We start from the raw sequence: 113,904 nt of genomic DNA on the forward strand, positions 1-113,904 counted from the left end.
AATGTAGTTGAACGCGTTGAAGAAACTGTAAGGCGCCAGGTTCAAGCTGCCATCGGCATCCTGAGAGGAAATCCAGCCAATGGGACGCGGGCCGACGATGGCATTGAACGGGTCATGCGGCAGGCCGTGGCCGTTGGCGGGTTCGTAGAAGTGGATGTCGTCGGGCATGGAAGGCTTTCCTGAGGCTTATTCGCTGATCGCGCCATAGTGCTGGGACGAACGGATAATTTCCAGCGATGAGATCCAAATGTGGGAGTGAGTCTGCTCGCGAAAGCGGTGTGTCAGGCAACCAATTTGTTGTCTGTGACGCCGCTTTCGCGAGCAGGCTCGCTCCCACAGGTTTTGTGCCGACACAATGAAAAAGGGGCAGACCCGTTAAGGTCTGCCCCTGTTTTTACTGCGCTAGCTTGCTCAGTCCGTCTCGATCCGCGAATGCTTGCGGGTGTCTTTCATGGTCACGTAGACCAGCAACGACACGGCAATACACGCGGTGACATACCAGTAGTAACCGGTTTCCATGCCGATGCTCTTGAACCACAGAGCGATGTATTCAGCGGTGCCGCCGAAGATCGACACGGTCAGCGCGTACGGCAGGCCGACGCCCAGGGCGCGGATTTCGGTCGGGAACAGTTCGGCTTTGACCACCGCGTTGATCGAGGTGTAGCCGCTGACGATGATCAGCGCCGCCATGATCAGGAAGAACGCGCCCCACCAGGTCTGCACGGTGTGCAGGGTGGTCAGGATCGGCACGGTGAACAGCGTCCCGAGAATACCAAAGGCAATCAGGATCGGCCGGCGACCGACTTTATCCGACAAGCCGCCGATGATCGGTTGCAGGCACATGAACAGGAACAGCGTGGCGGCCGAAATAGTGGTGGAGTCGGAGATGCTCATGCCGACGGTGTTCACCAGGTATTTCTGCATGTACGTGGTGTAGGTGTAGAACGCCAGGGTGCCGCCCATGGTCAGGCCGACCACGGTCATCAGTTCCTTCGGATGGCGCATCAAGGTGCGCATTGCGCTTTCCTTGGCCTTCTCTTTCTTGGTGAAAGACTCGGTTTCTTCCATGCCACGACGCAAGTACAGCGCGACCACGGCACACAGTGCGCCGATGGCGAACGGGATGCGCCAGCCCCAGGCGTACAGCTCTTCGGTGGTCAGGGTCTGTTGCAGCACGATCAGCACAGCCAACGCGATGAGCTGGCCGGAGATCAGGGTCACGTACTGGAAGCTGGAGTAGAAGCCGCGACGGTCCTTGGTCGCCATCTCGCTGAGGTACGTTGCCGAGGTGCCGTACTCGCCACCGACCGACAGGCCCTGTAGCAAACGGGCGAAAATCAGCAGGATCGGTGCGCCAATGCCAATGGTTTCATAACCGGGGCTCAGGGCAATCAGCAGCGAGCCGAAACACATCAGATACACCGAAGCCATCAGTGCTTTCTTACGACCGGCCTTGTCGGCGTACAGGCCCATCAGCCAGCCACCGATCGGGCGCATCAGGAAGCCCACGGCGAAGATCGCGGCGGTGTTCAGTAGTTGCGCGGTGGTGTCGCCTTTGGGGAAAAAGGCCTTGGCGAAGTACAGGGAGAAGGCGGCGTAGACGTACCAGTCGTACCACTCGACCATGTTGCCGACAGAGCCGCTGAAGATCGATTTGATGCGACTGGCAGTGGTTCTTTCTTTGGCAGGCGAAGCTGCCGACCCAAGAGGCAGGGTTTGTGAGTTATCCATGACGGATCCTTCATTTAATTGTTTTTGTGGAGCGCGTTGAAACGCAGCCTGCTTGGGCTATAGCAGGAGATGTGCCAAAGGGAGGAGGGCCGGTTTAGAGGGGGTTTGAAACTTGAGTGAGCGGAAATCCGCTTATTCTGAGTTTGGTGTGAGCGGAAAATCGCCGAAAGATCAAAAGATCGCAGCCTTCGGCAGCTCCTACAGGGTGTACACCATCCCAATGTAGGAGCTGCCGAAGGCTGCGATCTTTTGATCTTGACGGTCGATTACACAAACATCTCGCGGGTCAGGCCGTGCCGCTGCATCTTTTCATTGAACGTCCGGCGCGGCAGTTGCAGTTCTTCAAGCACCGCTTTCACATCGCCCTTATGCCGGGTCAACGCTGCGCGCAGACAATGCGCTTCAAACGCTTCCTGCTGCGCCGCCAGCGATTGCCCAGGGTCGATCCCCACCGGTTCCGGCTCGCCCAGCCCCAACACTTGCCGCTCAGCAACGTTCGCCAATTCGCGTACATTGCCCGGCCAGTCGTGGCTCAGCAGATGGCTCAACTGCGGGCCGCTCAGCGGTGGAAAAGTCCGTCCCAAACGCTCGGCGGCATTTTGCGCAAACGACTCGAACAACAGTGGAATGTCTTCACGCCGCTCGCGCAACGGTGGTAGCCGCAACTCGGCCACGTTCAACCGATAGGCCAGATCTTCGCGAAAACGTCCGGCCCGGGCTTCGTCCAGCAAGTCGGGTTTGGTCGCGGCGATGATCCGCAAATCCACGCGAATACTCTGATTGGAGCCCAACCGCTCCAGCTTCTGCTCCTGCAACACCCGCAGCAATTTCACCTGCTGAGCCAATGGCATGCTTTCGATTTCATCGAGAAACAGAGTGCCGCCATCGGCGTATTCGAGTTTGCCGATGCGTTTGCCCGAGGCGCCGGTGAACGCGCCGCTCTCGTGACCGAACAGCTCGGCCTCGAACAACTGCTCGGGGATTGCCGCGCAGTTCAGCGCCACAAACGGTTTGTCGGCACGCGGACCAAAGTCGTGCAGGCAACGGGCAACCAATTCCTTGCCGCTGCCGGTTTCACCGCGAATCAACACATTGACCGGCAGCGTCGCCAGGTCCAGCACTTGCCGACGCAGCGTCTGCAAACCACGGGACACGCCCAGTAACGTCGCATCGAGTTTGGCGCGGTTGTCCGCCTGCTCGTGCAGGGCGCGGTTCTCCAGCACCAGCCGCCGCTTGTCCAGCGCACGGCGCAGACTGCCGAGCAGGGTTTCGGGGCTGAAGGGTTTTTCAAGGAAGTCGTAGGCGCCATCGCGCATCGCTTCGACCGCCATCGGCACATCGCCGTGACCGGTCAGCAGAATCACCGGCAAGTCGGCATCGCGGCGCTGAACTTCGGCCAGCAGTTCCAGGCCGGTCATGCCCGGCATGCGCACGTCGCTGAGGATCACCCCGGGGAAATGCTTCGGCAGCTGCGCCAGGCACTCATCGGCGCGGCTGAACAACTGCACCTCGAACCCCGACAGGCTCAGCCATTGTTCGACGGCACTGCGAATACTGCTTTCGTCGTCGACCACCATCACTGAATTCAGCATGAGCCAGGGGCCTCCAGGTCGATGGGCAAGGTCACGGTGAACACCGCGCCGTTTGCATGATTGTCGGCGCTCAGGCGTCCGCCCGATTCGTGAACGATGGCAAAGGATACGGCCAGCCCGAGGCCCAGGCCATCACCCACTGGTTTAGTGGTGAAGAACGGATCAAACACATTCGACAAGTGCTCTTCGGCAATGCCGCCACCGTTGTCGGCGACCGTCAGGCGCCAGAGTTGTTCGTCGGCTTCGAGACGGATTTCCAGGCGCTTGCAGGGTTTGTCCTGCATGGCGTCCAGGGCATTGCGCAGCAAATTGATCAGCACCTGTTCCAGACGAATCGCATCGCCACGCACCCACGCCGGACGCGTCAGGTGCAGCACCGTGCTGACCTGTTCATCGCGTAACCTTGTGTCGAGCAGCTGCAACGATTGGTCGACCACCGCCGCCAGGTCCAGGCGTTCGCGCAGACCGCTGGGGCTTTTGCGGGCGAAGGTTTTCAGGTGGCCGGTGAGGGCGGCCATGCGCGTCAGCATCTCATCCACCGGTCTGAGTGCTTTGTAGGCGTCATCGACCCGGCCGTGATCGAGCAGCAGGCGCAAGGTCGCCAGTTGCATGCGCTGGGCGGTCAGGGGCTGGTTGATTTCATGGGCCAGCGCGGCAGACATCTGGCCGAGCGCGGCGAGTTTGGCCGATTGCACCAGACCGTCCTGAGCGGTACGCAGGTCGCGAGTGCGCTCTTCCACCAGTTGTTCGAGCTCTTCGCGACTGCGTTGGCGCATCTTGGCCAAACGCCAGCGCTGATTGAGAAACAGCAACAGAAACACCACGGCCAGCCACAACCCGGCGGCGGCAAGCCCGGCGTTGCGGCTGTCTTCGAACGCAACTTGCGGGCGACGCAGCAGATGCAACGTCCAGCCTTCAGTGCTCAGCGGCAGCGATTCCCACAGGTAATTCGCCGTCCCGCCAGGACCCACGACCCGCGTCAGGTCACTGTTGTCGTCGAAGCGCCGCACCGATTGATACTCGAGCGGTGTCAGCGGTTGTTTATCGTATTGGCGGGTGACCTTGAGTTCGGCGTGATCGCTGTCACTCAGCGGTTTCAACAGGCGATAGCGCCAGCCCGGCTGGTTGGCGATGAAGATAATCCCGCGTGCATCGCTGACCAGCAGCGTGTCGCTGCCCTGACGCCACTCGCGCTCCAGCTCCGGGAACTCGAGTTTCACCACCATGGCGCCGAGGAACTGGCCGTCATCACCGGTGACCGCGCTGGACAGGAAGTAACCGGGAATACCGCTGGTCACGCCTACCGCGTAAAAGCGCCCGGTGCCCTGGGTGCGGGTCTGGCTGAAGTAGGGGCGAAAGCCGTAGTTGTGGCCGACGTAACTGCTGGGCAAACGCCAGTTGCTGGCGGCCACCGCCAGACCTGTGTGGTCGAGCAGTTCCAGGGTCGAGGATTGCGCCGCGCCGTTGATCTTTTCCAGTTTGCGGTTCAGTGCGTCCTGTTGTTCAGCGGATACCGAACCATTGAGCGCAGTGCGTAACTCCGGGTCCAGCGCGAGCACGGCGGGCAGGGCGCGGTAGCGATCGATCAGGGTGTGCAGGGAATTGGCATAGAGCGCCAATTGCTGATTGGCGCGGGCGGCGTCTTCGACCAAGGCCTGGCGTTCTGCGTGACGTATTGACACGGTGGCCGCGATCGCAGCGCCGACGAGGATTAGAAGGGTGTACAGCATTATGCGCAAGGAGCGAGAAGACTCAAACATGCTTGGCGTTACACAAGTGTGCGGGGGGGGGCACCATATCATGACGAAGTTAGGCATTCCCACGCTCAATCCACCTCCCTCAACCTATACATATAAACGACCATTAAAAAAGGCGACAAGAGCATGGCTCATGTCGCCTTTTACTTGTTAGTCGAAGCGCTTACTGCACTTCCACCGCCAGGCTTTCACTGATCTTTTTCTGCCAGATGGCAGGACCGGTGATGTGTACCGACTCACCCTTGCTGTCTACTGCAACAGTAACCGGCATGTCTTTCACGTCGAACTCGTAGATCGCTTCCATGCCCAGTTCGGCGAAAGCCACCACGCGGGATTTCTTGATGGCTTGCGCCACCAGGTAAGCCGCGCCGCCGACTGCCATCAGGTAAACGGCTTTGTGGTCCTTGATCGCTTCGATTGCGGTAGGGCCGCGCTCGGATTTGCCGATCATGCCCAGCAGGCCGGTTTGCTCGAGGATCTGACGGGTGAACTTGTCCATTCGCGTCGCGGTAGTCGGACCGGCAGGGCCAACCACTTCTTCGCGCACCGGATCAACCGGGCCGACGTAGTAGATGAAGCGACCTTTCAGGTCCACTGGCAGGGTTTCACCCTTGTTCAGCATCTCGACCATGCGCTTGTGCGCGGCGTCGCGACCGGTGAGCATTTTGCCGTTGAGCAGGACGGTTTCGCCCGGCTTCCAGCTCTGCACGTCTTCCGGGGTCAGGGTGTCGAGGTTCACGCGACGAGCCGACGGGCCGGCTTCCCAGACGATTTCCGGGTAGGCGTCCAGCGGTGGCGCTTCAAGGGATGCCGGGCCGGAACCGTCGAGCACGAAGTGCGCGTGACGGGTGGCGGCGCAGTTCGGGATCATGCACACCGGCAACGAAGCGGCGTGGGTCGGGTAATCCATGATCTTCACGTCGAGCACGGTGGTCAGGCCACCCAGGCCCTGGGCGCCGATGCCCAGTTGGTTGACCTTCTCGAACAGCTCCAGACGCATCTCTTCGATACGGTTCTGCGGGCCGCGTGCTTTCAGTTCGTGAATGTCGATGGACTCCATCAACACTTCCTTGGCCATGACGGCGGCTTTTTCGGCGGTACCGCCGATGCCGATGCCGAGCATGCCCGGTGGGCACCAGCCAGCGCCCATTTCCGGAACGGTTTTCAGCACCCAGTCGACGATCGAGTCGGACGGGTTGAGCATGGCCATCTTCGACTTGTTCTCGGAACCGCCGCCCTTGGCTGCCACGTCCACTTCCACGGTGTTACCCGGAACGATGGAGTAGTGGATAACGGCCGGGGTGTTGTCCTTGGTGTTTTTACGAGCGCCCGCCGGGTCGGCGAGGATCGAGGCACGCAGGACGTTTTCCGGCAGGTTGTAAGCCCGGCGCACGCCTTCGTTGATCATGTCGTCCAGGCCCATGGTGGCGCCATCCCAACGTACGTCCATGCCCACGCGAACGAAGACGGTAACGATGCCGGTGTCCTGGCAGATCGGGCGGTGGCCGGTGGCGCACATCCGCGAGTTGATCAGGATTTGCGCCATGGAGTCACGGGCCGCTGGCGATTCTTCGCGCAGGTAGGCTTCGTGCATCGCCTGGATGAAGTCAACGGGGTGGTAATAGGAAATGAACTGCAGGGCGTCAGCAACGCTCTGAATCAGGTCGTCTTGCTTGATCACGGTCATGAGTCGCGCTCCTCTAAAAGACGGGAACATTCAATAAGGTGCTTGCAGCTTGGGTGCATCGGTCGGTTGCAAGCACCTTTACAAGGCACGCCGGGGCAGCTGGCGCGACGCTAAAAAGGCGCGGCAGTATAACGCGCCTCGGTTCCGGGCACACCCGCCGACAGTCAATCGTTGGTCGCATATCGAACACGATCCCTGTAGGAGCTGTCGAGTGAAACGAGGCTGCGATCTTTTGACTTTGCTTTTTAAAGGCAAGATCAAAAGATCGCAGCCTCGTTTCACTCGACAGCTCCTACATAGCTCTACACAGCTCCTACAATGGAAATCAGTCAGCGTTCTGGCGCCAGTTTTCCGCCCTTAAAATTGAATGGTCATTTATCAGGCACGCTACTAAAGTGGCATTCGGTCTGTAGAGTAGGACACTCAAGCAGCCTCCTTCGCACGGTGAGTCAACGATTGACCCATAACGCCATCCAGCGCTTGTTGCTCAAACGCTTTGCCCTCGCAGCCGGCACCTACGCTCTGGCTTTGTTGCTGTTGTGGCTGGCGTTTTTCACCGGTCATTACGATGAATCCCTGTCCAACGTGGCTATCGGCAGTGCGCTGGTGGTCATCAGTCAGGCCGCGTTGTTTGCGGTGTTTTACAGTGGCTGCAACCTGCGTTTTTCCGACCCCAGCCTGACTGAAGCGCAAGTATTGCTGGGGCTGGGTTGGCAAACCTGGCTGATCGCCAATCTGGACGAGGCACGCGGCGCGTTCCTGGTGTTCTACGTGCTGATTCTGTTGTTCGGGTTGTTCCATCTTTCGCGCATGGCTTTTTTGCGGTGCGCGCTATTGGTGTTTTTCAGTTTCAGCGCGATCACGCTGTGGGAGGGCTACCACTTCCAGTTACCCGACCCGGCGCTGGCCGCATTGCAGGTGTGCGTGCTGCTCATCGTGTTGGTCTGGCTGGAACTTTATGCCCGTCACGTCCAGGCCTCCCGTCAACGCATGCGTCAGCGCCGATTTGCCTTGCAGGCGCATCAGGACACCCTGCGCGGGATGATGCGCCAGCTCGAAGACCTGGTGGCCACTGACGAACTGACCGGGCTGTTTAATCGCCGGCATTTCCTGCGCCTGGCCTCCCGTGAGCTGAAGGCCATGGACGCCGGTGTCATGCATGGCCTGGCGCTGATCGACCTCGACCATTTCAAACGTATCAACGATGTGCACGGCCATGCCGCCGGTGATCAGGTGCTGCAAGCCTTTGCCGCCGTGGCCACCGCCTGCTTGCGCGATGGCGATGTTCTGGCCCGTTACGGTGGCGAAGAATTCGTCGTGCTGTTGCCCGATTGCAACGCCGAGCGCTTGACCTCCTGTTGCGAGCGGCTGCGCATTGCGTTCACCGATGTAGAACTGATCGGACTCAACGTCGCCCATCTCAGCTTGTCGGCGGGCATGACGTTGCTCGAACTGGGCGACGATCTCGATGAAGCCTTGCAGCGCGCCGATCAGGCGCTTTATCGCGCCAAGCGTGACGGCCGCAATCGTTGCGCGGCCGCGTGGGAGAACGTCGATGCCTGAGTTACGGGTCGGCGAACGCCAATGGTCGGTGGCGGCGGGCAGCAACCTGCTCGATGCGTTGAATCAGAACGGCGTATCGGTGCCCTACAGCTGTCGCGCCGGCAGTTGCCATGCCTGTCTGGTGCAATGTGTACAAGGGCTGCCGAATGACAGCCGCCCCGATGCCCTGAGCGCAGACCAGCGTCAGCAAGGCTGGCGCCTGGCGTGTCAGTGTCAGGTGGTCGAGGACTTGCAGGTGCACACCTTCGATCCTCAGCAGGACGGCCGCCCGGCCGAGGTGGCGGCTGTCGATTGGCTGAGCGCCAGCGTGTTGCGTGTGCGCCTGACCCCCGAGCGTCCGTTGCGCTACAGCGCCGGGCAGCATCTGGTGTTGTGGGCGGGCAATGTGGCGCGGCCGTATTCATTGGCCAGCCTGCCGGAAGAAGACCGCTTTCTGGAGTTCCATCTTGATTGTCGCCAGCCGGGGGAATTCAGCGACGCGGCCCGTCAGCTGAAAATCGGCGATTCGATCCGCCTCGGCGAGTTGCGCGGCGGGGCCTTGCATTACGACCCGGACTGGAACACACGACCGCTTTGGCTGTTGGCCGCCGGCACGGGTTTGGGGCCGTTGTTCGGTATCTTGCGTGAAGCGCTGCGGCAAGATCACCAAGGTGCCATTCGCGTCATTCACCTGGCCCATGATGCCGAGGCGCATTACCTGGCCAAACCCCTGCAGGCCATGGCCGCCAGCCGCCCGAATCTGAGCATTGAGCTGTGGACAGCGGCCGAGTTGCCAGAGGCTTTGGCACAACTGCGGCTTGTTTCACGGCAAACCCTGGCCTTACTCTGCGGGGCCCCTGACAGCGTCGACGCCTTTGCCCGGCGCTTGTATCTGGCGGGATTGCCGCGCAATCAACTGCTGGCGGACGTCTTTGTTCTCCGCGGTTGAGCGCTGATTTTCAGACGCGAGACCGACCATGAGCGATGCCATCCAATTTGAACGTGAGCGCGGCCTGCTGATCCTGCGCCTCAACCGCCCCGACAAGAAAAACGCCCTGACCCGCGCCATGTACAGTCACTTGGCCGAAGCGCTGAAACACGCGGATTCCGACCCTGAAATCAACGCCGTGCTGATCACCGGTACTGCCGAGTGTTTCACCGCTGGCAACGACATCGCCGACTTCATCCAGCAACCACCGAGCAACCTCGACAGCCCGGTGTTTCAGTTCATGCTCACCCTGCTCGAATGCCGTAAACCGGTGATCGCCGCCGTGGCCGGTGCAGCCGTGGGCATTGGTACGACGATGTTGCTGCACTGCGATCTGGTGTATGTCAGCCGCGATGCGCGCCTTCGGATGCCGTTCGTTAATCTCGGGTTATGCCCGGAGTTTGGTTCCAGCCTGATCCTGCCGCGACTGCTCGGGCAGGCCAAAGCCGCTGAATTGTTGCTGCTGGGCGAAGGCTTCAGTGGTGAGCAGGCCGCGCAGTGGGGGATTGCGACCGAAGCCTTGGGCAGTGGCGAAGAGGCGCTGGCCAAGGCGCGGGAGATGGCGTTGCGTTTCGAGTCGCTGCCACCGGAAGCGGTGCGTATCAGCAAGCAATTGATGAAAGCCCCGGACCGCGAACAACTGCGCAAGGCAATAGAAGAAGAGAGCGCACAGTTCACCCAGCGGTTGCGCTCGCCGGAAGCGATTGCGGCGTTGACCGGGTTCATCAAACGCCACTGAAAAGCCTACCCTCACCCCAGCCCTCTCCCGGAGGGAGAGGGAGCCGACCGAGTTGTTCTGGCAAATTACATCGACCTGCAATATCGAGCCGAACTCAGGACCTGAAAAGCCCCCCGATCTGCTCCCTTTCCCCCTCGCCCCCTAGGGGGAGAGGGCTGGGGTGAGGGGGTTGGATCTGAAAGCCGACACAAAAACTCAAGCCAAACACCGCCACGCAAAAAACCAAAAAGCCCCGCCATTCACATGGCGGGGCTTTTGTTTTTCAGCAACAGGTCAATCAGACCATCGGGTCGCCAACGTGCAGGATTTTCATCCCGTTGGTGCCGCCGATGGTGTGGTAGCTGTCGCCCTTGGTCAGGATGACCCAGTCGCCTTTCTCGACTACGCCGCGCTTGAGCAACTCGTCGATCGCAGCCTGGCTGACTTGCTCAGGCGGCAGCGATGCCGGGTCGAACGGTACGGTGTAGACGCCACGGAACATGGCCGCACGGGCCTGGGTTTCGCGGTGCGGGGAGAACGCGTAGATCGGCACCGACGATCGGATGCGCGACATGATCAACGGCGTGTAGCCACTTTCGGTCAACGCGATGATCGCCTTCACGCCCGGGAAGTGGTTGGCGGTGTACATGGCTGCCAAAGCGATGCTCTGGTCGCAGCTTTCGAAGACCTTGCCGATGCGGTGGCTGGAGGTCTTGCTGGTCGGGTGCTTTTCAGCGCCGATGCAGATGCGCGCCATGGCTTGCACCGCTTCCAGCGGGTACAGACCGGCAGCACTTTCCGCCGACAGCATCACGGCGTCGGTGTAGTCGAGTACGGCGTTGGCCACGTCGGACACTTCGGCGCGGGTCGGCATCGGGTTCTGGATCATCGACTCCATCATCTGGGTCGCCACGATCACAGCCTTGTTGTGGCGGCGTGCGTGCAGAATGATTTTCTTCTGAATGCCCACCAGCTCGGCGTCGCCGATTTCCACACCCAGGTCACCACGGGCCACCATGACGGCGTCGGATGCATTGATCAGCGCGTCGAGGGTTTCGTCGTCAGCCACGGCTTCGGCGCGTTCGATCTTCGCCACCAGCCAGGCAGTACCGCCGGCTTCGTCGCGCAGTTTGCGTGCGTATTCCATGTCGGCGGCGTCACGCGGGAAGGACACGGCGAGGTAATCGACCTGCATCTCGGCAGCGAGCTTGATGTCGGCCTTGTCTTTTTCAGTCAGGGCCGGTGCGGTCAGACCGCCACCGCGACGGTTGATGCCTTTATGGTCGGACAGCGGGCCGCCGATCAGCACGGTGCAATTCAGCTCAGTGGCATTGGCGGTATCAACGCGCATGACCACGCGGCCGTCGTCGAGCAGCAGCTCGTCGCCCACGCCGCAGTCCTTGACCAGGTCCGGGTAGTCGATACCGACGATGGTCTGGGTGCCTTCGGTCAGAGGATGGCTGGTGGAGAAGGTGAATTGATCACCGATCTTCAGCTCGATCTTCTTGTTGGCGAATTTGGCGATACGGATTTTCGGGCCTTGCAGGTCACCCAGCAGGGCGACGAAGCGGCCGTGCTTGGCGGCGAGGTCACGCACCAGCTTCGCGCGAGCCTTGTGCTCGTCGGGGGTGCCGTGGGAGAAGTTCAGGCGGGCGACGTCCAGGCCAGCCAGAATCAGCTGTTCGAGAACTTCCGGCGAGTTACTGGCCGGGCCAAGGGTAGCGACGATTTTGGTGCGACGGACGGACATGCATAGACTCCTGAGTTCAAGCGCTGAGTGAGGCTACTATGCTCTGCGGGTGTAGTCATTGTTCATGTGCACTACTTATTCGTTTGTTTATTGAAACGAACATTCCTGAAGATTTCGCGCCACGGGTCGATACAGAGCTCAAGACAGGAGAACCCCCATGCGATTCGTGCTCATTGCCGCCCTTGCCATCAGTGCCCTCAGTATCACGGGCTGCACCCGTTGGTCGATGAACCATCATTTGAATAACGCCTACAGCGCCTATGACCGTGGCAATTGCGAGCAGGTGATGCTCGAACTGTCCAAAGTCGAACGCGCCAGCCGAGCTCGGCCTTACGTGTGGCCGGAAGCATCGATGATGCGCGGGTTGTGCCTGGAACGGCAGAAACTGTTTGTCGATGCGGCGCAAACCTACCAGTTCATCATCGCCTCGTACCCGCAAAGTGAATATGCCTACCGCGCCCGCGCCCGCCTGGAAACCTTGCAGTCGCTGGGCCACTATCCGCTGCGCAGTGCGGCTGCGGTCGTGCGTCCGACGCAGTTCTAAAGGTCAAAGGCTGGCTCACCGGCGGTGGTGAGCTATAGTCGAATAGATCGGTTTAGAGCCTTGCCTCTAATCGACGCAACACCTGTGATCGGCAGGAATAAGCGGCAGCGGCTTTATGGGCTGTCGCGCCGGGATCGGGGAGAGCGCGCCCATGCCTCTATGTAAAAGAAGCAGGCCCGTTCCGAAGCATTAGTGCGGCTCTGCTTAAGAGCCTTGCTGGGCCATTTGCGCATGTTCACTGACCGCCGGATCGAGCGGCATCAACTGCCGTATTTTCTAAGAGTGTTCAACAGCGTCACCGACAAACCCATTGGCTTTCTGGGCAACGTGTCCGAAGACGGGCTGATGCTGATCAGTCAGTTGCCGATGATGATCGGCGCCGATTTCGATTTACGCCTGAAAATCCCTGCCAGCGACGGCTGCATGCAGGTCATTGATCTGCAGGCGTGTTGCCTGTGGTGCCATGAAGACACGACCCCTCACCACTATGACGCCGGGTTCAGCCTGCAACGGGCACCGCCGGAATATGGGCAACTGGTCAGCGCCTTGAAGCGATACTTCAGTTTTCAGCCGTTGCCTGCCTCTGCCTGAAGCCCTGCGGTGTCTTCACCACCGCCATAGTCGGAACGCCGCCCGGAGCAAGCTCGCTCCCACAGGTCTGGCGTTGTTCACAAAACGTGTGTTCACCGCTGATCCCTGTGGGAGCGAGCTTGCTCGCGATGGCGTCAGTGCAGACAACCAATAACTAACAGCTAAGCCGTAGCAATCGCCATCTCGTTCTCCAGCGACTTCTCCACCAGCAACAACCCCAACTCACTCAACTGATAAATTGCCATCGCCAGGTGACGTTCTTTATCTTCGAGGTTTTCAGCCAGGTCCAGTAACAAAGTACCGACTGATGAATAGGTTTCGAAGGTCTGGATCAGTAGCTCCTCGGGATTTGCATCTGGTGCGACGGCGAACATCTTCATGGCTCGTTCCTCGGTAGTGCGTTCGTCGGTAAAGCGGTTTTGTGTGTTGTTTTGTTTTAGGTAGTGTTTCAGAGCCTTTTTGGCGGCGGCGTGGAGCTTTTTAGGGTCTAGGGTGGCGTAGGGCGAACGGGGGATGGATTCGAATTTCTCGGGTGGAGGTTTGAACATCGGGTTAACTCCTTTGGATCTCTAATGGGTAGAGACAGGAGAACCTTAAGGTTGAATGGCCATCTTCAATAGTCAGCCAGGGCCGCTGCTAGTTGTAGGCAGAGGCGCTTGGTTTTGTAGTCGTTGTCGTTTGCTCGAATATTCGAGTAGGAAAAGAGCTGTCCAACGATGAACATTTGTCATGCCACCAAGCTATTCCTTCATCACGGAGCGCCCTACGATTTTGAGAAATTGTCGAGCGATATTTGCAAGAGTTGAAGGTTTTTATCACTCATCAGAGTGTGGTTTTTTCGGGGGCTGTACTTCTTTAAAGTCGGTGGACACAGAGATAAGCGCCAGAGAGATAAATTTTTGGTTTCGATCTAGCGTTTGGAGCGCCCCTCGGATGTTATTTGCGACTTCAGTAGCCCCTTGCTTCTCCACCCAATTGGTTAGTTCTTCTATTGCCGCACCCATTGCCAGCTGGTTCTGAGAGATCTGGGTTAGCACTGCAGTGAATAGATTTTTCTCATCCATGATTTATTCCTCGATGTAGAGCTAAACGCTTGTTGGTTATGACCGATGCTCAAAACTGTTTTGGGAAAGAATTGACCACTGCATCGCGTCCTTAATTAGGTCCACTATCACTTCCTATCGAGGTCGTGAAGCAGCTATTTTCTATGCTGGGTACCGTTACATCATTCCGGCTTTTTTCCAATCCAGATACCGCGTCACCAGCTCGGCCCCCAACTCTGAGGGTCGAGCATCCACCACCGGTACTCCATGAGCACTTAACCGCTCATGGAGTTCGGCCCGTTCATTCAAATAATCCACCGTCCCGCAATAGGCTAGCGCCTCCGGCAAGGTTTGCACCGGCGTGTGCCGCAGCGTGTCGAGCAAGTCTTCGCGCAGACTCGCCACCAACACCCGATGCTGCTTGCTCAGTCGTTTGACGGCGGTCAGCAGTTCTTCATCGTCTTCATCCCGCAAGTTAGTCACCAGCACCACCAGCGCCCGACGTTTTTGCCGGGCCAGTAACTGGCTGGCGGCGGCTTGGTAATCAGCGGGGCGTTGGGTGCTGTTGAGGTCGTAGACGGTGTTGAGCAGGACCTTGAGTTGATCGGTGCCTTTGACCGGGGCAAGGTAATGCGGTCTGTCACAGGCGAACGTACTCAGGCCTACCGCATCGCCTTGGCGCAGGGCGATGTAGCTGAGCAGCAGGCAGGCATTCAGTGCGTGATCGAAATGGGCGAGTTCTCCATCCTGGCTGCGCATGCGTCGGCCGCAATCAAGCATGAAGATGATCTGCTGGTCGCGTTCGTCCTGGTATTCGCGGGCGATGGGTGTGCGTTGGCGGGCGGTGGCTTTCCAGTCGATCTGGCGCAGGCTGTCGCCTTCGCGGAATTCACGCAGTTGATGAAACTCCAGACCCAGACCGCGTCGTTGGCGTTGGCGCACGCCGAGTTGGCTGAGCCAGTTGTCGACTGCCAGCAGTTGGCCGCCATAGAGGCGGGCGAAGTCCGGGTAGACGCGGGTGTTGTCGACCACGTTGAGCAAGCGTTTGTCGGACCATAAACCCAATGGGCTCGGCAGGTTGATTTCGCAGAGTTCGAAACTGAAGTGCCCGCGCTTGAGCGGGCGCAATCGATAGCCGATCTGGCTGTGCTGACCGGGTTGCAGTTCGACCGACAGGGGCAGGTTTTCGAAGCTCAGGCCCTCCGGCACGTGGTCGAAAATCTGTACGGTCATTGGTTGTTCAAAATCATGCTCGACCTCCAGTCGCACTTCACCCCATCGACCGAGTGCAAGGCTACCGGGCATTTGTCGCTGGAGCCGGGGTGAGGGCAGGCGCTTGAGGCGGATACCGTCGAGCATTGCCAGGGCCAGCAGTGCCAGCAGTAATCCCCAGTTGATCGATAACAGGCTCGAGGGGACCGCGAATTCCAATGCCCGCAACGCGCCCAGCACGATGCCGATAGCTAGCAGGATCGCGAGCCAGATCAACAGCAGGCGCGAGGGTTTCATGGCTTGACACCGTGTGGCCTGTTGAAAAGATCGCAGCCTTCGGCAGCTCCTACGTCGAACGCTGGCCCCCGTAGGAGCTGCCGAAGGCTGCGATTTTTTCTGGTGTCGACGCGAATCTCGAGCACGGCGTTCACACTCTTGGCGCCGGCACTTGATCGAGCAGCTGCTTGAGCACCTGATCCACGTCCAGCCCTTCGATGTCGAGCTCCGGCGCAATCCGCACACGGTGACGCAACACCGCCAATGCGCAGCCTTTGATGTCATCCGGAATCACAAACTCGCCACCGCGCAACAAGGCTCGCGCCCGAGCGCAGCGCACCAACGCGATGGACGCGCGTGGCCCGGCGCCGAGGGTCAGGCCGGGCCAGGTGCGGGTGGTGCGGGCCAGGCGCACGGCGTAATCGAGGACTTGATCGTCCAGCGGCAAATCGCTGGCGATGCGTTGCAAAGCCAAGACGTCTTTGGCTTGCAACACCGTGCGCAGCGGTTGCACGTCGAGCATGTCGGCGCGGGTCGAGCGGCTGACCTGGCGGACCATGTTCAGCTCCTGATCGGCGTCGGGGTAGTCCATGCGCACCTTGAGCATGAAGCGGTCGAGCTCGGCTTCCGGCAGTGGGTAAGTGCCTTCCTGTTCGATGGGGTTTTGTGTGGCGAGCACCATGAACGGTTGCACGATGGGCAGGGCGCGGCCTTCGAGGGTGACTTGCCGTTCCTGCATGGCTTCGAGTAGCGCGGCCTGGGTTTTCGCCGGGGCGCGGTTGATTTCGTCGGCCAGTAAAAGGTTGGTGAATAAAGGACCTTTGCGCAGTTTGAATTGCTCGGTCTGCAAGTCGTAAACGGCGTGCCCGGTGACGTCGCTGGGCATCAGGTCCGGGGTGAACTGGATACGTGCGAACTCGCCGCCGAAGCAGCGGGCGAGGGCGCGGACCAACAATGTCTTGCCCAACCCCGGCACGCCTTCGAGCAGTACGTGGCCACCGGCAATCAGCGCGGTGAGGACGTCGTCGATCACGGTGTTTTGGCCGATCACGGCTTTCTGTAATTCGGTCCGTACCGCTTGGGCCAACTGGCTGGCGCGTTGACGTTGCTGCGCCGCGTGGCTCAGTGTGCCGGGCTCGATCTGTTCACTCATAAGGCATTCCTCAAGGTTTGCAGGTGGGCGACCTGACGGCTGAATTCAGCGCTGGACTGCCGCTGCTTCGGTCGCGGGCTCATGGCCTGGCTGATAGCGCGTGTGGGTTGGCCGGTCAGGCGTGCGAGCACCAGCCATTGTTCGGCAACGCCGAGTTGTTCGAAACCGGGATGACGGCGCCGCACACGACGCAAGATGTCGTGCTGCAAGGCTTGCAGCAGGTGCTGCTGACCGTTTCGGCGCAACATGAAATCGGCGCTGGCGCGCAGGTGTTCCTGAAGTTGGCGGCGGGCCCTTGGGGCCGGCTCCAGCAGTGGACCCTGGCGCACGCCGAGGTGCCAGACGCCAAGACCGATCAGGGCAAAAAGGGCGACCAATGCTTGGGGGAAATAGCGCAGGAGCAAGGTCAGCAGACCGTCGTGATCGGTATTGAACAGCAGGGTCACGTCTGTGTCGGCCGTCAGGTACCAGAGCAGCCAGGCGTTGTCGTACTGGTCGATGGCCGGGGTTTTCCACAGGTCGGCGTCGGTGACCACGGTGATCGAACCGAGCCCGTGATTGAGCTGCATCATGTGCGTGGCCTTGCCGCTGTTGGCCCAGGCCTGGGCGAGGTTTTTCGGGTCTTCGAGATGGAACGCGGTATCAAAACCGGCGTAGGCCGGCGCGTTTTCGTCTTCCAGATACAGCTTGGTCAGCTTGGGGTAAGGATCGTCGTCGATAGCGGGCGGCGGGTCCTTGAGGTCTTTGCTCAGCGACTGGTGCAGTTGCACCCGGTCGAGTAACAGGTCATTGCTTTGGCCGGTCTTTTCATCCCACAGCGACTGGGCAACAAACAAAAGACGCCCGCCGGCCCGGGTCCAGTTCAACACCTGATCGATCTGGCGCGGGGTCATGTTGTACCGGTCCCCGAGCAACAACAGACTGTGCTGATGCGGCTCGAGGGTTGGCAGGATGTCGAGACTATTGGCGTGGCTCACCGACAGGCCCTGTTTGCGCAGGAAATGCTCGGCGGCGAGATAGGGGTTGGCCTGGGCTTCGGGCGAGGGGCCGTGATCGATGTCTGCCTGATAGGGCGTCGCCTTGACGTACAGATAAACACTCAGCGCGATCAATAGCACGGCGATGAACACGCCGACCGCCGGCCAGCGTTGCCGGTTCAACGCAACGCTCCCGGGCCGAACAGGGCTCGCCAGCCGTCACAGAGTTCCTGTTGCAAATGCGCGGGAGGCAGGCGATGCCCGTAGGCCATGTTCTGCCAGTGCCCGGTCAGGTTTTTACTGAAGGCCAGCAAGGCAGGTTGTTGCAGGTGTTCGATGCGCTCCAGGACCTGGCCTTCGGTGTCGGCGGGTTTCAGCGCCATGTTGAAGTCGTGCAGCAAGTGGCTGAGCAGACCGCGATAGAGCAATCCGAGGGCCTCGCGAGGGTGGGTTTGCCAGAGGCGTTCGGCGCTGGCGGCGATGTCGGCAGGCAGGGTTTCGCGGTTGAGGTCCAGGCCGAAAGCCTGTTGCGGTAACGGCCGCGCGACCTTGCTGTTCAAGGCCGGTCGACGGCTGACGAAGGCTTGCAACCCGTCACGGTAATGCCAGATCAACAAACCAATGGCACCGATCACGACACCCCACAACATGACTTCAATCAGCGTGGCCACTGCGCCGAAGCGTTGGTTGTCCAGAAGCTTGAGCAGCGCCTCCAGCCATTCGGGTGTTTGGTCATCGTCCGCCGTGTCGGCGGCGGGTTGGTCCTCGCCAAACCGATAGCGCGTGACCGATTCCTTGTTCTTGAACGGAGGCTGATCGAGGATCGCCTTGATGCTGTCCCGGGATGCCTGACTGGTCAGTGGCTGGTCCAGCAGGCGTGGGCTGTCGGGTGAAATGACTGGCTCGGCGGCCCATACGGTTTGTGCTGTCGGCATCAACAGGAACGCCGCCAGCAGCAGGGTGACGGCGGCGCTGGTCAAGCGTTGGCGCATGCGGCGAAATATCAGCTCGATATCCCAGGCCTCCAGCACCGTGCGCCGATTCAGATAAAGGCTGAAGCCGCAGGCGACATAAACCGGTTCCCAGACAATGAGCACCAGTGCGTAAAAGGCGTTGGTCAGGTGTTCCAGCCATCGCCAGTCTTGTGTGGCGGCGGTGATCAAGGTCTGCCAGCTCCAGTCGAGTTCGACCTGTTGCGGCAAGAACATGTAGAACAGCACCATCAGGCCGATCCATAACGCGCTTTCCAGGTGTACGCCGATGATGGTCAGCCACCGCGCGGCACCGGCGTTGCGCTGCAACAGCACCTGCAAGCGCTGTTGTCGTGGCTGACCACTCAGCCCTTCGAGTTGCACCACCGGCATCAGGAAACCGCGACTCAGGCTCAGGCGCCGCCAGGTCAGACTCGCCAGCAGTTGCGGTTGGAGCAGCCGCGGAAATTGGCGCAGCGCCTGCTTCAGCGTGGGCGTTTCGCCAAACATGGATTTGGACAGTATGTACAGCGGCAGGCGGTCGAACGCCGGTTTCAGCCACCAGAAAATGAACACGGCGAGGGAGGGCGAATCCCACAGCACCCAACTGAGCAGGGCCAAAACCGGCAAGGTCACGATGGCCCAACTGGTCATCAGCAGACGCCGGTGTCGCTGGCTCAGCAGGACGCCCAGGTCCATGGCTTCCCAGGTCGTGCGCGGGCGGATGACAACCGTGGCGTCACTCAGGCGCATGGCGGGTCCGTCCGGCAAACAGCAGATAAGTCGCCACCAACAACCAGAGCGCTGCACCGACCAGGTATTTGGTCATTGGCGCGACCCCGATCGTGGACGACCAGTAAGCTTCGATAAACGCCGCAATCAGCAGAAATAGCATGACCCCGCAAATCAGCAGCACGCTCTTGCGTGCCGCCAACCGCAGGGCTTCGGAGCGGGGCAGGCGTCCCGGCGCGATCAAGGCCCAACCCAGTTGCAGGCCGGCGGCACCGGCCAGGGCGATCGCACTCAGTTCGAAGGCGCCGTGGCCAACCACGAATGACCAGAAGGTTTGCCCGTAGCCGATGTGCGTCAGGTGCCCGGCCACCGCGCCGATCATCAAACCGTTGAAGAACAGGAAAAACGCGCTGCCCAGGCCAAACAGCAAACCGCTGGCGAAGGTCTGAAAGGCGATGCCGATGTTGTGCATGATGTAGTAACCGAACATCACCCAGTCTTCACTGGCCGCCCGTTCTGCCGAACGCCCCAGGTGACCGGCCTCGGGGTCGTACATGCCTTGCATCTCGCTGACCTGCTCGGCCGGGATCAGGTTGTAGACCAGGTCCGGGAACAGATACACCAGCAGTGCGATGCCGATCAGGCTGCCAAAAAACATCAGGCCGGCGGCGAGCACGAAGCGCCACTGTTCGCGCACCAGTCGCGGGAAGTCAGCCAGGATGAAGCCCAGCACGTTGGCACCCAGTCGACTGCGGTGGCGATAAAGCTGTTGATGCCCGCGCAGTACTTGTTGCTGTAATGAATCGATCAGAAAGCTGCTGTAACCACGTTCCTGGGCCAGCGCCAGATGCTGGCAGAGACGACGATAATCGCTTGGGAAACGGGCGACTCGCTGTGGTTCCTTGCCTTGCTCCAGCTGTTCAAGCACGAGGGCAAATTGCGCCCATTCGGCCTTGTGGCGACTTTCGAAAAGGCTTTGCTTCATGTCGGGCCCAACAAGCCACGGGCGATGCCATTGAGTTCGTCCACGGCCTGTGGCGCCGACACCTGCAACGGTTGCGCGAGTATGGCCGCCAGCTCTTTGACCCGTGCGTCAGAGAGTTCACCCTGACGCTCGGCAAACCCGAGGATGGCGCGTTGTTCGGTCAGCGTCAGCGAAAAGGCCGGGCGCCGGGGCTGGACGGTGGGCAGTTGTGGTCGGGCGAGCGGTTGTTCGCGGTAGATCACCAGCGTGCCGGCGGCCAGATCGCCGAGGCGCTTGAAGGTGGGATGTTGCAGGCAACTGATGGCCCCGAGGAAATAGCCGAACGGCAGCATGTCGACAAATCGCAGCAGGTTGCGCAGCAACGAAGCAGACCAGCCGATCGGCGTGCCATCGTCCTGCACCACCCGCAGGCCCATCCATTGCTTGCCTGGCGAACGACCCTGATTGAGCACTTCGAACAGCACCATGTACCACCAGCTCACCACGAACAGCAGAATCGAGCCGAGCCCTGCACCGAGTTTCCCGAGGAACGCCAGGACAAAAAACAGCAGGCCGACGATGAGCCCGCGCAGTCCGAGATCGATGGCGAACGCCAGTGCACGAACCATCAACCCGGCCGGGCGCAGTGGCAGGTCGATGCCTTCCGGCGTTTCGACTTGATACCGCGTATCCAGTGGCGGGGACAGCGTCGCTTTCCTTGGCAGTGCTGTGGTCTCGAGCATGGGCAACCTTGATGTGGCCTGTTCGGGATTCGATGTCCGTCCGATGCTAGCAGCCTCTCGGGGGAAAACGACATAACTATGTATTGCACGGTAAGTGGCCAGAGGTGATTGAATGACGAGATTACTGGCCGGGGCGGGATGTGAACGCCTAGACTTCGCCGATCTTCAGTTCAGGAATAGCCCGTGACCTCTATCTTCTGGTACGACTATGAAACCACTGGCATCAACCCCCGTTGCGACCGCCCACTCCAAATGGCGGGGATTCGCACTGACTTCGATCTCAATGAAATAGACGAGCCGGTCAACCTTTACTGCCAGCCCAGTGAAGACATCCTGCCCCATCCGGCGGCCTGTGCGATCACGGGTATCACCCCCGGCCAACTGGCCGAGCAAGGCTTGAGCGAAGCCGATTTCATGACCCGGGTGCATGCCCAACTCGCTGCGCCCGGCACGTGCGGGGCGGGGTACAACACGTTGCGTTTCGATGACGAGATGACCCGTCACAGTCTTTACCGAAACTTTTTCGACCCTTATGCGCGCGAATGGCAGGGCGGCAATAGCCGCTGGGACCTGATCGATGTGGTGCGTGCTGCGTATGCCTTGCGCCCTGACGGCCTTGTTTGGCCGACGGACGACGAGGGGCGGATAACGCTCAAACTCGAACGCCTGACTGCCGCCAATGGCATTGATCACGGAAATGCTCACGAAGCGCTATCGGACGTTCGCGCCACCATCGCCCTGGCGCGTCTGATCCGGGAAAAGCAGCCGAAGTTGTATGACTGGTTGTTTCAGTTGCGCGGTAAACAAAAGGTGATGGATCAGATTCGGCTGTTGCAACCGATGGTGCACATCTCTGGGCGTTTTTCAGCGGCACGCAATTATGTCGGTGTGGTGTTGCCTTTGGCCTGGCACCCGCGCAACAAGAACGCCTTGATTGTCTGTGACCTGCACCTGGATCCTCAGGGCTTGCTCGATCTTGATGCCGACACCTTGCGTCAACGGCTGTATACCCGCCGCGATGACTTGGCCGAGGGTGAGTTGCCGGTGCCGCTCAAACTTATCCACATCAATAAATGCCCGGTGGTGGCGCCGTTGTCGGTACTTCGCTCTGAAGATCAGCAACGTTTGGGGCTGGATATGTCGCTCTACCAAGAGCGCGCGCTGCGGCTAAGTGACGCACAAACAGTTTGGCGAGATAAAGTTCAGGCGATTTACGCCAGCGAAGATTTCACCCCGAGCCAAGACCCTGAGCAACAGTTATACGATGGTTTTATCGGTGATCGGGATCGGCGTCTTTGTGAGCAAGTCAGGTCTGCCGACCCGGCTCAATTAGCGCAACAACAATGGCCTTTCGATGATGAACGTTTGCCTGAATTATTGTTTCGATATCGCGCACGCAACTTTCCCGATACGTTGAATTTCGAAGAGCAAGAGCGCTGGAGAATATTCTGTCAGCAACGTTTGTCAGCACCCGAGTGGGGGGCGCCAAATACGCTGGAAACTTTTGTAGAAGCCGCAGCCCAATGGAGTATTACGGCTACATCGTTTCAGCGAGAGGTGCTGAATGAATGGCAGAATTATGTCGAGGCATTACGCAAACGTTTGAATCTTTGAAAACGAAAATGTCCGGGGGCTGAATACCGGGCATAAAAAACGCCAGCAGATGCTGGCGTTCTTTTTTGTCACGGATGAGTCTGTGACAAGCTCTGCGGCTTAGCCCAGCAGGGTTGCCCAGCCTTCAACCACGTCACCGCCCCACTTGGCTTTCCACTCTTTCAGCGTTTTGTGGTTGCCACCTTTGGTTTCGATGACTTCGCCGTTGTGCGGGTTTTTGTATTGTTTAACTTTGCGAGCACGCTTGGTGCCAGTAGTTTTTACTGCGCCGCCGCGTGGTGCTTTGGTTTTGGACTCTGGATCCAGTAGCGCAATGATGTCACGCAGAGACTTGGAGTACTCGCCCATCAGGGTGCGCAGTTTGCCTTCGAATTCCAGCTCGGTTTGCAGTTTGTCGTCTTGGGACAGGTTCTTCAAACGGGCTTGCAGCTCTTTGATAGCTTCTTCGGTGGCGCGATATTCGTTGATCAAGGACATGAGGACTACCTTATGTTGGGGCGCTGGATGGCAGGTGACAGTGCGGCAATAATAGTCAGGGTGTTTCATCAAGTAAACATTTAACCGAAGTTTTATTTAAATTAGTTACGGTGAATAGGGCATAAATTGCCGGTGTAGTTAAATAGTGTGATGCAGTCATCACGAATATTCACAATTGGGCACTTGAAGATTGGCAACAGGAACACCATCGCGCGGGTTGCAGGTGCTGCCAAAACCTGTGGCGCTTACCTTTGTGTCGGGCCAAACGTCATCAATACTGCAGTTTTGCTGCGCAATCGCTAGAATGGCCGCCTTTGCGAAGTTCTGGAGTTTGACCCTCATGCGCACTTTTCGGCTGGTGATTGCTTGCCCGGACCGCGTCGGCATCGTTGCTAAAGTCAGTAACTTTCTGGCGTCACATAACGGCTGGATCACTGAAGCGAGCCATCACTCGGACAATCTCAGTGGCTGGTTCTTCATGCGTCACGAAATTCGTGCCGATTCGCTGCCCTTCGGTATCGATGCCTTTCGCGAAGCGTTTGCACCGATTGCCGAAGAGTTCTCGATGAACTGGCGCATCACTGATACCGAGCAGAAAAAGCGCGTGGTACTGATGGCCAGTCGCGAGTCTCACTGCCTCGCCGACTTGTTGCATCGCTGGCACAGTGATGAGCTGGATTGCGAAATTTCCTGCGTGATCTCCAACCATGACGACTTGCGCAGCATGGTCGAGTGGCACGGGATTCCGTATTACCACGTACCGGTCAATCCGCAGGACAAAGAGCCGGCCTTCGCCGAAGTCTCGCGCCTGGTCAAACAACACGACGCCGAAGTGGTCGTACTTGCCCGCTACATGCAAATCCTGCCGCCCGAGTTGTGCCGCGAATATGCGCACAAGGTCATCAACATTCACCACAGCTTCCTGCCGTCTTTCGTCGGTGCCAAGCCGTATCACCAGGCATCGATGCGTGGCGTGAAGTTGATTGGCGCTACTTGCCACTATGTGACCGAAGAGCTGGATGCCGGTCCGATCATCGAACAGGACGTTGTTCGCGTCAGCCACAGTGACAGCATCGACGACATGGTGCGTTTCGGTCGGGACGTCGAGAAGATGGTGCTGGCCCGTGGTCTGCGTTATCACCTGGAAGATCGGGTGCTGGTGCACGGCAACAAAACCGTCGTGTTCTGACAGCCATACAACACAGTTGAAATTCGAAGGGCCTGGGCGTTCAATCGCTTCAGGCCCTTCGCCGTTTCTGCACTGAGGACATGAGCATGGCCGATCCACTGGACAAAGCGACATCCAAGGCTCCTGCCACGTTGGGCGAAGGGTGTTTGAGTCGTTACGACCCGGATGACATGAACCCTGAAGACGGCACGGAGTTTCCCGGTGCCGCCGAGTTGTGGGAACAGTTGAATCCGGAGTCCGACGATGAAATCGGGGAGGCCTAAAAAGATCGCAGCCTGCGGCAGCTCCTACGGGGGGACGCGATCCATGTAGGAGCTGCCGCAGGCTGCGATCTTTTAGGCTTGTTTGAATTTCATTAGTTTTTTGAGCAGCGGCCGCCCGAGCATCAGCAAAAACACCGGCCCGCCGACTACCAGATAAAAGTAATAGGTCACCGCCCGCCAGATCAGAATCGCCGCCGCCGCGGTGGATTTCCCCACCATCGGCGCCAGCAGCGCCGCCGACGTCAACTCCGCCGCCCCGGCACCGCCTGGTAACAGGCTGAACTGCCCCGCGCTCAGCGAAAGCATCTGGATCAGAAAGCTCCAGGCCCACTGCAAATCCGCCCCGAGCCCACGCAATGCCAGATACAGCACGCTATAGCGCAAGATCCAATGCAGGCAAGTCAGGGCAAACACCGTGATGAGCGTCTGAAAGGGCAGCTTCAATGTGTCCGTGAACGCCGCCAGAAAGTGCAGGAGTTTTCGCGCCCAGCGCAGGCGCGTGGTGGTTTTGACATTCAGGCGAGCGAGCAACCGACCGCTCAGACGAATCAGTATTCGATGGTAGCGAGCAACCACCACGCAACTGAACAACCCGCCGAACATCGAAATGGCGCTGACGGTCAGCAGCCATTCCATGCGTTGGCTGAGGTGCTGGAACAACGCATAAATCAGGATTCCGCTCAGCGCACAAAGAAAAAACAGCAAATCGCTCAGTTGATCCATGGCAAACACGGCGCTGCCCCTGGCCGGACGCACGCCATTGCGCGCCAACAGCGCCATGATCGTCAGCGGACCGCCGCTGCCGCCCGGTGTTGCGCAATAGGCGAATTCGGCGGCCATCACCACTCCGAGGCTTTTTAGCGGGCCCACCTTATCGCGCTGATCCCCGAGCAACAGGCGCAAGCGCATCGTGTTCAGCACCCAGCACAGCAGGATCATGCCGAACATGATCAGTAACCATGTCAGCGGAAAGCTTTGCAGTCGATACCAGGTTTCGTTACCGCCCAGCAGCGACGGAATCAGCACCGCAGCGAGCAGCGCGACGAGCAGCAGAATCCCGCGACTCATGCGGCGCGACCTATACGGTCGCTTTGCAGCGCCAGCCAGCGTGCCTTGGTCATCGGCACACGTCCCTCGTCGAGCAAGCGCTTGAGGGTTTGCAGCCAGTAAGTGCGCGAGAACTCATGGCGCATATCCACCGGGTGCAGGCCGAGACGAATCATCGGTGCGTGCCGCCAGCGTTGTTCGCGTTGATCGCTGACGAGCTTCGACACCCCCCGGCGCCAGGCACTGCGCGCACTCCAGACCAGTCCCGGCGCGTCGACCGCGGTGAAGTCCGGTAGACGATACAGATGCTGCGGATCGCTGGTGTAACTCAGGGGTAACTGGCGCAAGGCCTGGCGCGTCCCTTCGCTCATCAACCAGGCCGGGGCGACGAAGCCCTCCAGCGGCCAGTGATAACGGTGGAATATTTCGATGCCGGCGCGCAGGCGGGCGAGGGCGACTTCTTGAGACAGGCTATAAAACTCGCCTTCGTGGGTGTAGATCCTGCGCATGAACCAGTCTCGTGGAGTAGTGGGTGTGGGCTCTTCATCGCAATGAAAGTAACCGTGCAATGCCAGTTCGTCACCTCGGGCGATACGACGGGTGAGTAAACGTCGAAATCCCGGATGCTCCTCCAGATCGTTGTGCTTGTGGAAATTGGGCACCACCAACCACGTCATCGGCACGTCGCCCAAGGCGTCGACGGCTTCGACAAAGGGTTGATAATCGGCCCAGGTTTGCGGTGCGACGTCGTGCAGCACGAGTAACAGGCTGGGCGGGTTCATGGGCTCAACCATTGGCCGTCAGCGGCCAGTGGCTGTCGAGCACGGCGTGATAGTGCCCCAGCAGGCTGTTGACCACCGTGTCCCAGGAGTAATGTTGCTCGACATGGCTGCGGGCCCGTTTGCCCAAAACGACGCTGCCCGAACTGAACAGCTCGCGTACGGCGTTGGCCATGGCCAATGAATTATTCGGCGGGCAGAGCAGGCCGCATTGATCGGTGATGATTTCCTGAAAGGCTCCGGCCGCCACGGCCACCACCGGAATGCCACTGGCCATGGCTTCAAGAACCACCAGGCCAAAGGTTTCCTGATCACCGGCGTGCAGCAGCGCATCGGCGCTGGCCATCAATCGCGCCACGTGTGCCGCCGTACAGAACTCACCGATCACGGTCACGTTGTCGGGCACTGCCGCCGGCATCGACGAACCTACCAGCAGCAGGTGATAGCGTCGGCCCAGGCGTTTCATGCAGTCGAGCAGCACCGGCAGGTTTTTTTCCTTGGAGCCGCGCCCGGCGAAGATCAGCAGATGAGTGTTTTCATCAATGCCCAATTCGGCCCGCAGGCCGGTGTCTCGTGCAGCTGGATTGAAGGTTTGCAAGTCGACGCCCAGCGGTTGCACGAAAACGTTCTTCACCCCCAGCCCGATCAGTTTGTCGGCCATGACCTGGCTGGGTGCCAGAACCCGATCGAAGTTGCCATAGAGCTTGCTGACATAGGCTTCGACGTTGGTGGTGACCCAGTTGCCCATGCGGTTGCTGACCAGCAGCGGCAGGTCCGAATGATAAAAGCCGATCACCGGGACATCGAGTTGCCGCCGGGCGTCGAGGGCCGCCCATGCGGTGAGGTAGGGGTCGCCGACCTCGATCAGGTCGGGCTGTAAATCCTGCAGAACATTGCGCCATGGCGCGAGACGGAGGGGGAAACGATAACCCTTGCCGAAAGGCAGGGCGGGGGCCGGAACCGTGTAAACGCCATCCTGTTCACTCAAGTAAGCCCCAGGGATCAGCAGACTGTGGCGAATGCCCGGCTTGATGCTCAGGCGACGGTGCTTTGCATCCAGATAAGTGCGCACGCCACCGCTGGCAGGGGCGTAGAACATGGTTATGTCAGCGATATGCACGATGAACATCCCTCCGGTCCGTTGGGCTCCCTTGGTTGACCCTTATGAAGGATAGATGTTCGGTTGGGGTTTTGTGGTGTGAGGGCGATCGTCACCCCTCACCCTAGCCCTCTCCCAGAGGGAGAGGGGACCGACCGATGTGCTCTTTAGAGTTACATCGACCTGAACGTCCGAGTCGAACTCAGGTTTAGAAAAGCATGCGATCAGCTCCCTTTCCCCCTCTCCCCTATGGGGAGAGGGTTGGGGTGAGGGGTGGATCTACGCTTCAACGCCAATCCACCGTCGAACCCTCAGATCCGGAAACTGCCTACCAACTGTTTAAGGCGCGCCGCCTGCTGCTCAAGATCCGAGCATGCCCGCAACGTCGACTGCAAGTTTTCCACCCCCTCCTGATTCAGTGTGTTGATCTCGGTAATGTCGACGTTGATCGACTCCACCACCGCAGTCTGTTCCTCGGTCGCCGTGGCCACCGACTGGTTCATCCCGTCAATCTCGCCAATACGCAACGTCACGCTGTTCAAACGCTCGCCGGCCAGGTTGGCGATTTCGACGCTGTCCTGGCTGTGGCGCTGGCTGTCGCTCATGGTGCTGACGGATTCGCGAGCGCCGACTTGCAACTCCTCGATCATGGTCTGTACCTGTTGCGCCGATTCCTGAGTGCGGTGCGCCAGGTTGCGCACTTCATCGGCCACCACGGCAAAACCTCGACCGGCTTCACCAGCACGCGCCGCTTCAATGGCCGCGTTCAGCGCCAGCAGGTTGGTTTGCTGGGAGATGCTGGTGATCACTTCGAGAATCTGCCCGATGTTCACGGTTTTGCTGTTCAGCGATTCGATGTTGGTGCTTGAGGCGCTGAGCATGCTCGACAGCTGATTCATCGCGACAATGCTGCGATCCACCACTTGCTGACCATCTTCGGCCAGGCTGCGGGCATCGCTGGCCTGACTCGATGCTTGTGCTGCGTTACGGGCGATTTCCTGAGCGGCGGCGCCGAGCTGGTTGATTGCTGCGGCCACGCTGCTGGTACGCGAAGCCTGTTGGTCGGAGTTGAACATCGACGAGTTCGAGGCGGCCACGACACGCAGAGCCACTTCGTTGACTTGCCCGGTGGCCGACGACACTTCGCGGATCGAACCGTGAATGCGTTCCACGAAGCGGTTGAACGCGGTACCGAGGACACCGAATTCATCGTTGTTCACGATGGTCAGGCGCTTGGTCAGGTCGCCTTCGCCGTCGGCGATGTCTGCCATGGCGCGGGTCATGACGTGCAGCGGCTGGATCAGGATGCGGATCAGCATGCCCAGCAGAGCGATGATGATGGCTACGGCAATGACCGTCGCAACGACCGCCGAGGCGCGGAATTCGGTGAGCATCGAGAAGGCTTTGTCTTTATCTACCGACAGACCGATGTACCAGTTGACCGATGGCAGGCCTTTGATCGGGGTGAAGGTGACGATGCGGGTTTTGCCGTCGACTTCCACTTCACTGAAGTCGCTGCTGAGGCGCGGGGTATTTTTCGGGTACGCCTCGCTCAGGGACTTCATCACCATGGCTTTGTCCGGGTGGACCAGAATCTTGCCGTCGGCGCTCACCAGAAACGCGTAACCCATGCCGTCGAAGTCGCGGGCACTGAGGGTGTCGATCAGGGTTTGCAGGCTCAGGTCGCCGCCCACCACGCCCACGCTCTGCCCGGCCTTTTTCGAGGCGGTGGCGATCGAGATGATGGTTTGGCCGGTCGCCGCGTTAATGTAGGGTTCGGTCAGGGTGGCGGTGCTGCTGCTTTCCGCGCCTTTGTACCAAGGGCGAACCCGTGGGTCGAAGCCGTCGGGCATCTTCGCATCCGGGCGGATGGTGAAGTGGCCAGTAGCGTCGCCCAGGTAGGACGCCATGAACGTAGACGTCAGGGCTTTCTGCTCAAGCAGGCTGGAAACGGTGGCCTGTTCGGGATTGATGGCGATGTTCTGGGCGAGGTTATCGATCAGCAGGATGCGGCCGGCCAGCCAGGTCTGGATGTTGTTGGCGGTGACGTCTCCCATCTCATTGAGGTAGTTATCCAGGTCTTCGCGAATGGCGTTGCGCTGCAAATAGTCGTTGTACAGCGTGAACGTGGCGAAGGCGGCAATGACGATGAGGGCGGCAGCAAGCAGGATTTTATGGCTGAAGCGCAGATTTTTGTTCATGGCTCGGGGTGTCCGCTAAGGTCTTATTGTTCGGGGCGCGTTGCTGTTCATGCGCGCAAAATGAGTGCGCAATGGAGCGAGTCGGTAATTCCTGCTCTCCATGGGGGAATGTCGGACCTTGCTTTCAATTGGGTCTCTCGCTTATTTCTATCGGCCGTGAAGGATCAAAGATTAACCATGGGTGACAAAATGCCTGACTCATTACAACTCGTTATCGGTGCCGACCTCGCCGGGCAGCCCATTGCCCAGGCCATGCGTCTGGCGAACCGTCATGGTTTGGTCGCGGGCGCTACCGGGACGGGCAAAACCGTCACCTTGCAACGAATGGCCGAAGCATTCAGCGATGCCGGCGTGGCGGTGTTCGCCGCGGATATCAAGGGTGACCTGTGTGGTCTGGGCGCCGCCGGCAACCCTCAAGGCAAAATCGCCGAGCGGATCGCCGGGATGCCCTGGCTGAACCACACGCCTCAAGCGTATCCGGTGACCCTGTGGGACATTCACGGTCAGTCCGGTCATCCGTTGCGCACAACCTTGAGCGAAATGGGGCCGTTATTGATTGGCAGCCTGCTGGAGCTGACCGACAGTCAGCAGTCGGCGCTGTACGCCGCGTTCAAGGTGGCGGATCGTGAAGGGCTGTTGTTGCTGGACCTCAAGGATTTGAAGGCACTGCTCAATCACTTGCGTGACAACCCCGAATTACTGGGTGACGATGCCGCGCTGATGACCACCGGTTCCAGTCAGGCACTGTTGCGGCGCCTGGCGACCCTGGAACAACAGGGCGCCGAAGCGCTGTTCGGTGAGCCGGCGCTGCAACTCGAAGACATTCTGCAGCCGACCGCCGAGGGCCGCGGGCGCATTCATTTGCTCGATGCCAGCCGTCTGGTGCACGAAGCGCCGAAGGTCTACGCGACGTTCCTGTTGTGGTTGCTGGCCGAACTGTTCGAGCAATTGCCAGAGCGCGGGGATTCGGACAAACCGCTGCTGGCGTTGTTCTTCGACGAAGCGCATTTATTGTTCGCCGGTACGCCAAAGGCGTTGCAGGATCGTCTTGAGCAAGTGGTGCGGTTGATTCGCTCGAAAGGCGTTGGCGTGTATTTCGTCACCCAATCGCCGGGCGACTTGCCGGATGACGTGCTGGCTCAGCTCGGTCTGCGCGTTCAGCATGGCCTGCGCGCGTTCACCGCCAAGGAGCAGAAATCCCTGCGAGCGGTGGCCGAAGGCTTCCGGCCGAACCCGGCGTTCGATGCCTTGTCGGTGCTGACTGAGCTTGGGATTGGCGAGGCGTTGGTCGGCACGTTGCAGGACAAGGGCACGCCGGAGATCGTCCAGCGGGTGTTGGTTGCGCCGCCGCAATCGCGGATCGGGCCGTTGAGCGAGACTGAACGCACAGTGCTGATCGCGGGGTCGCCGTTCAAGGGGTGGTATGACAAACCCGTTGATCGCGAATCGGCTTATGAAGTGTTGATGGGGCGCAAAGGGTTGGCGCCAGAGCCTGACGCTGTTCCGGGCAAACCGGCAGCCGAAGAGCCAAGCTTCACCGACACGGCCGGGGAGTTCCTCGGCACCGCGGCGGGGCAGGCACTGAAATCAGCGATGCGCCAGGCGGCCAATCAATTGGGCCGACAGTTGGTACGCGGCTTGATGGGCTCGTTGCTCGGCGGCAGCAAGCGCCGCTAAAAGCAAAAGATCGCAGCCTGCGGCAGCTCCTACAGGGTGTACACCATCCCAATGTAGGAGCTGCCGCAGGCTGCGATCTTTTGATCTTGCCGTTAAACCTTCGGTTTGGCGTGAGCCGCAAGGCGTTCCAGCGCTGCCCGAAGATTCGGATCGCTGATCCCATCGGCCGTGGCCTGAATGGTCGCGCCTGCGTCGATCGACAAGCTGATGGTATGGCCAGCCGCCCCTTGCTGAACCGTGGGCGGCTGAACCTTGAACAGAATCCGCGTCAGGCTGGCGAATTCGTCGAACATCTGTAATTGCCGTTGCAGACGCTTTTGCTGATAACGCAGGCGGGTTGCCCAATGACCGTCGGTCACTATCAGCAACAAACTGCCTTCGCGCCACGACGCCACATGGCAATGCTCGCGGGCGGCGGGCTGCAATTGGCTTTCCAGCAGACGTTGTAAATGACCCAGGCGTTGAGCGTGGCCGAAGATGGCTTTCAGCGGTTTGGCTTCGCGAAGCAGGACGGCGGGTGCTCTGGCCGTAAGAGGGCGAAATGCCATGATCAGACACCTGAAGTAACAGAGCCGCCATGGTAGCAGAAAGCACCGGATGCACCCGAGCCATTGCTTTGCGAGCGCTTTACCCATTAAATCAACAAGTAACTTCTGCCGTGAATGGCTTGAAGTTGAGCAAAAAGCCCTTATTTTAAGTGAGCCCCGTCAAAGCGCTGTGCCAGCATCGTGGAATAACGCCACTTTCCTCACCATCGTTTCCGGGTAGAATGCTCGTTCGCATGCGGCCATGAGGGCTGCTCGGGCGACTCACGGGGCCGCCCTCCATCCCTTTAGTGTGGAAGATCCTGCCGATATGTTTGCGCCTTTGTTAAAGAAACTTTTTGGAAGCAAGAACGAGCGTGAAGTCAAACGCATGCTCAAGACGGTGCAACTCGTCAATGCCTTCGAAGAGCAAATGGTGGCCCTTTCGGACGATCAATTGCGTGCCAAGACAGATGAGTTCAAGGCCCGCATCGCCAAAGGGGAAACCCTCGACAAGCTGCTGCCAGAAGCCTTTGCGGTCGCCCGCGAAGCCGGTAAGCGCGTCATGGGTATGCGCCACTTCGATGTCCAGCTGATCGGCGGCATGACCTTGCATGAAGGCCAGATCGCGGAAATGCGTACCGGTGAAGGCAAGACCCTGGTGGCAACACTGGGCGTTTACCTCAACGCGCTGTCCGGCAAGGGCGTGCACGTTGTGACGGTGAACGACTACCTGGCCCGTCGTGACGCCAACTGGATGCGTCCGCTCTACGAATTCCTCGGCATGTCAGTCGGCGTGGTCACGCCGTTCCAGCCGCCGGAAGAGAAACGTCTGGCTTACGCTGCCGACATTACCTACGGCACCAACAACGAATTCGGTTTCGACTACCTGCGCGACAACATGGCGTTCAGCATGGAAGAAAAATTCCAGCGTGAACTCAATTTTGCCGTGATCGACGAAGTCGACTCCATCCTCATCGACGAAGCCCGTACCCCGCTGATCATTTCCGGTCAGGCCGAGGACAGCTCCAAGCTGTATATCGAGATCAACAAACTGATCCCGCAGCTTGAGTTGCACATCGAAGAAGTGGAAGGCGAAGTCACCAAGGCCGGCCACTACACCGTCGACGAGAAGACCCGTCAGGTTGAGCTCAACGAAGCCGGTCACCAGTTCATCGAAGACATGCTGACCCGCGTTGGCCTGCTGGCTGAAGGCGAGAGCCTGTACTCGGCGCACAACCTCGGTCTGCTGACTCACGTTTATGCCGGGCTGCGCGCTCATAAACTGTTCAATCGCAACATCGAATACATCGTGCAGGATGGCCAGGTCGTTCTGGTCGACGAACACACCGGTCGTACCATGCCGGGTCGCCGTCTGTCCGAAGGCCTGCACCAGGCCATCGAAGCCAAGGAAAACCTGAACATTCAGGCCGAAAGCCATACCCTGGCCTCGACCACGTTCCAGAACTACTTCCGTCTGTACAACAAGCTGTCCGGCATGACCGGTACCGCTGACACCGAAGCGTTCGAATTCCACCAGATCTACGGTCTGTCGGTGATGGTTATCCCGCCGAACAAACCGCTGGCGCGTAAAGACTACAACGACCTGGTGTTCCTGACCGCCGAAGAGAAATACGCGGCGATCATCAATGACATCAAGGAATGCATGACCCAGGGCCGTCCGGTACTGGTGGGTACTGCAACCATCGAAACTTCCGAGCACATGTCTGCGCTGCTGCAGAAGGAAGGCATCGAACACAAGGTTCTGAACGCCAAGTTCCACGAAAAAGAAGCCGAGATCATTGCCCAGGCCGGTCGCCCAGGCGCACTGACCATCGCCACCAACATGGCCGGTCGTGGTACCGACATCCTGTTGGGCGGTAACTGGGAAGTGGAAGTGGCCACCCTGGAAGATCCGACCCCTGAGCAGATTGCCCAGATCAAGGCCGACTGGCAGAAACGTCACCAGCAAGTGCTCGAGTCGGGCGGTTTGCAGGTGATTGCTTCCGAGCGTCACGAATCGCGCCGTATCGACAACCAGCTGCGTGGTCGTGCCGGTCGTCAGGGTGACGCTGGTTCCAGCCGTTTCTACCTGTCGCTGGAAGACAGCCTGATGCGCATCTTCGCCTCTGATCGGGTGAAGAACTTCATGAAGGCCCTGGGCATGCAGCCTGGCGAGGCGATCGAGCACCGCATGGTGACCAACGCCATCGAGAAGGCTCAGCGCAAGGTTGAAGGCCGCAACTTCGACATTCGTAAGCAACTGCTCGAGTTCGACGACGTCAACAACGAACAACGTAAAGTGATCTATCACATGCGTAACAGTTTGTTGGCCGCCGACAACATCGGGGAAACCATCGCCGACTTCCGTCAGGACGTACTCAACGCAACCGTCAGCGCACACATTCCACCGCAATCGCTGCCTGAGCAGTGGGACGTGGCCGGTCTGGAAGCGGCGTTGCAGAGCGACTTCGGTGTGGCGCTGCCGATCCAGAAATGGCTCGACGAAGACGACCACCTGTACGAAGAAACCCTGCGCGAGAAGCTCATGACCGAGCTGCTGGCCGCGTACAACGAGAAAGAAGAGCAGGCGAGCGCCGAAGCGCTGCGCACGTTCGAGAAGCAAATCGTTCTGCGTGTGCTCGACGACCTGTGGAAAGACCACCTGTCGACCATGGATCACCTGCGTCATGGCATCCACTTGCGTGGTTATGCACAGAAGAACCCGAAGCAAGAGTACAAACGCGAGTCCTTCACGCTGTTCTCCGAGCTGCTGGATTCGATCAAGCGCGACTCGATCCGTGTGCTGTCCCACGTTCAGGTTCGCCGCGAAGATCCGATCGAAGAAGAGCAACGCCTGCGTCAGGAAGCCGAAGCGCTGGCTGCGCGCATGCAGTTCCAGCACGACGAAGCACCGGGGCTTGAGCAACCGGAACTGCTGGGTGAAGAGGTCGATGTCGCCCTTGCCACCGCGCCGGTACGCAATGAACAGAAGCTGGGCCGTAACGAACTTTGCTACTGCGGTTCGGGCAAGAAGTTCAAGCATTGCCACGGGCAGATCCAGTAAAACCCGTTTCATACGCTGAAATACCCGCGCCGCGACCGGCTTATGCCGTCGCGGCGTTTTGCCATTTAAACCACCGTTGTTCCTGAAAGCGGTGCTGACATCATTTATTAAGGAGCGCATTCATGGCTGTTGGTCTTGGTCCTTTGCCAACGTTGCACCCGGTTGCCGGTTTTGAACTCGGTATCGCCTCGGCAGGCATCAAGCGCCCGGGGCGCAAGGATGTTGTGGTCATGCGCTGTGCCGAAGGTTCCACGGTCGCTGGCGTGTTCACCCTGAACGCTTTTTGCGCCGCACCCGTGATCCTGGCCAAGCAGCGTGTGCAAGGTCCGGTGCGTTACCTGTTGACCAATACCGGCAATGCCAACGCCGGCACTGGCGAACCAGGCCTTGCCGCCGCCGAGCGCACCTGCGCCAAACTGGCTGAGCTGACCGGTGTCGACGCCAGCCTGGTGCTGCCGTACTCCACCGGTGTCATCGGCGAGCCGCTGCCGGTCGAGAAAATCGAAGGGGCTCTGCAAGCCGCCCTCGACGACCTGTCGGTCAACAACTGGGAAGCTGCCGCCACCGGCATCATGACCACCGACACCCTGCCAAAAGGTGCCAGCCGCCAGTTCCAGCATGACGGCGTGACCATCACCGTCACCGGTATCAGCAAAGGCGCGGGCATGATCCGCCCGAACATGGCGACCATGCTCGGCTACATCGCCACCGACGCCAAAGTCTCCCGCGACGTGCTGCAAAACCTGCTGCTGGACGGTGCCAACAAGTCGTTCAACCGCATCACCATCGACGGCGACACTTCGACCAACGACTGCTGCATGCTGATCGCCACCGGTCAGGCAGCACTGCCGGAAATCACCCGCGCCGAAGGCGAGTTGTTCGCCAAGCTGAAACAGGCCGTGTTCGAAGTGTGCATGGATGTGGCTCAAGCCATCGTTCGTGACGGCGAAGGTGCGACCAAGTTTGTGACTGTTGAAGTCAACGGCGGCGGCAATCACCAGGAATGCCTGGACGTCGGTTACACCGTGGCTCACTCGCCGCTGATCAAGACCGCACTGTTCGCCTCCGACCCGAACTGGGGCCGCATTCTGGCCGCCGTCGGCCGTGCCGGCGTACCGAACCTGGACGTGAGCAAAATTGACGTGTTCCTCGGTGAAGTGTGTATCGCCAGCCGTGGCGCTCGTGCATCAACCTACACCGAAGCCCAGGGCGCGGCCGTGATGCAGCAGGAAGAAATCACCATCCGTATCGAGCTGGGTCGCGGTGATTGCAGCGAAACCATCTGGACCACCGACCTGTCCCACGAATACGTGAAGATCAACGCCGAATACCGTACTTGAGACCGAGTCGCTCCCATCGCGAGCAAGCTCGCTCCCACAGTGGATTTGTGTACACCGCTAACCATTGTGGGAGCGGGCTTGCCCGCGATGACGGACTACCAGACGCTAGAGATTCTGGCCTGTACCCCTCATCAAAAGGTCCCGAACATGAGCCTGCACCTGATCATCGGCGACAAACTGATTTCCTCCTGGTCCCTGCGCGGCGCGTTGGCCCTCGACCTGGCCGGCGTTCCTTACACCGAAGAACTGATCAAGCTGAACCAGCCGGATACGCGCGAGCGTCTGCTCAAGCACTCGCCGACGGCGAAAGTCCCGCTGCTGAAAACCGAACACGGCACCATCGCCGATTCCCTGGCGATTGCCGAGTATCTGGCAGAGCAGTTCCCCGACGCCGGCCTATGGCCCAAAGACACCGCCGCCCGCGCCCAGGCCCGTTCGGCCTGCGCGCAGATGCACAGCGGTTTCTTCGCCATGCGCGGCAACATGCCATTCGACTTGAGTCACGACGCTGCGCTGTCGCCGACACCGGCTGACGTCCAGGCCGACATCGAGCGTATGTTGGCGTTGTGGGCCGAGTGCCGCGCCGCCGCCACCGAAACCGGTCCGTTCCTGTTTGGCGGCGCGACCCTGGCCGATGCTTTCTTCGCGCCGATCGCCGTGCGCTTGCGCACCTATCAGGTGAGGCTGCCCGCAGCGGACGCGGCCTACGTCGAAACCATCTACCAATGGCCAGCCTTCAAGGCTTGGCAGAAGGCGGGTCTGGAGGAAGTAGAACGGTGAAACGAGTCCACGTAGCTGCCGCTGTTATCCGTGATGGCAGTGGCAAGATCCTCATTGCTCGCCGTGCCGACACCCAGCATCAGGGTGGCCTGTGGGAATTCCCCGGTGGCAAGGTCGAGGCCGACGAATCCGTCGAAACCGCCCTGGCTCGCGAGCTCCTTGAAGAGTTGGGCATCGTGGTCAACGCGGCTCGCCCGCTGATTAAGGTCCGGCACGATTACCCGGACAAGCAAGTGTTGCTGGACGTTTGGGAAGTGTCGGCCTTTACCGGCGAACCGCACGGGGCCGAAGGCCAGCCGTTGGAATGGGTCGCGCCCCGCGATCTGCTGAACTACGAGTTCCCGGCGGCCAACCAGCCGATTGTCGCGGCTGCGCGGTTACCCGCGCAGTATTTGATTACCCCGGAAGACCTGGAAACCCCGGCCTTGCTACGCGGTATTCAAAAAGCCATTGCCGGCGGCATCAAGCTGATCCAGTTGCGGGCACCCAACGGCTACGATCCGAAGTACCGCGATCTGGCGGTGGATGCGGCGGGGCTCTGTGCTGGCAAGGCGCAGTTGATGATCAAGGGGCCGTTCGAGTGGCTGGGAGATTTCCCGTCTGCCGGTTGGCACATCACCTCCGCGCAACTGCGTAAGTACGCAGCGGCTGGCCGCCCGTTACCGGCGTCGCGCTGGTTGGCGGCGTCCTGCCATAACGCTGAAGAGCTGGCGTTGGCCGAGCAGATGGGGGTGGATTTTGTGACCCTGTCACCGGTGCAACCGACCCTGACTCATCCGGGGGCTCAGCCGCTGGGTTGGGAACAGGCTTGCGCGTTGATCGAAGGTTTCAGCAAACCGGTGTTCCTGCTCGGTGGTGTTGGCCCGGCGGATCTTCAGAAAGCCTGGGAGGCAGGGGCTCAAGGTGTGGCGGGGATTCGCGCGTTTTGGCCTCAGGCTTGATTCTGCGGTGATACGACTGGCGCCATCGCGAGCAAGCTCGCTCCCACAGTGGATCTTCTGTGAACACAATATTTGTGAACACCAAAGATCATTGTGGGAGCGAGCTTGCTCGCGATGGCGTTCTGACAGGCGCCGACTAAACCCCAGGTTTGGCCGCCGGCTGCCAAAGTATTTCGGCAATCCCTTGCCGCTTGGCAATCAACCGCGCCACCACAAACAACAAGTCCGACAACCGATTGATGTACGCCAACCCAACCCCGGCCAACGGTTCGACAGCATTCAAATGCTGACACCGTCGCTCGGCACTGCGCGCCAGGCTTCTGCATACATGAGCCTGAGCAATCAACGCCGAACCACCCGGCAGAATGAAATTCTCCAGCGGCCCCAGTTCTTCATTCCACACATCAATCGCGGCTTCCAGACGTTCGACTTCTGCCGTGTTCAGTGCCTGATACACCGGCATCGCCAACTCGCCTCCCAAGTCAAACAACCGATGCTGGCAAGGCGCCAAAACCTCGATGACCTCGTTCAATCCTGGATAGGTGCCACTTTCCGCCGCCAACCCGGCCAATAACACACCCACCTGACTGTTCAGCGTATCGACCTCGCCAATCGCTTCGATCCGCGGATGATCCTTGGGCACGCGGCGGCCGTCGCCCAGCCCGGTTTCGCCTTTGTCGCCGGTGCGGGTGTAAATCTTCGACAAGCGAAAGCCCATGGTTACCTCGATAGCTGATTGAGTTCTTGTGAGACGAGCGGGGTGCCCGCCAAGGGCAGGCGCAAGGTGAAACACGTGCCTTGGCCCAGGGTCGATTGCACTTCCATCTGACCCTTGTGGTTGTTGGTAATGATGAAATACGAGACCGACAGGCCAAGGCCGGTGCCCTGACCGATTTCCTTGGTGGTGAAGAACGGCTCGAAGGTGCGTTTGCGCACGTTCTCGCTCATGCCGATGCCGTTGTCCTCCACCTGGATTTCCGCCCACGGCGGATTCAGTTTGGTGCGCAGAATGATCCGTCCCGGCTCGCGGTCGTCTTCACGTTGGTGAATCGCCTGAGCGGCGTTTTTCAACAGATTGAGCAGCACTTGCTCCAGTTCGTTGGCGGTCCCGGGCACCGGGCCCAACGCTGGATCGAACTGGCGAATGATCGCCTGGCCCTTGAAGTCGAAACCGATCGCCAGGTCGAAGTCGTTGCCGGCGATTTCTACCGCCTGATCGATCAGAGCCGGCAGGTCGCAGGGTGCCATTTGCCGGGTACTGCGGCGGCTGAAACTGAGCATGTGCGTGACAATCTTTGCCGCCCGGGCGCCAGCCTGTTGAATGCCGTCGAGCAACTGCGGCACTTCCCGCGCTTGCAGGTATTTGTTGACCGTTTCCAGCGCGATCCCGGTTTGCTCGGCTTGTTCGAGATTCTTCGGCAGATCAGGGGAAAGGCGTCGGCGAATGTTCTGCACGTTGTGCAGGATCGCGCCCAACGGGTTGTTGATCTCGTGGGCCATGCCCGCGGCGAGGCCACCGACCGAGAGCATTTTTTCCGACTGCACCATCATTTCTTCCAGCGACAGGCGCTGAGTGATGTCGTCGATCCGGATCACCACACCACGCCCGGCACCGCCCATCAGCGGGTAGAACGTCAGGGCGTAGTGCTTGGGTTCTTCGTCCTTGAGCCACGTCACCCGTTCGATCTTGGCCACCGTGTGCTGCTCGACAGTTTGCTTGAGTTGCGGCAGAAACGGCTTGAGCGGTTCGAAAGCGAGAAAAATCGGCTGGTTCAGGGCTTCGTCGAGGCGCGTGCCAGACAGGGCGCTGGCCTCCTGATTCCACTGCGTCACGTAGAGCTGTTCATCAAGGGCGATCAGCGCCGAGGGCATGGAATCGATGATGCTGTTGAGGTAGTTCTGGAAACCGGTGAGCTTCTTCTCGATCTTGCTGCGCACCTGAACTTCGAGTTCCAGTTTGCGATTGGTATGGCGGGTTTCTTCGGCCAGGCCCTGAGCCTGATCATACGCAGCCTGGGAATCGTCCCGGGCCCGCTTGAGTTGCTGCTCCCGGGCTTCGATCCGCGAGAGCATGGTGTTGAACGCCTCGGCGAGGCTGCCGATTTCGTCATGGTTACCGCGGGAGGCGCGCAAGGCGTAGTTCTCTTCCCGGGTCACTTGCCGGGACAACTCTTCGAGCTGATGAATTGGCCGGGTGATCAGGCGTTTGATTTGTCGGGCAATCACCAGCCACAACAGCACACTGAAGATCAGAATCCCGAGACTGGCGGTGAGGGTGCCGGTGTAGAACGCCATCGGCAGTTCGCTGCTGGCGACCAGTAACAGGTGGCCAGGCGCGGTGCCGGGGCGGGGCAGGGTGATGATTTGATTGCTGCGAAACTCGGTGGCTTGCCAGGATTCGATGTGCCGGTAGCGCTCCGGCAGACTCAGCTTGTCGCCATGTTGCAACTGCGCCAGACGCTCGCCCTTGCCGTCATAAAGGGCCGCCGCGCGTAGCGGTGAATAGCTGTTGAGCTCATTGAGCAGGCGTTCGGCGCTTTGCGGTGACTGCAAGGCTTCGGACACCAGGCTGGGGTTGGACACCAGGCGGCCGATGGTCTGCAAGGCCTGAGGTGCCATGCTTTCCTGGGAGATGTAGTACGCGGCGCTGATAAAGGTCAGGTTGGCGACCAGCAGGACGGTGGTCAACAGCACCAGCAGGGCGGCCAGCAATTTCTGGCCGACCGGAAGGTTTTCAAGGCGCTGGCGCAATGGCATCAGGTTCATCGCTGAAAAGGAACAAGTGGCCAGCGTAGCCGCTGCTCAGTCGCTGGGCAATCCAAGGCTGTGCAGATGGGTGATCAACCTTTGCTCAAGTTGATTGAGGTGCGGCAGGTTGAGTTGATGCCTCGCGGCGACTTTGCAGGCATGACCCAATAGATAGCTGATCTCGGTCCGGCGCTGGTTCGCGACGTCCTGGTACATCGAAGAGTAGTTCGCGGCGGTCGCGTGAATCACCCGCTCGACTTCCTGTTGAAGGTCCTCGGCTGCTGCTGGCTGACCGCAGCGCTCAAGCAACTCGGTCAATTCGCCGCAAAGGGTGGCGACTTCGCAGTGGTGTTCCTGTAAACCACCGTTACGGCAATCGTGCAGCACGGTCAGCGGATTGATCGCACAATTGAGCGCCAGTTTTCGCCACAGCCGGGTCAGAATATCGGTGCTCCACTCGTGGGGAATACCGGCGGCGCTCACGTCATCCAGCCAGATCGGCGCCACAGGATGCCCGGCATCCCCCAGCCAGGTGTAACCGTGGCCGGCGAACACCACGCGCCAGTCGCCATCGCGAAAGGCACCTTCGGTGCTCGACGCACAAATGCAGCGCGCCTGCGGCACCTGCGTGGCGACGGCGTCCTGGCTGCCAAGACCGTTCTGCAACAGGATCAGCTCGGCGTCGGGGGCCAGGCGCGGTGCCAGTTGGGCCACAGCTTTCTCGGCATCGTAGGCTTTGCAGGCCACCAGCAGGCGGTTGATCGGTTCATTGTTGTCGGGTGTCTCGGCGGGCACCGGATAGCACTGCGCTTCACCGTGTTCGACCAGCGTCAGCCCTCCCGCCGCCTCATACGCCTGTAAGCGGGCAGTGTCCCGCACGATCAGCTTGACCGGCACGCCGGCCCGCGCCAGTCGAGTGGCCCATAAGGTGCCAAGGCTGCCGGCGCCCAGAACATGCCAAGTGGTGGACATCAGCTTTTTGCTCTGTTTATCGCGCACATGGGAGGCTCGCAGTGAATGATGGGAAAGACCCGTTATAATCAGCGCGGATTTTAACCGCAAGCCAGGCGTGCTCCATCGTGATCGAGCATGCCCTTTTATTGGAGAGATTACATGCCGTCGTTCGACGTGGTATCCGAACTGGACAAACACGAAGTCACCAACGCGGTCGAAAACGCCGTCAAGGAACTCGATCGTCGTTATGACCTGAAAGGCAAAGGCACCTTCGAGTTCAAGGAAAAGGACCTGACCGTCAACCTGACTGCTGAAGCCGATTTCCAGCTCGAAGCGATGATTGAGATCCTCAAGCTGGCCCTGGTCAAGCGCAAAATCGACGTGCAGTGCCTTGAAGTCAAGGATGCCTATGCGTCGGGCAAACTGATGAAGCAGGAAGCGGTCCTCAAGGAAGGCATCGACAAAGAGCTGGCGAAGAAAATCGTCGCTCATGTCAAAGACGCCAAGCTCAAGGTTCAGGCTGCCATTCAGGGTGAGCAGGTGCGCATTACCGGCAAGAAGCGTGATGACTTGCAGGAAGCCATCGCGGCCCTGCGCGCCAAGACTTTCGATATGCCGCTGCAGTTCAACAACTTCCGCGACTGACCTTTCAGGCGGGAACCCTGTGGGAGCGAGCCTGCTCGCGAAAGCGGTGTGTCATTCAATAGTGATTTCGACTGATATGCCCTCATCGCGAGCAAGCTCGCTCCCACAGGGATTGTGTTTATTCCGGCGGGTCTTTTTCCGCCGCTCATTTTCGCGTGCCGGATGGCCGGAAATCAGGAGAATGTAGATGGATTTGAATACTGAAGTGGACAACCTGGTCAAGGCGTCTCAAGCCTGGATTCCGATGATCATGGAATACGGCAGCCGCGTGCTGCTGGCGGTGATCACCCTGGCCATCGGCTGGTGGCTGATCAACAAGGTGGCGCAAAAGCTCGGTGGACTGTTGGCGCTGCGTAACGCCGACCTGGCGCTGCAAGGCTTCATCAGCAGCCTGGCGAACATTATTCTCAAGGTTCTGCTGATCGTCAGCGTCGCCTCGATGATCGGGGTGGAAACCACTTCGTTCGTTGCGGCCATCGGTGCGGCCGGTCTGGCCATCGGTTTGGCCTTGCAGGGCAGTCTGGCGAACTTCGCCGGCGGCGTGCTGATTCTGTTGTTCCGCCCATTCCGCATTGGTGACTGGATCGAAGCTCAAGGTGTTGCCGGGACTGTCGACAGCATTCAGATCTTCCACACCGTCCTGCGTACCGGCGATAACAAAACCATCATCGTGCCGAACGGCAACCTGTCGAACGGCATCATCACCAACACTAACCGTCAACCGACGCGCAAAGTTGTGTTTGATGTGGGCGTTGACTACGAAGCGGACCTGCAGAAGGCCCGTCATGTTTTGCTGGACCTGGCCAAAGATGAGCGTGTTTTGGCTGATCCGGCACCTCAGGCAGTGATTTCTACCCTGGGCGACAGTTCGATTACTGTTTCCCTGCGAGTGTGGGTGAAGACTGCGGATTATTGGGATGTGATGTTCATGTTCAACGAACAATCCCGTGATCGTTTGAAAACGGCCGGTATCGATATCCCGTTTCCACAGCGGGTGATTCGAGTGGTTCAGGAATCTGCGGTGCAGTAAGTAACAAACAGGCAACAAAAAAAGGCCCATCCGAAGATGGGCCTTTTTGTTTGTTACCGCAAACTAACTGGATGCGATTACAAAACCGACAGCGGGTAGTCGACGATGAAACGGAACTCTTTCACGTCGCCTTCACCTTCGTCGGCGTTAGCGAAGTGCCATGCCTGACGAATACGGAAGGACAGATCTTTTGCCGGGCCAGACTGAACAACGTACTTGGCTTCAAAGTTGGTTTCGTTGTGTTTGCCGTCTGCGCCGTAGAACGGTTGACCGAAGCTCGAAGAGTCTGGGTCTTTAACACGGTACTGGCTGTTAGCAGCCAGGCCAGTGCCGTCGATGTCCCAACCTTTCACGTAACGGGTCATGAAGCTCAGACCTGGAACGCCATACTCAGCCATTTTCAGGTCATAACGAACCTGGGCAGACTTCTCGTTAGGGCCGTTGAAGTCAGAGTACTGGATGGAGTTGGCGAGGAAGATCGAGTCGCCACCGCGGTTGTTCTTGCCCACACCGATGTAGTCGAACGGAGTGTCACCGTTAACCTTCTGGAAGGCGACGGTAATGGTGTGTGCTTTCAGGAACGAGAAAGCGGCTGCCAGGGAGAAGGTGGTGTTGCTGATATCACCGGCTTTGGCATCACCAGTGTCTTTGGTGTTGTAGATGTTACCGTCCAGGTTCAGCGACTGATCGCCACCCATTGGGATGGTGTAGTTCAGGTTGGCGTAGTACTGGTTCCAGATTTCGTCCAGCTTGGCGCCGTACAGGGATGCCGTCAGGTTGTCGGTAAAGCCGTACTTGCCACCGAAGTAGTCGATCTTGTTGGCTTCTATACCGGCGTAGGTTGCCCACAGGCCGCCGTTACGAGCGTTGCGGTCCTGGCTGGTCGCCGAGTAGAAGTGACCGGCTTCGAGGTCGAGGTCTTTGATCTCGCTGCTTTGCAGTTGGAAACCGCTGGCAGTTTGAGGAAGGATACGGGAACCACCAACAGCGAACACTGGCGCAGTGCTTGGCTGCATGTCGCCGGCTTTCAGTTCGGTTTTCGATACGCGGAATTTAACGGCGCCGCCGGCTTTGCCTTGGCTGTCGTTGACTTCGCCATCAGCGTCGCGGCTCATGTTGCCGGTGCCGCCAGTGCCATCGCCGCCATCCAGTTTGATCGCGAGGTAACCGAATGCGTCAACACCAACACCAATCAGACCCTGGGTGTAGCCAGAGCTGTAGTTGCCCCAAATACCTTGAGTCCAGTCTTTCTGGTCGCTGCCGCCATCTTTGTTATCACGGTTGAAGTAGTAGTTGCGAACCAGCAAATTCAACGAGCTGTCTTCAACAAAACCTTTGGCTTCAGCCTGGTCACTTACAAAAGGTGCGGCCGTAGCCATTTGAGTACTGGCTGCTGCTGCAACTGCCAGTGCGATCATGCTCCACTTCATCACGCGCATCGTGATTTGCTCCTTTGGTTTTAGAAGAGTACTGCCGTCCCACCTGATTTATTATCTGGGCGGCTCTTTCTTTTTGTGTCGACGCAAACTTATATCACGCCGACCATGTTGGCGATACTTGCGTATCTAACCTTTCAGCTTCTTTACGACCCTGTCGCAAATGGCTTGGTAGATGTCGCAAATTTACAGCCTCGACGCAAGCGGACTGACAACTTTTAACGTTGTTTTCCAGGGCCTGAGCATCGGTAAAAAGAGTCCCTGGTGAAACGTTTGAATCTCCATTGGGCAACCCTGCCACTGTTTTTATTTGCCTTAAGGCTTCCACTTCCAGCGGACGCTTTAGAGGCGATGTGGGTGTGAATGCAACAAGCGTGCACAAATCAGAATCCTGCTGGTTTTTTTTCTGAAAGCCTGCCTGTCACTGTAAAAACCTCATAAAACCGGGGTGTTCAAGCACGTTTTGTTCGGGCTTGACGCCATGGTTTGCATCGTGTTGTACCCTCGTGGTCGACTGCGTGACAACCAAAAATGTTACCGGTTCACCCCATCAGTGAGTAAATGGGGGATGCCTGACCGACTCAGCGTAGACGCACTGTGCGGTTTTGGTGCAAAAAATTTTAATCGCTGTACTGAATTCATACAGTGCGGCCGTTTGCCAAATTCGAACGCGTCGTTGTTTATCAGTCAGTTCGGCGTTTTTTACGTGGCTGCTGGTTCTGTAATGGTGCGTCCTGAACGAAAATGACTCATGTCGGGGCGCGTGACCGGTCGTTTGTGGTTTTTCGGGTTGGCTTCGACCATGGTTCGTCGTGAAGCCAGCGGCGTTCGCAGGTATGCTGCCGTCCTGTCGCTTGGTGCGCCGTCTCTCGGGATGGACGCTAAGCTGAAAATTGATGACCAGGCGGGAGTGCGCGCAGTGTTCGCTTTAGATCCACGGCTTCAACAAGACACGTTACCGATCGGGGATTTCCCACTCTGCCGGTTGCTGCTGTCCAATGATTCGAACTACCCCTGGTTCATTCTGGTGCCACGTCGCGACGATATCAGTGAGATATTTCAGTTGGATGTCGCAGATCAACAGCAGCTGTGGCAGGAAACGACCGCACTGGCGGAAATGCTCAAGGACTCGTTTGACGCGGACAAGTTGAATGTCGCGGCCCTGGGTAACGTCGTCAGTCAGTTGCACATGCATGTGATTGTGCGCAAGCGTGAGGACGCCGCCTGGCCGGCGCCGGTCTGGGGTAAACACCCAGCCAAGCCTTATAACTCGGAGCAGATCGCGTTGATTCGCGAGCGGTTACGCTTGGTATTGACCGATGATTTTACGTTTCTGGAGGGTTGAATCATGAGCCTGGAAGATCGCGTTACCGATCTGGAGAGCCAGCTGGCGTTTCAGGATGACACCATCCAGGCATTGAGTGATGTGCTGGCGACGCAGCAGCGTGCGGTTGAGCGCCTGCAACTGCAAATGGCCGCCTTGCTCAAGCGGCAAGAGGAAATGGCCGGTCAGTTCGAGACGTTTGAAGAAGAAGCGCCGCCGCCGCATTACTGAGTGTGACCAACAGACGGGCAACAAAAAACCGCGAACAGCCAGGCTGTACGCGGTTTTTTTTAGCCTTGAATCAGCGACGCGGCAGAGCGGCGATCACATCTTCGGCTTGCAGGCCCTTGTCACGGTTCATGACAGAGAACTCCACGCGCTGGCCTTCGACCAGGACACGATGACCTTCGCCACGAATGGCCCGGAAATGCACGAAAATATCATCGCCGGAATCACGGGAAATAAAGCCGAAGCCTTTAGAGGTGTTGAACCACTTTACGGTACCGGTATCGCGGTTGCTCATGTCATAGCTTGGCGAGGCGGCGGCCGGTGAAGATTTGTAGAAGCTGATGGCCAGGTGCAGAAGAACGGCAATCAGGGCAGCGACCAGGCTGAACAGAACAGCAGGTTGACCGGCAATGACAGGCATTGGTGCGATCAGCGTCAGGGTTTGCAGGACAACGGTCAGAACCAGCAGGGCGCTGACCAGGTTTTGCAGTTGATGACGCGGGCCTTTGTTCCAGTAAGGGATAACAGGGGCAAGGGTGAGGTTGAGCAGGCCGAAAAAGGCCAGGTACAGCGCATCAGGTTGTTGCAGGTAAGGTACGGCTTCGGATCGCAGGCTAGGGATGAAGGACAGCAGCAAGGCTGCTGCGCCCATTAGCAGGTGGACAATTTTCAACATTTTGAGTAACTCACGTTAAGACGGATCACAAGGAAGAGCTGATTGAGCACGGTTCGCTTCAGAACAATAAGAGGCGTTGGACACGTACCCGGTACCAGCCTATGCGCAGCCCCCGGAAAATAGGCGGTAGCGACACACTGTCTATTTAACAGCAAAGCCTGCAGCTACTCAAATCAGGCGGTCCAGCGGTGCCCTGAGGGTCGATTTGTCGCAGGTAGCCGGAGAATCCGGGGCTGCGGGGTGCCGGCAGGCTTGCTAGAGTGGTCCTGCACCTGTTGGATGAATTTCATCACCTTTAGGGGAAACGCATGGCAATCGATATCGGTATCAGTGAAGAGGATCGCAAGTCCATCGTCGACGGACTTTCGCGTCTGCTGTCGGACACTTATGTACTTTATTTGAAAACCCATAACTTCCATTGGAATGTCACTGGTCCGATGTTTCGGACTCTGCACTTGATGTTCGAGGAGCAATATAACGAGTTGGCCCTGGCCGTTGATTCGATTGCCGAGCGAATTCGTGCCCTCGGATTTCCTGCTCCGGGTGCCTATTCTATTTATGCGCGCCTTTCTTCTATCAAGGAGGAGGTGGGTGTGCCCAGTGCCGAAGACATGATCAAGCAACTGGTCGAAGGTCAGGAGGCGGTCACGCGTACTGCACGCGGGATATTCCCACTGCTCGACAAAGTCAGTGACGAGCCAACGGCTGACCTCCTGACCCAGCGTATGCAAGTCCACGAGAAAACCGCGTGGATGCTGCGCTCCCTGCTGGACCAGTAACAATATTGGTGCGCGGATGGCGCCCTTGGGGTGTTGTTCGCGCCCTGTCTTCTCGTAACTTTAAATGTCTTTCTGTTGAATGATATTACGCCCAAGCGTGTAGGAAATTATCTGGAGTAGGACGGTCTCCATGTTCGCCCTTCAGTTGTTGGCTTATCCTACGTTGATGGTCATAAAGTCATCTGGATATAACTTTGCGCCTGCGCTTTTATAGAGAAACAGCTTGTTGCTCTTATAAAAAAGCAAGGATGGCAAAGGAGTGTCAACGATATGGTTTACGAAGACAGGCGAAGCGAGGGGAGTGGCGGTCCAGTTAAGGATATAAGGATCGATCCATTTGTCAGTGAATTTGATATGGGCCTGGCCCAGCCTTTATCCCGATCAGTGCGGTTGAATGGTTTTGCAACCTGTTTGCGGCTTGAACAGGTCTATTGGGATATTTTGGGCGACATGGCCAAGGTCAACTGCTGTACGGTCAGTGCGCTGTTGTCCCATGTGGACCGCGAGGTGCATTTACGTCACGGCGGGGTCAAGAACTTCACCGGGCTGGTGCGGGTTGTGTGCGTCGTGCACAGCCTGAAGGAAGGCGGCTGCGTCGCCATGCCTTAGCCGCCGGGGTGGAATGGGTAGAGTGTCGGTCTGTGCAGTCTTACGGCTGCACAGGCTGCATTTAATGGATATAATCCCGCTCTTTGCCGCAAAACCCAGCGTATGCGGTAGCAATCTGATCGCCGAGACAACCCCCATGCCGATGTACGACTATCAATGTGCTTCCTGTGGTCATCAGTTGGAAGCCATTCAAAAGATCAGCGCAGCACCGCTGGTCGACTGCCCTGCCTGCCAGGCGCCAGAGCTTAAGAAGATGCTGTCCATGCCGGGCTTCCGCCTTAGCGGCACCGGCTGGTACGAAACCGATTTCAAGACCGGTTCCAAGAAGAATCTGGCCGGCGGCGACAAAGCTGACTAGGGTCTTGAACCTGAGTTGAACGACTACGCGCGAGCTCTTGCACCATCTGGCGCCTTTCACAAGGGCAGGATATGAGCAAGGTCTCCAACCGAATTTCGAATTACGAGAAGTGAAACCACTACCATGATGCGCAGCCATTATTGCGGCCAACTGAACGAAAGCCTGGAAGGCCAGGAAATTACCCTTTGCGGATGGGTTCACCGTCGCCGTGACCACGGTGGGGTGATTTTCCTCGATATCCGTGATCGTGACGGTCTGGCCCAGGTGGTGTTCGACCCGGACCGCGCTGAAACCTTCGCCGCCGCCGATCGCGTGCGCAGCGAATATGTGGTCAAGGTCACCGGCAAGGTTCGCCTGCGTCCGGCCGGTGCCGGCAACGCCAACATGGCGTCGGGCATGATCGAAGTGCTGGGCTACGAGCTGGAAGTACTGAACGAAGCGGAAACCCCGCCGTTCCCGCTCAACGAGTTCTCCGACGTCGGCGAAGAAACCCGCCTGCGTTATCGCTTCATCGACCTGCGTCGTCCGGAAATGCTCGAGAAGCTGCGTCTGCGTTCGCGCATGACCACCAGCATCCGTCGCTTCCTGGACGAGAACGGCTTCCTCGATGTCGAGACGCCGATTCTGACCCGCGCCACGCCAGAAGGCGCTCGCGACTACCTGGTGCCGAGCCGTACTCACGCAGGTAGCTTCTTCGCCTTGCCGCAATCGCCACAGCTGTTCAAGCAGCTGCTGATGGTCGCCGGCTTCGACCGTTACTACCAGATCGCCAAGTGCTTCCGCGACGAAGATCTGCGCGCCGACCGCCAGCCGGAATTCACCCAGATCGACATCGAGACCAGCTTCCTCGATGAAAAAGAGATCATGGGCATCACCGAACAAATGATCCGCAACCTGTTCAAGGAAGTGCTGGACCTGGAGTTCGGCGACTTCCCGCACATGACCTTCGAAGAGGCCATGCGTCGTTACGGTTCCGACAAGCCGGACCTGCGTAACCCGCTGGAACTGGTTGACGTTGCCGATCAACTGAAAGAAGTCGACTTCAAGGTGTTCAGCGGCCCTGCCAACGACCCGAAATGCCGCATTGCCGCCTTGCGCGTTCCAGGCGCGGCGAGCATGCCGCGCAAGCAGATCGACGACTACACCAAGTTCGTCGGCATCTACGGTGCCAAGGGCCTGGCGTACATCAAGGTCAACGAACGCGCCAAAGGCGTTGAAGGTCTGCAATCGCCGATCGTCAAGAACATCCCTGAGGCCAACCTCAATGTGATCCTTGATCGCGTTGGCGCGGTTGACGGCGACATCGTGTTCTTCGGTGCCGACAAAGCCAAGATCGTCAGCGAAGCCCTGGGCGCGCTGCGGATCAAGGTCGGTAACGATCTGAACCTGCTGACGTGCGAGTGGGCACCGATGTGGGTTGTCGACTTCCCGATGTTCGAAGAGAACGACGATGGCAGCTTCACTGCCTTGCACCACCCGTTCACCGCGCCGAAGTGCACCCCGGAAGAACTGGAAGCCAACCCGGCGACCGCTCTGTCTCGTGCCTACGACATGGTACTGAACGGCACCGAGCTGGGTGGCGGTTCGATCCGTATCCACCGCAAGGAAATGCAGCAGTCGGTATTCCGTCTGCTGGGTATCAGTGAAGCGGAACAGGAAGAGAAATTCGGCTTCCTGCTCGACGCCCTGAAATACGGCGCGCCGCCGCACGGTGGTCTGGCCTTCGGTCTGGACCGTCTGGTGATGCTGATGACCGGCGCCCAGTCGATCCGTGAAGTGATCGCCTTCCCGAAAACCCAGAGCGCCGCTTGCGTCATGACTCAGGCCCCGGGTGTGGTAGATGCCAAGGCACTGCGCGAACTGCACATTCGTCTGCGCGAAACGCCTAAAGCTGAGTAAGGCTGACCAGAAGGGCGCATCTTCGGATGCGCCCTTTCTTTATAGAATGGTCGAGATTTTTGTTTGTCGGCTGGCGCGTCATGGCGTGGCGGGCAATGTTTCAAAGAGAATTCGGAGCGAGATATGGCGGGTCATTCCAAGTGGGCGAACATCAAGCACCGCAAAGAACGTCAGGATGCCAAGAAGGGCAAGATATTCACCAAGTGGATTCGTGAGCTGACCGTTGCTGCCCGTCAGGGCGGTAGTGATCCGGGTTCCAACCCGCGTTTGCGTCTGGCGCTGGACAAGGCCCTCGGCGCGAACATGAGCCGCGACATCATTGATCGCGCGGTCGCCCGCGGCGCCGGTGCTGCCGACACCGACGACATGGTCGAGCTGACCTACGAAGGCTACGGCCCGGGTGGCGTGGCGGTGATGGTCGAGTGCATGACCGACAACCGCAACCGCACCGCAGCGGCTGTTCGCCATGCGTTCAGCAAATGCGGCGGCAACCTCGGTACGGACGGTTCGGTGGCCTATCTGTTCGAGCGCAAGGGGCAGATTTCCTTCGCACCAGGCGTTGACGAAGATGCGCTGATGGAAGCGGCGATGGAGGCCGATGCCGATGACGTGGTGACCCACGAAGACGGCTCCATCGACGTATTCACCTCGTTCGCCGGTTTCTACTCCGTGCGTAACGCGCTGGAAGCGGCCGGTTTCAAAGGTGATGATGCGGAAATCGTGATGCTGCCGACCACCAGTGCCGAACTCGACCTGGAAGGCGCCGAGAAGATTCTCAAGCTGATCGACATGCTTGAAGACCTGGATGACGTGCAGAACGTCTACTCCAACGCGGACATTCCTGAGTCGGTAGCCGCGCAGCTCGGTTGATGCATTTATTAAAGATCGCAGCCTTCACAAAGCCCTACTCTGTACAGGTAGGAGCTGGCGAAGCCTGCGATCTTTTGATTTTCAGCGTTTATTTGAAAAGATCGCAGCCTTCGGCAGCTCCTACAGTTAACCTCGAATACTCGCACTAGCTTTGCAGGCGTTATGACTTTAATTCTTGGTATCGACCCCGGTTCGCGCATTACCGGTTATGGCGTAGTGCGTGATACCGGGCGTGGTTGCGTGTACGTGGCATCGGGCTGCATTCGCACAGGTTCCGGCGAGCTGCATGAACGTCTGCAAATCGTCTATCGCGGCGTGCGCGAAGTCATCCAGACCTACGGCCCGGTGACCATGGGCATTGAAAAGGTCTTCATGGCACGCAACGCCGACTCTGCGCTGAAACTTGGCCAGGCCCGCGGCGCAGCCATCGTTGCCGGGGCGGAAGAAAGCCTGGAAATCGCTGAGTACACCGCGACCCAGGTCAAACAGGCGGTGACCGGGACCGGTGCGGCGAATAAAGAGCAGGTGCAAATGATGGTCATGCACATGCTGAAACTGACCAGCAAACCGCAAATCGATGCCTCGGACGCCCTGGCCATTGCCATTTGCCATGCTCACACCCGTTCCAGCTTGTTGCCGCATGGTCTGGGCACAGCACGCAGTCGTGGCGGGCGCCTGCGTCTCTGATAGCATCAGCAATCAATTTTTTATGGAATGAGGGTTTTGCGCCTGTGTCGTCGGCGCAAAACCCTTGCTCTGTCAGTCGCCAGCTGCTGAGCTGGCCAACGCTCAAGGATCTGAAACGTGATTGGACGCTTGCGCGGCACACTGGCTGAGAAACAGCCGCCGCACCTGATTCTGGATGTAAACGGTCTGGGGTATGAGCTGGAAGTGCCCATGACCACGCTTTATCGCTTGCCGTCGGTCGGTGAACCGCTGACCTTGCACACCCATTTGGTCGTACGCGAAGACGCGCAGTTACTCTATGGCTTCTTCGGCAAGCGCGAGCGAGACTTTTTTCGCGAGTTGATCCGTCTCAATGGTGTAGGGCCGAAATTGGCCCTGGCCCTGATGTCGAGCCTGGAAGTCGATGAGCTGGTCCGCTGCGTACAATCCCAGGACACCTCGGCGCTGACCAAGGTACCGGGCGTGGGCAAAAAGACCGCCGAACGTTTGCTGGTGGAGCTCAAGGATCGCTTCAAAGCCTGGGAAACCGTGCCGGCGATGTTCGCTTTGGTACCAAACCAGCCGGGTGGGCCAGATACGACGCCGGTCGCCACCGCCGAAAATGATGCGGTCAGCGCGCTGATCTCCCTGGGCTACAAGCCGCAGGAAGCCAGCAAGGCGATTTCTGCGATCAAGGAGAAAGGTTTGAGCAGTGAAGACATGATTCGTCGTGCCCTGAAGGGAATGATTTAAGTGATTGAAGCTGATCGTCTGATTACCGCCACGCCAGGTCCTCGTGACCGCGAAGAAGTCCAGGATCGGGCGATTCGTCCTGTCAGCCTGGCCGAGTACATTGGCCAGCCGACCGTTCGCGAGCAAATGGAGTTGTTCATCCAGGCTGCCCGTGGGCGCAATGAATCCCTGGACCACACGCTGATTTTCGGCCCGCCGGGTCTGGGTAAAACTACCTTGGCCAACATCATCGCCCAGGAAATGGGCGTGTCGATCAAGAGCACCTCGGGCCCTGTGCTTGAACGCCCGGGTGATCTGGCTGCGCTGTTGACCAATCTTGAGCCACACGACGTGCTGTTCATCGACGAAATCCATCGGCTTTCGCCGATCGTCGAAGAAGTGCTGTACCCGGCCATGGAAGATTTCCAGCTCGACATCATGATCGGCGAAGGGCCGGCCGCGCGTTCGATCAAGCTTGATCTGCCGCCGTTCACCCTGGTCGGTGCAACGACCCGTGCCGGCATGCTGACCAACCCGCTGCGCGACCGTTTCGGCATCGTCCAGCGCCTGGAATTCTACAACACCGCTGACCTGGCAACGATCGTCAGTCGTTCGGCGAATATCCTCGGCTTGCCGCTGGACCCGGAAGGCGCTTTCGAAATCGCCCGTCGTGCCCGTGGTACGCCTCGGATCGCCAACCGCTTGCTGCGCCGGGTTCGGGATTTCGCCGAAGTTCGCGCCAAGGGCCACATCACCAAACCGATCGCCGACCTGGCGTTGAACCTGCTGGATGTCGACGAACGTGGTTTCGATCACCAGGATCGACGTCTGTTGTTGACCATGATCGAGAAGTTCGACGGTGGGCCGGTCGGGGTCGATAGCCTCGCCGCAGCCATCAGTGAAGAGCGCCACACCATTGAAGACGTGCTGGAACCGTACCTGATCCAGCAGGGCTACATCATGCGTACGCCGCGGGGGCGGGTGGTGACCCGGCATGCGTACTTGCACTTCGGTTTAAACATCCCGTCACGATTGGGCGAGATGCCCGTGGTAGACGAGTTCCTCGATGCCGTGGACGATTAATAACCTTTGCGCGCTGATTTATTCGGGGTTTGTGCGGTCTCAGGACCGTACTTTCGCCAGAAAGCCGTGAATCAATGAAAAACAGTTGCCTGGCCGGATTGGCAACCTGAGGAGTAAGCACTAGAGTATGCGCGCGCAAAACGGGCTTGAGCCTTTCGCACTTCGTTGTCGCGTTTATTACGAGGACACCGATGCGGGCGGCATCGTGTATTACGTTAATTACCTCAAGTTTATGGAACGGGCTCGAACCGAGCGGCTCCGGGAGCTGGGCTTTGCCCAATCCCAGCTTGCAGGTGAGGACCTGTTGTTCGTCGTGCATTCCAGCGAAGCGCGCTACCACGCGCCGGCGCGACTGGACGACGAGCTGCTGGTAAGCGCTGAAGTAATCGAATTGAACCGTGTCAGCCTGCGCTTCAAACAGCAGGTCAGGCGAGCCACGGATAATGCGCTGCTCTGCGAAGGGCAGTTTTTGGTGGCCTGTGTGCGCACTAACAGTTTGAAACCCCGGGCCATTCCCGAAGCTCTACGTGCGGCCTTTGCCGACGTGAGCGGCGCGGGTACACACTCAAAGCAGGAGATAAAGCGTGGAAGCTAACGTCGTCGACCATTCCTCCATGTGGAGCCTGGTCAGCAATGCCAGTATCGTGGTGCAACTGGTAATGCTGATCCTGGTAGCCGCATCGGTGACCTCATGGATCATGATCTTTCAGCGCAGCAATCTGCTGCGCGCCGGTCGACGTGCCCTGGAGAGCTTTGAAGAGCGCTTCTGGTCGGGTATCGACCTGTCCAAACTCTACCGTCAGGCCGGCAGCAACCCTGATCCGGATTCGGGCGTAGAGCAGATCTTCCGTGCCGGTTTCAAGGAATTCTCCCGTCTGCGCCAGCAACCAGGCGTTGACCCGGAAGCGGTCATGGAAGGCGTGGCCCGTGCCATGCGCGTCGCCATTTCCCGCGAAGAAGAAAAGCTTGAGCAGAGCCTGCCGTTCCTCGCCACCGTAGGTTCCGTCAGCCCGTATATCGGTCTGTTCGGTACCGTCTGGGGGATCATGAACTCCTTCCGTGGTCTGGCAACTGCCCAGCAAGCGACCCTGGCGACTGTGGCTCCAGGTATTGCCGAGGCACTGATTGCAACCGCGATCGGTCTGTTCGCCGCCATCCCGGCCGTTATCGCTTACAACCGTTTTGCTGCTCGCAGCGAAACCCTGCTGAGCCGTTACTACACCTTCGCCGACGAATTCCAGGCGATCCTGCACCGCAAAGTGCACACCAGCGAAGAATAAGCAGGTAATTTCCAATGGCTTTAATCGCTCGAGCTCGCAAAAAGCGCAAGCCGGTTGCCGAGATGAACGTGGTGCCTTACATCGACGTGATGTTGGTGCTGCTGGTCATCTTCATGGTGACCGCTCCGATGCTCAATCAGGGCGTGAAAGTTGATCTGCCCAAGGTTTCCAGCGAAGCCTTGCCGCAGGACAACAACACCCAGGTCCTGACCATTTCGATCAAGGCTGACAAGACCTACTACTGGAACCTTGGCAGCGAAGTCGACACTGAAAAGCAACAGGACAAGGCCATGACCTTGCCGCAGATGACTGACGCCGTGACTAAAATCATTCGCGCCGGCACTGAAGGTGGCAAGCGTACCCAGGTGTTCATCCGCGGCGACAAGACCGTCGACTACGGTTCCGTCATGGGCGCCATGGGCGGGTTGCAGAAAGCCGGGGTCGGTAATGTTGGCTTGATTACCGAGGCACCCTGATGCAGCAAATGCGAGAGCCGTCCGCCTCGGAAAGCTACTTCTGGCCTAGTGTCTGGGCGCTTGTCTTGCACGTGCTGGTTTTCGGCATGCTGTTCGTCAGTTTTGCCTTCACACCGGAACTGCCGCCGGCCAAGCCGATCGTGCAGGCGACCCTGTACCAACTGAAATCGAAAAGTCAGGCGACCACCCAGACCAATCAAAAGATTGCGGGTGAGGCGAAGAAATCCGCCGCGCGCCAGACCGAAGTCGAACAGATGGAACAGAAAAAGATCGAGCAGGAAGCGATCAAAGCCGCGGAACAAAAGAAGGAAGATGCGGCTCAAAAAGCCGAAGAATCCAAAAAGGCCGACGAGACGAAGAAAGCGGAAGAGGCTAAAAAGGCTGATGAAGCCAAGAAAGCCGATGAAGCGAAGAAGACCGCCGAAGCTAAAAAGGCCGAAGAGAAACAATTGGCTGATATAGCCAAGAAGAAGTCTGAAGAAGAAGCCAAGAAAGCAGCTGAAGAAGAGGCCAAGAAAGCGGCCGCTGAAGAAGCGAAGAAAAAGATCGTCGAAGACGCGAAGAAGAAAGCCGCGGAAGACGCCAAGAAGAAATCTGAAGCTGAAGACGCGAAGAAGAAAGTCGCGGAAGACGCGAAGAAGAAAGCTGCTGCCGATGCTGCGAAGAAAAAATCGCAGGAAGCGGCACGTAAATCCGCCGAAGACAAAAAGGCTCAGGCCCTGGCAGATTTGCTTTCCGACACGCCGCAGCGTCAGCAGGCCTTGGCGGATGAGCAGGGTGACGAAGTCGCCGGTAGTTTCGATGATCTGATCCGTGCTCGTGCAGCGGAAGGTTGGGCTCGTCCACCTTCGGCCCGCAAAGGCATGACAGTCGTGTTGCAAATCGGCATGTTGCCGGACGGTACGTTGACTTCGGTCAGCGTGGCCAAGTCCAGTGGCGATGGTCCGTTTGACGCTTCGGCTGTAGCAGCGGTGAAGAATATTGGACGTTTGACAGAAATGCAGGGAATGAAGCCGAGCGATTTCGCTCCGTATCGTTCATTCAAGATGACATTCACACCTGAGGATCTAGCCTTGTGAGAAACCTTCTTCGAGGAATGCTTGTCGTTATCTGCTGCCTGGCAGGGATAGCGGCAGCTGATGAAAAAAACATTCTGGTCACCAGCGGCAGTGATCGGGCCACCCCGATCGCAGTCGTTCCGTTTGGCAACCAGGGCGGTAGCGTTCTGCCGGACGACATGGCCGAAATCATCGGTAACGACCTGCGCAACTCGGGTTACTACTCGCCGATTCCAAAACAGAACATGATCAGCCAGCCAAGCCAAGCCAGCGAAATCATCTTCCGTGACTTCAAGGCGCTGGGTGCCCAGTACGTCATGGTCGGCAGCATTGCTCCTGCGGGCGGTCGCCTGCAGGTTCAATACGCACTGTTCAACGTCGCCACCGAGCAGCAAGTGCTGACCGGCAGCGTGTCGGGCAGCGTCGATCAACTGCGCGACATGTCGCACTATATTGCGGACCAGTCGTTCGAAAAACTTACCGGTATCAAAGGTGCGTTCTCGACTCGTCTGTTGTACGTGACAGCCGAGCGTTTCTCCGAGAAGAACACTCGCTACACGCTGCAACGTTCGGACTATGACGGTGCCCGTGCTGTGACCCTGCTGCAATCGCGCGAGCCGATCCTGTCGCCGCGTTTCGCACCGGACGGCAAGCGCATCGCTTATGTGTCGTTCGAGCAGAAGCGTCCGCGTATCTTCATGCAGAACATCGACACCGGTCGCCGTGAGCAGATCACCAACTTCGAAGGCCTGAATGGCGCGCCAGCCTGGTCGCCTGATGGCAATCGTCTGGCATTCGTACTGTCGAAAGATGGCAACCCGGACATCTACGTGATGAACCTGGGTTCGCGTCAGATCACGCGTGTCACCAACGGTCCTGGCATCAATACCGAGCCGTTCTGGGGCAAGGATGGTTCGACCATCTACTTCACCTCGGACCGTGGTGGCAAGCCGCAGATCTACAAAACCAGCGCAGGCGGTGGTGGTGCGGAACGTGTGACCTTTATTGGTAACTACAACGCCAACCCTAAACTTTCGGCTGATGAAAAGACCCTGGTGATGATCCATCGTCAGGAAGGTTTCACTAATTTCAAGGTGGCGGCCCAGGATTTGCAGCGCGGAAGCGTAAAAATCCTCACTGATAGCACTCTGGACGAGTCGCCTACTGTTGCGCCCAACGGCACCATGGTAATCTACGCCACCCGCCAGCAGGGCCGGGGAGTCTTGATGCTCGTGTCCATTAATGGACGCGTAAGGCTCCCGCTTCCTACCGCACAAGGCGAAGTCAGAGAACCTTCCTGGTCCCCTTACCTGAACTGACGCGGCGCTACACGTTGTACTTAACACACTGGGGTTCATTAGGAGTTTCACGATGGAAATGCTGAAGTTTGGTAAATTTGCTGCGCTGGCTCTGGCCATGGCTGTAGCTGTAGGTTGCTCGTCCAAAGGCGGCGACAATGCCGGTGAAGGCGCTGTAGATCCAAACGCTGGTTACGGCGCAAACACTGGTGCAGTTGACGGCTCCCTGAGCGAAGAAGCTGCTCTGCGCGCAATCACCACTTTCTACTTCGAATACGACAGTTCGGACCTGAAGCCAGAAGCCATGCGCGCTCTGGACGTTCACGCCAAGGACCTGAAAGCAAACGGCGCTCGCGTTGTTCTGGAAGGCAACACCGACGAACGTGGTACTCGTGAGTACAACATGGCACTGGGCGAGCGTCGTGCGAAAGCCGTTCAGCGTTACCTGGTACTGCAAGGTGTTTCCCCAGCTCAGCTGGAACTGGTTTCCTACGGCGAAGAGCGTCCAGTTGCTACCGGCAACGACGAGCAGTCCTGGGCTCAAAACCGTCGCGTCGAACTGCGTAAGTAATTCGTCATGCGAACGTGCCGTCGTGCTGTAACTGTTTTGGCTCTCAGCCTCGCACCGCTTGCGGTGTGGGCTGCGGTTCCTGTGGTCGATAACGACTCCGGCTATAACAATAGCGGGACTAGTAATCCGCCTGCGGGTTACGGTACGAACGGCGCCTATGCCGGGGGAGGGGTTTCGGCCCCTGTCTCGGCACAGGGCGAGCTGTTCAACCAACTGCAATCAATGCAGGAGCAGATCTCGCGCCAACAAGGCATCATCGAAGTTCTGCAAAATGATGTAGCGCGCATGAAGCAAGAGAACCTGGAGCGATATCAGGATCTTGATCGGCGCATAGGAACCGGCGTTGCACCAGCCGCGACTCCTGATAATTCTTCCACCGGTGGCAGTTTGAATGCCCCCGGTGCAGCAGCGGGCGCAGCCGCAGGAGCGGCAGCCGCTCAAGCACCTGCCGCGGGTAGCGAACCTGCTGATCCGGCGAAGGAAAAACTGTATTACGATGCAGCCTTCGACCTGATCAAAGCCAAGGATTTCGACAAGGCCAGCCAGGCGTTTGCCGCATTCCTGCGCAAGTACCCGAACAGTCAGTACGCGGGTAATGCCCAGTACTGGCTGGGCGAAGTGAATTTGGCCAAAGGCGATCTGCAAGGTGCAGGTCAGGCTTTTGCCAAGGTTTCACAGCTGTACCCCAAGCATCCAAAGGTGCCTGATTCGCTGTACAAGCTGGCTGATGTAGAGCGCCGCCTCGGTCATCCCGACAAGGTCAAAGGCATTCTGCAACAGGTCGTGTCGCAATACCCGGGCACTTCCGCTGCTCAGCTGGCTCAGCGTGATCTGCAAAAAATGTAAAGCTGCTTGACCTGTTTCGAAGAAACCCGCGCTTGTCGCGGGTTTTTTCGTTAGAATTCACGCCCTTTTTATGAAACACGCTTTTTGGGATCTGCGCGGTGGCGGGGTTCCTTGAAGTGCCTGACGGAGGCGGACAGCCTGTTTAGCTGTTATGCCCGTGGCGACTATGCAAGACACATTGAGAATCACCGAAGTTTTCTACTCGTTGCAGGGTGAAACGCGGACTGCCGGGCTGCCCACTGTTTTTGTGCGCCTGACCGGTTGCCCATTGCGTTGCCAATACTGCGACAGCGCTTATGCATTCACTGGCGGCACCATTCGTACGCTCGACGACATTCTTGAGCAAGTGGCCGGTTTTCGTCCGCGTTATGTCTGTGTCACCGGCGGCGAGCCGCTGGCACAACCCAACGCCATCCCATTGCTCAAGCAGTTGTGTGACGCCGGTTACGAGGTCTCGCTGGAAACCAGCGGTGCCCTGGATATCTCGGCGGTCGATCCACGGGTCAGTCGCGTCGTCGACCTGAAAACCCCGGGTTCGAAAGAAGCCCATCGCAACCGCTACGAGAACATCGAACTGCTCACGCGCAACGATCAGGTGAAGTTCGTCATCTGCTCGCGGGAAGACTATGACTGGGCCGTGTCCAAGCTGATCCAGTACGGTCTGGATCAGCGCGCCGGTGAAGTCCTGTTTTCGCCAAGTCACCATGACCTCAATGCTCGGGACCTGGCTGACTGGGTGGTGGCGGACAACCTGCCAGTGCGTCTGCAATTGCAGCTGCATAAATATCTTTGGAATGACGAGCCGGGGCGCTGAAATGACTGAACAACTGAACACTACCGAAAAACGTGCAGTCATCCTGCTGTCCGGCGGCCTCGACTCCGCGACCGTTGTGGCGATGGCTCGTGCTGAAGGTTACAGCTGCTACACCATGAGCTTCGATTATGGTCAGCGGTCTCACGCCGAATTGCACGCCGCCGAACGTGTCGCCCGAGACTTGGGTGTTGTCGAACACAAGGTCATCGGTCTGAACCTGAACGGTATCGGCGGTTCGGCACTGACCGACAGCAGCATCGACGTGCCGGAAGTGCCGGGCGAAGGCATCCCGGTAACTTACGTGCCGGCGCGCAACACGGTGTTCCTGTCCCTGGCTCTGGGCTGGGCTGAAGTGCTGGGCGCGCGTGACATCTTTATTGGTGTGAACGCCGTGGATTACTCCGGTTACCCGGACTGCCGTCCCGACTTCATCGAGTCTTTCGAGCGCATGGCCAATCTGGCAACCAAGGCCGGCGTAGAAGGGCAGGGCTTCCGTATTCAGGCGCCACTGCAGAACCTGAGCAAGGCGCAGATCGTCCAGGCAGGTGTGAAGCTGGGTGTTGATTACGGGCTGACTGTTTCCTGCTATCAGGCCGACGATAACGGCCGTGCATGCGGTAAATGCGACAGCTGCCGACTGCGTGCAGAAGGCTTTGCGGTGGCCGGAATCAGCGACCCAACACCTTATTTTTGATTTATTTCAAATTAGGTGTTGAATAGTCCTTAAAAATCAGTATTATACGCGCCACCACACAGCGGGTCGTTAGCTCAGTTGGTAGAGCAGTTGGCTTTTAACCAATTGGTCGTAGGTTCGAATCCCACACGACCCACCATTTTTGTAGCAGTTTTAAAAGTCTGGAAGGCCCACGCAAGTGAGGATTTCCGGATTTTTTTTTGCCCGCGATTTGAGCTCGCCCAGTTCCGGGTTGCAACCCGTGACGCAGGTCAGAATCATCTTTTGCATCCACGGGATATTCTGTAGCCTTGCGCAGCTTCAACGTTGTCCGTGCCTGATGATACTCACTCTCCCGGCGGTACCCTGAAGGGTCCGGAGCCGGGTGTATACTCGACTTTCGCGCGAAAGCGCCTGCAGGTCTTGCGAACATGACGCAGATTTCCGAACGCCTTCTGGTTCAAGCCCACCTCGACGCCAAGCAGCCCAAGCCGCTGACTGCCGAGGAGGAGGCCTATTACCGTGCCGCCATCGCTGCCGAGCTCAAGGCTCAGGATGCGGTGCTGGTTGCTCACTTCTATTGCGATCCGGTCATTCAGGCCCTGGCCGAAGAAACCGGAGGCTGTGTCTCCGACTCGCTGGAGATGGCCCGCTTCGGCAATGCTCACCCGGCCAAGACCGTGGTGGTCGCCGGTGTGAAATTCATGGGCGAGACCGCCAAAATCCTCAACCCTGAAAAACGCATCCTGATGCCGACTCTGGAAGCGACTTGCTCGCTAGACCTGGGTTGCCCGGTGGACGAGTTCTCGGCGTTCTGCGATCAGCACCCGGAGCGTACCGTGGTGGTGTATGCCAACACGTCGGCGGCGGTCAAAGCCCGGGCGGATTGGGTGGTGACTTCAAGCTGCGCGCTGGAGATCGTCGAAAGCCTGATGGATAACGGCGAAACCATCATCTGGGGCCCGGATAAACATTTGGGTACTTACATCCAGCGTCAGACCGGCGCGGACATGCTGCTGTGGGACGGTGCCTGTATCGTTCACGAAGAGTTCAAGTCCAAACAGCTCGAAGACATGAAGGCGCTGTACCCGGACGCAGCGATTCTGGTGCACCCGGAGTCGCCGACGGCGGTGATCGAGTTGGCGGATGCCGTCGGCTCCACCAGTCAGTTGATTGCGGCAGCCCAGAGCCTGCCAAACAAGACCCTGATCGTCGCTACTGATCGCGGCATCTTCTACAAGATGCAGCAGCTGTGCCCGGACAAGGTCTTCATCGAAGCGCCAACGGCCGGTAACGGCGCAGCTTGCCGTAGTTGCGCACATTGCCCGTGGATGGCGATGAATACCCTTGAGCGCACGCTCAAGAGCTTGAAGGAAGGGACTAACGAGATCTTTGTCGATCCAGCGCTGATTCCACAAGCGATTCGGCCGCTCAAGCGCATGCTCGACTTTACCCAGGCAGCGCGGATGAAATTAGCCGGAAACGCTTAAGGCAAAGGTCAAAGGCAAGATCAAAAGATCGCAGCCTTCGGCAGCTCCTACAGGGTGTACGTAATCCTGAGTAGGAGCTGCCGAAGGCTGCGATCTTTTTTGTGGCCGTTACTTGGTTTTTTTTGGAATCCGCACGAGCTGGGTGTTGGAGTACATGTCATGCCAGCTGCGTTTCTGTTTGTCGAACAGCGACCAGAAGAACCCCAGCCCGACGCACAGCAATGACGCGATCGACACGACAAAGCGCAGCAGCGCCTGCCACAGGCTGATCGATGAGCCGTCGGCGTTTTGCACGCGTATGCACCAGACCTGCATGCCCAGGGTCTGACCGGACCAGGTCCAGAACTTGGCGAAGAAGCCGAACAGCACAAACAGCAGCACTGTTGAGAGCAATGGATCGCCGTCCAGCGCGCCGGCTTCGGTCAGGGTGCGCATTTTGTCTTCGCCGATGATCGCCATCTGGATCATCTTATAAATGCCGCTGGTGACGATCAGCAGGGCGGTACACAACAAGAAGTCGTAGAACATCGCTGCCAGGCGACGACCCAGGGTGACGGCGGGAAAGTCGCCCTGGGGTTTAAGAAGATGTTTCGACATGGCAGCCTCTGGACGGAAAAAAGAAGCCATTTTACGGATTTACGCGCGCAAAAAAGCCCCTGATGTCAGCATCAGGGGCTTTTTCGTTACAGAAGATTAACCTTCTGCTTGTACCTCGTCAGCCTGCATGCCTTTCTGGCCTTGCACAGCAACGAACGTCACTTTCTGGCCTTCTTTCAGGCTCTTGAAGCCGTTGCCCTGAATAGCGCGGAAATGCACGAACAGATCCGGACCGCTTTCTGGAGTGATAAAACCAAAACCTTTCTCGTCGTTAAACCACTTGACGGTACCGCTCTGACGTGTGGACATTTCTTATTCCTTTGACGCAAAAAATTAATGACAGTCTCCTTCTTATGAAAGAGTACTGGGGCTGGTTGCAGGAGAGTAAGAAGACGCCGAACGGGATGTAGCTAACTTGTAGGCTACTGCCCAGGTCACGATTCCAAGCGACCCATGCAAACACAGTGAACAAACTCTACGCCAACTACGGGAGAAAAAACAAGCCCTGTGGAGAGCCCGGATTTGCTCGCGCCGGGGCGTTTATGCCGCAACTAGTGTTGGCTTATGCAATCGAGGTGTTCAATTGTTTTCGATCGTTATAAGCAAAGTTCATAAACGAAGCTTACAGGTAAAGTGATGCACTGTTTTATGGCGGTTGCGTTACACATTAGTGCGCTGTTAACGCAACCGCGTTACTTATAGAAACAGTCAATCAGCCGCGGTAGTAGCGTTGTGGAACAAATGGCATTTTGCTTACAAGCAAAGGAACCTTTTTCCCACGAACAATCGCCCATACCGGCGTATCGAGAGCGATATAAGCACTGTCGACGTAACCCATCGCCAAAGGGCCGCCCAAGGTCGGACCGAAGCCACCGCTGCAAACCGCACCAATGATGTCGCCTGCTTCATTGACGATCTCTGCACCTTCGCGCACCGGCGTGCGTTCCTGAGGCAACAGACCAACGCGCTTGCGGCTGACACCGGCTTGTTGCTGTCCGAACACGGTTTCAGCGCCAGGGAAGCCGCCGGAACGTGCGCCATCAGCGCGACGAGGCTTGGAGATGGCCCACAGCAGGCTCGCTTCGATCGGGGTGGTCTCGGTGTTCATGTCGTGGCCGTACAGGCACAGGCCGGCTTCCAGGCGCAGTGAGTCGCGAGCGCCAAGGCCGATAGCCGCCACTTCAGGTTCGGCCAGCAGGGCGCGAGCCAGGGCTTCGGCGGTGGCGGCCGGCACGGAGATTTCGTAACCGTCTTCACCGGTATAGCCCGAACGGCTGACAAAGCAGTCCACACCCAGCAGTTCCACGCGGGCGAATTGCATGAAGGTCATCTTCGCGACTTCAGGTGCCAGGCGTGCGAGCACGGTGACGGCGGCCGGACCTTGCAGCGCCAGCAGGGCGCGTTCTTCAAACAGCGGTTCGATGGTGCACTGGTCGCCGATGTGCTGGCGCAGATGCGCCAGGTCCTGGTCCTTGCAGGCGGCGTTGACCACCAGAAACAGTTCGTCGTTACCCAGGTTGGCGACCATCAAGTCGTCGAGGATGCCGCCGGTCTCATTGGTGAACATCGCGTAGCGCTGCATGCCCACTGGCAGGTCAATGATGTCGACTGGCACCAGGCTTTCCAACGCCTTGGCGGCATTGGCGCCGGTCAGGCGGATCTGGCCCATGTGCGAGACATCGAACAGCCCGGCCTGATCACGGGTGTGCTGGTGTTCTTTCATCACGCCCAGCGGGTATTGCACCGGCATGTCATAGCCGGCAAACGGCACCATGCGGGCGCCGAGTTCGATGTGCAGTGCGTGCAGCGGGGTTTTCGACAGTTGTTCGGTGGACATATTCAGCTCCTGAAAAAGTGTGCAGATGCGCGTAAGCATCAGCACTCGATAATGTTGACCGCCAAACCGCCACGGGCGGTTTCCTTGTATTTGCTTTTCATGTCGGCGCCGGTCTGGCGCATGGTGCGGATGACCTTGTCGAGGGAGACGAAGTGCTGACCGTCGCCACGCAGGGCCATGCGTACCGCATTGATTGCCTTGACCGACCCCATGGCGTTGCGCTCGATGCAAGGTACTTGCACCAGCCCGCCAATCGGGTCGCAGGTCAGGCCGAGGTTGTGTTCCATGCCGATTTCCGCAGCGTTTTCCACTTGCTGCACGGTGCCGCCGAGAACTTCGCACAGGGCGCCGGCGGCCATGGAACAGGCCACGCCGACTTCACCCTGACAGCCGACTTCAGCGCCGGAGATCGAGGCGTTTTCTTTATAGAGAATGCCGATCGCGGCCGCGGTCAGCAGAAAACGCACGACGCCGTCTTCGTTGGCGCCGGGGATGAAGCGCATGTAGTAATGCAAAACAGCCGGGACGATCCCTGCCGCACCGTTGGTAGGCGCCGTCACCACGCGCCCGCCGTTGGCGTTTTCTTCGTTGACCGCCAGTGCGTAGAGGTTGACCCAGTCCAGCACCGACAGCGGATCACGCAGGGACGATTCCGGGTTCTTGCACAGTTGTCGATGCAGCGCGGCCGCCCGACGTTTGACCTTCAAGCCGCCCGGCAGGATGCCTTCGTTGCGGCAACCGGCGTCGACGCAGTCCTGCATCACTTGCCAGATTTTCAGCAGGCCGGCGCGGGTTTCCGCTTCCGGGCGCCAGGCGCTTTCGTTGGTCAGCATCACCTGGCTGATCGACAGACCATAGGTGGCGCAGTGACCGAGCAAGTCCTTGGCACTTTTGAACGGGAAGGTCAGTGGCGTGGCGTCTTCGACGATACGGTCGGCGCCAGCGGCGTCTTCATCGACCACAAAACCGCCGCCGACCGAGTAGTACTCGCGGCTGCGGATTTGTATGCCCGCCGCATCGAAGGCGCGAAAGATCATGCCGTTGGGGTGATAGGCCAACGGTTTGCGGATCATCGCCAAATGTTCTTTCTCATTGAACGCAATGCTGTGTTCGCCGAGCAGGTTCAAGCGACCATTGCCACGAATCTCTTGCAGACGGGCGGCGACGGTTTCGGTATTAACGGTGTCCGGGTGTTCGCCTTCCAGGCCCAGCAACACAGCCTTGTCGCTGCCGTGGCCTTTACCGGTGGCGCCGAGTGATCCGTAGAGCTCGACTTTGACGCAGGTGGTCGCTGCCAGCAGCCCTTCACGGCGCAAACCTTCGGCGAAACGCGCAGCAGCACGCATCGGGCCGACGGTGTGGGAGCTGGAGGGGCCGATGCCAATCTTGAACAGGTCGAACACGCTTAACGACATGGTTGTTCTCCGGTTTCTTGTTATAGGAGCAAATATCACGGGAGATGCACCCTGTAGGAGCTGCCGCAGGCTGCGATCTTTTGATCTTGCTTTTGAAACCCAAGATCAAAAGATCGCAGCCTGCGGCAGCTCCTACAGGGGTATGCGGTGTTCATGATGGGGCGAGTAAACCCGCCCCCATCAGTTTTAAGCGTAGCTTTCGATCGACGGGCAGGCGCAGATCAGGTTGCGGTCGCCAAACACGTTGTCGACGCGACCGACCGGTGGCCAGTACTTGCCTTCGATCAGCGAAGCAACCGGATACACCGCTTGCTCACGGCTGTACGGATGCGTCCACTCGCCGACGATTTCCGCCGCGGTGTGCGGCGCGTTTTTCAGCGGGTTGTCGTCCTTGTCCAGGGTGCCGTTTTCCACCGCGCGGATTTCTTCGCGGATGCGGATCATGGCGTCGCAGAAGCGGTCCAGTTCTTCCTTGGATTCGCTTTCGGTCGGCTCGATCATCAGCGTGCCGGCGACCGGGAACGACATGGTCGGGGCGTGGAAGCCGAAGTCGATCAGGCGCTTGGCGACGTCATCGACGCTGATGCCGCTGCTGTCTTTCAACGGGCGCAAATCGAGGATGCATTCGTGCGCTACCAGGCCGTTGCTGCCGGTGTACAGCACCGGGTAGTGCTCTTCGAGGCGGCGGGAAATGTAGTTGGCATTGAGGATCGCCAGTTGCGAAGCACGCTTGAGACCCGCGCCACCCATCATACGAATGTACATCCAGGTGATCGGCAAAATGCTCGCGCTGCCGAACGGTGCGGCGCAGACCGCGCCTTCTTTACGCTCCATGGTGCCGTGACCCGGCAGGAACGGCGTCAGGTGCGACTTGACGCCAATCGGGCCGACGCCCGGGCCGCCACCGCCGTGGGGGATGCAGAAGGTTTTGTGCAGGTTCAGGTGCGACACGTCGCCGCCGAACTTGCCCGGTGCGCAGAGGCCGACCATCGCGTTCATGTTGGCGCCGTCGATGTACACCTGGCCGCCATGGTCATGAATGATGCCGCAGATTTCGCGGATGCCTTCTTCGAACACGCCGTGGGTCGACGGGTAGGTGATCATCAGCGCGGCGAGGTGTTCGCGGTGCTCGATGGCCTTGGCGCGCAGGTCTTCGATGTCGACGTTGCCGCGGGCATCGCAGGCGGTGACGACCACGCGCATGCCGGCCATGTTGGCGGTGGCCGGGTTGGTGCCGTGGGCGGACGAGGGGATCAGGCAGATGTCGCGACGGTCTTCGCCACGGCTCTGGTGATAGGCGCGGATCGCCAGCAGGCCGGCGTACTCACCCTGGGAACCGGCGTTTGGTTGCAGCGAGATCGCGTCGTACCCGGTGGCGGCGCAGAGCATCGCTTCCAGCTCGTCGGTCAGTTGCTGATAACCGGCGCTTTGCGCGGCCGGGGCGAACGGGTGCAGGGCGCCGAACTCGGCCCAGGTCACCGGGATCATTTCGCTGGCGGCGTTGAGTTTCATGGTGCACGAGCCCAGCGGGATCATGGTGCGGTCCAGGGCCAGGTCCTTGTCGGCCAGTCTGCGCAGGTAGCGCATCAGCTCGGTTTCCGAGTGATAACGGTTGAACACCGGGTGGCTGAGGATTGGCGACTGGCGCAGCAGGGCGGCCGGGATGGTGCTTTGGACGGTTGCAGCCAATGCCGCGAAGTCCGGCAGCGCTTGGCCATCGGCCAGCAGGGCCCACAGGGTTTCCACGTCGGCCTGATTGGTGGTTTCGTCCAGCGACAGACCCAGACGTTCAGCATCAACCACGCGCAGGTTGATCTGCTGCGCGCGAGCCTGGTCGTGCAGCTGGGCGGTGTTGACGCCGGTCTTGATCGTCAGGGTGTCGAAGAAGTTTTCTTGCTCGACCTTCAAGCCCAGCGCGCTCAAGCCTTGGGCCAGAATCGCGGTCAGGTGATGAATGCGGTTGGCGATCTGCGTCAGGCCTTTCGGGCCGTGGTACACGGCGTACATGCTGGCGATGTTGGCCAACAAGACTTGCGCGGTGCAGATGTTGCTGGTGGCTTTCTCGCGACGGATGTGTTGCTCGCGGGTCTGCATCGCCAGGCGCAGGGCCGGCTTGCCGAAACGGTCGACGGAGACGCCGACCAGACGACCCGGCATATCACGCTTGAACGCATCCTTGGTGGAGAAATACGCCGCGTGCGGACCACCGAAGCCCAGCGGCACGCCGAAGCGTTGCGCGCTGCCGATGGCCACGTCGGCGCCGAACTCGCCCGGCGGGGTCAGCACGGTCAGGGCCAGCAGGTCAGCCGCCACGGCCACTAATGCATTGGCGGCGTGGAAGCGTTCGGTCAATTCGCGGTAATCGAAGACGTCACCGTTGCTCGCCGGGTATTGCAGCAGGGCGCCGAAGAAGGTGCTGACGTCAGTCAGTTCACGCTCGTCGCCGACCACCACGTCGATGCCCAACGGCTCGGCCCGGGTGCGCAGCACGTCGAGGGTTTGCGGGTGGCAATGCACGGAGGCGAAGAACGCGTGGCTGCCCTTGTTCTTGCTCAGACGTTTGCAGAAGGTCATGGCTTCGGCGGCGGCGGTGGCTTCGTCGAGCAAGGACGCGTTGGCGATCGGCAGGCCGGTGAGGTCGCTGATCAGGGTCTGGAAGTTCAGCAGCGCTTCGAGACGGCCCTGGGAAATTTCCGGCTGGTACGGGGTGTAGGCGGTGTACCAGGCCGGGTTTTCCAGCAGGTTGCGCAGGATCGGCGACGGCGTGTGGGTGCCGTAGTAGCCCTGGCCGATGTAGGTCTTGAACAGCTGGTTTTTGCCGGCGATGGACTTGATCAAGGCCAGGGCGTCGGCTTCGCTCAGGCCGTCTTCGAGGCCGAGGACGCTGGTGCCCTTGATGCTGTCGGGGATGACGCTGGCGCTCAGGGCTTCCAGCGAGTCGAAGCCAAGGCGGTTGAGCATGGCTTGCTCGTCGCCGGTACGCGGGCCGATGTGGCGGGCGATGAATTCGTTGGCGGTGCTGAGATTAACTTGAGTCATGTGTGCGCTCCTCAGGCTTCGGCGTTGGCTTTGATCAGACGGTCGTAAGCGTCTTGATCCAGCAGTTGGGCGACAGCCGATGCATCGGTTGGCTGGAAGCGGAAGAACCAGCCTTCGCCCAGCGGATCTTCGTTGACCAGTTCAGGGCTGCTGTCCAGCGCCGGGTTCACTTCCAGCACTTCACCGTCCAGTGGCATGTACACGCCGCTGGCGGCTTTTACCGATTCCACGGTGGCGGCTTCAGCGCCTTTGTCGTAGGACTGCAGCTCAGGCAGTTGTACGAAAACCACGTCGCCCAGGGCGTTCTGTGCGAAAGCGGTGATGCCGACTGTGACGGTGCCGTCAGCTTCGGTACGCAGCCATTCGTGATCTTCAGTAAAACGCAACTCGCTCATGGAAACTCCTAAGGGGGCCAGACTCGTCTGGTGGACGCGATTGAATGCTGGGCAAAGCCCTGCTTTATGGATGGTTACTAAGCAAAATCGCGGCCAATGTTTTTTTATTTTTAAAAATCAATAAGTTAACTGTTTATTCGAGGTGCCGCGATTTGCTGGCTGTAGCGAAATCGCTACAACCCAAAGCGGAGAAAAAAGCTTAAGTGGATCAAAGCCTTGCACAGCGGTGATCAGGAGAGGGTGTAGCGATATCGTTCCGCTGTAGCGCTTTCAGTACAGATGGAGGTCGTTTTTGGAGAGGTCAGGCCTGACGCAACACCTGTGGGAGCGAGCCTGCTCGCGAAAGCGGTGTATCAGTCGACATCTATGGTGAATGTCAGGCCGCCTTCGCGAGCAGGCTCGCTCCCACAGGGGGGTAGGTGTTGGTGGCGGGATTTTCAGCTTTAAGGCTTGTTGGGAATGCCGTACTTGCGCAACCGATGGGCGATGGCGGTGTGGGAGGTTTGCAGGCGGCTGGCCAGTTGGCGGGTCGAAGGGTAGCTGACGTAGAGCTTTTCCAGCAGAGTCTTCTCGAACTCTTCCATCGCCTGTTCGAGGCTGTCGACGTCGCTGTCACTCTGGCGCGCCACAGATGTGCCGGCGATATCGAGGTCGCCAATGTCGACCAGGCTGCTTTCGCAAATGGCGGCGGCGCGGAATATCACGTTCTGCAATTGCCGCACGTTGCCCGGCCAGCGATTGCCCAGCAATGCCGGGTAGGTGCCTGGCGCCAGGCGGCAGACCGGACGCTGGATCTGCGCGCAGGCCTGCTGCATGAAGTAGCGGGCCAGCAACAGGATGTCCTGGCCGCGTTCGCGCAGGGGCGGGACTTCGACGTTCAGGACGTTGAGGCGATAGAACAAGTCTTCGCGGAACGAACCTTCGCCGACCATTTTTTCCAGGTCGCGGTGCGTGGCGCTGAGGATCCGCACATTGACCTTCACCTCACGATCCCCGCCCACCCGGCGGAAGCTGCCATCGTTCAAGAAGCGCAGCAACTTGGCCTGCAAGTACGGCGACATCTCGCCGATCTCATCGAGAAACACCGAGCCCTGGTTGGCCAGTTCCATCAGCCCCGGTTTGCCGCCCCGTTGTGCGCCGGTGAAAGCGCCGGGGGCGTAGCCGAACAGTTCGCTTTCGGCGAGGTTCTCCGGCAATGCCGCGCAGTTCAGCGCCAAAAATGGCGAACTGTACCGGGCGCTGATGGCGTGGCAGGCACGCGCCACCAGTTCTTTGCCGGTGCCGGTTTCGCCCTGGATCAGCAACGGCGCGTCAAGGGTCGCAACGCGTTGGGCACGGGCCTTGAGGGTCCGAATCGCCGGAGACTCACCGAGCAGCGCATCGAAACCTTCGGCATGGTCGTGGTGCAGCGCCGACAGGCGTTCGCCGATGCGGTTGGGTTGATACAGAGTCAGCAGGGCGCCGGCGTCGGTTATCGGTGTGGCGTCCAGCAGCAACGTCTGGCCGTTGACGGTGACTTCCCGCAGCGGCAGGCGGAAGCCGTTTTCCAGCAGGGCTTCGAGCAGTGCCGGGTCGGCGAACAGGTCGGCGATGCTTTCGCCGTCAGGCTCGCGACCGTACAACGCAATCAGTGCCGGGTTGGCCAGCAGCACCTTGCCGGCACTGTCCAGCGCCAGGACCGGGTCGGTCATGGCCGCGAGCAATGCATCAAGCTGCAGATGCCGACGCTGACCGGGAAGAATGTCGACCACCGTCACCGCTTGCACGCCGCGCACGCTGAACAACGCATCGCGCAGTTCTTCGAGGACATCCGGGCTCAGGGTCGGGGCGTCGATGTAGACGTTGGGCGGAACCATTTCCACCGCATCCAGATTGAGATTGCGCCCACCGAGCAGGGCCAGGACTTCCTGGGTAATGCCGACGCGGTCGATGAAGCTGACGTGGATACGCATGGGGCGTTGTTGGGTTCTGGAGTGCGGAGGGTGGCAAGTATGCCTTGGTGGAGGGTGGGAGGTGAAATCGGCAATGGGGATGGCTTGAAAAGATCGTCCGAACGCGGCCCGAACCTTCGGCAGCTCCTACAGGGGAATGCGTTCGGCGTAGGAGCTGCCGAAGGCTGCGATCCGTTGATCTTCCAAGCGTTATTCCAGATGCTCAGGTTTTATCGGATCACCGGATTTGACGTCGAGCTGCGCCCGCACATCTTCAAACATGGCGTCGTACTCCTTGTGAATCGAGCCGATACTGGCCTCTTTGGGCATCCCGTACTTCTGCGCGATGCGCGTGGCATGCCGGGCGAAGTCGAACGCCTGATCTTTGGGCAGGAAGAATTCTTCCTTCAACTCCTTGTCTCCAACCGTGCCATGCATCTTGAAGAGCATGCCTTCGCCTTCCTTGGGGTCCTGGCTGACTTCATAGTCGATGCTCAGGCTGTAACTGTAATCGTCCTTGTTCAGCGCGTGGCGCTCGATGTGCAGGTGACCGGGCTCGAACGTTGCCATTTAGCATTTCTCCTTCAAAAAGGCATTGAATCAGGGCAGACCTCAGGCCTGCCCTCGGAGTTTCTTTTATTGATAGCTCATCCGGGTGTCGCCGTGTCCGAGAGTGGACCGATCACCGCGACTTTTCCAGTCTGCCGGGCGAACTGGGTTCATCCTGGTCAGCGTGAGTCGGAGGCGTTATGAAGATGCTGCTGGAGTACCAACCGCCCTATGACTGGTCGGCGATGCTGGTTTTTTTGTCGGCGCGGGCAATTGTCGGGATCGAAGTGGTGATTGACGGCGTTTACTCGCGCAGCATCGGGTTGAACGGTGTTCATGGCACGTTTTCGATCAAGCCCGCAGCGACGGATGCACTTGAAGTGACGCTGGATTTTCCTGATTCAACGGCGGTGCCAGAGATCATCGCGCGGCTGCGGCAGATGTTTGATCTGGATGCGGACCTGGCAACGATTCATCGGCAACTGGCGGTTGATCCCTTGATGGCGCGGCTGATTGCCGAGCGTCCGGGGTTGCGGGTGCCGGGGGCGTGGGATGGCCTGGAGTTGGCGATTCGTGCGGTGTTGGGGCAGCAGATTAGCGTGGACGCGGCGATCAAACTGGCGGGGAAACTGGTGGCGCAGTATGGCGAGCCGTTGGCTTCGTCGTTGCCCGGCGTGACCCATGTGTTTCCTCAGGCCGCCACTTTGGCGTTAGTGGATTTGGCGACGTTGGGAATGCCGAAAAGCCGTGGTCGAACGCTGTCGGGTGTGGCTCAGGCGTTGCTCGATGATCCTTTACTGTTTGAGCCGGATCGGGAGGGCGGCGTTGCGCGGCTACTGGCGTTGCACGGGATTGGTGACTGGACGGCGCAATACATCGCCTTGCGGCAGTTGCGCGATCTGGATGCGTTTCCGAGCGGGGATGTGGGGTTGATCAATGCTTTGGCGACGCTTGACGGTGAGGCGGTGACGGCTCGGGGGTTGTTGCAACGAGCGGAAGCCTGGAGACCCTATCGAGGCTATGCGGCGCAGGTGCTTTGGACTTCTTTAAGTCGGGGTGATTGATGGGGATGTGATCGGCTTGAAATCGACCTCTCACCCCAGCCCTCTCCCCACGGGGGGGAGGGGAAAGGGAGCCGATCTTCATGCTTTTCAAACCTGAGTTCGACTCGATTTCTCAGGTCGATGTACCTCCAAGAACACCTCGGTCAGTCCCCTCTACCCCCTGGGGCGGTCCGACGTTTCGGGAGGGTTAGGGTGAGGGGTGGATCCACTGCGCACGATGCGACCCCAATTCAGAAGCCGGAATCGTCCACTGCAACGGCGTCCCCGTCATCTTCAGCGGCACATGAAGTCGATGCGCTGGTCCCCAAGGCGTCTGCTCAACCAACAGCCCTTGATCGTTGTCATCCTCCGCCCGCAACGGCTCAGTTGTCCCCGCACCATTTTCAATCAGCAACTTCGCCGTACGCGCCAACGATAAGCGCGCCGATCCACTGCGCCCCAACAATCGAATCGCACTGGCCGCCATCAAATACCCGGTGGCGTGATCGAGCGCTTGCAAGGGCAATGGCGTCGGCTTGTCCGCACGTTTCCACTGCATGCCGGCGTCAGCGATCCCGCTGCTCATTTGCACTAGGCTGTCGAAGCCGCGGCGGTTCTGCCACGGGCCGCTCCAACCGTAGGCGTTGAGGCTGACGTCGATCAGGCCGGGCGCCAGTTTCTGGCGTTCGGCGACGCCGTAACCCAGGCGTTCCAGTGCGTCGGCGCGGTAGCCGTGGAGCAGAATGTCAGCGTCCTTGAGCAGGCTTTCGAACACCGCGCGATCAGTCTTGTCGTGCAGGTCCAGGCGCGCGCAGCGTTTGCCCAGGGTGACTTCCGGCACTACCCCCGGTTCGTTCCAGGTCGGTGGGTCGATCCGCAAAACGTCGGCGCCGAGGCCTGCCAGAAAACGGCTGGCGATCGGTCCGGCGAGCACTCGGGTCAAATCCAGCACCTTGGTCCCGGCCAGCGGTTGCGCCACCGAGCCTTGCCACGGTTTCGCGTTCTGGCGGCTGTTGTCAGCAAACTGAATCAGCGGCTCGGCGTTCACGGCCTGACCTTGGGGGTGCGCCTGCCATTGCGCCCAGCTACGCATCTCGGCGGCGCAGCCACCGGCATCGACCACGGCCTGCTCCAGATCACGTTTGGCCCATTGGGCAACCTTGCTCGCCATCGCTGCACGGTCGGCACAGGCGCCGAGCACTTTTTCGGCAGCGGCTCGGTGATGGGGGGCGTTGGTGTGCAGGCGAATCCAGCCATCCTTTGTGGCGTAGTCACCGGCGACCGGATCCCACAGCGGCGGGACGCTCCAGCCTACCGGGCGGATCGACGTGGCGAACCAGAAAGAGGCCAGGCGCCGATCGACCTCTAGGGTGGGTAAACGACCGGTTTGTTGCTGGAGCCATTCGCTGGCAGCCTGGCCGGCAGCGGCAATGCTGGCGCAAGCCAGGTCGGTGACGGCAAACGCCGAGGGCAAGGCGCCGTTCGAGGTGAACTTGACCTGGGTGTGAGGCAAGCCGAGTGCGGCTTGAATGGACGTGAGTAAATCAGTCATCGAAGGCCCTCCGGGAGAGAGGGCAGCATAGATCAAAAGATCAAAAGATCGCAGCCTTCGGCAGCTCCTACAGGGATCGGTGTAGGAGCTGCCGAAGGCTGCGATCTTTTGAGGGTTACACCCGAAACTGATCCATCAATTTCATCTGGTGGGTGGTCAACGAGTTGAGATGGCTGCAGATGTGCGCTGATTCAGTGGCCTGCCCGGTCAAGGTTTCGGTGACGGTACGGATCGCCGAGACGTTGCGATTGACCTCTTCGGCCACGGCGCTTTGCTGTTCGGCGGCGCTGGCGATTTGCAGGTTCATGTCGCTGATGACCGTCACCGCGTCGCTGATTTTGCTCAAGGCCAGCACCGCTTGCTGGATCTGCCCGGCGTTGCTATGTGCCTGGGTCTGGCTCGAATGCATTGTGGCCACCACGCCGCGAGTGCCGGTCTGGATGCGCTCGATGACAATGCGGATTTCTTCCACCGAATCTTGCGTACGTTTGGCCAGGTTGCGCACTTCATCAGCCACGACCGCAAACCCGCGACCGCTCTCGCCGGCACGCGCCGCTTCGATCGCCGCGTTGAGCGCCAGCAGGTTGGTTTGTTCGGCGATGCTGCGGATCACCTCCAGCACCGAACCGATCTGCTCGCTGTTGACTGCCAATGCTTCGACTTCGGTCACAGCCTTGCTGACTTCGTCGGCCAGTTGATTGATGTCGCGGGTGCTGCGTTCGATGATCGACATGCCGTCGCGGGCCGACTGGTCGGCACCCTTGGCCGCGTTCGCTGCGTTCGAGGCACTGTTGGCGACGTCGTGGGCGGTGGCGCTCATTTCGTTGGACGCGGTGGCGACCTGGTCGATTTCGCGGAACTGCACCTGCATGCCCTCGCTGGTCTGGCGGGCGATTTCCGAAGACTGGTCGGCGGTGCCGCGCGCATCGGTGATGCTTTGTTTGATCTGCGCGATGGTCGGTTGCAACTTGTCGAGGAAGCGGTTGAACCAGCTCACCAGTTCACCCAGTTCGTCTTTCTTGCTGTAGTGCAGACGCTGCGTCAGGTCGCCGTCGCCGCTGGCAATCGCCTTGAGCATCTCGGCCACGCTGTTGATCGGTCGGGTCACGCCGGACGCCGTGAGCCAGATCAGCAACAGTCCGACCAAGCCAGCAATCACCGCCACCAAAACGGCTTTGATCGTGCCGCTTTGCTGGGCGTCATCGAGTACGGCTTGCAACTTGACCGAGTCGGCCAGCAACACGTGTTTCGGCAGGTCGATCACCACGCCCCAGGCTTTGGACTCGGCAATCGGACTGACCGGGTACACCGCACGGATCAGGTCGCCCTGTTCGAGAATCTTCGGCGTACCAGCGCTGAGCAATTGCAGAACGTCCTTGCCGTCTGCGCCCAGGGTTTCACCGATGCTTTTGCCGACCTTGCTCGCGTCCACGCTGTAACCGGCGAGTACGCCGCTGCCGGAGACGATCAGCATGTGCCCGGCGCTGTTGAACAGGTCACGTTGGGAGTCGACAGCCGCCGCTTGCAGCGCGTCGAGGGCAATGTCCACACCGACCACGCCGATGGACTTGCCATCCACCAGCAGCGGTACGGAAATAGTGGTCATCAGCATTTCCTTGCCGGCGACAGTGTCGGCATACGGGTCGAGCAGGCAGGTGCGCTTGCTGTCGCGAGGGCAGGTGTACCAGCTGTTATAGGGTGTGCCGCTGAGGCTCAAGGTGGTTTTGGTCATGTCGTCTTCGACCATGATCGTGTTGATCCCGACACCGCCGGCACGGCTCCAGTAGCTGGCGAAACGACCGGCTTCGTTGGATTGGCGAGCTGCATCGTTGGCGAACTCGCTGTCCTTGCCGTCGAGGCCATTGGGTTCGAATGCCAGCCAGATGCCGAGCACTTTGCTGTTGCGCTCGAAGGCGGTTTTCAGGCTCTGGTTCAACTCTTCACGCAGGGCGCCGGAGTCAAGGGAGCGCGTGCTCGCCATGTTGCGCATGTCCTCGATCTGATCGGCCAGGGCGGTTACCACCAGCAGGCTTTCACCGAAGGTCTTCTGCACCCGCACCGCTTGTTCGGCGGCCTTGGCCTGGAGCAGGTTCTGCACGCTGGCGGTGAGCATCTTGCTGCTGGAGGCGCTGACCAGTTCATCGTTCTGATCGGTCTGGTAGATATTCATGCCGACGATCAGGACGACCACGCCCAGCAGGCACAGACCGGACAGCAGGACGATTTTCAGGCGGATGGAGAGAGAGTCGAACATAGGACGAACTCGCGAATGGATGAGGTGTTGGCTGTGAGTCGGGATCGACCCGGTTCGCCAAGTCCATTCAGCGCCATTTAATGCACATCGGCGTGGGCAGAGGTTGCATGAACGCCAAGCCGACGAACGGTAACAGGTGAACGTTTGCGCAGGAAAATGCCCTGAAAAGGGCAGAAATTCAGGAAATTGTCGGCAACGATTCCGGCCGCGACCAGATCCACAGATTGCCCAGGCTCATGCCGGCAATCGCCAGAAAGATCGGCCAGCCAGGATCGAGCATCACCAGCATCAACGCGGCGCACAGCAACATGCTGACGGTGGCGCTGACCTTGGCTCGGCGGGCGATGATTTTGCCGTTGCGCCAGTTGCGCAGGATGGAACCGAACAGCCGATGGTTTTCCAGCCAGGCACTCAAGCGCGGCGAACTCTTGGTTGCGGCCCAGGCGGCCAACAGGATGAACTCGGTGGTCGGCAGGCCGGGCACGACGATGGCGATCAGGCCGATGCCCAGGCTGATGTAGGCGAGCAGACCGAAGAGGATTCGGGCGAGTTTTGATGATGTTGGAGAGTTGCGGATCATGGGTGTAGGAGCTGCCGCAGGCTGCGATCTTTTAGGGGTATCGGAGATTCAAGATCAAAAGATCGCAGGCTTCGCCAGCTCCTACAGGGGTCTCCCTAAAAGTGCCAGCGAGCCCGCGAAGGCGTGTTAAGCAAGCTCAGGGGTGCTGGCATAAGCCTGTTCCAGCAACACAGTAAAGCGGTTGAACGCGTCGATAGCGCCTTTATCCAACTCGGTTTCTTCTTGTGCGCTGAGTTCCAGCCCGTCGAGGGTTTTGACGAAGCTTTTCCAGCCTTCAGCGCGGCCACCGGCCGGTTCACCGAGATGGCGGGCACCAAAGGTTTCGCTCAAGCCAAGACCCACAGCACGCTTGATCAGGAACGCCGCGCCAAGTTTCGAGCCTTCCGACACGAAGAGCCAGCCAAGTGCTTCGGCTTTGGCTGGATTCTTCACCGCCCCGGCGACGGGGGCCGGAACTTCAGTGTCCAGATCTGCCAGATCCGCCTTGGCTGCTTCAGCACGGCAGCGAGCTGGCAGGTCCGGGACGATGGCGGTCAATTCGGCATCGTTGTACAGCGACACCAGTTCTGACTGAAACAAATACTGAGCCACCACGAAACGCGCGAAGTTGGCCTGGGTTTCGAACGGTGCGTGGGCTTTGACCAAGGCATCAAGCTTGGTGTGAGGCTCGTTTGTGATCTGGTTCAAACGTTGCGAACGCAGAGCAGGGCGTTGAGCAGTGTCCTGAATGGTCATGAAAAGTCCTTGAGAAAAAGAGGCGCTTGGTAACGAGACGAATAAGAAGGCGCCTGACAGTAAAAAAACCTCACTGCGCCACTTCTCTAAAAGCAGCGCAGTAAGGTGGCAGGGTCAGATATCCCAGACCAGATTGATCGCGAAGTTGCGACCCGGTTGGGTCAGGCGATCGAGGTTGGCCGGTTGAGTGACCGAGGCTTCACCGACGCTGTCGTAACCGCGCACGTCATCCCACTGCCAGTACTTCTTGTTGGTCAGGTTGTACAAACCGGCGTTGACGGTTACGTCGTCGGTCACCTTGTAGAAGCCGGCCAGGTCGAGCACGCCATAGCCCGGGGTCTTGAACTGGGTGCTGGTGCCGTCGGGGGTTTTGAAGCTGGTGCTGTCGACGCGAGTCTTGCGTTTGACCAGTGTCCAGCTCAACAGGGCGCCGTAGTTGTCCTGGTCGTAACCCAGGCCGAACACGCCAGTCAGCGGGTTGATGCTGTTCAGCGGCTGGCCGTTGTCATCGTTACGGCCATACAGGTAGGCCACCGAACCTTGGGTATAGAGACCGGTCGGGGCGCCGAAGCTGTCGAGATTCAGGCGACCCTTGAGCTCCACGCCTTTGATGGTGGCGTGAGCGATGTTGTTGCTCTGGAAGGTGGTCTCGGTGTAGCCAGGCGTGATGGCGTTCTCGTCGATGAAGTCGCGGTATTTGTTGTAGAACACCGCCACATCGAAAGTGCCTGCCTCGAACTGGCCGCGCAGGCCGGTTTCATAGCTCTTGCTCTTTTCCGGTTCCAGGTCGGGATTTGGTGCGACCTGATAGCCGCCGGCCAGGTTTTCAAAGCGACCGTACAGCGCCTTGGCGGTCGGTGTGCGGAAGCCTTCGGCGTACTGGCCATACCAGGTGTAGTTGTCGTTGAAGCTATAGGTGGTGCCGAATTTTGGCGACAGACGATGCCAGGTCTTGGTGTCGTCGCTCACCACACCGTTGCCGCTTTGGTCGGCGGTGACCAGAAACTCATCCGTGATGTGTGGCTTGAGCTGGGTGTAGTCGTAGCGTGCGCCGGGCAGGAAGGTCCAGTTGCCCCAGCTGATCTGATCCTGGGCGAACAGGCTGTAGCTGTTAATGGTCGGGTCCGGGAAATCACTGGCGGGTTTCAGTGTGTCGGCGGCGCTGGCGGCACCGATGACCCGGCAAGCGCCGGCCACGGTCAGGCAGGTGCCGCTACCGGTCCGCAGGCCAGTGACTTTGTCCTGTTTGATGGTCGTGCCATAGGTGACGCGGTGATCGGTATCGGCGATGGCAAACGACTTGTTAGCCTGGGCATCGAACACCCATTGGCGATCCTTGTAGGTGGTATCGCGGTTGCGCAGCACGGTGCGCGACGGCGCGTAGATTTCTTCGGTGCTCTGGTCAGTCTTGGCGATCTGGTAGTTCAGCGTCCACTTGATGTTGTCAGCCAGAACGCTGTCCAGGCCGAAGCTGTGTTCCAGACCGAAGCGTTCGCGGGTGACGGTGTCGTTGCCGGTACGGGATTTATAGAAGCCGAAACCGCGTCCTGCGTTGAACGGGCCGCCCACTGCGCTCAGCTGATTGGTGTCGCGGTCATCCTTGTAATGCTCGTAAGTCAGACCGAAGCGCGCATCGTCGGCGTAGTCCCAGCCCAGTTTGGCCAGCACGTTGGTGGTGCGCACGTCCTCGGGATTGGCCTCGGTGCGGTTCAGGCCGGTGCCGCCGGTTTCGCCGTAGGACTCAGTTTCATGACCATTGCGCTGACTCAAGTGCAACAGGCCGTCGAAGTCTCCGGTGCGACCGGCCACGGTACCGGAGGTCAACCAGCTGTCGTCGGCCGAGCTGTAGCCGGTTTTCAGGCGTGCGCCGACATCCTTGCCCGGTTTGATGATGTCGTCCGGGTCCAGCGTGTAGTAGCTGACCGCGCCGCCGATGGCGTTGCTGCCGTAGAGCACGGACGCCGGGCCGCGCAGAATCTCGACGCGCTTGACGATCTCGGGGTCGACGTAGTTGCGGTTGGTCTGGGCGTAAGGGCCGTTGAAGAAGCTGTCGGGCACCTGCACACCGTCGACCTGGGTCAGTACGCGGTCGCCGTCGATACCGCGGATGTTGTAGCCAGTGAGGCCGGCGCGTTGACCGGCGCCGCCCACCGAAACATCGGGCTCGTAGCGCACCAGATCCTTGATGGTATTGACGTTGTTGCGGTCCAGCTCTTCACGGGTGTGAACGGTGACGGTGCTCGGCACGCTGTCGATGCTTTGTTCCTGGCGGGTGGCGCTGATGGTCACCTGGTCCAGGTTGAGCGCGTTGCTGTTGCTGCGCTTCTCCAGCACGATGTTGTTGGTGCCCAGTTTGCGATAGCTCAGGTTGGTCCCCACCAACAGGCGATCGAGGGCTTTCTCTGGCGGCAGCGAACCCCGTACACCCGGCGAGGCTACGCCTTTAGCCAGTTCTGCCGGCAAGCCGACCTGCCAACCGGTCACGGCGGTAAAGGCATTGAGTGCCGAGACCAGCGACTGCTGAGGGATGGCGAACGCGTAATCGCCCATGTTGCGGGTCGGTTGCTCTGCAGCGGTGGCGGCGTAGAGCTGCGCGCTGCCGGCCATCAGGATGGCGGCGGTCAGCAGCGACAGCACGCGAGAAGGTGAAGAAGGTTGGCGGGTAAGGCGAGAGGACATCGATAGCGCTCCGTGTCGCACGAATCTTTATAGGTGCTGATTGGCATCCGGAGATGCGAATCAATTGCATTGGCTATAACGAGACGTACGGGGTTTGGCTATCGAGTAAAAATAATTCTCATTTAGTTCAAAATCACCAGCGCCGGGAATTCCTGGAGCCGCGCCGAGGTGATGTGAGCCAGCGAGCGGACCACGTCCAACGGCTGGTCGAGGCGGTAATTGCCGGTGACGGCGATGTCGGCCAACTGCTCGTTGTTGTTGATGATCCAGCCTGGATAGTAACGACGCAGCTCCGCCAGCACCTGGCTCAGCGGGCAGTTTTCGAACACCAGTCGACCCTGGACCCACGCCAGGTCGGTCGCGGCATCGAGTTTGGCAGGGCGATCAAAACCGTTGGGGCCGATGCGAATGCTTTCTCCGGCGGACAATCGAATTCGCGCGTCGTCGCGGGTCGCTCGCAAGTCGACATCCCCACGCTGCACCCGAACCTGTGCCACGCCGTCCAGATAGCGCACCGCGAAGGCGGTGTCCCGCACGCTGGCCTTGACCGGCCCGGCGTCGATTTCCAGCGGCTGGCCGCGATTGGCCGCCACCTCGAAAAACGCCTCGCCCTGATACAAACGGGCAACGCGTTGTTGATCGTTGATGGTGCTGGAGAAGGCCGAATTGGTATTGAGCAGGACCTTCGAGCCGTCCTCCAGTTGCAGCCGCTGGCGTTCACCGACCACGGTCAGGTGATCAGCCTGCAGGCGAATCGGCAGATTGCTGAAGCTGAACAAACCGAGGATCAACACGGCAGCCGTGGCCAAGGGTTTCCAGTGGGGGCGCAGGCGCGACAGGATGGTCACTTTCGGCGGCCGGGCAGCCAGGTTTTGCGCGCATTGCACGACCTGCGGGCCCTCCCAGATCGCCTGAGCCTTGGCGAACGCCTCGACATGCAACGGATGGGCGGCCAGCCAGTCGTGAAACTGTCGGGTCTGTTCTTCGCTCGGACTGTCCAGCACGATCAGCCAGTCCAGGGCCTGGTCCATCGCGCTTGCGGGGTCCCGCGCCGGGGAGGGCGGAGGGGGGGCGGGGGGAGGCACTGGAAGCGTGTCCGTCACGGTGTTTCCTCGGCAGTGTCTTGGCACCGCTGTTTTTTTAATGAAGCTTGAAAGTGGGGCAAGGGTAGCAAAGCCCGATAGTCAGTGCAGGCCGTCCTCAGAAATAGAGAATTAACCTACAGATTCAGTCGCCGTTTAACCGTTCGGCCACGCCGATGCAGATCGCCATGATCAATTTCAGCTCCTTTTGCACGGTGCTCAATGACACGCCAAGCTTCTCGGCGATCTCCAGATAGCTGTGCCCGTGCAGACGACTGAGGATGAAAATCTGCTGCTGACGGGCGCTGAGTTCATTGAGGCTCACGTTCAAACGCTCGAGCAATTGTTCGGCATGGGCGGCGTCCTCGGCACTGCTGGCGGGGGCGGCGACGCTTTCCACCACGTCCAGCGGCACGTCGTCGAGCATCGTGCGCGACTGAATCCGCCGCGCACGCAAATGGTCCAGCGCCAGGTTGCGGGCGGTCTGGAAAACGAAGGGTTCAAGGTGATCGATGGCCCGCTCACTGAGCGCCCGGGTCACTCGCAGGTAGGTCTCCTGCAGGAGGTCTTCGGCGGTGCTGTGATTGTTGACCATCCGCTCCAATGTGCGCAGCAGAGAGACTCGCTGGGCGATGAAGACGTGATTGAAGCGAGATTGACTCACGGGAGGACCTGATCCATTTCGAGCGAATGATAATGCTTATCATCCGCTCGAGTGGTCAAGTATTGATTTGTGAAGCTGATTTTCGAAGGGCTACGCGCGGCCCAGCAGATAGGTTGCGTAATCGGGGATCCGGTGTTCGTGCGCCTGCTCCATCATCGGGCTGCTGAGCAGGTAGTCGGCGCTGCATTCGTTGCAGGCGACGGGAATGTTCCAGACCGCCGCGACTCGCAATAACGCCTTGATGTCCGGGTCGTGCGGCTGTGGTTCGAACGGGTCCCAGAAGAACACCAGCATGTCGACCCGCTGCTCGGCGATGCGCGCGCCGAGTTGCTGATCACCGCCCAACGGGCCGCTGATCATGCTCTCCACAGGCAAATCCAGGCGCTGTTGCAACAACAACCCGGTGGTGCCGGTGGCAACCAGTTCATGTTGCGCGAGCCGGTCTTTCTGCCGCTCGGCCCAGTCCAGCAAAAACACCTTGCAGTGGTCATGGGCGACCAAGGCAATACGCTTGCGCGCTGCCATGGTCTTTTGCGTAAAGCTGATACCGATCATCGGTGCTGCTCCAAGGCGTAATGCGTTGGCATAGGGCGCCACGCGAATACCTGTAGGAGCTGCCGCAGGCTGCGATCTTTTGATCTTGATCTTTTCGGGATCGCTGAAAATCAAGATCAAAAGATCGCAGCCTGCAGCAGCTCCTACTCGTAAGCTTCGCTTACTCTGCGTTGCACAGCGCCAGGCAGTTATCGAGCATGCGGTTGGAGAAGCCCCATTCGTTGTCGTACCAGGCCAGCACCTTGAGCAGCTTGCCGCTGGACTTGGTGTGATTGGCGTCAAAGATCGACGACAACGGGTTGTGGTTGAAGTCGCTGGAGACCAGCGGCAGGGTGTTGTAACCGAGAATCTTCGAGTGCTGGCTGGCTTCTTTCAGCAGCGCGTTCACTTCATCGGCCGTAGCTTCGCGCTTGAGTTGCACGGTCAGGTCCACCAGCGACACGTTGATCACCGGCACGCGTACCGACATGCCGGTCAGTTTGCCCGCCAGTTCCGGCAGCACCAGACCGACCGCTTCAGCCGCGCCGGTTTTGCTCGGGATCATGTTCTGGGTGGCCGAACGCGCACGATACGGATCGACATGATAAACGTCGGTCAGGTGCTGATCGTTGGTGTAGGCGTGAATAGTGGTCATCAGACCGCTTTCGATACCCAGCTCGCGGTGCAACACCTGGGCCACCGGGGCCAGGCAGTTGGTGGTGCACGAAGCATTGGAAATGATCTGGTGCGATTGGCGCAGAATGTCGTGGTTAACGCCATACACCACGGTGGCGTCGGCGCCTTTGGCCGGGGCCGAGATGATCACTTTGCGTGCGCCGGCCGTAATATGCGCGGCGGCTTTGTCGCGGTCGGTGAACAAACCGGTGCATTCGAATACGACGTCGATCTTCTCGGCAGCCCAAGGCAGTTCGGCCGGGTTGCGAATGGCGCTGACAGAAATACGGTCGCCGTTGACGGTCAGGCTTTCCTGATCGTGCTGGACATCGGCATCGAACGTGCCGTGAACAGTGTCGTACTTGAGCAGATGAGCGTTCATCGCGCTGTCGCCCAGGTCATTGATGGCAACGATCTGCAGATCCTGGCGATAACCTTGGGTATACAGTGCGCGCAGGACGTTACGGCCAATTCGGCCAAAACCATTGATTGCGATTCGAAGAGTCATTTAACAGGGCCGCCGTCGTTTTGTTGTTGGAATTACAAGATTATTCGCATAAAAATAGAAAACAAGCCTTTTTAATGGCAATATTTTGTTCAATCTACAACGAGTGACCTGAATCAACTGGTCCGACCGATCAAGAAAACCGTCTGTCATCCCAATCACAGCGGTCCTTGTTCAGCATAGACAATCAGGTCGCCACATCCGTTAGCCTGGAGTTCTAAACATGCATCCCCGCGTCCTTGAGGTCACCGAACGGCTTATCGCCCGCAGCCGCGCCACGCGTGAGGCTTACCTTGCACTGATTCGTGGTGCTGCCAGCGACGGTCCGATGCGCGGCAAGCTGCAATGCGCCAACTTCGCCCACGGCGTAGCCGGTTGCGGCACCGACGACAAGAACAGTCTGCGTATGATGAACTCCGCGAACATTGCGATTGTTTCGTCCTATAACGACATGCTCTCGGCGCACCAGCCGTACGAAGTCTTTCCTGAACAGATCAAAAAGGCCCTGCGCGAAATCGGCTCCGTCGGTCAGTTCGCCGGTGGCACCCCGGCCATGTGCGATGGCGTGACCCAGGGCGAACCGGGCATGGAACTCAGCCTGCCGAGCCGCGAAGTGATTGCGCTGTCCACCGCCGTGGCGCTGTCCCACAACATGTTCGATGGCGCGCTGATGCTCGGCATCTGCGACAAGATCGTGCCGGGCCTGATGATGGGCGCGCTGCGTTTCGGTCACTTGCCGACGATCTTCGTACCGGGCGGGCCGATGGTTTCGGGCATTTCCAACAAGCAGAAAGCCGACGTCCGCCAGCGCTATGCCGAAGGCAAGGCCAGCCGCGAAGAGCTGCTGGAATCGGAGATGAAGTCCTACCACAGCCCGGGTACCTGCACCTTTTACGGCACCGCAAACACCAATCAGTTGCTGATGGAAGTCATGGGCCTGCACTTGCCGGGCGCCTCTTTCGTCAACCCGAACACCCCGTTGCGTGATGCCCTGACCCGCGAAGCGGCGCATCAGGTCACGCGTCTGACCAAGCAGAGCGGCGACTTCATGCCGATCGGCGAAATCGTCGACGAGCGCTCGCTGGTCAACTCCATCGTGGCTCTGCACGCCACTGGCGGCTCGACCAACCACACCTTGCACATGCCGGCGATCGCCATGGCGGCGGGCATTCAATTGACCTGGCAGGACATGGCCGACCTCTCCGAGGTGGTGCCGACCCTGAGCCACGTCTATCCGAACGGCAAAGCCGACATCAACCACTTCCAGGCCGCGGGCGGCATGTCGTTCCTGATCCGCGAACTGCTGGAAGCCGGGTTGCTGCACGAAAACGTCAACACGGTGCTGGGCCACGGCCTGAGCCGCTACACCATGGAACCGTTCCTCGAAAACGGCGAACTGGTCTGGCGCGAAGGCCCGATCGAAAGCCTCGACGAAACCATCCTGCGTCCTGTCGCGCGTGCGTTCTCGCCAGAGGGTGGCTTGCGAGTGATGGAAGGCAACCTCGGCCGCGGTGTCATGAAAGTGTCCGCCGTCGCGTTGGAAAACCAGGTCGTCGAAGCACCGGCCATGGTGTTCCAGGATCAGCAGGATCTGGCCGATGCATTCAAGGCCGGTTTGCTCGAGAAGGATTTTGTCGCGGTCATGCGCTTCCAAGGCCCGCGCTCCAACGGCATGCCGGAACTGCACAAGATGACGCCGTTCCTCGGCGTGCTGCAGGATCGCGGCTTCAAAGTGGCGCTGGTGACTGACGGGCGCATGTCCGGCGCGTCGGGGAAAATCCCGGCGGCGATTCACGTCAGCCCCGAAGCGTATGTGGGCGGCGCTTTGGCGCGGGTGCAAGAGGGCGATATCATCCGCGTCGATGGCGTCAAAGGCACCCTGGAGCTTAAGGTGGACGCCGACGAATTCGCAGCGCGCGAACCTGCCAAGGGCCTGTTGGGCAATAACATCGGCAGCGGTCGCGAACTGTTTGGTTTCATGCGCATGGCCTTCAGCTCCGCAGAGCAGGGCGCCAGCGCCTTTACTTCTGCCCTGGAGACGCTTAATTGAAACTGGCTTTGGTCGGTGACATCGGTGGGACCAACGCACGTTTCGCGTTGTGGAAAAACCAGCAGCTGGAATCGATCCAGGTGCTGGCGACGGCCGACCACGCCAGCCCGGAAGAGGCAATTGCCCTCTACCTGAGCGGGCTTGGCCTGGCGCCGGGTTCGATCGGTTCGGTGTGCCTGTCGGTGGCCGGTCCCGTGAGCGGCGATGAATTCAAGTTCACCAACAATCACTGGCGACTCAGCCGCAAGGGGTTCTGCAAGACCTTGCAGGTGGATCAACTGTTGCTGGTCAACGACTTCTCGGCGATGGCGCTGGGCATGACCCGTTTACAGCCGGACGAGTTTCGGGTGGTCTGCGAAGGCACGCCGGAACCGTTGCGGCCGGCGGTGGTGATTGGTCCGGGGACTGGCCTCGGTGTCGGTACGTTGCTCGATCTCGGTGAAGGGCGGTTTGCCGCGTTGCCGGGGGAGGGCGGTCACGTCGATTTGCCGCTGAGCAGTCCGCGGGAAACTCAGTTGTGGCAGCACATCTTCAATGAGATCGGCCATGTCAGCGCTGAAACGGCATTGAGCGGCAGCGGCTTGCCGCGGGTCTATCGGGCGATTTGTGCAGTGGACGGTCATGAACCCGTGCTGGATTCCCCCGAGTCGATTACCGCAGCCGGTCTGGCGGGCGACCCGATTGCCCTGGAAGTGCTTGAGCAGTTCTGCTGCTGGCTGGGTCGTGTCGCCGGCAACAACGTGCTGACCACGGGCGGACGGGGTGGCGTGTACATCGTGGGCGGGGTGATTCCGCGGTTTGCCGATTTCTTTGTCGAAAGCGGCTTTGCCCGGTGCTTTGCCGACAAGGGCTGCATGAGCGATTACTTCAAGGGGATTCCGGTGTGGTTGGTGACAGCGCCGTATTCCGGCCTGATGGGTGCAGGTGTGGCGCTCGATCAGGCCTGAAATGCAATCAAATGTGGGAGCGGGCTTTGTGGCGAGGGGATTTATCCCCGTTGGGTCGCGAAGCGGCCCTAAAAAAGGGGACTGCTGCGCAGTCCAACGGGGATAAATCCCCTCGCCACAAAGCTCGCTCCCACAATGGGTTTTGTGGTGTTTGTAGATTCAGTGCTTAAGGCATAATCCGCCCAATTCAAACAACAAGGACGCCGCCCCGTGAGCTCAGTCAACAAGTCGATTTTGTTGGTCGATGACGATCAAGAGATACGCGAGTTGCTGGACACCTACCTGACCCGCGCGGGTTTTCAGGTGCGAACCACGCCCGACGGTGCAGGCTTTCGTCAGGCGATGAACGAGGCACCGAGCGATCTGGTGATCCTTGACGTCATGTTGCCGGACGAAGACGGTTTCAGCCTCTGCCGCTGGATCCGTCAGCACCCGCGTCAGGCTCAGGTGCCGATCATCATGCTCACGGCCAGCTCCGACGAGGCCGACCGAGTCATCGGTCTGGAACTGGGTGCCGACGATTACCTTGGCAAACCCTTCAGCCCGCGTGAATTGCAGGCGCGCATCAAAGCCTTGTTGCGTCGCGCGCAGTTCGGGCAGGAACGTTCCGGCAGTGAAGTGCTGGCCTTCGATGACTGGCGGCTGGACATGGTCAGCCACCGACTGTTCCACATCGACGGCGAAGAAGTGATTCTCTCCGGCGCCGATTTCGCGCTGCTGAAACTGTTCCTCGATCACCCCCAGGAAATTCTCGACCGCGACACCATCGGCAACGCTACCCGTGGTCGTGATTTGATGCCGCTGGATCGCATCGTCGACATGGCCGTCAGCCGTTTGCGCCAGCGCCTGCGCGACACCGAAAAACCGCCGCGGCTGATCCGTACCGTGCGCGGCAGCGGCTACCAACTGGCCGCCAATGTGGTTGCCAGTAATGGCCACTGAGTTTTTCCGCAAGCTCGCTGCAAGGATTCCCATGCCGCGTTCGCTGCTCGGGCGGATGCTGCTGCTAACGTTGTTGGCGGTGTTGTTCGCGCAGACGCTGTCGAGCGTGATCTGGGTCTCGCAACTGCGCGCCACCCAGCTTGAAGGGCTGGTCACCAGCGCCCGTAGCCTCGCTCATTCGATGACGGCCAGCGTCAGTTACTTCCGCTCTTTGCCGGTAGCGTTTCGGCCATTGGTGCTCGACCAATTGCGCAGCATGGGCGGCACCCGTTTTGTGGTGACGCTCAACGACAAACCCTTGGGCATGGAAGTGCTGCCGATCACCCCGCGCAAGGAAGCCGTGCTCAAAGCGGTGGACGAAGTGCTGCGCCAGTCCCTGGGCCAGGACACGGATATCTCGGTGACGTTCGTCAGCCCCGAAGACCTGCGGATCTTCAACAGCGGGCTGAAACTCGATGAGTTGCCGCGCTCCTGGGCGCATTACGCGCTGACCCTGGAGCCCGTAAACCCGCCAGTATTGGTCACGCAAATCCAGATGGCTCCGGGCGAGTGGCTGTACATCGCCTCACTGTTGCCCGAGCCCTACACCAGTCTTGAAGAACAAGGCCTGCCGGCGCAGCAAGTCTGGTTCATCGTGCTCACCAGCGGCTTTTTGCTGTTGTTCATTGGCCTGCTGGTGCACTGGCAGAGCCGGCCGCTCAAGCGTTTGGCGCGGGCAGCACGGGACATGTCCCTCGGTGCGGAAGTCGAACCCGTGGCCGAGGGTGGTGGCAGTGAAGTGGTCGAGGTCGGCCGCGCCTTCAATGCGATGCGCGAACGCATCAGCCGTTACCTGACCGAGCGCAGCCAGTTGTTCAGCGCGATTTCCCATGACCTGCGCACGCCGATTACCCGCTTGCGGTTGCGGGTTGAATTGCTCGAAGACGAAACGCTGCAAGCCAAGTTCGGCCGTGATCTGGATGAGCTGGAGCTGCTGGTCAAAGGCGCGCTGCAATGCGTGAAAGACACCGATATTCACGAAAACATCGAGCCGGTGGACCTCAACCATGTGCTTGATTGTCTGGTGGAACCGTATCTGGCGCCCAACGGCAATGGTCGCGTCACCCAGCAAGGGCGTGCGCTGGCGGCGTATCCGGGGAAGCCGCTGGCGCTCAAGCGTTGCATCGGCAACCTGATCGACAATGCCTTGAAGTATGGGCAGAAAGCGCATTTGCACATTGATGACGACCAGAGTGCGTTCATCCTGCATGTGGATGATGAGGGGCCAGGCGTGCCGGAACAGCGGATGGAGCAGGTGTTCGAGCCGCACTTCCGCCTGGCCGGGCAGCAGCAGGGTTATGGGTTGGGGTTGGGGATTGCGCGAAATATTGCGCATAGCCATGGGGGGGAGGTCAGCCTGCAAAACCTGCGTGAAGGCGGGTTAAGGGTGACGTTGCATTTGCCGCGCAGTGTTGATTAGCCTGTGGTGAGGGGATTCATCCCCGTTGGGTGGCGTAGCCGCCCCAAAAACTGCATTTCGGTGTATCAGGTATACCGAGTGCAATGGTTTCACGACTGCTTCGCAGCCGAACGGGGATAAATCCCCTCACCACAGGTCATCACTCACCACAACATCTGGGGGAATGTCACAAGTCAGTGACATAACTCGCCCCCTTCGTTACAAGCCCGCCACCGCCCGTTGTTTAGACTGCCCCCAGTCATAACAACAAAAAAGGCACCCCATGGACACCTTCCAACCCGCGTTCAGCAGTTGGCTGAACGCCCCCGCCCATCAGCAATGGCTCGCCGCCGAAGGCCTGCGCCTGCTGGCGTTTGCCAAAGCTTCGAAGCTTCCCGAAGGTTTCGGCAATCTCGATGAAAAGGGCCGCCTCCCGGCCAACGCCCACGCCGAAACCATGAACACCGCACGCATGACCCACAGCTTCGCCATGGCTCACATTCAGGGTCTGCCAGGTTTTGCGGAACTGGTGGATCACGGCATCAAAGCCCTCAGCGGCCCATTGCGTGACGCCGAACACGGTGGCTGGTTCGCTGCCCCCGAACATCGCGACGGCAACACCGGCAAGGCGGCTTACCTGCACGCCTTCGTCGCTCTGGCCGCCAGTTCTGCGGTTGCCGCTCAGCGTCCCGGCGCGCAGGCCTTGCTCGACGATGCCATCGACATCATCGACGCGCATTTCTGGAGCGAGGAGGAGGGCGCGATGCGCGAATCCTTCAACCGCGACTGGAGTGAAGAGGAAAGCTATCGCGGCGCCAACAGCAACATGCACGCCACCGAAGCCTTTCTCGCGTTGGCCGATGTCACCGAAGAGAACCGCTGGCTGTGCCGCGCTCAGCGCATCGTCGAGCGCGTCATCCACGGTCACGCCGCCGCTAACGATTACCTGGTGGTCGAGCATTTCGACCGCGACTGGCAACCTGAGCGCGAATACAACCACGACAACCCGGCCGATGGTTTTCGCCCCTATGGCACCACGCCGGGTCACGGTTTCGAATGGGCTCGGCTGATGCTGCATCTTGAAGCGGCGCGGGTTAAGGCCGGGATGCTGACGCCGGGCTGGGTCGCCACCGACGCGCAAAAACTCTTCGACCACAACTGCCGTCACGGCTGGGATGTCGACGGGGCGCCGGGGATTGTCTACACCCTCGACTGGGACAATCGCGCCGTGGTTCGCCATCGCTTGCACTGGACCCATTGCGAAGCCAGCGCCGCCGCCAGTGCGCTGCTTAAACGCACAGGTGATGCGCAATACGAAAGCTGGTACCGACTTTTTTGGGAATTCTGCGACAGCCATTTCATCGACCGATGTGATGGCAGCTGGCATCACGAACTCGATCCGCAGAATCGCCCGAGCGCCGATATCTGGGCTGGTAAGCCCGACCTTTATCACGCCTGGCAAGCCGTATTGATCCCCCGACTGCCTCTGGCGCCGAGCATGGCGACTGCCCTGGCACAGTTATCCCAGAGTGCTCCTGTGTAACCATGTGGTGACATTCGAACGTCCCTTCGTTACCTGCGAAGGGATCACTCCTGTTTAAAATCCTATGCAGCGCAAGCACCAGACTTGCATGCATAACAACAAGAAAGGTAATTCTAGATGAATGCGATTTCTCGCCTCGCTACTGTCATTTCTCTTGCCTCATTGCTCCCTCTCAGTGCGTTCCCGCTCAGTACGCTTGCCGCCGATTCCAAAGGTTCGGTAGAAGTCGTTCACTGGTGGACCTCCGGTGGCGAAAAAGCTGCCGTCGATGTCCTCAAGGCCCAAGTTGAAAAAGACGGTTTCACCTGGAAGGACGGCGCAGTTGCCGGTGGTGGCGGTGCTACCGCCATGACCGTACTCAAAAGCCGCGCCGTGGCCGGTAACCCGCCGGGCGTAGCGCAGATCAAAGGTCCGGACATCCAGGAATGGGCATCTACCGGTCTGCTCGACACCGACGTCTTGAAAGACGCTGCCAAATCAGAGAAGTGGGACAGCCTGCTCGACAAGAAAGTCTCCGATACCGTGAAGTATGAGGGTGACTACGTGGCCGTGCCGGTGAACATTCACCGCGTCAACTGGCTGTGGATCAACCCGGAAGTCTTCAAGAAAGCCGGCATCGAAAAAGCACCAACCACCCTTCAGGAATTCTACGCGGCCGGTGACAAGCTCAAGGCTGCGGGCTTCATTGCGCTTGCCCACGGCGGCCAGCCTTGGCAGGACAGCACCGTGTTCGAAGCGGTGGTCCTTTCGGTCATGGGCGTCGACGGCTACAAGAAAGCGCTGGTGGATCTGGACAACGGTGCACTGACCGGTCCTGAAATGGTCAAGGCGCTGACCGAGCTGAAGAAAGTCGCGACCTACATGGACGCCGACGGCAAAGGCCAGGACTGGAACCTGGAAGCGGCCAAGGTCATCAACGGCAAGGCCGGCATGCAGATCATGGGTGACTGGGCCAAGAGCGAGTGGACAGCGGCCAAGAAAGTCGCCGGCAAGGACTACGAGTGCGTAGCCTTCCCGGGCACCGACAAGGCCTTTACCTACAACATCGACTCCCTGGCCGTGTTCAAGCAGAAAGACAAGGGCACTGCTGCCGCTCAGCAGGACATTGCCAAGATCGTGCTGGGTGAGAATTTCCAGAAAGTCTTCAGCATCAACAAGGGCTCGATCCCGGTTCGAATCGACATGCTGAGCGACATGGGCAAGTACGGTTTCGACTCTTGCGCCCAGACCGCCGCCAAGGACTTCCTGGCGGACGCCAAGTCCGGCGGCCTGCAGCCGAGCATGGCGCACAACATGGCGACCACGCTGGCGGTACAAGGCGCGTTCTTTGATGTAGTGACCAACTTCATCAACGATCCGAAAGCCGATCCTGCCGTTGCCGCCAAGCAACTCGGCACGGCCGTCAAAGCTGCCAAGTAACCGTTCGCCGCGTAGCCCCCTGTGGGAGGGATTTTGTGGGAGCCGGGCTTGCCCGCGATGCATACACCTCGGTTTATCAGTTGCACCGAGGTGATGCCATCGCAGGCAAGCCAGCTCCCACAGAAGCCCGCTCCCACAAGGGAAATGCGCTTGTAATCCTTTCTCTTCGTACGGGATCTTCCCATGAGTTCTGTTGCTGTGTTCAGCAAGGCCTCGCCGTTCGATGCACTGCAGCGCTGGCTCCCGAAACTGGTGCTGGCGCCCAGCATGTTCATCGTTCTGGTGGGCTTCTATGGCTATATCCTCTGGACGTTCGTCCTGTCGTTCACCAGTTCGACCTTTCTGCCGACTTACAAGTGGGCTGGTCTGGCGCAATACGAGCGGCTGTTCGACAACGACCGTTGGTGGGTAGCGAGCAAGAACCTGGCGGTTTTCGGCGGCATGTTCATCGGCATCACCCTGGTGATCGGTGTGCTGCTGGCGGTGTTTCTTGATCAGCGCATTCGTCGCGAGGGTTTCATTCGCACCATTTACCTGTACCCGATGGCGCTCTCGATGATCGTCACCGGTACTGCCTGGAAGTGGCTGCTCAACCCGGGCATGGGCCTGGACAAATTGTTGCGTGACTGGGGCTGGGAAGGCTTTCGCCTGGACTGGCTGATTGACCCGGACCGCGTGGTGTACTGCCTGGTGATTGCTGCGGTATGGCAAGCCTCGGGCTTTATCATGGCGATGTTCCTCGCCGGTCTGCGTGGCGTTGATCAATCGATCATCCGTGCCGCCCAGATCGATGGCGCGAGCATGCCGCGGATCTACCTGAAAGTGGTGTTGCCAAGTCTGCGCCCGGTGTTCTTCAGTGCCGTGATGATCCTGGCCCACATCGCGATCAAGAGCTTCGACCTGGTGGCGGCAATGACAGCCGGTGGCCCGGGTTATTCCTCCGACTTGCCTGCCATGTTCATGTATTCGTTCACCTTCAGTCGCGGCCAGATGGGCATGGGCTCGGCCAGTGCGATTCTGATGCTCGGTGCGATTCTCGCAATCATCGTGCCTTACCTGTACTCCGAGCTGAGGACCAAGCGTCATGACTAATTTCGCTGCCAAACCTTCCATCAGCCTGAGTCGCATCGCGATCTACGGCGTACTTATCCTGGCCGTATTCCTTTACCTGATACCGCTGGTGGTCATGTTGTTGACCAGTTTCAAGACGCCGGAAGACATCAACACCGGCAACCTGCTGAGCTGGCCGACCGTAGTCAGCGGCATTGGCTGGGTCAAGGCCTGGGCCACGGTCGACGGGTATTTCTGGAATTCGATCAAGATCACCGTCCCGGCGGTGATGATCTCCACTGCCATCGGTGCGCTGAACGGCTATGTGCTGTCGATGTGGCGCTTTCGGGGGTCGCAGTTGTTCTTCGGCCTGCTGCTGTTCGGTTGCTTCCTGCCGTTCCAGACCGTCCTGCTGCCGGCCTCGTTCACCCTCGGCAAGATGGGCCTGGCGAGCACCACCACGGGCCTGGTGTTCGTGCACGTGGTCTATGGCCTGGCGTTCACCACGCTGTTCTTCCGTAACTACTACGTCAGCGTTCCGGATGCGCTGGTGAAGGCGGCGCGGCTCGATGGCGCGGGTTTCTTCACCATCTTCCGCTTGATCATCCTGCCGATGTCCACCCCGATCATCATGGTCTGCCTGATCTGGCAGTTCACCCAGATCTGGAACGACTTCCTGTTCGGCGTGGTGTTCTCCAGCGGTGACTCGCAACCCATAACGGTGGCGTTGAACAACTTGGTCAACACCAGTACCGGGGCCAAGGAATACAACGTTGATATGGCGGCGGCGATGATCGCCGGACTGCCGACCCTGCTGGTCTATGTGGTCGCAGGCAAGTATTTCGTGCGCGGGCTGACGGCCGGCGCAGTCAAGGGGTAATCATGGCTACGCTCGAACTTCGCAATGTAAACAAGACCTATGGCCCCGGCCTGCCGGACACCCTCAAGGACATCGATCTGTCGATCAAGGACGGTGAGTTCCTGATTCTTGTCGGACCTTCGGGCTGCGGCAAGTCGACCCTGATGAATTGCATCGCCGGTCTGGAAACCATCACCGGCGGCGCGATCATGATCGATGACCAGGACGTCAGCGGCATGAGCCCCAAAGACCGCGACATCGCGATGGTGTTCCAGTCCTACGCGCTGTACCCGACCATGAGCGTGCGCGAGAACATCGCCTTTGGCTTGAAGATCCGCAAAATGCCCGCCGCCGACATCGAAGCGGAAGTGGCGCGGGTATCCAAGCTGCTGCAGATCGAACACCTGCTCAACCGCAAGCCCGGCCAGCTCTCCGGTGGCCAGCAACAGCGCGTGGCCATGGGCCGGGCCCTGGCGCGGCGGCCGAAGATTTACCTGTTCGACGAACCGCTGTCCAACCTCGACGCCAAGCTGCGGGTCGAGATGCGCACCGAAATGAAACTGATGCACCAGCGCCTGAAAACCACCACGGTCTACGTGACCCACGACCAGATCGAAGCCATGACCCTGGGCGACAAAGTGGCGGTGATGAAGGACGGAATCATCCAGCAGTTCGGCACGCCGAAAGACATCTACAACAACCCGGCCAACCTGTTCGTGGCGAGCTTCATCGGTTCGCCGCCGATGAACTTCATCCCCCTGCGTTTGCAGCGCAAGGAGGGTCGTCTGGTGGCGTTGCTTGATAGCGGTCAGGCGCGCTGCGAATTGCCGTTGGGCATGCAGGACGCCGGTCTTGAAGACCGCGAAGTGATCCTCGGCATGCGCCCGGAGCAGATCGTGCTGGCGGGCAGCGAGCCGAATGGTTTGCCGATCATTCGCGCCGAAGTCCAGGTCACCGAGCCGACCGGTCCCGACACCCTGGTGTTCGTCAATCTCAACGAAACCAAAGTCTGCTGCCGTCTGGCGCCGGACGTTGCACCGGCCGTGGGCGAGACCCTGACCCTGCAATTCGATCCATCGAAAGTGCTGTTGTTCGATGCCAAGACCGGGGAGCGCCTGGGGGTGGCCGGTCAGTCTAAAGCCGAGACTCACAGTGCCAACGTGGCGCAGTTCAAAGGCCGCTGAAGAACAAAATGTGGGAGCGAGCTTTGTGGTGAGGGGATTTATCCCCGTTGGACTGCGCAGCAGTCCCCTTTTTTAGGGCCGCTTCGCGACCCAACGGGGATAAATCCCCTCGCCACAAGTCGCTCCCACAGGGGATCTAGATGTCACCGCGTTAGATAAAAACAGTTAATAACAATAAAACGAGGATGTAGGGATGAAGAAGAAGAACAACGCTCAGCTTATCTGCCAGTTGTCAGCCATTGCAGCAATGATGCTGGCCGGTAGCGTGCACGCGGCTGACGCGTTCAGCGCCGATTCCGAGTGGATGACCGGTGATTGGGGTGGCGAGCGGACCAAGCTGATCGAGCAGGGTATCGACATCAAGATGGACTACGTCGGTGAAGTCGGCGGCAACCTCCACGGCGGCTACAACAACGACAAGACCGCGCGTTACGCCGACCAGTTTGGTCTGGGCGTGGCGCTGGACCTGCAAAAGCTGTGGGGCTGGGATAACACCCAGGCCAAGATCCAGTTCACCAACCGTAATGGTGAGAACATCTCCAATGACCGTGTCGGCGACCCGCGTGCCGGCACCTTGAGTTCTTCCCAGGAAGTCTACGGTCGTGGCCATATGGTCCGTCTGACCCAATTGTGGATCAAGCACCAGTTCCTCGACGGTAAACTGGACGTCAAAGCCGGTTACTTCGGCGAAGGCGAAGACTTCAACACCTTCCCTTGCGAGTTCCAGAACCTGGCATTCTGCGGTTCCCAAGCGGGTAACTGGGCCACCAACATCTGGTACAACTGGCCGGTCATGCAGGCTGCGGTCCGCGTGAAGTACAACATCTCGCCTGAGTGGTATGCGCAGATCGGCGCTTACAACCAGAACCCGACTCAGCTGGAGCACGGTAACGGCTTCAAGCTCAGCGGCAGTGGTACTGCGGGCACCGTTCTTCCAGTTGAACTGGTGTGGTTGCCTAACCCGAATAACCTGCCCGGCGAATACCGTGTCGGTTACTACAAAAGCACGGCCAATGCCGATGACGTCCTGAAAGACGACAACGGCAATGATGCAGCCACCAGCGGCAACGCCTACCGCAGCCACGACAGCAAGCACGGTTACTGGTTTGTTGCCCAGCAACAACTCACCAGCCACAACGGTGACAAGTCCCGCGGTCTGAACATTGCTGCCAACGCCACCTTCCACGACAAGGACACCAACTTCGTCGATAACTACCAGTCGCTGATGCTGGTGTACAAAGGCCCGTTCGATGCACGTCCAAAAGATGACGTCGGTATCGGTGCCGCGCGTATCCATGTCAACGATGACGTGAAGAAAAACTCAGAGTTGGTCAACGCCTCCAACAATGTCACTGACTATCAGGACCCGCTGTTCGCGCCGCTGCGTAACACTGAGTACAACTACGAGATCAACTACGGCTTCCACGTCACTAACTGGCTGACCGTGCGTCCTAACCTGCAATACATCACTCACCCGGGTGGTGTTGATGAAGTCGACAACGCGCTGGTCGCCGGCCTGAAAATTCAGTCGGTGTTCTAACGCTGTTGCGTTAAGCTCCTCTCTATGTGCGCATTTTTGCGGACAGCCTTGGCTGTCCGCTTTTTTTTGTGTGGTGAGGGGATTTATCCCCGTTGGGTTGCGAAGCGGCCCCCAAACCTGACACTACGGTGTGCCAGGAACACCGTATGCAATGGTTTACGACTGCTTCGCAGCCGAACGGGGATAAATCCCCTCGCCACAGTGGTTCACTGGGCACACGTATTGAGTACACCCATGATTTTCAGGACCGTGGCACATGCATGAGCATCCGCTACAACGCTTCTTCAAATCCTTGCGCGAACGTCCGGTGTTTGCGTGGGAGCGCTATCAGAAGCGCGACGTGCTGGTGATCGACCATCCGCTGTGTCAGGCGGTGTTCAGTCGGCAGGGTGCACAGTTGCTGCACTTCCAGCCAAAGGGCCAGAAACCCTGGCTCTGGTGTGCGGCGAAGTGGCCGCAGGTCGGTGCGATTCGTGGCGGCGTTCCGGTGTGCTGGCCGTGGTATGGCCGTCATCCGAGCGAAAACGCCTGGCCGTCCCATGGCTGGGCACGGTTGATCGACTGGAAGCTGCTGGACAGCAGCACTGATGACGATGGCGTGCGCCTGCACTGGCAACTTCAGTTGTGCGACTGGCAAGTGGACCTGCATGCACACCTTGGCGAGCGCATGGATTTGCGCCTGAGCACCGAGCATCAGGACAGCCTGCCGTGCCAATTGAGTCAGGCGTTGCATGCGTATTGGCGTATTGGTGACGTCGGCGAGGTAGCGCTGTCTGGGCTCGACGGGGCGCAGGGTTACGACCAGTTGAACCGTCAGATTTGTCATCAGGAAGGCGAATTGCGGGTGGAGGGTGGCTGTCAGCGGGTGTTCCAGCATGACGGCGAATTACAGCTCAAGGACCACGCCTGGCAGCGTGAATTGTGCATCGATACCGGTGACGATGCGGACACGGTGGTTTGGCATCCGGGCTCGAGGCCGTTGCTGGGGGTGAGCTGGAACGAGATTTCGGAGTTTGTGTGTGTGGAAGCCGCGAGTGGCGGGACCGATAGCCTGAGCCTGGCGCCGGGGGAGAGGGCGCATTTGAGTTTGCAGGCGCGGGTTGGGGCTTAATATCAAAAGATCGCAGCCTCGTTTCACTCGACAGCTCCTACAAGGGATCGTGTAAACCTGTAGGAGCTGTCGAGCGAAGCGAGGCTGCGATCTTTTTAATTAAACTCATCCCCAATCGGATACCGACTGGCATTCAAGCTTTCCTTGATCTTGCGTAAATGCGGCTGGAAGTCCACGCCACGGCGCAAGGTCATGCCAGTGGCGAGCACATCCAGCACGGTCAGCTGAATGATCCGCGACGTCATCGGCATATAGATGTCGGTGTCTTCCGGTAGCGGAATGTTCAGGCTCAAGGTGCTGGCCTTGGCCAGTGGCGAGCCCTCGGCCGTCAGGCCCAGTACCGAAGCACCGTTTTCCCGGGCAATACGCGCCACTTCCACCAGTTCGCGAGTACGGCCGGTGTAGGAAATGATCACGAACAACTCGCCGGTGTGCGCCACCGACGCAATCATGCGCTGCATCAGCACGTCCGCGTGGGCGGTGACCGCCAGGTTGAAACGGAAGAACTTGTGCTGCGCATCCAGCGCCACCGGGGCCGAGGCGCCGAGGCCGAAGAAGTGGATCTGCCGGGCCTGGATCAACAGGTCGACAGCGCGGCTGATCAGGTTCGGGTCTAGCGCCTGCAACGCACTGTCCAGCGAGGCGATGGCGCTGCCGAAAATCTTCTTGGTGTACGCCTCGGGATTGTCGTCGGCCTCGACCGCACGGCTGACATACGCCGCGCCACTGGCCAGGCTCTGGGCCAATTGAAGCTTGAGTTCCGGGTAGCCGCTGACGCCAAACGAACGGCAGAAACGGTTGACCGTCGGCTCGCTGACCTTTGAGGCCTGAGCGAGGGCGGCGATGCTGAACCGGGTGGCCTGCTCTGGGTTGAGCAGGATCACTTCGGCGACTTTGCGTTCTGCCTTGTTCAGGTCTTCAAGGCGATTCTGGATCTGTTCCAGTAAATTTCGCACGCGGTCCATATATGTTCCTTAGCTCCGCAAACAAGAGAGCAATGCAAATAAGGGCCCCGGCTATGCAAATTGGGACTTTGATCGGGCCCGTAACGGTGGCCTATCCTACTGATGGCTCCGACCGTCCACCACTCGGAATCTGTATTTTGCGAAAATGTTGTGGTTATTACTACATTTTCCCTTGAGTGATGCCTTGAAAAAAGGTATTTGTAGCTTAACTTGATAAAAGAACAAACATCATGCCTTCGATTACGGTTGAACCGTGCACCTTTGCCTTGTTCGGCGCCCTCGGCGATCTGGCCCTGCGCAAGCTGTTTCCTGCCCTTTATCAGCTCGATGGCGCAGGCCTGTTGCACGAGGACACGCGAATTATCGCGCTGGCCCGTGAGCCTGGCAGCGAGCAGCAGCATTTGGCGTTTATCGCCTCCGAGCTGCGCCGCTACGTTGTCGCCAAAGAGCTGGACGAAGCCGTGGTCGAACGCTTTCTGGCCCGCCTGAGTTACCTGCACGTCGACTTCCTCAAGGCTGACGATTACGTCGCCCTGGCCGAAATGGCCGGCAGCGCCCAGCGGGTGATTGCCTACTTCGCGACGCCGGCCGCCGTTTACGGCGCGATCTGCGAGAACCTCTCGAAAGTCGGTCTGACCGAAAACACCCGCGTGGTGCTGGAAAAACCCATTGGTTCGGACCTGGAATCCTCGCGCAAGGTTAACGACGCCGTGGCGCAGTTCTTCCCGGAGAACCGCACCTACCGCATCGACCACTACCTGGGCAAAGAAACCGTCCAGAACTTGATCGCCCTGCGTTTCGCCAACAGCCTGTTCGAAACCCAGTGGAACCAGAATTATATCTCCCACGTGGAAATCACCGTGGCCGAGAAAGTCGGGATAGAAGGTCGCTGGGGTTACTTCGACAAGGCCGGCCAGCTGCGGGACATGATCCAGAATCACCTGCTGCAACTGCTCTGCCTGATCGCCATGGACCCGCCGGCCGACCTGTCCGCCGACAGCATCCGTGACGAGAAAGTCAAAGTGCTCAAGGCGCTGGCGCCGATCAGCCCGGAAGGCCTGACCACTCAGGTCGTGCGCGGTCAGTACATCGCCGGTTACAGCGAAGGCAAATCGGTTCCCGGTTACCTGGAAGAGCCGAACTCCAACACCCAGAGCGACACCGAAACCTTCGTTGCGCTGCGTGCCGATATCCGCAACTGGCGTTGGGCCGGTGTGCCGTTTTACCTGCGTACCGGCAAGCGCATGCCGCAAAAGCTGTCGCAGATCGTCATCCACTTCAAGGAACCGTCCCACTACATCTTCGCTCCCGAGCAGCGCCTGCAGATCAGCAACAAGCTGATTATCCGCCTGCAACCGGACGAAGGCATTTCCTTGCGCGTGATGACCAAAGAACAAGGCCTGGACAAGGGCATGCAGCTGCGCAGCGGTCCGTTGCAGCTGAATTTTTCCGACACTTATCGCAGCGCACGGATTCCCGATGCCTACGAGCGGTTGTTGCTGGAAGTGATGCGCGGCAATCAGAACCTGTTTGTCCGTAAAGATGAAATCGAAGCCGCGTGGAAGTGGTGTGACCAGTTGATCGCCGGGTGGAAAAAATCCGGTGATGCGCCCAAGCCGTACGCGGCCGGGTCCTGGGGGCCGATGAGCTCCATTGCATTGATCACGCGGGATGGGAGGTCGTGGTATGGCGATATCTGAATTGAAACTGCCTCAGGGCGTCAGCGCTCATGAGTTCAAAAGCCCGGTGCTGCTGGCCGAAGGCTTGGCGCTGAATGTGGCCAAGCAACTGAGTGACGCGATCGACGCGCGCGGCACCGCGACCTTGGTGGTTTCCGGTGGACGCAGCCCGGTGGCGTTTTTCCAGCACCTGGCCAAGCAGACGCTGGACTGGTCGAACGTGGTGGTCAGCCTGGCTGACGAGCGCTGGGTGCCGGTTGAACACGCCGACAGCAATGCCGGTCTGCTCAAGCGCTACCTGTTGCAAGGCCCGGCGGCCAAGGCTCAGTTTTTGAGTTTGTACAGCGCCACCGCCAACCTTGAACTGGCGGCCGAGCAGGCGGATCGCTTGCTCGCGGAGTTGCCGCCGATCGACGTGCTGATACTCGGTATGGGCGACGACGGTCACACCGCCTCGCTGTTCCCCAACAGCCCGAACCTGGCTGACGCCTTGAAAGCCGACGGCACACGTCGCTGCTACCCGATGCTGGCGCCGACCGTGCCGCATCAGCGCTTGACCATGAGCCGTGCGCTGCTGGCGTCGGCCAAGACCACCGTTCTATCGATTTCCGGTCAGTCCAAGCTGACTACCCTGAGTGCCGCATTGGCCGGTGACGATGTCGCCGCCATGCCGATTCGCGCGTTTCTGCAACCTACGTTAGAGATTTACTGGTGCCCATGAGCCAAGGAACAGCCGCTATGAAAACCCCATCCCCGACCGTTTCCATGGCGGACAAAGTTGCCCTGATCGACAGCCTCTGCGCCAAGGCGCGGATCCTGCCGGTGATTACCATCGCTCGCGAACAGGACATCCTGCCACTGGCCGATGCCCTCGCGGCCGGTGGCCTGACAGCCCTGGAAGTGACACTGCGTTCGCAGTTCGGCCTAAAGGCTATCCAGATTCTGCGCGAGCAGCGTCCGGAGCTGGTGACCGGTGCCGGTACTGTGCTGGATCGCAACATGCTGGCGGCTGCCGAAGCGGCCGGTTCGCAGTTCATCGTCACGCCGGGCATCACCCGTGACCTGCTGGAAGCCAGCGTCAACAGCCCGATTCCGCTGTTGCCGGGCATCAGCAACGCCTCCGGCATCATGGAAGGCTATGGCCTGGGCTATCGCCGCTTCAAGCTGTTCCCGGCGGAAGTCAGCGGCGGCGTGGCGGCTATCAAAGCCTTGGGCGGCCCGTTCGGCGAAGTGAAATTCTGCCCGACTGGCGGCGTCAGCCCGGCCAACATCAAGAGCTACATGGCGTTGAAAAACGTGATGTGCGTGGGCGGTAGCTGGATGCTTGATCCCGAGTGGATCAAGAACGGCGACTGGGCCCGCATTCAGGAATGCACTGCCGAGGCACTGGCGCTGCTGGACTGATCGGCTATTACCAAACACTTCGTTGTGTGTTCTACGGCTTTACGGTGCGCTTGGTCGGTGCACCGTTTTTTTTTGCCCGCAAAAAAATTGTGGGAGCGAGCCTTTGTGGCGAGGGGATTTATCCCCGTTCGGCTGCGCAGCAGTCGTTAACTCTGTAAATGCGTATTGCGAATGAAATGCTGGGGCCGCTTCGCAGCCCAACGGGGATAAATCCCCTCGCCACAAAGGCTCGCTCGGGGGGACATCAAGCGATACATAGTTACCGCATCTCGCTGCTCGGCCAGCGTTAACCTGCGTTCTTCTTATGGAAGAGAGAACGTCATGGACGACAACACTCCGGTTTCACCCTCAGCAGCGGTTTACCTGCTTTCACCCGAACAGATCGCCGGTCCTTTTTTCAGAAATCCGAAATTGATCAGAAGAAACATCAGCGAAGGCATGGACGGTATTCCCTTGGTGCTGAGGCTGACGATCGTCGATGCCATGACCGGTCAACCGGTGACTGACGCGTTAGTGGATATCTGGCACTGCAACGCGCGTGGTGCGTATTCGGGCTGGAGCAAGGTCAATCCGGACAAGGAAGTCGACGTCGGCGATATAGGCTCGATCCCGCGCACTGACGATGACACTTACCTGCGAGGCGGGCAATTTACGGACAAGAACGGCATCGTGCGGTTTACCACGATCTATCCGGGGTTCTACGCCGGCCGTGCCCTGCACATTCACGTCGTGGTACGCATTATGGAAGGCAACAACTACCTGGAAGAGAGGCATGTTGCCTGGGTCGGTCAGCTCTACTTTCCCGAGGTGGCCTCGCGCTCGGTACTCAACGCCAGGGAGTACCGCGGTCGAGCCGTTTCGCCTCTGACCAACGATCAAGACTTTTTCTATGAAAACATGGGCGGCGAAGCTTCGACCTTGAACGTTCACACCCTGAGTCGGGACTCGAATAAAGACGGCTACTTCGGGCACACGACCATCGGCATCGACACATTCGCGGTATCGACGCAGATCAAGCCCGAGGACTTCGACAAACACACCGTTTGACGTCAGCGCAGTTCGGTCAACGCCCGGGCCAGTAGATCCATGTCTGCACCCGTGGTGGTAAGCCCCGGGGTGATGCGAATGCACGGACCACTCGCGGCACCACTGCGCGCCACGGTAAACAGGTTGTAGTCCTTGAGCAGCCGCTCGACCATCGCCTGTTGATCGGCGTGCCGGGTAAAGCGCATCGAAGTGATGCCGCAATACAGGCGCGGGTCGTCCGGGGTCATGACTTCGATCCCCGGCAACTCGCGTACCGCGCTTACCCAGCGGTTGCGCAGGTAATTGAGCCGAGCGCCCTTGGCAGCGGAACCGCCCATGGCCCGATGTTCCTCGAACACCAGCGGCAGGGTCAGCAGCGCCGGAATGTTGGGCGTGCTGTACGGCGTGCGGGCGCGAATGTCGGTGACCGGGAAATGCATCTCGCCCATGTCCGGGTCGATGTCGGCCAGGCGCTCGGAGGCGATGTAAATGAAGCCCAGCGTCAGCGGTGCACCGATCCATTTGTGCAGGTTGTAGCCAGCGAAGGCGATGCCCAGTTCATCGAGGTTGAACTCGATCTGGCCGAGTGCATGGGCACCGTCGAGGATCACGTCGACGCCGTGCTCTTTGGCGGCCGCAGCGATCGCCCGTACTGGCATGACCAACCCGGTGCGATGGGTGACGTGAGTCAGAGCCATCAATTTGAGTCGCGGATAACGCACGAAAGCTTCGCGGTAAGTGGCCAGCAAACTGTCGAAACTGGCGGGGTGCGAGTGTTCGATCTCGATCACTTCGACACCGCGATTACGTGCCAGCCAGCGCATGGCACTTTTGACCGTGTCGTACTCCAGATCACACATCAGCACCTGATCGCCCGGCGTCAGACGGTTGTAGTTGCGGATCAGCGATTGCAATCCGTCGGAAGCGTTGCGGGTGAGGGCGATGGTTTCGGCTGGAACGCCAACCAGTTCGGCAAGCTGCGCGCGGATCTCCAGACTTTCGCCCTGTTCGAAGCGTTGGCGCACGTGTACCGAGTTGCTGCGGTTGATGAGTTCGATGTTGCGCTGATACTCCTCGACCACCGTGCGCGACATGCGCCCGAAGTACCCGTTTTCGAGGTTGACCGGGCCGGGTTCAACCGCGTATCGGTCGGCAAAGGTTCGCCAGAAAGCTTCATCACGGGCGCGGAGGGTGTTATCGGGCATGGGCTACTCAATCAGGGGCCAGGTCTGGGGGGCGGGTCAATGGCGAGGGGCGGGTTTGCCATGTTTGGCACGCAGTGGTTCGAGCAACTCCGACAGGCCGTTGTGATCGATTTCCTGCATCAATGCCAGCAAGCCGCCGAGCTCGCCATGGGGGAAACCTTCCCGAGCAAACCAGTTCAGGTATTGGCCGGGGAGGTCGGCAATGATCCGGCCCTTGTATTTGCCGAAGGGCATTTCACGGGTAATCAACAGTTCGAGCTTTTCAGGGTTCATTCAATCAGTCGTCTTGATTCAAACAGTCTGGAAAATACAGGCATTCTGCATGCAGGCCAAATGACAGATCATGCAAATAAAGCGGATACAGATTTCGCGTTAATCGATAAGCAATTGAAATCTAAGGAATAACTTATCAATTCAACACTGGCATGCGGGATGCAACACCTATTGCATCTTTCATCAACCCGCGAGGAATTGAAAATGACCGACATGAATAAAGAAGCCATCTCTGTACTCAACGACCTGATTGAAACCAGCAAAGACGGTCAGGAAGGGTTCAAGACTTGCGCTGAAGACATCAAACACCCTGAACTCAAAAACGTGTTCGTGCAGCGCTCGGCTGACTGCGCAACGGCTGCTTCTGAGTTGCAGGCCGCCGTGCGTTCGATGGGCGGCGATCCGGAAACGTCCACCAGTGTCAGCGGTGACCTGCACCGCCGCTGGGTCGACGTGAAAGCGATGTTCACCGGCAAGGATGAAGAAGCCGTGCTGAACGAAGCCGAGCGGGGTGAAGACCATGCACTGAAGGCTTACAAAGAAGCCATCGAAAAAATCAACAAACACAATCTGGTGGGCATTCGTGACCTGGTTGAGCGTCAGTACCACGGCGTGCAACGCAATCACGATCAGGTAAAAGCCCTGCGTAACCAGGCGCGCGCACGCTCGTAAGCGTTCATTGCCTGTCAAAAACGCCAGCCAGTCTGGCGTTTTTTTGTGTCCGGGTCTTAACGCTGAAATCGGCACTTGTAGGAGCTGCCGAAGGCTGCGATCTTTTGACGGTATAGAGGTCGCTGGACAGCAAGATCAAAAGATCAAAAGATCGTCCGAACGCGGCCCGAACCTTCGGCAGCTCCTACCGTTAAATCGTCCTTTCAAGAGAGCTTTACGTGCCTATCACCCTGCAGGCTTTGTTTGCGCCTGACCGCCGCGCCTTACAGTTCGCGATCAAAACCTTGATCGGCGGCGGCCTGGCGCTGTGGCTGGCATTACGCTGGGGTCTGGAGCAACCGGCATGGGCATTGATGACGGCGTTCATCGTCGCCCAGCCCTTGTCGGGGATGGTGGTGCAGAAGGGCCTGGCGCGGCTGCTGGGGACTCTGGTCGGGACGATCATGTCCGTGGTGTTCATGGGGTTGTTTGCCCAGACGCCTTGGCTGTTTTTGTTGGCCTTGGCGTTGTGGCTGGGGTTGTGTACGGCGAGTTCGACCTTGCTGCGCAGCGCCTGGTCCTATTCATTCGTGCTGGCCGGTTACACGGTGGCGATCATCGCGCTGCCGGCCATTACTCATCCGCTGACGGTGTTTGATCAAGCCGTGGCTCGCTGCACAGAAATCTGCCTGGGCATTCTTTGCGCCACCGCCGCCAGTGCGCTGCTCTGGCCGATGCGGGTCGAACGGCAGTTGGCGGATCAGGCGCGAGCAGCGTGGCAAAGCGGTATGAACGCCGCACGTGCAACCCTGGCCGGTGATGGTCAGGCGCGTAAAGGCTTACTGGAAATCCTCGGGAGAATCGTCGCCGTCGATGCCCAGCGCGAGCATGCCTGGTTTGAAGGAAGCCTGGGGCGGCAACGAGCACGCTCGATCAGCGGCTTGAGCCAAAAGCTGTTGATGCTGCTGCGCATCGCCCGTTCGGCGCGCCGTCAGTGGAAGCAATTGGAACCCCGGGAAGCCGAGCAACTGTTGCCCTGGATGACGGAGGTTCAAGAGGCGCTCAACAACCCGGATACCGCGACCCTGCAAGCGCTGCGTCCAAGGTTGCTCGACGCTTCCCACGACACGCACATCAGCTCCGCGCAAAGTTACTGCCTGGCTCGTTTCACCTTGCTGCTCGATACCGCCATGGCGGCGACTGCGGCGTTGAAAGCGGTGGAGGAGGGCAAGGAAACGGTCGATCCACCGAGAACCCTGACACCACACCGTGACCTGTCATTGGCGCTGATGTTCGGTGCCCGAAGTGCGTTGGCGTTTCTGGTGGTCTCGTGCTTCTGGTTGGCGACCGCCTGGCCCGCTGCCTCCGGTGCGCTGCTGTTGACGTGCGTGGTGTGTAGTCTGTTTGCCAGCCGCGAGAATGGTGCTCAGATCGGCATGAGTTTTATGCGCGGGATCTTCCTGGCGATTCCGGCCGCGTTTATCGTCGGGCAGATTCTGCTGCCGCAATGGAGTGGTTTTGCCTTGCTGTGCATGGGCATGGGCGTGCCGTTGTTCCTCGGCGCGCTGGGCATGGCCAAACCGCAGATCGGTGCGACGGCTACCTCATTTTGTCTGCACTTCATCGTGCTGGTCTCGCCGCTCAATGCGATGAAATTCGATGTCGCGACGTTCTTCAACAGCGCTCAATCCATCGTGATTGGTGTCGGTGCCGCCGTGCTGGCGTTCCATTTGTTGATCCTGCGCAACCCGACGTGGCATGGCCGACGTTTGCTGGCGGCGACACTCGACGATCTGGTGCGCCTGACCCGACGCAATCTGCGCGGTGCCGAAAGCTGGTTTGGCGGGCGCATGGCCGACCGCTTGCTGCAATTGGCGCGACACTATCCCGAGTTGCCGGAACCGGCGCGCAGTCGCTGGGACGATGGCTTGCTCGGCTTGGACATCGGCGACGAATTGCTGCATTTGCGTTTGAGTCTGGCGGTGGCGCAGGCACCGGTTAGTGCGCCTCAGCGGCGTTATCTCGAACAGCTGGAAAAAATCCTCGAACAAGGCCCGGCCGGCAGTCGCGCCGAGGCGTTGGTGCAGCCGAGTGAAGAATTCTTGAAGACCTTGTACGCATTGCCCCCCAGCGATGCGGTGAAACTGGCCCAAGGTGCGGTGCTGCAATTGCAAAGCAGCTGGCGCGCCTGGTGCCGTCAACAGGAGCAAAGCCATGGGCTTGCGTGAGTGGTCGGTGGGTGGCGTGCTGCTCAGTCCGTTTCTGATTTATGTGCTGCTGGCGCTGCTCGTCACTGGAGCCTTGCGTATGCTCTTGCGCCTGACGCCGGTGGGCCGCTGGATCTGGCACGAAGCATTGTTTGATTGCGCCTTGTACGTCTGTGTATTGACCTTGATCACCGTCGTCCTCGGACCTTTATAAGGAGTTGAAAATGCGTACACCGATACGTGTCGCGGTGACCTTGTGCCTGGTGGCGGCGGCGATATTTGCCGGCTTCCATTTGTGGCAGTACTACATGCTCACGCCTTGGACTCGGGATGCGCGGATCCGCGCCGACGTGGTGGTGATCGCGCCGGACGTCTCGGGTTGGGTGCGTGAGCTCAAGGCTTTTGATAACCAGCAGGTCAAGGCTGGCGATTTATTGCTGAGCATTGATCGCGACCGTTTCGAAGCGGCGCTGGAGAAAGCTCAAGCGGTGGTGCAGACCCGTCAGCAGCAGTTAAATCTGCGCGAGAAAGAAGCCAGCCGCCGCGCCGCCCTCGGTCCACAGGCCATCAGCGCCGAACTGCGCGAGAACGCGCAGATCAACGCCGGCATCGCCCGTGGCGAACTGCGTGAAGCCCAGGCCGAGGCCAAGGTTGCGCAACTCAACCTCGCGCGAAGTCAGGTCCATGCGCCGCGCAATGGTCACATCACCAACCTGCGTCTGGCAGAAGGGAACTACGTGAATGCCGGGCAATCGGTGATGGCGTTGATCGACGATTCGACTTTCTATGTGCAGGCGTATTTCGAAGAAACCAAGCTGCCACGGATTCGTGTGGGCGATCCGGTGAAGGTCTGGTTGATGAGTGCGGGGGAGGCGTTGCAGGGGCATGTGGAAAGCATCAGTCGCGGGATTACCGATCGCAATACCACGCCGGATGGGCAGTTGCTGGCAGAGGTCGAGCCGACGTTTAACTGGGTGAGGCTGGCGCAGCGGATTCCGGTAAGGATCAAGATTGATCAGTTGCCGGAAGGGATGAATTTGAGTTCGGGGATGACGGCGAGTGTGCAGGTGCAGGAAGGGCCGTGAGATCAAAAGATCGCAGCCTCGTTTCACACGACAGCTTCTACAGGTATATGGCAAACCCTGTAGGAGCTGTCGTGTGAAACGAGGCAGCGATCTTTTGAGGCAATCAACCGATGCTGATTGCCGGCAGCTTAGGCAACGTCACCGTCTGTTGCTTACGCGGCGCCAGAATCTCCGCCTCGCCATCCACTACCAACTCATCACGCTGGTTAAACACGCGAGTGGCAATCCGCACACGAAACTTCGGCAGCTTCTCGAGAATCTCCAGACGCACGGTCAGCGTGTCGCCAATCTTCACCGGCTTCTGAAAGCTCATCTGCTGACCGATATAAATAGTCCCCGGCCCAGGCAACTCGCAGGCAACGGCAGCGCTGATCAGCGCACCGCTGAACATGCCGTGAGCAATGCGCTCCTTGAACATGGTGCCGGCGGCGAATTCAGCGTCCAGGTGCACCGGGTTGTGATCGCCGGACATCGCGGCGAACAACTGAATGTCGCGCTCTTCGACCGTCTTGCTGTAGCTGGCGGTCTGGCCGACTTCAAGGGCTTCGTAAGGGGTGTTGGTAACCTGGGTCATCTGTTTCAATTCCTGTCACGAATAAATAAATTCAAAAAAACTATTCCGATCTGGGTGGCCGACGGTGGCTCAGCGCCTGGGCGATCCAGCTCAACACGTCATTGATCACTTCATCGCGGTTGCTCTCGTTGAACAGTTCATGCCGTGCCTGCGGGTAAATAGTCAGTTGCAGGCTCTGGCTGCCGGCCGCGCGCAGCGCATGGGCCAGATCTTTCAGACGCTTGCCATCGCTCACCGGATCACATTCACCGCCGATGACCAGCAACGGCAGGCCCGGATCAATCTGAGCGAGATTGGACGCTTTGCTGATTTGCTGCAACCCACCGAGCAAATCGATCCACAGCTGATTGGTGCAGCGAAAGCCGCAGAGCGGGTCGTTGGCGTACAGATCGACCTGGGCCGGGTCGCGGCTGAGCCAGTCGAACCGCGTGCGCACCGGTTTGAATTTCTTGTTGAACGAACCGAACGACAGCCATTCGATTAGCGCGCTGCGACCCTTCGGGCCCTGACGCAAACGTTCTAACCGCGCAATCTGCCGCGCCGCGCGATACAGCGCCACCGGTTGGAAGTTCGACCCGCTGAGAACGGCCCCGTGCAAGCTCGCGCTGTGGTGCAGCAGATAAGCCTGGGCGATGTAGCTGCCCATGCTGTGACCGAGCAACACAATCGGCATTCCCGGATGTTGTTGGCCGATGTGCTGGTTGAGGCTCGCCAGGTCGCCGACCACCTTGCACCAACCGTCATCGTCGGCGAAATGGCCGAGTGTCCCGTTTTCGGCAGTTTTGCCATGTCCGCGCAGGTCCGGCGCATACACACCGTAGCCCTGATCACAGAGTTTTTCCGCCAGACGCGCGTAGCGGCCACTGTGTTCCGCCATTCCGTGGGCCAGCAGGATCACCGCTTTTAAAGGTGCGGCGGGCAGCCACTGGTTGACGAAGAGGCGGCTGCGGTCACTCGCGGTCAGCCAGAAAGTGTCGTGGATCATGGCGATTCCTTTGCATTGGGCTGCATGTGGCATGGGCGTCGTTGCATTGTATAGCGCATCCAAAGCGCGCCGTCTGATCAGGCCACGCCACGGCAGCAAGATTCACACGATCAATGTCGACCGTGCGCATATTTGCCTGATTCGCCATAGCTGCTAGTGTCCGTGAAGCTCCGTTTTTCGCTTTTGTTTTACAGGAAGGACAGAAAAGCGGCCCCGGATAGGTTCAGGTAAAGAGGACAAGAACAATGCAACCTGATTTCTGGAATGACAAACGCCCGGCCGGCGTGCCCCTGGACATCGATCAAGGGGCCTACAAGTCGGTGATCGAGGTGTTCGAGCGTTCCTGCAAGAAATTTGCTGACCGCCCGGCATTCAGCAACATGGGCGTCACCCTGACCTACGCCGAACTGGAACGCTACAGCGCAGCGTTCGCCGGTTACCTGCAAGCCCACACCGACCTGGTGCCGGGGGATCGCATTGCAGTGCAGATGCCCAACGTCCTGCATTACCCGATTGCCGTGTTCGGTGCCTTGCGCGCCGGGCTGATCGTGGTCAACACCAACCCGCTGTACACCGCGCGGGAGATGCGTCATCAGTTCAAGGACTCCGGTGCCCGGGCGCTGGTCTACCTGAACATGTTCGGGGCCAAAGTCCAGGAAGTGCTGCCCGACACCGACATCCAGTACCTGATCGAAGCGAAGATGGGCGACCTGATGCCCGCCGCCAAGGGCTGGCTGGTCAATACGATGGTGAGCAAGGTCAAGAAGATGGTCCCGGCGTACTCCTTGCCGCAGGCCATTTCCTTCAAGAGCGCACTGCGTCTGGGCCGGGGTCTGGGCATCAAGCCGCTGAAGATCGGGCTCGACGACATCGCCGTGCTGCAATACACCGGCGGCACCACCGGTCTGGCCAAGGGCGCGATGCTGACCCACGGCAACCTGGTGGCCAACATGCAGCAAGTGCGGGCGTGCCTGGAGCAGTTCGGCAATGACGGCCAGCCGCTGTTGCGCGAAGGGCAAGAGGTCATGGTCGCGCCGCTGCCGCTGTACCACATCTATGCGTTCACCGCGAATTGCATGTGCATGATGGTGTCGGGCAACCATAACGTGCTGATCACCAACCCGCGGGACATCGGCGGTTTCATCAAGGAGCTGAAGAATTGGCGGTTCTCGGCGTTGCTGGGGCTCAACACGCTGTTCGTCGCGCTGATGGACCATCCGGATTTCAAGACCCTGGATTTCTCCAGCCTAAAACTCACCAACTCCGGCGGCACCGCGCTGGTCAAAGCCACCGCCGAGCGCTGGGAACAGCTCACCGGTTGCCGCATCACCGAAGGTTACGGCCTGACCGAAACCTCGCCGGTGGCCTGCACCAACCCGTACGGCGACAAGTCGCGCCTCGGCACGGTCGGCCTGCCGGTGCCGGGCACCACGCTGAAAGTCATCAACGATGAAGGCGTCGAGCAGGCGCTGGGCGAGCGCGGCGAACTGTGCATCAAGGGCCCGCAGATCATGAAGGGCTACTGGCAGAAACCCGACGCCACCGCCGAAGTGCTGGATGCCGAGGGCTGGTTCAAGTCCGGTGACATCGCGGTGATCGACCCGGACGGTTTTGTGCGCATCGTCGATCGCAAGAAAGACATGATCATCGTCTCGGGTTTCAACGTGTACCCGAACGAGATCGAAGACGTGGTGATGGCTCACCCGAAAGTCGCCAACTGTGCGGTGATCGGGGTGCCGGACGAGCGTTCGGGGGAGGCGGTGAAGCTGTTTGTGGTGGCCCGTGAAACGGGTGTCAGCCTTGAAGAGCTGAAGGCTTACTGCAAGGAAAACTTCACGGCGTACAAAGTGCCCAAGCACATCGTCTTGCGAGAGTCGTTGCCGATGACGCCGGTGGGCAAGATATTGCGGCGGGAGTTGCGTGATATCGCCTAACTGGTCGTAGACCGAGGTGCTGCCTAGAGATCGCAGCCTTCGGCAGCTCCTACAGGTGATCGCATTCCTTTGTAGGAGCTGCCGAAGGCTGCGATCTTTTGCTTTTAAGCCCCATATTTATGGGGCTTTCAAGGCTTTATAGAATTTTTGCTCTAAAATGACTGCTTGCTATTCTTGAGTCATTAAAGTGACTGTAGAGGCGGCTTTTGGCGCTAGTCGGCCCTTGGCAAAGCTGCTACTCTCGGCGCGCTTTGTGACTTCTCGGCCTCTATAAAAAGCCAGACTCACCAACAAACACACACCAATAATAATCGCATCAAATGCGGTGATGAATTCGCGTTGCTGAGGAGTGGGCTTCCATGATCGAAGACTTTTGGAAGGATAAGTACCCTGCCGGGATTGCTGCCGACATCAATCCGGACGAGTATCCGAATATTCAGGCGGTGTTGAAGCAGTCCTGCCAACGCTTTGCCGACAAACCGGCGTTCAGCAACCTGGGCAAGACAATCACCTACGGTGAACTGTACGAATTGTCCGGTGCCTTTGCCGCGTACCTGCAACAGCATACCGACTTGCAGCCGGGCGATCGAATCGCCGTGCAGCTGCCCAACGTGTTGCAGTACCCGGTCGCCGTCTTCGGTGCCATCCGCGCCGGGCTGATCGTGGTCAACACCAACCCGCTGTACACCGCGCGGGAAATGGAACACCAATTCAACGACTCCGGTGCCAAAGCCCTGGTCTGCCTGGCCAACATGGCGCACCTGGCCCAGATCGTCGTGCCGAAAACCGGCGTCAAGCACGTGATCGTGACCGAAGTGGCCGACCTGCTGCCGCCGCTCAAGCGCCTGCTGGTCAACAGCGTCATCAAGTACGTGAAGAAGATGGTCCCGGCGTATCACTTGCCCAAGGCCATCAAGTTCAACGACGTATTGAGCAAGGGCCACGGCCAGCCAGTCGCTGAAGCCAACCCGGCCAGCAGCGACGTTGCCGTGCTGCAATACACCGGCGGCACCACCGGCGTGGCCAAGGGCGCGATGCTGACCCATCGCAACCTGGTGGCGAACATGCTGCAGTGCAAGGCGCTGATGGGTTCCAACCTCAATGAAGGTTGCGAGGTCCTGATCACGCCGCTGCCGCTGTACCACATCTATGCCTTCACCTTTCATTGCATGGCGATGATGCTGATCGGCAACCACAACATCCTGATCAGCAACCCGCGCGATTTGACGGCGATGGTCAAGGAACTGTCGAAGTG

105 protein-coding genes, 1 tRNA gene and 2 pseudogenes (2 of these 108 running past the window's edge) are annotated in these 113,904 nt (G+C 59.2%); 59 read left to right on the plus strand and 49 right to left on the minus strand.

Annotation, left to right across the window (positions count from 1 at the left end; translation table 11 throughout):
- The 5 genes from ACA059_RS06110 to ACA059_RS06130 form a co-directional block, all read right to left on the minus strand.
- Positions 1–168, minus strand: the beginning of a protein-coding gene (locus ACA059_RS06110; protein ID WP_497633113.1) for a flavin reductase family protein. It extends 462 nt beyond the left edge of the window; only the first 168 of its 630 coding nucleotides appear in the window; its start codon is at positions 166–168; its stop codon lies off the left edge, out of view.
- 243 nt (positions 169–411) lie between these two features.
- Positions 412–1,731 (minus strand): MFS transporter, encoded by a 1,320-nt coding sequence (locus ACA059_RS06115; RefSeq protein WP_497633114.1) that lies wholly within the window; start codon positions 1,729–1,731, stop codon positions 412–414.
- 266 nt (positions 1,732–1,997) lie between these two features.
- Positions 1,998–3,323, minus strand: coding sequence for a sigma-54-dependent transcriptional regulator (locus tag ACA059_RS06120; RefSeq protein ID WP_056741359.1), 1,326 nt, complete (start codon positions 3,321–3,323; stop codon positions 1,998–2,000).
- Entirely contained in the window at positions 3,317–5,083 is a 1,767-nt protein-coding gene (locus tag ACA059_RS06125) for a sensor histidine kinase (protein ID WP_497633115.1), read from the minus strand. The genes ACA059_RS06120 and ACA059_RS06125 overlap by 7 nt, the downstream gene beginning before the upstream one ends.
- Before the next feature lie 160 nt (positions 5,084–5,243).
- The gene (locus ACA059_RS06130; protein ID WP_129437918.1) at positions 5,244–6,767 is read right to left on the minus strand and encodes a fumarate hydratase; all 1,524 of its coding nucleotides are present in this window, start codon (positions 6,765–6,767) and stop codon (positions 5,244–5,246) included.
- 456 nt (positions 6,768–7,223) lie between these two features.
- On the opposite strand from ACA059_RS06130, the gene ACA059_RS06135 reads away from it, so the two are divergent.
- The 3 genes from ACA059_RS06135 to ACA059_RS06145 are packed head-to-tail and all read left to right on the plus strand — an operon-like array spanning position 7,224 to position 10,036.
- Complete coding sequence (locus ACA059_RS06135) at positions 7,224–8,330, plus strand: GGDEF domain-containing protein (protein ID WP_415766687.1); 1,107 nt, start codon at positions 7,224–7,226, stop codon at positions 8,328–8,330.
- Entirely contained in the window at positions 8,323–9,258 is a 936-nt protein-coding gene (locus ACA059_RS06140; protein ID WP_497633116.1) for an iron-sulfur-binding ferredoxin reductase, read from the plus strand. Before ACA059_RS06135 ends, ACA059_RS06140 begins: the two co-directional genes overlap by 8 nt.
- A gap of 28 nt (positions 9,259–9,286) precedes the next feature.
- A complete protein-coding gene (locus ACA059_RS06145) occupies positions 9,287–10,036 on the plus strand; it encodes an enoyl-CoA hydratase-related protein (protein WP_497633117.1) in 750 nt (249 codons plus the stop codon).
- A gap of 277 nt (positions 10,037–10,313) precedes the next feature.
- Here ACA059_RS06145 and pyk read toward each other — a convergent pair whose 3' ends face one another.
- Complete coding sequence (pyk, locus tag ACA059_RS06150) at positions 10,314–11,765, minus strand: pyruvate kinase (RefSeq protein WP_497271173.1); 1,452 nt, start codon at positions 11,763–11,765, stop codon at positions 10,314–10,316.
- Between the two features lie 157 nt (positions 11,766–11,922).
- Here pyk and ACA059_RS06155 point away from each other — a divergent pair, with 157 nt between their 5' ends.
- Both ACA059_RS06155 and ACA059_RS06160 read left to right on the plus strand, forming a co-directional pair.
- Positions 11,923–12,309 (plus strand): tetratricopeptide repeat protein, encoded by a 387-nt coding sequence (locus ACA059_RS06155; protein WP_497633118.1) that lies wholly within the window; start codon positions 11,923–11,925, stop codon positions 12,307–12,309.
- A 231-nt stretch (positions 12,310–12,540) separates the two neighbouring features.
- Entirely contained in the window at positions 12,541–12,900 is a 360-nt protein-coding gene (locus ACA059_RS06160) for a PilZ domain-containing protein (protein WP_282482137.1), read from the plus strand.
- 161 nt (positions 12,901–13,061) lie between these two features.
- Here the strand turns inward: ACA059_RS06160 and ACA059_RS06165 are convergent, their stop codons facing one another.
- The 8 genes from ACA059_RS06165 to ACA059_RS06200 form a co-directional block, all read right to left on the minus strand.
- Positions 13,062–13,448, minus strand: a complete 387-nt coding sequence (locus tag ACA059_RS06165; protein ID WP_497633119.1) for a DUF6124 family protein — start codon at positions 13,446–13,448, stop codon at positions 13,062–13,064.
- Between the two features lie 267 nt (positions 13,449–13,715).
- Positions 13,716–13,964, minus strand: a complete 249-nt coding sequence (locus ACA059_RS06170; protein WP_497633120.1) for a hypothetical protein — start codon at positions 13,962–13,964, stop codon at positions 13,716–13,718.
- A gap of 156 nt (positions 13,965–14,120) precedes the next feature.
- The gene (locus tag ACA059_RS06175) at positions 14,121–15,452 is read right to left on the minus strand and encodes a DUF58 domain-containing protein (RefSeq protein ID WP_497633121.1); all 1,332 of its coding nucleotides are present in this window, start codon (positions 15,450–15,452) and stop codon (positions 14,121–14,123) included.
- Between the two features lie 130 nt (positions 15,453–15,582).
- Positions 15,583–16,584: an AAA family ATPase gene (locus ACA059_RS06180; protein WP_497633122.1), complete on the minus strand. Its 1,002-nt coding sequence runs from the start codon at positions 16,582–16,584 to the stop codon at positions 15,583–15,585.
- A complete protein-coding gene (locus tag ACA059_RS06185; protein ID WP_497633123.1) occupies positions 16,581–17,744 on the minus strand; it encodes a DUF4350 domain-containing protein in 1,164 nt (387 codons plus the stop codon). The genes ACA059_RS06180 and ACA059_RS06185 overlap by 4 nt, the downstream gene beginning before the upstream one ends.
- On the minus strand, positions 17,741–19,285 hold the full coding sequence (locus ACA059_RS06190) for a DUF4129 domain-containing protein (protein WP_497633124.1): 1,545 nt from the start codon (positions 19,283–19,285) through the stop codon (positions 17,741–17,743). Before ACA059_RS06190 ends, ACA059_RS06185 begins: the two co-directional genes overlap by 4 nt.
- Positions 19,272–20,249 carry a stage II sporulation protein M gene (locus tag ACA059_RS06195; RefSeq protein WP_497633125.1) on the minus strand — a complete coding sequence of 326 codons (978 nt, stop codon included), beginning with the start codon at positions 20,247–20,249 and terminating at the stop codon, positions 19,272–19,274. The genes ACA059_RS06190 and ACA059_RS06195 overlap by 14 nt, the downstream gene beginning before the upstream one ends.
- Complete coding sequence (locus ACA059_RS06200) at positions 20,246–20,971, minus strand: RDD family protein (protein ID WP_497633126.1); 726 nt, start codon at positions 20,969–20,971, stop codon at positions 20,246–20,248. Before ACA059_RS06200 ends, ACA059_RS06195 begins: the two co-directional genes overlap by 4 nt.
- 183 nt (positions 20,972–21,154) lie before the next feature.
- Here ACA059_RS06200 and sbcB point away from each other — a divergent pair, with 183 nt between their 5' ends.
- The gene (gene sbcB / locus ACA059_RS06205; RefSeq protein WP_497633127.1) at positions 21,155–22,585 is read left to right on the plus strand and encodes an exodeoxyribonuclease I; all 1,431 of its coding nucleotides are present in this window, start codon (positions 21,155–21,157) and stop codon (positions 22,583–22,585) included.
- Positions 22,586–22,684: 99 nt separating this feature from the next.
- Here sbcB and mvaT read toward each other — a convergent pair whose 3' ends face one another.
- The gene (mvaT, locus tag ACA059_RS06210) at positions 22,685–23,062 is read right to left on the minus strand and encodes a histone-like nucleoid-structuring protein MvaT (protein ID WP_007933316.1); all 378 of its coding nucleotides are present in this window, start codon (positions 23,060–23,062) and stop codon (positions 22,685–22,687) included.
- Between the two features lie 340 nt (positions 23,063–23,402).
- On the opposite strand from mvaT, the gene purU reads away from it, so the two are divergent.
- A complete protein-coding gene (purU, locus tag ACA059_RS06215) occupies positions 23,403–24,251 on the plus strand; it encodes a formyltetrahydrofolate deformylase (protein ID WP_008147434.1) in 849 nt (282 codons plus the stop codon).
- Between the two features lie 86 nt (positions 24,252–24,337).
- A complete protein-coding gene (locus tag ACA059_RS06220) occupies positions 24,338–24,514 on the plus strand; it encodes a hypothetical protein (protein ID WP_008147433.1) in 177 nt (58 codons plus the stop codon).
- Between the two features lie 72 nt (positions 24,515–24,586).
- On the opposite strand, the gene gpgF is transcribed toward ACA059_RS06220, so the two are convergent.
- The 5 genes and pseudogenes from gpgF to ACA059_RS06245 form a co-directional block, all read right to left on the minus strand.
- On the minus strand, positions 24,587–25,582 hold the full coding sequence (gene gpgF / locus ACA059_RS06225; RefSeq protein ID WP_497633128.1) for a glucosaminyl phosphatidylglycerol flippase: 996 nt from the start codon (positions 25,580–25,582) through the stop codon (positions 24,587–24,589).
- Positions 25,579–26,355, minus strand: coding sequence for an N-acetylglucosaminyl phosphatidylglycerol deacetylase (gpgD, locus tag ACA059_RS06230; RefSeq protein WP_497633129.1), 777 nt, complete (start codon positions 26,353–26,355; stop codon positions 25,579–25,581). The genes gpgF and gpgD overlap by 4 nt, the downstream gene beginning before the upstream one ends.
- On the minus strand, positions 26,348–27,469 hold the full coding sequence (gene gpgS, locus ACA059_RS06235; protein WP_497633130.1) for an N-acetylglucosaminyl phosphatidylglycerol synthase: 1,122 nt from the start codon (positions 27,467–27,469) through the stop codon (positions 26,348–26,350). The genes gpgD and gpgS overlap by 8 nt, the downstream gene beginning before the upstream one ends.
- A 281-nt stretch (positions 27,470–27,750) precedes the next feature.
- Entirely contained in the window at positions 27,751–28,515 is a 765-nt protein-coding gene (locus ACA059_RS06240; protein ID WP_428608872.1) for a methyl-accepting chemotaxis protein, read from the minus strand.
- Between the two features lie 93 nt (positions 28,516–28,608).
- Positions 28,609–29,640 (minus strand): annotated as a pseudogene (locus ACA059_RS06245) (HAMP domain-containing protein); the annotation flags it as partial.
- A 189-nt stretch (positions 29,641–29,829) separates the two neighbouring features.
- On the opposite strand from ACA059_RS06245, the gene ACA059_RS06250 reads away from it, so the two are divergent.
- Positions 29,830–31,317 carry a helicase HerA-like domain-containing protein gene (locus ACA059_RS06250; protein ID WP_497633131.1) on the plus strand — a complete coding sequence of 496 codons (1,488 nt, stop codon included), beginning with the start codon at positions 29,830–29,832 and terminating at the stop codon, positions 31,315–31,317.
- 92 nt (positions 31,318–31,409) lie between these two features.
- Here the strand turns inward: ACA059_RS06250 and ACA059_RS06255 are convergent, their stop codons facing one another.
- Entirely contained in the window at positions 31,410–31,865 is a 456-nt protein-coding gene (locus ACA059_RS06255) for a DUF721 domain-containing protein (RefSeq protein WP_497633132.1), read from the minus strand.
- A 307-nt stretch (positions 31,866–32,172) separates the two neighbouring features.
- Between ACA059_RS06255 and secA the strand changes: the two genes are divergently transcribed.
- From secA to ACA059_RS06275, 4 genes are all read left to right on the plus strand, one after another.
- Entirely contained in the window at positions 32,173–34,908 is a 2,736-nt protein-coding gene (gene secA, locus ACA059_RS06260) for a preprotein translocase subunit SecA (RefSeq protein WP_497633133.1), read from the plus strand.
- A gap of 122 nt (positions 34,909–35,030) precedes the next feature.
- The gene (argJ, locus tag ACA059_RS06265) at positions 35,031–36,248 is read left to right on the plus strand and encodes a bifunctional glutamate N-acetyltransferase/amino-acid acetyltransferase ArgJ (protein WP_095132706.1); all 1,218 of its coding nucleotides are present in this window, start codon (positions 35,031–35,033) and stop codon (positions 36,246–36,248) included.
- A 147-nt stretch (positions 36,249–36,395) separates the two neighbouring features.
- A complete protein-coding gene (locus ACA059_RS06270) occupies positions 36,396–37,028 on the plus strand; it encodes a glutathione S-transferase family protein (RefSeq protein ID WP_123367893.1) in 633 nt (210 codons plus the stop codon).
- The gene (locus tag ACA059_RS06275) at positions 37,025–37,969 is read left to right on the plus strand and encodes a Nudix family hydrolase (protein WP_497633134.1); all 945 of its coding nucleotides are present in this window, start codon (positions 37,025–37,027) and stop codon (positions 37,967–37,969) included. Before ACA059_RS06270 ends, ACA059_RS06275 begins: the two co-directional genes overlap by 4 nt.
- 136 nt (positions 37,970–38,105) lie before the next feature.
- Here the strand turns inward: ACA059_RS06275 and ACA059_RS06280 are convergent, their stop codons facing one another.
- Genes ACA059_RS06280 through ACA059_RS06290 form a run of 3 tightly spaced genes read right to left on the minus strand, consistent with a single transcriptional unit; the run spans position 38,106 to position 41,689 of the window.
- Positions 38,106–38,687 carry a cob(I)yrinic acid a,c-diamide adenosyltransferase gene (locus ACA059_RS06280; RefSeq protein WP_462004307.1) on the minus strand — a complete coding sequence of 194 codons (582 nt, stop codon included), beginning with the start codon at positions 38,685–38,687 and terminating at the stop codon, positions 38,106–38,108.
- 2 nt (positions 38,688–38,689) lie between these two features.
- Positions 38,690–40,726, minus strand: a complete 2,037-nt coding sequence (locus tag ACA059_RS06285) for a sensor histidine kinase (RefSeq protein ID WP_201182942.1) — start codon at positions 40,724–40,726, stop codon at positions 38,690–38,692.
- A gap of 45 nt (positions 40,727–40,771) precedes the next feature.
- Positions 40,772–41,689: a putative 2-dehydropantoate 2-reductase gene (locus tag ACA059_RS06290; protein ID WP_497633135.1), complete on the minus strand. Its 918-nt coding sequence runs from the start codon at positions 41,687–41,689 to the stop codon at positions 40,772–40,774.
- A 141-nt stretch (positions 41,690–41,830) separates the two neighbouring features.
- Here ACA059_RS06290 and ACA059_RS06295 point away from each other — a divergent pair, with 141 nt between their 5' ends.
- Both ACA059_RS06295 and ACA059_RS06300 read left to right on the plus strand, forming a co-directional pair.
- Complete coding sequence (locus ACA059_RS06295; protein ID WP_007906601.1) at positions 41,831–42,316, plus strand: YajQ family cyclic di-GMP-binding protein; 486 nt, start codon at positions 41,831–41,833, stop codon at positions 42,314–42,316.
- Between the two features lie 187 nt (positions 42,317–42,503).
- Entirely contained in the window at positions 42,504–43,346 is an 843-nt protein-coding gene (locus tag ACA059_RS06300; protein WP_497633136.1) for a mechanosensitive ion channel family protein, read from the plus strand.
- 77 nt (positions 43,347–43,423) lie between these two features.
- On the opposite strand, the gene ACA059_RS06305 is transcribed toward ACA059_RS06300, so the two are convergent.
- Positions 43,424–44,785, minus strand: a complete 1,362-nt coding sequence (locus tag ACA059_RS06305; protein ID WP_497633137.1) for an OprD family porin — start codon at positions 44,783–44,785, stop codon at positions 43,424–43,426.
- A gap of 916 nt (positions 44,786–45,701) precedes the next feature.
- Between ACA059_RS06305 and ACA059_RS06310 the strand changes: the two genes are divergently transcribed.
- Both ACA059_RS06310 and ACA059_RS06315 read left to right on the plus strand, forming a co-directional pair.
- On the plus strand, positions 45,702–46,127 hold the full coding sequence (locus tag ACA059_RS06310) for an HIT domain-containing protein (RefSeq protein WP_150658534.1): 426 nt from the start codon (positions 45,702–45,704) through the stop codon (positions 46,125–46,127).
- Between the two features lie 3 nt (positions 46,128–46,130).
- On the plus strand, positions 46,131–46,337 hold the full coding sequence (locus tag ACA059_RS06315; protein WP_056741397.1) for a SlyX family protein: 207 nt from the start codon (positions 46,131–46,133) through the stop codon (positions 46,335–46,337).
- 70 nt (positions 46,338–46,407) lie between these two features.
- Here the strand turns inward: ACA059_RS06315 and ACA059_RS06320 are convergent, their stop codons facing one another.
- Positions 46,408–47,010, minus strand: a complete 603-nt coding sequence (locus tag ACA059_RS06320) for a cold-shock protein (RefSeq protein ID WP_008147390.1) — start codon at positions 47,008–47,010, stop codon at positions 46,408–46,410.
- Between the two features lie 308 nt (positions 47,011–47,318).
- On the opposite strand from ACA059_RS06320, the gene ACA059_RS06325 reads away from it, so the two are divergent.
- The 19 genes from ACA059_RS06325 (at position 47,319) to nadA (ending at position 62,512) form a co-directional block, all read left to right on the plus strand.
- Positions 47,319–47,789 (plus strand): Dps family protein, encoded by a 471-nt coding sequence (locus ACA059_RS06325; RefSeq protein WP_129437851.1) that lies wholly within the window; start codon positions 47,319–47,321, stop codon positions 47,787–47,789.
- A gap of 270 nt (positions 47,790–48,059) precedes the next feature.
- Positions 48,060–48,398 carry a ribbon-helix-helix domain-containing protein gene (locus ACA059_RS06330; protein WP_497633138.1) on the plus strand — a complete coding sequence of 113 codons (339 nt, stop codon included), beginning with the start codon at positions 48,060–48,062 and terminating at the stop codon, positions 48,396–48,398.
- A gap of 136 nt (positions 48,399–48,534) precedes the next feature.
- Positions 48,535–48,756 (plus strand): FmdB family zinc ribbon protein, encoded by a 222-nt coding sequence (locus ACA059_RS06335; protein WP_010457489.1) that lies wholly within the window; start codon positions 48,535–48,537, stop codon positions 48,754–48,756.
- A gap of 123 nt (positions 48,757–48,879) precedes the next feature.
- Positions 48,880–50,655 (plus strand): aspartate--tRNA ligase, encoded by a 1,776-nt coding sequence (gene aspS, locus ACA059_RS06340; RefSeq protein ID WP_497633139.1) that lies wholly within the window; start codon positions 48,880–48,882, stop codon positions 50,653–50,655.
- A gap of 123 nt (positions 50,656–50,778) precedes the next feature.
- Positions 50,779–51,525, plus strand: coding sequence for a YebC/PmpR family DNA-binding transcriptional regulator (locus ACA059_RS06345; protein ID WP_497633140.1), 747 nt, complete (start codon positions 50,779–50,781; stop codon positions 51,523–51,525).
- Between the two features lie 162 nt (positions 51,526–51,687).
- Complete coding sequence (gene ruvC, locus ACA059_RS06350) at positions 51,688–52,212, plus strand: crossover junction endodeoxyribonuclease RuvC (protein WP_008147379.1); 525 nt, start codon at positions 51,688–51,690, stop codon at positions 52,210–52,212.
- A 117-nt stretch (positions 52,213–52,329) separates the two neighbouring features.
- Complete coding sequence (gene ruvA / locus ACA059_RS06355; RefSeq protein WP_046049661.1) at positions 52,330–52,944, plus strand: Holliday junction branch migration protein RuvA; 615 nt, start codon at positions 52,330–52,332, stop codon at positions 52,942–52,944.
- A complete protein-coding gene (ruvB, locus tag ACA059_RS06360) occupies positions 52,945–54,006 on the plus strand; it encodes a Holliday junction branch migration DNA helicase RuvB (RefSeq protein ID WP_046049660.1) in 1,062 nt (353 codons plus the stop codon).
- A 127-nt stretch (positions 54,007–54,133) separates the two neighbouring features.
- Entirely contained in the window at positions 54,134–54,601 is a 468-nt protein-coding gene (ybgC, locus tag ACA059_RS06365) for a tol-pal system-associated acyl-CoA thioesterase (RefSeq protein WP_008147372.1), read from the plus strand.
- Entirely contained in the window at positions 54,591–55,286 is a 696-nt protein-coding gene (gene tolQ, locus ACA059_RS06370; protein WP_046049659.1) for a protein TolQ, read from the plus strand. Before ybgC ends, tolQ begins: the two co-directional genes overlap by 11 nt.
- 23 nt (positions 55,287–55,309) lie before the next feature.
- Entirely contained in the window at positions 55,310–55,762 is a 453-nt protein-coding gene (tolR, locus tag ACA059_RS06375; protein ID WP_161807482.1) for a protein TolR, read from the plus strand.
- Complete coding sequence (gene tolA, locus ACA059_RS06380; RefSeq protein WP_348127402.1) at positions 55,762–56,841, plus strand: cell envelope integrity protein TolA; 1,080 nt, start codon at positions 55,762–55,764, stop codon at positions 56,839–56,841. Before tolR ends, tolA begins: the two co-directional genes overlap by 1 nt.
- Complete coding sequence (gene tolB / locus ACA059_RS06385) at positions 56,838–58,139, plus strand: Tol-Pal system beta propeller repeat protein TolB (RefSeq protein ID WP_074879460.1); 1,302 nt, start codon at positions 56,838–56,840, stop codon at positions 58,137–58,139. The genes tolA and tolB overlap by 4 nt, the downstream gene beginning before the upstream one ends.
- A gap of 52 nt (positions 58,140–58,191) precedes the next feature.
- On the plus strand, positions 58,192–58,689 hold the full coding sequence (gene pal, locus ACA059_RS06390; protein WP_003178634.1) for a peptidoglycan-associated lipoprotein Pal: 498 nt from the start codon (positions 58,192–58,194) through the stop codon (positions 58,687–58,689).
- A gap of 6 nt (positions 58,690–58,695) precedes the next feature.
- A complete protein-coding gene (gene ybgF, locus ACA059_RS06395) occupies positions 58,696–59,535 on the plus strand; it encodes a tol-pal system protein YbgF (RefSeq protein WP_223430315.1) in 840 nt (279 codons plus the stop codon).
- 166 nt (positions 59,536–59,701) lie between these two features.
- Positions 59,702–60,349 (plus strand): 7-carboxy-7-deazaguanine synthase QueE, encoded by a 648-nt coding sequence (gene queE / locus ACA059_RS06400; protein WP_129437837.1) that lies wholly within the window; start codon positions 59,702–59,704, stop codon positions 60,347–60,349.
- Between the two features lies 1 nt (position 60,350).
- Positions 60,351–61,043 (plus strand): 7-cyano-7-deazaguanine synthase QueC, encoded by a 693-nt coding sequence (gene queC / locus ACA059_RS06405; protein WP_497633141.1) that lies wholly within the window; start codon positions 60,351–60,353, stop codon positions 61,041–61,043.
- Positions 61,044–61,106: 63 nt separating this feature from the next.
- Positions 61,107–61,182: transfer RNA gene (locus tag ACA059_RS06410), tRNA-Lys, on the plus strand.
- Positions 61,183–61,453: 271 nt separating this feature from the next.
- Positions 61,454–62,512, plus strand: a complete 1,059-nt coding sequence (gene nadA, locus ACA059_RS06415; RefSeq protein ID WP_129437833.1) for a quinolinate synthase NadA — start codon at positions 61,454–61,456, stop codon at positions 62,510–62,512.
- Between the two features lie 108 nt (positions 62,513–62,620).
- Here nadA and ACA059_RS06420 read toward each other — a convergent pair whose 3' ends face one another.
- The 6 genes from ACA059_RS06420 to gcvH form a co-directional block, all read right to left on the minus strand.
- Positions 62,621–63,109: an RDD family protein gene (locus ACA059_RS06420; RefSeq protein ID WP_201182927.1), complete on the minus strand. Its 489-nt coding sequence runs from the start codon at positions 63,107–63,109 to the stop codon at positions 62,621–62,623.
- A gap of 96 nt (positions 63,110–63,205) precedes the next feature.
- Positions 63,206–63,418, minus strand: coding sequence for a cold-shock protein (locus tag ACA059_RS06425; RefSeq protein WP_003237709.1), 213 nt, complete (start codon positions 63,416–63,418; stop codon positions 63,206–63,208).
- Positions 63,419–63,821: 403 nt separating this feature from the next.
- Entirely contained in the window at positions 63,822–64,946 is a 1,125-nt protein-coding gene (gene gcvT, locus ACA059_RS06430) for a glycine cleavage system aminomethyltransferase GcvT (RefSeq protein ID WP_497633142.1), read from the minus strand.
- A gap of 38 nt (positions 64,947–64,984) precedes the next feature.
- Positions 64,985–66,361 (minus strand): L-serine ammonia-lyase, encoded by a 1,377-nt coding sequence (locus ACA059_RS06435; RefSeq protein WP_095132678.1) that lies wholly within the window; start codon positions 66,359–66,361, stop codon positions 64,985–64,987.
- Positions 66,362–66,547: 186 nt separating this feature from the next.
- Complete coding sequence (gcvP, locus tag ACA059_RS06440; protein ID WP_497633143.1) at positions 66,548–69,400, minus strand: aminomethyl-transferring glycine dehydrogenase; 2,853 nt, start codon at positions 69,398–69,400, stop codon at positions 66,548–66,550.
- 11 nt (positions 69,401–69,411) lie between these two features.
- Entirely contained in the window at positions 69,412–69,795 is a 384-nt protein-coding gene (gene gcvH, locus ACA059_RS06445) for a glycine cleavage system protein GcvH (protein ID WP_192411074.1), read from the minus strand.
- 44 nt (positions 69,796–69,839) lie between these two features.
- Here gcvH and ACA059_RS06450 point away from each other — a divergent pair, with 44 nt between their 5' ends.
- On the plus strand, positions 69,840–69,998 hold the full coding sequence (locus ACA059_RS06450) for a hypothetical protein (protein WP_497633144.1): 159 nt from the start codon (positions 69,840–69,842) through the stop codon (positions 69,996–69,998).
- Positions 69,999–70,238: 240 nt separating this feature from the next.
- Here ACA059_RS06450 and gcsR read toward each other — a convergent pair whose 3' ends face one another.
- Together gcsR and ACA059_RS06460 are read right to left on the minus strand one after the other, a co-directional pair.
- A complete protein-coding gene (gcsR, locus tag ACA059_RS06455) occupies positions 70,239–71,747 on the minus strand; it encodes a transcriptional regulator GcsR (RefSeq protein ID WP_497633145.1) in 1,509 nt (502 codons plus the stop codon).
- A gap of 189 nt (positions 71,748–71,936) precedes the next feature.
- A complete protein-coding gene (locus ACA059_RS06460; RefSeq protein WP_497633146.1) occupies positions 71,937–72,296 on the minus strand; it encodes a DUF5064 family protein in 360 nt (119 codons plus the stop codon).
- Positions 72,297–72,475: 179 nt separating this feature from the next.
- Between ACA059_RS06460 and ACA059_RS06465 the strand changes: the two genes are divergently transcribed.
- Positions 72,476–73,339, plus strand: coding sequence for a DNA-3-methyladenine glycosylase family protein (locus tag ACA059_RS06465; RefSeq protein WP_497633147.1), 864 nt, complete (start codon positions 72,476–72,478; stop codon positions 73,337–73,339).
- 187 nt (positions 73,340–73,526) lie between these two features.
- Here ACA059_RS06465 and ACA059_RS06470 read toward each other — a convergent pair whose 3' ends face one another.
- From ACA059_RS06470 to gap, 10 genes and pseudogenes are all read right to left on the minus strand, one after another.
- On the minus strand, positions 73,527–74,870 hold the full coding sequence (locus ACA059_RS06470; RefSeq protein ID WP_497633148.1) for a CoA transferase: 1,344 nt from the start codon (positions 74,868–74,870) through the stop codon (positions 73,527–73,529).
- A gap of 115 nt (positions 74,871–74,985) precedes the next feature.
- On the minus strand, positions 74,986–75,741 hold the full coding sequence (locus ACA059_RS06475; RefSeq protein ID WP_497634631.1) for a methyl-accepting chemotaxis protein: 756 nt from the start codon (positions 75,739–75,741) through the stop codon (positions 74,986–74,988).
- A gap of 102 nt (positions 75,742–75,843) precedes the next feature.
- Positions 75,844–77,124 (minus strand): annotated as a pseudogene (locus ACA059_RS06480) (methyl-accepting chemotaxis protein); the annotation flags it as partial.
- Between the two features lie 178 nt (positions 77,125–77,302).
- On the minus strand, positions 77,303–77,704 hold the full coding sequence (locus tag ACA059_RS06485; RefSeq protein ID WP_497633149.1) for a YbaN family protein: 402 nt from the start codon (positions 77,702–77,704) through the stop codon (positions 77,303–77,305).
- Between the two features lie 126 nt (positions 77,705–77,830).
- Positions 77,831–78,439, minus strand: a complete 609-nt coding sequence (locus ACA059_RS06490) for a biliverdin-producing heme oxygenase (protein ID WP_497633150.1) — start codon at positions 78,437–78,439, stop codon at positions 77,831–77,833.
- A gap of 114 nt (positions 78,440–78,553) precedes the next feature.
- The gene (locus ACA059_RS06495) at positions 78,554–81,118 is read right to left on the minus strand and encodes a TonB-dependent receptor (protein ID WP_497633151.1); all 2,565 of its coding nucleotides are present in this window, start codon (positions 81,116–81,118) and stop codon (positions 78,554–78,556) included.
- 122 nt (positions 81,119–81,240) lie between these two features.
- Positions 81,241–82,149, minus strand: coding sequence for a FecR family protein (locus tag ACA059_RS06500; protein WP_497633152.1), 909 nt, complete (start codon positions 82,147–82,149; stop codon positions 81,241–81,243).
- Between the two features lie 196 nt (positions 82,150–82,345).
- A complete protein-coding gene (locus ACA059_RS06505; RefSeq protein ID WP_033056830.1) occupies positions 82,346–82,864 on the minus strand; it encodes an RNA polymerase sigma factor in 519 nt (172 codons plus the stop codon).
- A gap of 90 nt (positions 82,865–82,954) precedes the next feature.
- Entirely contained in the window at positions 82,955–83,419 is a 465-nt protein-coding gene (locus ACA059_RS06510) for a methylglyoxal synthase (protein ID WP_008155845.1), read from the minus strand.
- A 160-nt stretch (positions 83,420–83,579) separates the two neighbouring features.
- Positions 83,580–84,581, minus strand: coding sequence for a type I glyceraldehyde-3-phosphate dehydrogenase (gene gap, locus ACA059_RS06515; protein ID WP_497633153.1), 1,002 nt, complete (start codon positions 84,579–84,581; stop codon positions 83,580–83,582).
- Positions 84,582–84,801: 220 nt separating this feature from the next.
- Here gap and edd point away from each other — a divergent pair, with 220 nt between their 5' ends.
- The 11 genes from edd to ACA059_RS06570 all read left to right on the plus strand — a co-directional run bounded on the left by edd (position 84,802) and on the right by ACA059_RS06570 (position 98,661).
- Positions 84,802–86,628 (plus strand): phosphogluconate dehydratase, encoded by a 1,827-nt coding sequence (gene edd / locus ACA059_RS06520; protein WP_046049478.1) that lies wholly within the window; start codon positions 84,802–84,804, stop codon positions 86,626–86,628.
- Entirely contained in the window at positions 86,625–87,575 is a 951-nt protein-coding gene (locus tag ACA059_RS06525; protein WP_497633154.1) for a glucokinase, read from the plus strand. Before edd ends, ACA059_RS06525 begins: the two co-directional genes overlap by 4 nt.
- Positions 87,576–87,785: 210 nt before the next feature.
- A complete protein-coding gene (locus tag ACA059_RS06530; RefSeq protein ID WP_008155851.1) occupies positions 87,786–88,517 on the plus strand; it encodes a response regulator in 732 nt (243 codons plus the stop codon).
- The gene (locus ACA059_RS06535) at positions 88,507–89,976 is read left to right on the plus strand and encodes an ATP-binding protein (protein ID WP_497633155.1); all 1,470 of its coding nucleotides are present in this window, start codon (positions 88,507–88,509) and stop codon (positions 89,974–89,976) included. Before ACA059_RS06530 ends, ACA059_RS06535 begins: the two co-directional genes overlap by 11 nt.
- Before the next feature lie 262 nt (positions 89,977–90,238).
- Positions 90,239–91,498 (plus strand): D-mannose isomerase, encoded by a 1,260-nt coding sequence (locus tag ACA059_RS06540; protein WP_497633156.1) that lies wholly within the window; start codon positions 90,239–90,241, stop codon positions 91,496–91,498.
- A gap of 117 nt (positions 91,499–91,615) precedes the next feature.
- Positions 91,616–92,917 carry an ABC transporter substrate-binding protein gene (locus ACA059_RS06545; protein ID WP_497633157.1) on the plus strand — a complete coding sequence of 434 codons (1,302 nt, stop codon included), beginning with the start codon at positions 91,616–91,618 and terminating at the stop codon, positions 92,915–92,917.
- Between the two features lie 183 nt (positions 92,918–93,100).
- Complete coding sequence (locus ACA059_RS06550; RefSeq protein WP_262172260.1) at positions 93,101–94,009, plus strand: carbohydrate ABC transporter permease; 909 nt, start codon at positions 93,101–93,103, stop codon at positions 94,007–94,009.
- Complete coding sequence (locus tag ACA059_RS06555) at positions 94,002–94,847, plus strand: carbohydrate ABC transporter permease (RefSeq protein WP_497633158.1); 846 nt, start codon at positions 94,002–94,004, stop codon at positions 94,845–94,847. Before ACA059_RS06550 ends, ACA059_RS06555 begins: the two co-directional genes overlap by 8 nt.
- 2 nt (positions 94,848–94,849) lie before the next feature.
- Positions 94,850–96,010: an ABC transporter ATP-binding protein gene (locus tag ACA059_RS06560; protein ID WP_497633159.1), complete on the plus strand. Its 1,161-nt coding sequence runs from the start codon at positions 94,850–94,852 to the stop codon at positions 96,008–96,010.
- Between the two features lie 193 nt (positions 96,011–96,203).
- Positions 96,204–97,550 (plus strand): carbohydrate porin, encoded by a 1,347-nt coding sequence (locus tag ACA059_RS06565; protein WP_497633160.1) that lies wholly within the window; start codon positions 96,204–96,206, stop codon positions 97,548–97,550.
- Between the two features lie 256 nt (positions 97,551–97,806).
- Entirely contained in the window at positions 97,807–98,661 is an 855-nt protein-coding gene (locus ACA059_RS06570) for a D-hexose-6-phosphate mutarotase (RefSeq protein ID WP_497633161.1), read from the plus strand.
- A 95-nt stretch (positions 98,662–98,756) separates the two neighbouring features.
- On the opposite strand, the gene ACA059_RS06575 is transcribed toward ACA059_RS06570, so the two are convergent.
- A complete protein-coding gene (locus ACA059_RS06575; protein ID WP_173667542.1) occupies positions 98,757–99,617 on the minus strand; it encodes a MurR/RpiR family transcriptional regulator in 861 nt (286 codons plus the stop codon).
- A 239-nt stretch (positions 99,618–99,856) separates the two neighbouring features.
- Between ACA059_RS06575 and zwf the strand changes: the two genes are divergently transcribed.
- The 4 genes from zwf (at position 99,857) to ACA059_RS06595 (ending at position 103,756) form a co-directional block, all read left to right on the plus strand.
- A complete protein-coding gene (gene zwf / locus ACA059_RS06580; RefSeq protein WP_008151108.1) occupies positions 99,857–101,326 on the plus strand; it encodes a glucose-6-phosphate dehydrogenase in 1,470 nt (489 codons plus the stop codon).
- Entirely contained in the window at positions 101,313–102,026 is a 714-nt protein-coding gene (gene pgl / locus ACA059_RS06585) for a 6-phosphogluconolactonase (RefSeq protein ID WP_497633162.1), read from the plus strand. Before zwf ends, pgl begins: the two co-directional genes overlap by 14 nt.
- Positions 102,027–102,043: 17 nt before the next feature.
- Entirely contained in the window at positions 102,044–102,709 is a 666-nt protein-coding gene (locus ACA059_RS06590; RefSeq protein ID WP_140676745.1) for a bifunctional 4-hydroxy-2-oxoglutarate aldolase/2-dehydro-3-deoxy-phosphogluconate aldolase, read from the plus strand.
- Positions 102,710–103,030: 321 nt separating this feature from the next.
- Positions 103,031–103,756: an intradiol ring-cleavage dioxygenase gene (locus ACA059_RS06595; protein WP_497633163.1), complete on the plus strand. Its 726-nt coding sequence runs from the start codon at positions 103,031–103,033 to the stop codon at positions 103,754–103,756.
- Between the two features lie 2 nt (positions 103,757–103,758).
- Here ACA059_RS06595 and ACA059_RS06600 read toward each other — a convergent pair whose 3' ends face one another.
- Both ACA059_RS06600 and ACA059_RS06605 read right to left on the minus strand, forming a co-directional pair.
- Positions 103,759–104,940: an aminotransferase class V-fold PLP-dependent enzyme gene (locus ACA059_RS06600; RefSeq protein WP_497633164.1), complete on the minus strand. Its 1,182-nt coding sequence runs from the start codon at positions 104,938–104,940 to the stop codon at positions 103,759–103,761.
- Positions 104,941–104,976: 36 nt separating this feature from the next.
- Entirely contained in the window at positions 104,977–105,213 is a 237-nt protein-coding gene (locus ACA059_RS06605) for a DUF3820 family protein (protein WP_007949456.1), read from the minus strand.
- A 204-nt stretch (positions 105,214–105,417) separates the two neighbouring features.
- Between ACA059_RS06605 and ACA059_RS06610 the strand changes: the two genes are divergently transcribed.
- The 4 genes from ACA059_RS06610 to ACA059_RS06625 all read left to right on the plus strand — a co-directional run bounded on the left by ACA059_RS06610 (position 105,418) and on the right by ACA059_RS06625 (position 109,156).
- A complete protein-coding gene (locus ACA059_RS06610; RefSeq protein WP_282377269.1) occupies positions 105,418–105,885 on the plus strand; it encodes a ferritin-like domain-containing protein in 468 nt (155 codons plus the stop codon).
- A gap of 218 nt (positions 105,886–106,103) precedes the next feature.
- A complete protein-coding gene (locus ACA059_RS06615; RefSeq protein ID WP_497633165.1) occupies positions 106,104–108,092 on the plus strand; it encodes an FUSC family protein in 1,989 nt (662 codons plus the stop codon).
- Positions 108,079–108,285: a DUF1656 domain-containing protein gene (locus ACA059_RS06620; protein ID WP_008151119.1), complete on the plus strand. Its 207-nt coding sequence runs from the start codon at positions 108,079–108,081 to the stop codon at positions 108,283–108,285. Before ACA059_RS06615 ends, ACA059_RS06620 begins: the two co-directional genes overlap by 14 nt.
- A 10-nt stretch (positions 108,286–108,295) precedes the next feature.
- Entirely contained in the window at positions 108,296–109,156 is an 861-nt protein-coding gene (locus tag ACA059_RS06625; protein ID WP_497633166.1) for an efflux RND transporter periplasmic adaptor subunit, read from the plus strand.
- Positions 109,157–109,259: 103 nt separating this feature from the next.
- Here the strand turns inward: ACA059_RS06625 and ACA059_RS06630 are convergent, their stop codons facing one another.
- Together ACA059_RS06630 and ACA059_RS06635 are read right to left on the minus strand one after the other, a co-directional pair.
- A complete protein-coding gene (locus ACA059_RS06630) occupies positions 109,260–109,730 on the minus strand; it encodes a MaoC family dehydratase (protein WP_046049496.1) in 471 nt (156 codons plus the stop codon).
- A gap of 40 nt (positions 109,731–109,770) precedes the next feature.
- Positions 109,771–110,715 (minus strand): alpha/beta hydrolase, encoded by a 945-nt coding sequence (locus ACA059_RS06635; protein WP_497633167.1) that lies wholly within the window; start codon positions 110,713–110,715, stop codon positions 109,771–109,773.
- Positions 110,716–110,960: 245 nt separating this feature from the next.
- Here ACA059_RS06635 and fadD2 point away from each other — a divergent pair, with 245 nt between their 5' ends.
- Both fadD2 and fadD1 read left to right on the plus strand, forming a co-directional pair.
- Complete coding sequence (gene fadD2 / locus ACA059_RS06640) at positions 110,961–112,649, plus strand: long-chain-fatty-acid--CoA ligase FadD2 (RefSeq protein ID WP_497633168.1); 1,689 nt, start codon at positions 110,961–110,963, stop codon at positions 112,647–112,649.
- A gap of 359 nt (positions 112,650–113,008) precedes the next feature.
- On the plus strand, positions 113,009–113,904 hold the 5' portion of the coding sequence (gene fadD1, locus ACA059_RS06645) for a long-chain-fatty-acid--CoA ligase FadD1 (RefSeq protein ID WP_497633169.1). Its footprint extends 805 nt past the window's final position; 896 of the gene's 1,701 nt are visible here — the first part of the coding sequence; it begins with the start codon at positions 113,009–113,011; its stop codon lies beyond the right edge, outside the window.

The sequence above is a fragment of the Pseudomonas sp. LBUM1647 genome (assembly GCF_059716175.1).

Excerpts from the sequence above, each read along its gene's own strand:
- ACA059_RS06115 (WP_497633114.1), bottom strand. The coding sequence starts at position 1,731 with ATGGATAACTCACAAACCCTGCCTCTTGGGTCGGCAGCTTCGCCTGCC.
- ACA059_RS06120 (WP_056741359.1), bottom strand. The coding sequence starts at position 3,323 with ATGCTGAATTCAGTGATGGTGGTCGACGACGAAAGCAGTATTCGCAGT.
- ACA059_RS06125 (WP_497633115.1), bottom strand. The coding sequence starts at position 5,083 with ATGTTTGAGTCTTCTCGCTCCTTGCGCATAATGCTGTACACCCTTCTA.
- ACA059_RS06130 (WP_129437918.1), bottom strand. The coding sequence starts at position 6,767 with ATGACCGTGATCAAGCAAGACGACCTGATTCAGAGCGTTGCTGACGCC.
- ACA059_RS06140 (WP_497633116.1), top strand. The coding sequence starts at position 8,323 with ATGCCTGAGTTACGGGTCGGCGAACGCCAATGGTCGGTGGCGGCGGGC.
- ACA059_RS06145 (WP_497633117.1), top strand. The coding sequence starts at position 9,287 with ATGAGCGATGCCATCCAATTTGAACGTGAGCGCGGCCTGCTGATCCTG.
- pyk (WP_497271173.1), bottom strand. The coding sequence starts at position 11,765 with ATGTCCGTCCGTCGCACCAAAATCGTCGCTACCCTTGGCCCGGCCAGT.
- ACA059_RS06155 (WP_497633118.1), top strand. The coding sequence starts at position 11,923 with ATGCGATTCGTGCTCATTGCCGCCCTTGCCATCAGTGCCCTCAGTATC.
- ACA059_RS06160 (WP_282482137.1), top strand. The coding sequence starts at position 12,541 with ATGTTCACTGACCGCCGGATCGAGCGGCATCAACTGCCGTATTTTCTA.
- ACA059_RS06165 (WP_497633119.1), bottom strand. The coding sequence starts at position 13,448 with ATGTTCAAACCTCCACCCGAGAAATTCGAATCCATCCCCCGTTCGCCC.
- ACA059_RS06170 (WP_497633120.1), bottom strand. The coding sequence starts at position 13,964 with ATGGATGAGAAAAATCTATTCACTGCAGTGCTAACCCAGATCTCTCAG.
- ACA059_RS06175 (WP_497633121.1), bottom strand. The coding sequence starts at position 15,452 with ATGAAACCCTCGCGCCTGCTGTTGATCTGGCTCGCGATCCTGCTAGCT.
- ACA059_RS06180 (WP_497633122.1), bottom strand. The coding sequence starts at position 16,584 with ATGAGTGAACAGATCGAGCCCGGCACACTGAGCCACGCGGCGCAGCAA.
- ACA059_RS06190 (WP_497633124.1), bottom strand. The coding sequence starts at position 19,285 with ATGCGCCTGAGTGACGCCACGGTTGTCATCCGCCCGCGCACGACCTGG.
- ACA059_RS06195 (WP_497633125.1), bottom strand. The coding sequence starts at position 20,249 with ATGAAGCAAAGCCTTTTCGAAAGTCGCCACAAGGCCGAATGGGCGCAA.
- ACA059_RS06200 (WP_497633126.1), bottom strand. The coding sequence starts at position 20,971 with ATGCTCGAGACCACAGCACTGCCAAGGAAAGCGACGCTGTCCCCGCCA.
- mvaT (WP_007933316.1), bottom strand. The coding sequence starts at position 23,062 with ATGTCCTTGATCAACGAATATCGCGCCACCGAAGAAGCTATCAAAGAG.
- purU (WP_008147434.1), top strand. The coding sequence starts at position 23,403 with ATGCGCACTTTTCGGCTGGTGATTGCTTGCCCGGACCGCGTCGGCATC.
- ACA059_RS06220 (WP_008147433.1), top strand. The coding sequence starts at position 24,338 with ATGGCCGATCCACTGGACAAAGCGACATCCAAGGCTCCTGCCACGTTG.
- gpgF (WP_497633128.1), bottom strand. The coding sequence starts at position 25,582 with ATGAGTCGCGGGATTCTGCTGCTCGTCGCGCTGCTCGCTGCGGTGCTG.
- gpgD (WP_497633129.1), bottom strand. The coding sequence starts at position 26,355 with ATGGTTGAGCCCATGAACCCGCCCAGCCTGTTACTCGTGCTGCACGAC.
- gpgS (WP_497633130.1), bottom strand. The coding sequence starts at position 27,469 with ATGTTCATCGTGCATATCGCTGACATAACCATGTTCTACGCCCCTGCC.
- ACA059_RS06240 (WP_428608872.1), bottom strand. The coding sequence starts at position 28,515 with ATGTTCAACTCCGACCAACAGGCTTCGCGTACCAGCAGCGTGGCCGCA.
- ACA059_RS06250 (WP_497633131.1), top strand. The coding sequence starts at position 29,830 with ATGCCTGACTCATTACAACTCGTTATCGGTGCCGACCTCGCCGGGCAG.
- ACA059_RS06255 (WP_497633132.1), bottom strand. The coding sequence starts at position 31,865 with ATGGCATTTCGCCCTCTTACGGCCAGAGCACCCGCCGTCCTGCTTCGC.
- secA (WP_497633133.1), top strand. The coding sequence starts at position 32,173 with ATGTTTGCGCCTTTGTTAAAGAAACTTTTTGGAAGCAAGAACGAGCGT.
- argJ (WP_095132706.1), top strand. The coding sequence starts at position 35,031 with ATGGCTGTTGGTCTTGGTCCTTTGCCAACGTTGCACCCGGTTGCCGGT.
- ACA059_RS06270 (WP_123367893.1), top strand. The coding sequence starts at position 36,396 with ATGAGCCTGCACCTGATCATCGGCGACAAACTGATTTCCTCCTGGTCC.
- ACA059_RS06280 (WP_462004307.1), bottom strand. The coding sequence starts at position 38,687 with ATGGGCTTTCGCTTGTCGAAGATTTACACCCGCACCGGCGACAAAGGC.
- ACA059_RS06285 (WP_201182942.1), bottom strand. The coding sequence starts at position 40,726 with ATGCCATTGCGCCAGCGCCTTGAAAACCTTCCGGTCGGCCAGAAATTG.
- ACA059_RS06290 (WP_497633135.1), bottom strand. The coding sequence starts at position 41,689 with ATGTCCACCACTTGGCATGTTCTGGGCGCCGGCAGCCTTGGCACCTTA.
- ACA059_RS06295 (WP_007906601.1), top strand. The coding sequence starts at position 41,831 with ATGCCGTCGTTCGACGTGGTATCCGAACTGGACAAACACGAAGTCACC.
- ACA059_RS06300 (WP_497633136.1), top strand. The coding sequence starts at position 42,504 with ATGGATTTGAATACTGAAGTGGACAACCTGGTCAAGGCGTCTCAAGCC.
- ACA059_RS06305 (WP_497633137.1), bottom strand. The coding sequence starts at position 44,785 with ATGCGCGTGATGAAGTGGAGCATGATCGCACTGGCAGTTGCAGCAGCA.
- ACA059_RS06315 (WP_056741397.1), top strand. The coding sequence starts at position 46,131 with ATGAGCCTGGAAGATCGCGTTACCGATCTGGAGAGCCAGCTGGCGTTT.
- ACA059_RS06320 (WP_008147390.1), bottom strand. The coding sequence starts at position 47,010 with ATGTTGAAAATTGTCCACCTGCTAATGGGCGCAGCAGCCTTGCTGCTG.
- ACA059_RS06325 (WP_129437851.1), top strand. The coding sequence starts at position 47,319 with ATGGCAATCGATATCGGTATCAGTGAAGAGGATCGCAAGTCCATCGTC.
- ACA059_RS06330 (WP_497633138.1), top strand. The coding sequence starts at position 48,060 with ATGGTTTACGAAGACAGGCGAAGCGAGGGGAGTGGCGGTCCAGTTAAG.
- ACA059_RS06335 (WP_010457489.1), top strand. The coding sequence starts at position 48,535 with ATGCCGATGTACGACTATCAATGTGCTTCCTGTGGTCATCAGTTGGAA.
- aspS (WP_497633139.1), top strand. The coding sequence starts at position 48,880 with ATGATGCGCAGCCATTATTGCGGCCAACTGAACGAAAGCCTGGAAGGC.
- ACA059_RS06345 (WP_497633140.1), top strand. The coding sequence starts at position 50,779 with ATGGCGGGTCATTCCAAGTGGGCGAACATCAAGCACCGCAAAGAACGT.
- ruvC (WP_008147379.1), top strand. The coding sequence starts at position 51,688 with ATGACTTTAATTCTTGGTATCGACCCCGGTTCGCGCATTACCGGTTAT.
- ybgC (WP_008147372.1), top strand. The coding sequence starts at position 54,134 with ATGCGCGCGCAAAACGGGCTTGAGCCTTTCGCACTTCGTTGTCGCGTT.
- tolA (WP_348127402.1), top strand. The coding sequence starts at position 55,762 with ATGCAGCAAATGCGAGAGCCGTCCGCCTCGGAAAGCTACTTCTGGCCT.
- pal (WP_003178634.1), top strand. The coding sequence starts at position 58,192 with ATGGAAATGCTGAAGTTTGGTAAATTTGCTGCGCTGGCTCTGGCCATG.
- ybgF (WP_223430315.1), top strand. The coding sequence starts at position 58,696 with ATGCGAACGTGCCGTCGTGCTGTAACTGTTTTGGCTCTCAGCCTCGCA.
- queE (WP_129437837.1), top strand. The coding sequence starts at position 59,702 with ATGCAAGACACATTGAGAATCACCGAAGTTTTCTACTCGTTGCAGGGT.
- queC (WP_497633141.1), top strand. The coding sequence starts at position 60,351 with ATGACTGAACAACTGAACACTACCGAAAAACGTGCAGTCATCCTGCTG.
- nadA (WP_129437833.1), top strand. The coding sequence starts at position 61,454 with ATGACGCAGATTTCCGAACGCCTTCTGGTTCAAGCCCACCTCGACGCC.
- ACA059_RS06420 (WP_201182927.1), bottom strand. The coding sequence starts at position 63,109 with ATGTCGAAACATCTTCTTAAACCCCAGGGCGACTTTCCCGCCGTCACC.
- ACA059_RS06425 (WP_003237709.1), bottom strand. The coding sequence starts at position 63,418 with ATGTCCACACGTCAGAGCGGTACCGTCAAGTGGTTTAACGACGAGAAA.
- gcvT (WP_497633142.1), bottom strand. The coding sequence starts at position 64,946 with ATGTCCACCGAACAACTGTCGAAAACCCCGCTGCACGCACTGCACATC.
- ACA059_RS06435 (WP_095132678.1), bottom strand. The coding sequence starts at position 66,361 with ATGTCGTTAAGCGTGTTCGACCTGTTCAAGATTGGCATCGGCCCCTCC.
- gcvP (WP_497633143.1), bottom strand. The coding sequence starts at position 69,400 with ATGACTCAAGTTAATCTCAGCACCGCCAACGAATTCATCGCCCGCCAC.
- gcvH (WP_192411074.1), bottom strand. The coding sequence starts at position 69,795 with ATGAGCGAGTTGCGTTTTACTGAAGATCACGAATGGCTGCGTACCGAA.
- ACA059_RS06450 (WP_497633144.1), top strand. The coding sequence starts at position 69,840 with ATGCTGGGCAAAGCCCTGCTTTATGGATGGTTACTAAGCAAAATCGCG.
- gcsR (WP_497633145.1), bottom strand. The coding sequence starts at position 71,747 with ATGCGTATCCACGTCAGCTTCATCGACCGCGTCGGCATTACCCAGGAA.
- ACA059_RS06460 (WP_497633146.1), bottom strand. The coding sequence starts at position 72,296 with ATGGCAACGTTCGAGCCCGGTCACCTGCACATCGAGCGCCACGCGCTG.
- ACA059_RS06465 (WP_497633147.1), top strand. The coding sequence starts at position 72,476 with ATGAAGATGCTGCTGGAGTACCAACCGCCCTATGACTGGTCGGCGATG.
- ACA059_RS06470 (WP_497633148.1), bottom strand. The coding sequence starts at position 74,870 with ATGACTGATTTACTCACGTCCATTCAAGCCGCACTCGGCTTGCCTCAC.
- ACA059_RS06475 (WP_497634631.1), bottom strand. The coding sequence starts at position 75,741 with ATGCAGGTGCAGTTCCGCGAAATCGACCAGGTCGCCACCGCGTCCAAC.
- ACA059_RS06485 (WP_497633149.1), bottom strand. The coding sequence starts at position 77,704 with ATGATCCGCAACTCTCCAACATCATCAAAACTCGCCCGAATCCTCTTC.
- ACA059_RS06490 (WP_497633150.1), bottom strand. The coding sequence starts at position 78,439 with ATGACCATTCAGGACACTGCTCAACGCCCTGCTCTGCGTTCGCAACGT.
- ACA059_RS06495 (WP_497633151.1), bottom strand. The coding sequence starts at position 81,118 with ATGTCCTCTCGCCTTACCCGCCAACCTTCTTCACCTTCTCGCGTGCTG.
- ACA059_RS06500 (WP_497633152.1), bottom strand. The coding sequence starts at position 82,149 with ATGGACCAGGCCCTGGACTGGCTGATCGTGCTGGACAGTCCGAGCGAA.
- ACA059_RS06510 (WP_008155845.1), bottom strand. The coding sequence starts at position 83,419 with ATGATCGGTATCAGCTTTACGCAAAAGACCATGGCAGCGCGCAAGCGT.
- gap (WP_497633153.1), bottom strand. The coding sequence starts at position 84,581 with ATGACTCTTCGAATCGCAATCAATGGTTTTGGCCGAATTGGCCGTAAC.
- edd (WP_046049478.1), top strand. The coding sequence starts at position 84,802 with ATGCATCCCCGCGTCCTTGAGGTCACCGAACGGCTTATCGCCCGCAGC.
- ACA059_RS06535 (WP_497633155.1), top strand. The coding sequence starts at position 88,507 with ATGGCCACTGAGTTTTTCCGCAAGCTCGCTGCAAGGATTCCCATGCCG.
- ACA059_RS06540 (WP_497633156.1), top strand. The coding sequence starts at position 90,239 with ATGGACACCTTCCAACCCGCGTTCAGCAGTTGGCTGAACGCCCCCGCC.
- ACA059_RS06545 (WP_497633157.1), top strand. The coding sequence starts at position 91,616 with ATGAATGCGATTTCTCGCCTCGCTACTGTCATTTCTCTTGCCTCATTG.
- ACA059_RS06550 (WP_262172260.1), top strand. The coding sequence starts at position 93,101 with ATGAGTTCTGTTGCTGTGTTCAGCAAGGCCTCGCCGTTCGATGCACTG.
- ACA059_RS06555 (WP_497633158.1), top strand. The coding sequence starts at position 94,002 with ATGACTAATTTCGCTGCCAAACCTTCCATCAGCCTGAGTCGCATCGCG.
- ACA059_RS06560 (WP_497633159.1), top strand. The coding sequence starts at position 94,850 with ATGGCTACGCTCGAACTTCGCAATGTAAACAAGACCTATGGCCCCGGC.
- ACA059_RS06565 (WP_497633160.1), top strand. The coding sequence starts at position 96,204 with ATGAAGAAGAAGAACAACGCTCAGCTTATCTGCCAGTTGTCAGCCATT.
- ACA059_RS06570 (WP_497633161.1), top strand. The coding sequence starts at position 97,807 with ATGCATGAGCATCCGCTACAACGCTTCTTCAAATCCTTGCGCGAACGT.
- zwf (WP_008151108.1), top strand. The coding sequence starts at position 99,857 with ATGCCTTCGATTACGGTTGAACCGTGCACCTTTGCCTTGTTCGGCGCC.
- pgl (WP_497633162.1), top strand. The coding sequence starts at position 101,313 with ATGGCGATATCTGAATTGAAACTGCCTCAGGGCGTCAGCGCTCATGAG.
- ACA059_RS06590 (WP_140676745.1), top strand. The coding sequence starts at position 102,044 with ATGAAAACCCCATCCCCGACCGTTTCCATGGCGGACAAAGTTGCCCTG.
- ACA059_RS06595 (WP_497633163.1), top strand. The coding sequence starts at position 103,031 with ATGGACGACAACACTCCGGTTTCACCCTCAGCAGCGGTTTACCTGCTT.
- ACA059_RS06600 (WP_497633164.1), bottom strand. The coding sequence starts at position 104,940 with ATGCCCGATAACACCCTCCGCGCCCGTGATGAAGCTTTCTGGCGAACC.
- ACA059_RS06605 (WP_007949456.1), bottom strand. The coding sequence starts at position 105,213 with ATGAACCCTGAAAAGCTCGAACTGTTGATTACCCGTGAAATGCCCTTC.
- ACA059_RS06610 (WP_282377269.1), top strand. The coding sequence starts at position 105,418 with ATGACCGACATGAATAAAGAAGCCATCTCTGTACTCAACGACCTGATT.
- ACA059_RS06620 (WP_008151119.1), top strand. The coding sequence starts at position 108,079 with ATGGGCTTGCGTGAGTGGTCGGTGGGTGGCGTGCTGCTCAGTCCGTTT.
- ACA059_RS06625 (WP_497633166.1), top strand. The coding sequence starts at position 108,296 with ATGCGTACACCGATACGTGTCGCGGTGACCTTGTGCCTGGTGGCGGCG.
- ACA059_RS06630 (WP_046049496.1), bottom strand. The coding sequence starts at position 109,730 with ATGACCCAGGTTACCAACACCCCTTACGAAGCCCTTGAAGTCGGCCAG.
- ACA059_RS06635 (WP_497633167.1), bottom strand. The coding sequence starts at position 110,715 with ATGATCCACGACACTTTCTGGCTGACCGCGAGTGACCGCAGCCGCCTC.
- fadD2 (WP_497633168.1), top strand. The coding sequence starts at position 110,961 with ATGCAACCTGATTTCTGGAATGACAAACGCCCGGCCGGCGTGCCCCTG.